Raw genomic sequence first — 109,608 nt, forward strand, 5'->3', positions numbered from 1 at the left:
TTGGCCGGCCACGCGCGCTTTCCCGGTGGCAACGGCCGTGCTTTCACCCTCCCCCCCCCTGTAAAACACCCGGCCCCCCCCCCGCGGGGGGGCCCCCCCCCCCCCCCCCCCCCCCCCCGCTTCACTGCGCCGGCAGGCGCAGGCAATCATCCGGCCCCAGCAGGCGTCCATCCGCCGCACGCAGCTCCAGCGCCTGCACCGGCTGCCCGTTCTCGCGGTCGACCACCCGTGAATGCGCCTCCCCCGCCTCGAAGAAAAACGCCTCCCCCCACTGGCGCAAGCCGATGATCAGGGGGAACAGGCCCTTGCCCTTTTCCGTCAGCACGTACTCCTGGTAGGCACTGCCATCGGAAGCCGGCACCACCTGGAAAATCCCGTGGTTCACCAGGGTGCGCAGGCGAGCGGCGAGGATGTTTTTGGCCATGCCCAGGTTGCGCTGGAACTCGCCAAAGCGGCAGATGCCATCAAAGGCGTCCCGGACGATCAGCAACGACCACCAATCACCGATGGCATCCAGTGAGCGGGCGACCGGGCATTCGGCGCCTTCCAGACGTGTGCGTTTGACCATGGGTGGGGTTCACTCCGGGCTTTCAGAAAAGTGGTTGCAATATAAAACCAGTCTCACTAGGGTACAAGTGGTTTCATAACGCAACCACTTACAGCGAGCCCAGCATGCCACACCCAACTTTGCCCTCATCCGAACCTCCCCTGTCCGCCCCCGGCATCCGCGCCTCGGTGGTGCTGCTGTTCGCCGTCGCCTGTGGCCTGGCAGTGGGCAATGTGTATTACGCCCAGCCGTTGCTGGACGCCATGGGCCAGGCCTTTGGCATGCCGGCGGCCAGCGTCGGCGGCGTGGTCAGCCTGACTCAGGTGGGGTATGGGCTGGGCCTGTTGCTGTTGGTGCCCCTGGGAGACCTGCTCAACCGCCGGCGCCTGATCGTCGGCCAGACGTTGCTCTCGGTCGTGGCGCTGCTGGTGGTGGCGCTGGCCCCGAGCAGTACCTGGCTGCTGCTGGGCATGGCCGGCTGCGGCCTGCTGGCGGTGGTGACCCAAGTGCTGGTGGCCTACGCCGCCAACCTCGCCGCGCCCCATGAGCGGGGCCGGGTGGTGGGCATGGTCACCAGCGGTATCGTGATCGGCATCCTGCTGGCCCGCACCGTGTCCGGCAGCATGGCCGACCTCGCGGGCTGGCGCTCGGTGTACCTGCTGTCGGCCGGGCTGACCCTGCTGATGGCTGTGCTGCTGTGGCGAGTGCTGCCGAAAACCGAACAAAAGCCGGCCGCCAGCCACTATGGCCAGTTGATTCGCTCGATGTTCAGCCTGTTCCGCGAAGAAAAGGTCCTGCGCGACCGGGCGCTGCTGGCGATGTTGATCTTCGCCGCCGGCACCGTGCTCTGGACCCCGCTGGTGCTGCCCCTGAGTGCCCCGCCGCTGTCGCTGTCCCACACCGAGATCGGCCTGTTCGGCCTGGCCGGCGCCGCCGGAGCCCTGGGCGCTGCACGGGCCGGGGCCTGGGCGGATCGCGGTTGGGCGCAGTGGACCAGCGGCCTGGCCCTGGCCCTGATGCTGGCCTCCTGGCTGCCCATCGCATTTACCCAGTCCTCGCTGTGGGCGCTGCTGGTGGGTGTGATCACCTTCGACCTGGGCTTGCAGGCGGTGCATGTCACCAGCCAGAGCCTGATCTACAGCGTGCGCCCTGAAGCCCAGAGCCGCCTGGCTGCCGGTTACATGGTGTTTTACTCGATCGGCAGTGCCGGCGGCTCGATCGCCTCGACCACCGTGTATGCCTGGGCCGGCTGGACCGGGGTCTGCCTGCTGGGCGCGGCGATCAATGGCCTGGCGCTGCTGTATTGGCTGTGGAGCCTGGCGCCGCAAAAGCAGGCACTTTGTGCTTCCTGAAACGACGCCCGCGCGCCCTCAGCCCTTGCCACGCAACATGCTTTGCAGCACCCCGTCACGCCGGACCCAGCCGTGAAACAGGGCCGCCGCCAAATGCAGCAGCACCGTCAGAAACAACAAGTAGGCGAGCAGACCATGGGCCTTGCGCAACACTGCGAAGACCTGGGCATTGGCCGGCAGGATCGCCGGCAGTTGCCACGCACTGCCGAGCATCACCGGGTCTCCCGCCGCCGAGATCATCGCCCAGCCCAGCAACGGCAGAATCAGCATCAGTGCATACAGCAGCAGATGCGAGGCCTTGGCTGCCAGCACCTGCCAGCCCGGCAGGTCGGCAGGCAGCGGCGGCTGCCGGGTGGAAAAGCGTACAAACAGACGCACAATCACCAGCAGCAAAATCGCAATGCCCAGGGGCTTGTGCAGGTGGATCAGCCATTCATGGCGCTCAGACACCGAGGCCACCATGCCGGCGCCGATAAACAGCATGGCGATGACCATCAGCGCCATCAGCCAGTGCAGCAGCCGCGCCAAGGGCGCGAAGTGGTTCGGGTGGGCGCTCATGGGCGGGCCTCCTGGGACGGCAATTGGCTGACTTCACTGGTGCGGCGCAGGTAGGAACTGGCGTACGCCGCCGAACGCGCGGCCAGCAGCGGGTCGTCGGAGCCTTCAATCCCGGCGGGCAGAACCAGCGGGTCGTAGTTGATGTCGCGGCATTCGCCATTGTTTTGCGCCTGGGTGCTTTGCAGCACCAGGGTCCCGGCATTCAGCACCTTGCGGTCGGCGGGCCAGGCCTTGCTCGCATCGACCGTGGGGTCGCCGGGGTTGGCCAGGGTGATCATCAACTGCCATTTCAACGGCCCGGCCGCGAGGCGCTTGACCAGGTCCTGCTGCAGAAAGTCAGCCCCCTGGGGAGCATTGACGTCGGCAGCGTCCCGGGCCTCCGGCACCACGCCCCAACGTACCGCCTGGCGCTGACCGCTGGCGTTCACCAGGTAAAACGCATTGATGCCGTTGTAGGTCTCGGTGGCGTAGCTGGCCGAGGGTTTGGCGCCCTTGACCCATTGCAGGAACGGCGCCGTCTCCGGATGGCCGGCAAAGAATGCCGGCATGCTGGCCGGGTTGGGCTTGCCAGTGGCCGGGTCGGGCGAACTGGCCTGCTGCATTTGATAGAAGGCGTCGGGCGTTCCCACCGGGAACAGCGGCATGCTGTTCATCCCCGTACGCCACTGCTGGCCGTTGGCCTGGGTGAAACGCAAGGCCAGGCTGCGGATCGGCACGCTGCTGTCGGGCGCATAGGGGTTGCCGCTGGGCAAGGCGAACCGCCCGACCACCGGGGTCCTGGCTGCGCTGAAGACCTGGGCGCTGGAATAGACGCGGGCCTCGGGGCTGCTCTCGAAGTAGCCGATCACGCACACGCCCTTGGCATGGTTGCGACGAAATCCGGGATGCACCCCGTTGTTTTTCTCCAGCACGTCCACCAGGGCCTTGGGCGTCAGCCGCTGTGGGTCCAGGGTGCCGCGCACGTAGGCGAAGGCGCCGGCCACGGCGACCACCACCAGGGCTATCCCGGCCAGGCGCAGGACCAGGCTGCCGGTGCCCAGGGGCGGCGGAGTAGGCGGCGAAGGCGGTGTCGGGTGATCAACCATGAAAAACTCCAGGGCCGTGGGCCGCAGGTGGCAAGGATCAGACAGACGCAGGGCAACGGGCTTTATTCCATGGCGCGGTGTTTATTTTTCCGGCCGGGGAATAACCTCAGGCGTCGGGCGTCTTCCTAGGCTCAAGCGTAGTGACTGGCCAAAAACCTGCAGGAACCCATGAACGAACTCGATCAACAGTTGCGCCTGCTGATTCCCCGGCTGCGGCGCTTTGCCGTGTCACTGACGCGCAATCCCAGCAGCGCCGACGACCTGGTGCAGGCGTGCCTGGAGCGGGCGCTGACGAGTTGGACCGACAAACGGCCCGACGGTGACTTGCGTGCCTGGCTGTTCGCGATCCTCTACCGACAGTTTCTCGATGCCCATCGCCGTTCCCGGCGTTACGCGCGAATGCTGGCGTTCTTTACCGGCCGCGACGACAGCCAACCCTCAACGGAGCGCACGGTCCTGGCCCAATCGGCCCTGGCCGCCTTCGACCGCCTGAGCACCGAGCAGCGCGCCCTGCTGCTGTGGGTTTCGGTCGAGGGGTTGAGCTACAAGGAGGTCGCCGAGATTCTCGACGTCCCCACCGGCACCGTGATGTCGCGCCTGTCCCGCGCTCGCCAGGCCCTGCGCCAGCTCACCGACGGCGAAATCCACAGCCCTTCTTTGCGGATACTCAAATGATCAGCCTGCCCCCCAGCGAACACGACCTGCACGCCTACGTCGACCATCGGCTCAGTGACAGCGACCGGCGCCTACTGGAGACCTACCTCGGTTCCCACCCGGAATTGGCCGCGCAGGTGCAGGCCTGGCAGCAGGACGCCCAGCACCTGCGCGCGGCCCTGGGCGGCGCCTTGCAGCAAGCGCCAAACCCGCAGTTGGACCCGGGGCAGATTCGCCAGCGTCTCAAGCACCAGCTGCGGCGCCAGTTGGCCAGCGCGGCGTTGCTGCTGATTGCCGTCGGCCTCGGCGGTTTCAGCGGCTGGCAGGCGCGGGAGATGACCCTGGCCAACGGCACGCCACCGATGACCGACGCCCTGCAGGCCTACCGCCTGTTCGCCCAGGAGCAGATCCTGCCGGCTGATTTCAAGGTGGATGACAGCCGCGCGATGCAAACCTGGCTCGACCGCTACTTCACCCAGGCCACTCGCCTGCCGGACCTGCAAAGCGCCGGGTTCAAGGCGGTCAGCGCACGCCTGCTGAGCACCGAGCAAGGACCGGCGGCGATGGTGCTGTACCAGGATCCCGACGGGCGCAAGCTGAGTTTCTACATCCGCCCGCCAGGCCCGCAGAACAAACTGCTGCCCCGGGGCAGTCGCCGCGATGGCGAGTTGCAGGCGGTGTACTGGTCCGACAGTGGCTACAACTACGCCATGGTCAGCCCGACGGATTCGCCAGCGGCGCAAATGCTGCAACAGACCCAACGCTTTTAAGCCCTGGCCGGCGCGTCAAAAGCCCACATCCAGCACCACGTTGTCGAGGTAGGTGCCAGCCGGTGGCGTGGCCTGGTCGGTGTAGATTTTGGCGTTGTAGTTGAAGATCTGGCTGCCCGTGCCCAGGCCGTTGCCGGGGAAGACCTCGGCATCGGTACTGGCGCGCCGGGCCGCGCCGACACTGCCCCAGCGGGTGCTGCCGGCGCTTTTGAAGATGTCGTAGGCCAGGTAGTTGCTACCGGAAATCATCCGCCGCCGACCGCCCGCGCTGAGCGGTTGCTGGCCATCGCTCAAGCCCACCGTGTAGGCGCTGCCCTTGGTGCACATGAGGTTGATGGTCTGCCCGGTGACGGTGGCGAAAGCGCTGATCACCGGGGCGCTGCCGAAACTGATATTGGGCGCGGTAATCACGCAATCGTTGGACACGGTCATGGTGACGGTCAGGGACTTGGTCCCGCTGCCGATGTCCCGCCCCAGGCATCCGCCCAACACGGCAATCCCGGAGCAGTAGTTCCAGTTCCAGAAGATGCTCAGGTTTTCGGTATAGACCCCCGCCGCCACGTTGCTCCCGGTGATGCTGCCCAGGTAGATCGGCACCTGCTTGGCCACGGTCGGGCTGCCCAGCAGCCCCAGCAGATCGATAATCGAATTGCGTCCGAAATCGAATGGCGTGCCCCGGGTAATCGGGTAGCTGGTGCTGTTGTTGCCATACAGGGTGTAGCCGATGACGTCGCCCGTCGGCCCCACCAGGCCGCTCTGGGTCGAGGTGATGGTGGCGTAGAAATGGTCATTGCTGGCCAGCACGGACAACAGCGAGCCGGTGCAGCTCAAGCCGGCGTTGAGGCTGGAACTGGGCTGGCTGGTGGTGCGCACGGCAATCGAGCTGATGGTGCCAAACGCCGCCGGGCTGGTGGTGACCGTGGTGCACAAGGCCAGTGCCGGATACGGCAGCAGCAGTGCCAGGCCGCCCAGCACCCCTGTCCAGCGGTGGGTTTGCCCTTGCATGTCGAACCTCCTTTTTGCGTGTCCGGCCTCATTGGCACAGCAAGGGCCCGATGAGCGGCACCTGTTGCTGTTGCATATCCACGGGAAATTGCGCGCTGCAGGTCTGGCCGTCGGCCAGGGTCACGTGCAGGGTGTTCTGCGGCGCCAGGTTCTCCAGGTACACCAGGCCGTCCCAGCCAACCACCGCCCAGGTCCCGCTCTGCTCATGCTGGACGCTGCTGCCCAGAGGCAACTCCTGCTGCCGGGCATCCACCAGCACCACGCTGGCGGCGATGATCCGGCTCAATGGAAACTCCAGCAGGTAGCCGCTGCCGCGCCGCACGGCGATCCGTTGCTCGACATTCGGGCTCTGCACGTTGGCCGGCAGGTTCAACGGGTCGATTTCGTACTTGCCGCGGTAGTAGGCGCTGCTCCAGGGCACTAGCAGGTGGCCGTTCTTGTCGGTCTGGCCCACCAGCTGGTTCTCGTAGCGCACCGGGATATCCCGGTAACCGTCGGTACTGACCACCACAAAGGCATCGTCGATGCGGTTGGCGGCGAACACCTGGCGGTCCATCCACACCAGCGAACCGCTGGCATCGGCCCAACGGCTCTGGGCTTCGCTGCTGCCATAGACCCCGGCCTGCAACTGCACCGATTGCAGGCGCCAGGTCAGGTCGGCCTGACGGTAGGCCGGGCCGTCGCCATGGGCATAACCGAGGTTGAAACCGACCCCGCCCTCGCTGGGCACCGAGCGGCTGTAGTTGACCCGCTGGCGATTCTCCCCGGCCTTGCTGCGCTCGTTGCCGATGCTCAGGCTGCCGCGCAGGTCGAAGGGGATCACCAGTTGCGCCTGCATCGCCCAGTCGCTGTCACCGATCTCGCGGTTGGCCGACAGGTAGAAACTGCTGTTGCCCCACAGTGACTTGCTCCAGGTCAGGTTGAGCAGCCGGGTGCGCGAATCATCGGCGGCGCGCACATCGAAATAGCCCGCACCGAGGCTGCCGTAACGCTCGAGGTTGAGGCTCAGGGTGACTTGCTCGCTGCGCTGGCTGAGGCTGGCATAGGGGCTGTCGACCACGGTCAGGTCGGCATAGCGGTCATGGCGTTGCATGCGTTGGTACGCCAGGCTGTAGCGCTGGCTGCTGTATTGATAGCCGAAGCTGAGTTGCTGGCCGCCATCGCCGTCGAACCGGCTTTGGCTGAGGGCGGTGTTGAGCACACCGAAGTTGCCCAGGCGCAGGTTGCCCCCCACCCCACCGAGGGTCAGGGAGTCCGAGGCTTCGGCGTGGCTTTCCAGGGTCAGGCTGTCGCTCAGGCCGTAACGCAGGCTGCCCGAGGTCACGCCGGGGCCATAACCGAAATCGCGCACGGTGTAGTCTCGGCGCAGGGTCCCGGCAGCCACCGAGAAATCCGTCAGGCCTTTTTGCAACAGGGTGCTGGTGACGTAGAACGGCACCGTGGTCGACACCTGCCGCCCCAGGGCATCAGTGGTCACCACCACCGCCTCTCCCGCACCGTTGATAAACGGAATGTTGGTCAGGGTATAGGGTCCGGGTTGCAGGTCGGCGCTGCTGGACTTGTAGCCATTGATAAACAGATCGACCGAGGACGGCACTGCCGCTTCCCCGGCGAACTGCGGCAAGGGGTAGGTCACCAGGTCCGGGCGCACGCCAAAGTCCCGGGACAGTTGCACCCCGCCCAGGCGCACCGAGTTGCTCCAGGGCAATGCGCCGCTGACCAGGTCCCCGGCCTCGTACGTCAGCATCCGCACATCGTCGGAGTAACGCCACGTGGTGTCATAGCGCCGGTAGCCGTTATTCAGGGTACCGTTGCCAGCGCCGGACAGCGTGCGCCGGTACTGCCCGGTATTGGACAGCGTGCCCCAGCTGTCGAACAGCCGCACTTCGTTCCAGGCCGCGAGGTAGGTGCCGGCATCATCGGTGTCATTGAGGTACAGATCGTAATTGAGCAAACCACCGAAGCTAGTGCGGGCCTCGGTCTGCGGATAGGCCTGGCGACTGCCGACCCACTGCTCGGGCAACCAGTTCGCCGGCACATTCAACAGCAGGCGCTGGCCCTGGCTGTCGTACTCGCTGTGCAGCCCGGGCAGGCTGTCCAGATCGATCTCGTCAGGCAAGGTCTCGGGCAGTTTCATGCCGCTGGCCCGCAGCACGCTGACCGGCACCAGGAAATGCCCTGCCCGCTGCTGCACCGGCACCACCTGCCCGGTATTGAGCTGATTGACCAACAGTTCCAGATACAGCTGCGCATCGGTTACGGCCTCCAGGCTCGAGGGCGGCGGCGGCAGGTCGCCCGCCTGGCTCTCAGGCGCCAGCAGCAACCCGCACAGGCCGCTGGCCAACCAGGTTGAACGCCAGAAACAGCGAGCCGACCCCAGGCTCATGTTGAGTGTGCGTCCATCTATGGACATCTCCATCCCGAGACAAGCGGCCCGCCTTGTCCCTGTCCACTGGCGAGCACTCCGGCTCCGGCCAGCTATGTGACTTGGTCCTTATCCGGGGCGCACGCACCCACAGCCGCACAACCACCGACAGCGCACGAGCCGGCTTCAGGACCACCTGGTGAATCAGCTCAGCGGGTTAGCGGGTCGGCGCCAGACTCTGCACCTGTGGCGCGCCGTTGACCCGCCATTGCAGGGTCGAGTCGCCGGCCAGTGCCTCGGGGGCCGGCCAACGCATCACCGCCCCCGGCAGCACATACCCGAGCAGGCCCTCGACCAAGGGCTTGGCCTGCCCAGCCTGCTTGAACGCCACGTCGGTCAGTCGCGCATGCACCGCGCCCTGGTTGCGCACCTCGACATAGGAGCGCCCGTCCGCCGCCACTTTGCGCCAGCTCAGGTCCGGCACTCCGGCCCCCTTGGGGTCGCGTTTGCGGGTGGTGTCTTCCTTGCTCCAGAGCCCGGGGCCGTAGGCGAACAGCGGCACCGAATAGCGCATCTGGAAACGAATCGCGGCGGCGGTCTTGTTGTCACCAGTGGCCTCGACCGGCGCGGCCGAAGGGATCTCATCGATGATGATGCGGTAGGCCAGCTCCTGGCCCGGCGGCACTTCGCGGGTTCGGGTCAGGCGCACCAGCTGCTTTTGCCCGGGCTCGATCTTGGCCACCGGCGGGCTGCCGATGACGTCGCGCTGGTTCTGGTACTGGTCGGCGAAACCGCTCTGGTTCCAGGCAAAGACCCGGATCTGCAGGTTCGCGGTCTCGGTGCCGCGGTTTTCCAGCCACAGGGCGCTGGCTTGCTGGTCCGCTTCGAGGACCGGGTCAATCGGCCAGATCAGCACCGAACTGGCGGCCTGCACCTGGCTCGCCCCCAGCAGCACCAGCCCCAACAGCGCGCAGCGCGCGCGCCGCACCTGCGCAAGTAAAGGTGAAGACATACTGCAACTCCTTATGCCCTAAGGCCTTGATCGCTCAGCTCCATCACCACGACAGCTGCACCTGCAGCACATCGCTGTATGTCCCCCCAGGCTGATTGCCCGGCAATTGCACCTGCCCATAGATCGGCAGGCTGATGTTATTGGCATCGCTGTAGGCCACCGCCACGCTCTGGCCGATACCCAGGCTCTGGCTGTAGGCCGCATCGCGAAACAACTGATACGCCACCCGCGCACTGCCGCTATTGAGCTGCATGTGCCGCCCGCTGCTGTTGTACTGCCCGCCGTCGACAGTCATGTTCAGGGTCACCCCCGGCGTGCATTGCAGCTGTACCCCGCCGCTCAGCGCGACCCTCACGGTGCTGGTGGACAGCGCCGACAGGCTGCCGAACCCCAGGTTGCCGTAGTTCGAGACCCCGCCCACCACCAGGCAGCCGGCGGTCACGGTGGCGCTGACCTGGAAGCTCTGGCTGGTCACCGCCGCCAGTGGCGGCGGGACACTGCAGGCACAGAGCACTGCCAGGGCCGCACAACGGTGGCGGACCATGGCATCAGAACGTCAGTTCGACGGCGATGGTGTCGCTGTAGTTGCCCGCCGGCAGCCCGGCCTTGCCCACTGCCTTGCCGTACAGGTTTACGGTCTGCGCCACCCCGGTGCTGCCGGCGAGGGTGATCACTCCGTCGATGGCCAGCAATTGCGAGTGCCCGGTATCGGTGTACAGGTCGTAGGGCACAAAGTTGCCATTGCCATCGGCCAGGGCCCGCGAGCCGCCGCTGGACTGGCCGTCATGAGACCCGGCACGGACCTTGATCGCCGGGGTGGTGCCGGACGAGCAGAGAATCGACAGCGCCCCACCGCCACCGCCGAGCACCTGGCCATCGGCCTCGGTGAACAGACTGTTGGCGGTGCCGAAGCTCAAGGTACCGAAGTTCAACGACGAACTGCCGCCGACGCCATTGACCTGGCAACTGCTGATCAAGGTCAGGGTCGAGTTGATCTGGCCAGTGACGGTGGTGGCGGCCTGGGCCGTTGAAACCATGGCCAGGCCCAGCAATGACCAGCCGATTCGAGATACAAGCGCGTGCATGATGTCCTTCCTCATTTGAGTTACCAATCCAGGGTGATCGTCAGGATGTCGGTGTAGATCCCCGCCGGAACCGCACGGGTGTTTGCGACCACCGAGCCGAACACCGGTATGGGCACCTGGGTTCCGTTGGTCACCGCAAAATTGCGTTGCTGGCCGATGCTGTAACTGTCGGTTCCGGAAGCATCGACGAACAAACGATAGGGAATGGTCTGCCGGCCGTTGCTCAAGCGCCGGGTGGTGCCGTCGCCGTTGAGGCCGCCATTGATGGTCACGGTGAAACCGGTGACCGAGGAATTGCACGCGACGTGCAACTGGTCGTCGGCGCTGTCACTGAGGCTGGCGTTGATCGGGCGAGTCCAGGTCGGGCCCTGCTGGCCGAAATCCAGCATCCCCGGATCACTGACCGGGCTCCCCGGGACATCGCCGGTGCCACTGCTGACCTGGCAACTGGCGGTGATCACCAGGCGCGCGTCGATCTGCCCGGTGATCGCCGCGTATGCGTCGTCAGCCAGCAGCAACAGCGCGCCCAGCGCCACCGTGGTCCAGGTTCTGCGTGTCATCGCTCCCATCCTAATTCCATCAGGACTCCTGCATTGCCGCTCACCGCGAGCGACTTCCCTGCCTGTCCGGATCCACCGGAACAGCGCTATCCACCTGGGATTACCAGGTGACCGTGACCTTCACCACATCGGAATAGAGACTGGCCCGGGGGACGCCGGCCAGCGGTTCAATACGCCCATACAAAGGCAGGTCCACACTCCCCGAGTCGGGCACCCGGCCACTGACCGACACATTCACCGGCAGAGCAATACGGCGAGCGGCGTCCTGATACAGGCGGTAGGGGATGGGTGGGGTCGAGGGCTCATTGCTCGCCAGGTAACGCACGTCGCCCACGCCGCCATGCAGGCCACCGTCGACACGCAGTTGATAAGGGGTGTCCGGGTTGCATTCCAGGCGAGGCAAACGGCCGTTGATCAGGGCCGCGCCCAAGGGTCCGGCGGGGTCGTCCAGGCGCGCAGCGCTGCCAAAGTCGAGGACGCCGAGCTGCTCGATGCCGGCCTCGCGCGGCTGACCGATCAACTGGCAGCCGCGCTGCACATCGACCCGGACCTGCACCTGCAGGTCTGCGGCCGATGCGTTGCTGGCGAGCAGCGCGCTCATGGCTGCCAAAACCGAAAATCCATTCAAACCCCAGTCCTTTTGAGGAACCCGTTCTGGGCTGAAGGTTAGCCAGCGAACGATAAACGTCCAGTCGCCCCGGACGATTGGATCCATTGAAAATGGACTTACCTGAGGTTGAAAAGGGTTTTAGCCCAGGTTTTACGGGACATAAAACCTATACAGGCGGTAACTTTCTGTCTCATTTATTTTCGGGTTTTGCATGAGACTGGATGCACAGTTTTGTATTGGTTAAATTAGCGCGCCAGTTCCAGGGGGAGCGGCTCTGCAACACATCGGGGTGAATTCATTGGCCGCCTTACCGCCAAACCGCTCGCAACGCACATCCAAATGGCCACGCCTGCGCTCGCTGCTGGGCAAGGCGTTCGCCCGGCCGGCGGCTAACAGCGCCAGCACCCGATTGATCCACGACTACTTCCGGCACAAGGCCCAGGACCAGGGCTATACCCTGAGCCACAGCCAGCAGCGGGTGATCGATTGCATGGCGCAACTGGCCAACGCCCTGCTCCGGGGCCATGGCCAGCAGGTGCGCAGCCTGTACCTGCACGGTGCGGTGGGCCGGGGCAAGAGCTGGTTGCTGGATGGGTTCTTCCGCGCCATCCCCCTGGAGCAGAAACAGCGCCTGCACTTCCACGACTTCTTCGCCCAGCTGCATCAGGGCATGTTCCGCCATCGGCAGCAGCCAGATGCCCTGGAAACCACCCTCGACGAGTTGCTGGAGCACTGCCAGGTGCTGTGCTTCGACGAGTTCCATGTGCATGACATCGGCGATGCAATGCTCATCACCCGCCTGTTCAAGGCCCTGTTCAAGCGCGGCATCGTGCTGCTGGTGACCTCCAACTACCCGCCCGAGGGGCTGCTGCCCAACCCGCTGTACCACGCACGCTTCAAGCCGGTGATCGACCTGATCAACGCGCGCATGCAGGTGATGGAAGTCGGCGGCCCCCACGACTATCGCAGCCAGGCCCGCACCCACACCCAACAAGTGTTCACCCAGGGCCACTACATCTGGCCCGGCACGGCACAGCAGCGCCAGGCCTTGCAGTTGCCGGACCGCAACACCGCCGCCTTTGCCCTGACGGTGGGCGCGCGGGTGTTGCAGGCGCGGCTGTGCGACCAGCGCAGTGTCCGTTTCGAATTCAGCGACCTGTGCGACCAGCCGACCGCGGTCATGGATTACCTGGAACTGAGCCGGCGCTTTGATACCTGGATCATCGATGAGCTGCCGGACCTGGGCGAATGTTCGATTGCCGCCCAGCAGCGCTTTATCAACCTGATCGACGTGCTCTACGACCAGGACAAGCGCCTGTTGCTGATCGGCGAACTGCCCCTGCGCGAAAGCCTGGGCGGCAACGCCATTGATCTGGCGCGAACCCGCAGCCGCCTGGGGCAACTGCTGGAAATCGGCCCCGAGACCCCGCTCGGCTGAGGGAGTGATCGCCGCCCCCAGCGCCAGCCGCTATCATGGCGCCCTTTTGCGCGGCTCCAGGGTCGCCTTCCTGCCGAGTGTCGGAGCTGTTCATGAATACCCTTGCTCAACTGCAAGCCGGCCAATTGGCGGGCATCAAGCGCCTGGACCTGAGCGCCGGGCTGACCGAGTTCCCCCGGGAAATCTTCGACCTGGCAGACTCCCTGGAGATCCTCAACCTCAGTGGCAACGCCCTGAGCAGCCTGCCCGACGACCTGCACCGACTGCCGCACCTGCGGGTGCTGTTCTGTTCCGACAACCTGTTCAGCGAACTGCCGACCTGCCTCGGCCAGTGCGCCCATCTGAGCATGATCGGCTTCAAGGCCAACCGTATCGAACAGGTACCGGCCGCTGCCCTGCCACCGCAGCTGCGCTGGCTGATCCTGACCGACAACCGCATCAGCGAGCTGCCTGACGAACTGGGCCAGCGCCCGCTGCTGCAAAAGCTGATGCTGGCGGGCAACCGTCTGACCCAGCTGCCGCCGAGCCTGAGCCAGTGCCACAACCTGGAGCTGCTACGGATCGCCGCCAACCAGTTACGGGAATTGCCGCCGTTCCTCCTCGCCCTGCCGCGCCTGACCTGGCTGGCCTACGCCGGCAACCCGCTGGAGTCCGAGGCCGATGCCGCGGCGCTGGAGGCCACGCCGAACATTCCCTGGAGCGAACTGCAGTTGCAGCAGCGCCTGGGCGAAGGCGCCTCGGGGGTGATTTATCAAGCCCAATGGCAACCTGCCGGGCACGCTGCGCGGGCAGTGGCGGTCAAGCTGTACAAGGGCGAGATGACCAGCGACGGCTCGCCACTGCATGAAATGAATGCCTGCATCACCGCCGGCCGGCACCCGAACCTGATCCGCGTCGAAGGCCGCGTGGTCGGGCACCCCGAGGCGCAAAATGGCCTGGTGATGCAACTGATCGACCCCAGCTACCGCAACCTGGCGGGACTGCCGAGCCTGGCCTCCTGCTCGCGGGATATCTACGCCGACACCGAGCGTTTCGATGGCCCGGTAACCTTGCGCATCGCCAGCGGTATCGCTGCGGTCGGCGCCCACCTGCACGCCCAGGGCATCACCCACGGCGACCTGTACGGACACAACACCTTGTTGAATCAGCAGGGCGATTGCCTGCTCGGGGATTTTGGCGCGGCCTCGTTCCACGTCACCCAGGACACGGCTCAAACCCGAGCCTTGCAACGGATCGAAGTGCGGGCCTTCGGCATTCTGCTGGAGGAGTTGCTGCAACGCACCGACAGCGGCCTGTGCGACCAACAACGAGAGGCTCTGGAGCAACTGGTCAGCCGCTGTTGTCAGCCAGAGGTGCTGGCGCGGCCGGGCTTTGAAGAGGTTCTGGAGGTATTGCGCGAGGTTTGATTCGGGCGACGCTGGCGGCCGCTGAACTGAACGGCCGCCAGGGTCTGCGCCTTAGCCGGCCAGACCGACGAACATGTCTTGCACGTCGTCATGGTTGTCCAGGCCTTCGAGGAAGGCTTCGACCTCGGCCATCTGCTCGTCGGTGAGGCCGCTGACCGGGTTTTTCGGCTGGTAGCCGAGCTTGGCCGAGAGCACGGTGAACCCTTGCTCGGGCAGGGCTTTCTGCACGGCATCCAGGTCCGCAGGCTCGGTCAGGAACAGGGTCGCGCCGTCTTCACCTGGCTCGAAATCCTGGGCCCCGGCTTCGATGGCGGCCAGCTCAGGGTCGGCGTCCGGGCTGTCAGGCGATGCTTCGATCATGCCGACGTGGTTGAAGTCCCAGGCCACCGAGCCGGAAGCGCCCAGTTGGCCCTTGCGGAAGGCCACGCGGATTTCAGCGACGGTACGGTTGATGTTGTCGGTGACGCATTCAACGATCAGCGGCACCTGGTGCGGGGCGAAGCCTTCGTAAGTCACGCGATGGTATTGCACGGTTTCGCCCAGTTGGCCGGAACCTTTCTTGATGGCACGCTCCAGGGTCTCACGGGGCATCGAGGCCTTTTTCGCCTGCTCGACCACCAGCCGCAGGTGCGCGTTGGTCGAGGTGTCTGCGCCGTTGCGTGCGGCGATGGTGATCTCTTTCACCAGCTTGCCGAAGATCTTGCCCTTGGCGTTGGCTGCTGCTTCTTTGTGTTTAACCTTCCACTGTGCGCCCATTACTCACTCTCTTGATCGATGGCGTCGAGTTGGATTTGGCCGACGCGATGGGCAAGTTTACCCGTCCTCAAGGCGCCAATCGACCAAAAAGTCAGATCGGCGATGGCGCCAGGGCGGGCCCTTACTCCGCTGCCAGTTCGAAGAACGCCTGGATCAGGCGCAACTCCCGGCGTCGCTCCATGCACCCCAGCCAATGCCGGTTGAGCAGGCCCTCGCCAATGATCGGCAGCGCCCGCACCCGTGGGTCGGGGCTGACCTCCACCGACGACACCACGCCCACCCCCAATTGGGCCGCGACCGCCTCGGTCACGGCCTCGCGGCTGTCCAGCTCCAGCAACACCCGAGGGTTGACCTGGGCCAGGGCGCAGGCCTGGTCAAACGTGCGGCGAGTGGTCGAGCTCGGCTCACGCAAGACCATGATCACCTGGTCCAACTGTTCCAGAAGCACCCCTTCGGGCCGGGCCAGCCATGGATGATCGGCCGGCACCAGGGCGCAGATCCGCGACTCGCCCAAGCCGTGCAAATGCAGGCCCTTGCGCGGCTCGACTTCGGTCAGTACCGCGACATCGGCATGTTCGGACAGCAGCGCCGCCAGGGTTTCCTGGGCATTGCCCAGGCGCAGGTTGACGGTGATGCCCGGATACCGCGCGCGCAGGCGGGCCAGCAGCGGCATCACCAGGTGCGGCCCGTCCGCCGCCACCTCCAGGCGTCCGCTCAGCAACTGGCGGTTGGCTTCCAGCAGCGCCTGGGCCTCTTCCGACAAACTGAACATGGCCCGGGTGATGGCCGCCAGCTTGATCCCCTCCTCCGTCAGTTCGACCCGGCGTGCGGTCCGCCGCAACAGAGTGATCTGGTAGTGCTCCTCCAGCGCCTTGATGTGCCCGGTGACCGCCGGCTGGCTGATAAACAGCCGCGCCGCGGCCCGGGTAAAGCTGCCTTCACGGGCCACGGCATCGAATGCGCGGAGTTGGAATAAATTCATATCTATCAGCCTCACTTATCGCTGGCATCACAACAAACAATTTGATTGATGACAAGCCAAACTGCAATTTAGGCCCCGTAGATTTCACCCCACAGCGCACCTGCGAGGACCCCGCATGACCACCGCCGCCCCCCTCCTGCTCACCCCCGGCCCCCTGACCACCTCGGCGCGTACCCGTCAGGCGATGTTGGTGGACTGGGGCTCATGGGACGAAGGCTTCAACCAGCTGACTGCCAGCCTCTGCGAGCAATTGCTGGCCATCGTCAACGGCACCGACAGCCACCATTGCGTGCCCCTGCAAGGCAGCGGCACCTTTGCCGTGGAAGCCGCCATCGGCACCCTGGTACCGCGCGATGGCAAGGTCCTGGTGCTGATCAACGGCGCTTATGGCAAACGCCTGGCGAAGATCTGCGAGGTGCTCGGCCGCAACTATGTGACCTTTGAAACCGCCGAAGACCAACCGACCACCGCCGCCGACGTCGAGCGCCTGTTGCAGGCCGACCCCGGCATCACCCATGTGGCGCTGATCCACTGTGAAACCAGCACCGGCATCCTCAACCCGCTGGCGGACATTGCCCAGGTCACGGCCCGCCATGGCAAACGCCTGATCATCGACGCCATGAGCTCGTTTGGCGCGCTGCCGATCGATGCCCGGCAGGTGCCATTCGACGCCCTGATCGCCGCCTCCGGCAAATGCCTGGAAGGCGTGCCGGGCATGGGCCTGGTCTTCGCCCGCAAGGACGCCCTGGCCCAGGCCGCCGGCAACAGCCACTCCCTGGCCATGGACCTGTTCGACCAGCACAGCTACATGGCCAAGACCGGCCAATGGCGCTTCACCCCGCCGACCCACGTGGTCGCGGCGCTGCACGAAGCGCTGTTGCAGTACGCCGAAGAAGGCGGCTTGCCGGCACGCCATCAGCGTTATGCCGATAACTGCCAGGCCCTGATCGAAGCCATGGTCGCCCTGGGCTTTCGCCGTTTTCTACCGGCACAGATCCAGGCGCCGATCATCGTCACCTTCCATGCTCCCAAAGACCCGCGCTACCAGTTCAAGGCGTTCTACGAGCGGGTCAAGGCCAAGGGTTTCATCCTCTATCCCGGCAAGCTGACCGAGGTCGAGACCTTTCGCGTGGGCTGTATAGGCCACGTCAACCCGGCCCAGATGCAGGCTGCGGTGGCGGCCATCGCCCAGGCGCTTGAAGAAATGCAGGTGCTGGAGATCTGACACTCCAGCCCGCAGCAAAAAACCGATTGCCCTTTAAACGCCGACCTCCGGCCCACGCGGATCACCCGCCCCCAACAGGACTTCGCCATGAGCTACAACACCCCCAGCCAACTGCAAGCCGCCATCCTCGACTGGGCCGGCACCGTGGTCGACTTCGGCTCCTTTGCGCCGACCCAGATCTTCGTCGAAGCCTTTGCCGAGTTCGATGTGCAGGTGTCCATCGAAGAAGCCCGCGGCCCGATGGGCATGGGCAAGTGGGATCACATCCGCACCCTGTGCAACTTGCCGCCGGTGGCCGAGCGCTATCGCAAAGCTTTCGGCCGTACCCCGAGCGATGACGATGTCACGGCCATCTACCAGCGCTTTATGCCGCTGCAGATCGAAAAGATCGCCGAACACTCGGCCCTGATCCCCGGCGCCCTGGACACCATCGCCCAGTTGCGCGAGCAGGGGCTGAAGATCGGTTCGTGCTCCGGTTATCCGAAGCAGGTGATGGACAAGGTGGTGCAGCTGGCGGCAAAAAATGGCTACGTCGCCGACCATGTGGTGGCCACCGATGAAGTGCCCAACGGCCGCCCCTGGCCGGCTCAGGCCCTGGCCAACGTGATTGCCCTGGGCATCGAGGATGTGGCGGCCTGTGTCAAGGTCGACGACACCGTGCCCGGTATCCTCGAAGGCCGTCGCGCCGGCATGTGGACCGTGGCCCTGACCTGTTCCGGCAACGCCCTGGGCTTGAGCTACGAAACCTATCGCGCCCTCGACAGCGAGACCCTGGCCAACGAGCGCAAACGTATACACGCCCTGTTCGCAAGCTCGCGCCCGCACTACCTGATCGACACCCTCGCCGACCTGCCCCAGGTGGTCGCCGATATCAACCAGCGCCTGGCCCGGGGCGAGACACCCCAGGGCTGCTGATCGGCACCCTACCCGCCGGAACGGCAGCCTGTTGCGGGGCTGTCGCTTTTTAGGGTTTTTTCGTGCGGCGCGGCCTAAACCTCGCACCAGGTCAAGGCGCACCGGCTCAAACAGGATTACAGTTAAAGCACTCCGTCGTTCAAGAACGGAGGTTTCAGCCCTGATGAGTGAGGAAAGTCGTATGCCCTGGAAGAACTCCGATGCTCGATACAGCACGGTCTCTATCACCTTGCACTGGCTGATGCTGGTGTTGCTGGCGGTGGTTTACGCCTGCATTGAGTTGCGCGGCATCTTTCCCAAAGGCAGTGGCGGGCGGACGCTGATCAAGGAAGCCCACTTCATGCTCGGCCTGACGGTGTTTCTGCTGGTCTGGCTGCGCCTGTTTGCACGCAGCCTGGGGGTGGCGCCGAAAATCGTGCCGACACCGCCCAACTGGCAGCAGTGGCTGGCCAAGCTGATGCACTGGGCGCTGTACCTGTTCATGATTGCCATGCCGATCCTGGGTTGGCTGATCACCAGCGCCGAAGGGCATCAGGTGATGTTCTACGGCATCGACCTGCCGCTGCTGATCGCCGAGAACAAGCCGCTGGCCAAGCAGATCGAAGGCTGGCACGTACTGGGCGGCACCATCGGCTACTGGCTGATCGGCCTGCATGCGCTGGCCGGTCTGTATCACCACTACTTCATGCGCGACAACACCCTGCTGCGGATGCTGCCTAAACGCAGCTAAGCAGCGCCGGTCATGCCCCGGCGGCCCTGCAGGCCGCCGGTGTGGACAAACACCAGGCGGGTTCCCCGGGCAAAACGCCGCGCCTCGATCGCCTCCCGCAACGCCAGCAAGGCCTTGCCGGTGTACAACGGCTCCAGCGCGATACCACTCTGGCCTTCACTGGCCTCGATAAACGCCAGCAACGGCGGGTCGACCTTGGCAAAACCACCGCGACTGGCATCAAGCAACTCGTAGCCCGATGCCGTGTGCCCAGCCTCGCACAGGATCCGTTCGACGTTCTGCGCCACCCCATGATCGTCCGGCACCGCCAGCGCGCCATACACCGGGTGCGCGCCATGTTCGGCCAGCACCAGGCCGGCCAGGGTGGTGCCGGTGCCGCAGGCCAGCCACCAGCCGTGATAATCCGCCCAGCCGAGCCCACTCAACTGCTGGCGAACCTGCGCCACCAGCCCCCTGCAACCCCGCGCCCCGGGCAAGCCGCCACCGCCCTCGGGCACCGGGTACAGCTGTGGGTACCGGGTTTGCCAGGGTGCCCAGAACCCGGGCTCATGCCGCGCCCGATAGCCGCCATAGCCGAGCCAGTGCAGGTGCATGCCCATGCGTTTGAGGTCGAGCACGGTGGGGGGGTCTTGCGGATGACCGCGCAGCAGGCCGGCGGTGGCGAAACCAAAGCGTTGCCCCGCCGCGGCGAGGGCATGCAGGTGATTGGAGTGGGCCCCGCCAAGGCTGATGATTCCACTGGCCCCGGCCTGGCGCGCCGCCGCAACGTATTCAAGCAACTTGAACCACTTGTTGCCGCTGATCAGTGGATCGATCTGCTCCAGACGCAACACCGCCACCTCGACCCCGGCCTGGGCCAGCCAGTCCAGGGTCATGGGTTGCAGCGGTGCCTGGGGTAGCCAGTCGAAGGAATCGGGGAAGGACATCGGCGCGGGGTTCGGCTAACAAAGGGAGCGCAGTCTAGCAGGGGTGTGGCCCACAGGGCTCAGGGCTGCAGCGGCTACACGGTACATGCCTGTAGCCGCTGCCGAGCCCGCGAGGCTGCGCTGGCCCTCATGACCAACGCCTCGCCCACGCCCTCTTACAATGCCGCAGCCAACCGCGATCCCTGATTGATCGCGCGCTTGGCATCCAGCTCCGCCGCCACATCAGCACCACCGATCAGGTGCACGTTCTGCCCGGCAGCAAGCAGGCCGTCCTGCAGCTCGCGCAGCGGATCCTGGCCGGCGCAGATCACGATGTTGTCCACCGCCAGCACTTGCGGCTCGCCGCTGTCGCCGATGCGGATATGCAAGCCGGCGTCGTCGATCTTCAGGTATTCAACGCTGTTGAGCATCTGCACCTGCTTGTTTTTCAGCCCGGTGCGGTGGATCCAGCCGGTGGTCTTGCCCAGGCCGTCACCCACCTTGGACGCCTTGCGCTGCAACAAGAAGACCTGGCGCGCCGGGGCATGGGGCTGGGCCTTGATCCCGGCCACGCCGCCACGGGCCTGCAACTGGGTATCGATGCCCCACTCTTTCCAGAACGCTTCACGGTCCTGGCTGGTGGCGACGCCCTGATGCACCAGGAATTCCGACACATCGAACCCGATGCCACCGGCACCAATCACCGCCACGCTCTTGCCCACTGGCTTGCGTTCCAGCAGCACGTCCAGGTAACTCAGGACCTTGGCATGTTCCACCCCCGGGATCGCCGGCAGGCGCGGGGCGATGCCGGTGGCGAGGATGATTTCGTCATAACCGCCAGCCACCAGTTGCGCCACATCCACCCGAGTGTTCAGGCACACCTCGACATGGGTGGTCTGCAGTTTGCGCTTGAAATAGCGCAGGGTTTCGAAAAACTCTTCCTTGCCCGGCACGCGCTTGGCGACGTTGAACTGGCCGCCGATTTCACTCGCCGAATCGAACAGGGTCACCTGGTGCCCGCGCTCGGCCGCCACCGTGGCAGCGGACAACCCGGCAGGACCGGCACCGACCACGGCGATTTTCTTGATCTGCTGCACCGGCAGGTAATTGAGCTCGGTTTCATGGCAGGCCCGCGGGTTGACCAAGCAACTGGTGAGCTTGCCGCCAAAGGTATGGTCCAGGCAGGCCTGGTTGCAGCCGATGCAGGTATTGATTTCATCCGCGCGGCCTTCGGCGGCCTTGTTGACGAAGTCCGGATCGGCCAGGAACGGCCGCGCCATGGACACCATGTCGGCATCGCCCTCGGCGAGGATCTGCTCGGCGACTTCCGGGGTGTTGATGCGGTTGGTGGTGATCAGCGGAATCGCCACCTCACCCCGCAGCTTGGCGGTGACCTTGCTGAATGCGGCACGCGGGACCTTGGTGGCGATGGTCGGGATCCGCGCTTCGTGCCAGCCGATCCCGGTGTTGATCAGGGTGGCGCCGGCCTGCTCGATGGCCTTGGCCAGTTGCACGATTTCTTCCCAGGAGCTGCCGCCTTCCACCAGGTCGAGCATCGACAGACGGAAAATGATGATGAAGTTCGGACCTACGGCTTCGCGCACCCGACGCACGATTTCCACCGGCAGGCGCATACGGTTTTCGTAGCTGCCGCCCCAGCGATCGGTGCGATGGTTGGTGTGGGCCGCCAGGAACTGGTTAATGAAATAACCTTCCGAGCCCATGATTTCGACGCCGTCGTACTCGGCCTTCTGTGCCAGGGCCGAGCAGGTGACGAAATCGCGGATCTGCTTCTCGATGCCCTCCTCGTCCAGCTCCTTGGGCTTGAACGGGTTGATCGGCGCCTGGATCGCGCTTGGCGCCACCTGTTTCGGGCTGTAGGCGTAGCGTCCGGCGTGGAGGATCTGCATGCAGATCTTGCCGCCCGCCTCATGCACCGCGCGGGTCACGATCTGGTGCTTGAGCGCCTCTTCCTCGGTGGTCAGCTTGGCCGCACCGGAGTACACGCCGCCTTCGTCGTTGGGGCCGATACCGCCGGTCACCATCAAGCCAACACCGCCCCGGGCGCGCTCGGCGAAGTAGGCCGCCATGCGCTCGAAGCCGCCGGGTTTTTCTTCAAGCCCGGTGTGCATCGAGCCCATCAGGGTGCGGTTGCGCAGGGTGGTAAACCCCAGGTCCAGCGGGGCCAACAGGTGCGGGTAGTGAGCGGCGGCCATCGGTAACTCCACATCGAGCGTTCACGGAAAAATGCGGAAGCTCTGCGGCTTCCATCAGTCATGCTCGACAGACTAAGAGCAGCGCACCGGCCGCTCAATGACCGTAACTGACAACTTATTGATCCAAATGCGCAGCGCCCCTTGGCAAGCGTCGGCATGGGCCCTACCCTAGTCGACGAATCCTGCACACGGCCGCTGACTGTTTTCCCATGCGCAAACTTCTCTATTTCACCGCCTCCATGGCCCTGATCGCCGCCCTCACCAGCTATGCCATCTGGACCCGAGAGCGTCCGGTCGGGCACTACCTGTCGGACCTGCGCATCAACCTCGCCGTGGACCAGGGCCAGCCCGCCGACCACGGCAACCTGCTGGGCATCCAGCCCGAGCTGTTCCCCACCGATTATCAAAGCCCCGAACGCCTGCACCGCAAGCTCGCGGCCTACCTGCAGCAGGCCCGCGACAAGGGCCTGCTGAATGAAAAAACTATCGTCGTACTGCCCGAACACGTGGGCACCTGGCTGATGGTCAGCGGCGAGAAAAACGAGCTGTACCAGGCCGCCACCCTGAAAGAAGCCATGAACTGGCTGGCGGTCAGCAACCCACTGCCCTTCCTGCGGGCACTGATCGTTGCCAAGGGTGACAGTCGCCTGCAAGACGCTCACCTGCGGATGAAAGCCAAGGCCATGGCCCGGGATTATCAACAGCTGTTTGGCGGCCTGGCCAAAGAGTTTCAGGTGACCCTGGTGGCCGGCTCCATCGTGCTGCCGGAACCAAGCGTCAACCAGGGCACCCTGCAGATCGGCAGCGGCGCGCTGTACAACAGCAGCCTGGTATTTGGCCGCGATGGCCTGCCCATAGGCCAGCCACAGCGCCAGCTGTACCCGGACTTCACCGAGCGCGGCTTTATCAGCCCCGCCAAGGACCAGGCCGTCAACGTCATCGACACCCCCGCCGGGCGCCTCGGGGTATTGATCGGCAGCGACAGCTGGTACCCGGACAACTACCGCAAGCTCGACGAACAAGGCGCGCAACTGGTAGCCGTGCCGGCGGTGGTCATCGGTCGTGGCACCTGGGACAAACCGTGGCGTGGCTACAAGAACGAAATGACCCCCAGCGAGATCAGCCTCAAACCCGGCGAACTCAGTGAAGGCGAAGCCTGGCATCGCCTGACCCTGACCGCCCGCGCCCCCAGCAGCCAAGCCACAGCCGGGGTCAGCGTGTTCCTGCGGGGGCAGTTCTGGGACCAGCGCAGCACCGGCCAGAGCTTTATCAGCAGCCCCGAACAGACCTATGCCGACGACGCAGCCCGCGGCGCCCGCCTGTTGAATATCTGGTTGTAGGTGATGAAGCCGCAACCCATGCGCCTGGGCGATCTGTCGGTGGGCTTCGTCCACAGCCTGGCCGATGCCATGGGCAGCCATGGCCTGGACCCGGCGCCATTGCTGGCGCAATACGGGCTGGACGCGGCGCGATTGGGCGAAGCCGGCGCCCGACTGTCGATTCCGCGTTACATGCGCCTGGGCCATGCGGCGATTCAGCTCACCGGCGACCCGGCCCTGGGCCTGCGCATGGGCCAACTCGGCCGTCTCAGCCAGCTCGGGCTGGCCGGGGTCACTGCCGCCCAAGCACCGACCGTGCGCGAAGCCGCGCGTTGCCTGACGCGCTTTGAAGCCTTGTACGGCTCCAACTACCGGGGCCAGTCGAGCTTTCACGAAGACGCCGACGGCGCCTGGCTGCGCTTCTATTCCATCAGCCCATACAACGCCTACAACCGTTTCGTGGTCGACTCGATCATCGCCGGCTGGCTGCAACAGCTGTCCAGCCTGAGCCCGCAGCCGATCACGGCCGAACAGATCGACATCGAATTCGCCGCCCCGGATTACCACGCCGACTACGCACGACTGGGCAACTGTCCGATCCAGTTCGGCGCCGAACACAACCAACTGCGCCTGAGCCAGGCCAGCCTCGCCCAGCGCAACCCCGAACACTGCCCCAGTACCTGGCGCCTGCTGCTGCAATTGTGTGAAAGGGAGCTGGAGCAATTGACCCGCACCCGCAGCCTGCGCGAGCGCATCACTCAGTTGCTGGGGCCGTTGCTCAATGGCGGTCGCGAACCCGACCTGGAAGAAGTGGCGGCACGCCTCAAGCTGCCGACCTGGACCCTGCGGCGCAAGCTGGCCGAGGAAGGGACTCAGTTTCGCGCCATTCTCAACGACACCCGTCGTGATCTGGCCATGACTTACATTCGTGACACCGAACTGGCATTCGGTGAAATCGCCTACCTGCTGGGCTTCGCCTCAGCCGAGGCTTTTCAACGCGCATTCAAACGCTGGAGCGGCCAGACGCCCGGCGAGTTTCGCCGCAGCCACCGGCATTTTGCCTAAAAAAAAGCCACCGGCCTTACAGCTCGGTGGCGTCTTCTGTTGGGTCCAGCGGGTCCAATTCAAATGCCTGGTACTCCAGCAGTTCTTCCTGGTAATCGTCCATTGCGTCGTCCTTTGCCGTTGTATGAATAACCTGTTGCCTAATGACCTTCGCCCTCAGCATAAAGTGCCGGGATGACAGAAAAAATACTGCACGCTCCCTGCTGATAAAACGTAGCAGGCGGCAACGGATTTAGCCCGGCCAAGTTAGATGCAACTGCAATCATTGCAATTGCAATGATATTGGCATTTCCGCTAGGGTAGCCGTCTGATCCCTCCAGACGGCGCGCACCATGACCTCATCCCGCTTCGGCTCCCCTTCCCCATCCCACGCCGGCCAGGCCGCCCGTGCTTGCATCGACCGCCTGACCGTGGGCAACCCGGCAACACCAGCGCGCTCGCCGCTGTTCACGGTAATGGAGATCGCCAACACCCTGGAGCTGGAGCGCAGCGTGGCCAATCAGGCCTGGGTGGTGCGCAATAACGCCCGGCAAGGCGCATCGACCCGCATCAGCGCCTGGCCGTTGCGGTTCTCCCGGGATACCCGGGAAAAACCGCTGCTCTACCTGCACAGCGCCCATTCTTCGGCACAGCTGTGCGCGGTTTCCGCCGAGTCGGCGCGGCGCGGCATTTTCTGCAACGACAATGAAACCCTGACCACCTCCTGGCCCAAAGGCGCCGATCCGTCCCTGCCGCTGTGGCTGGCCAACAACCCGGATTGCCTGCCCTTCGACCCGGCCTCGGGCGACGAAACCCGGGCAATTGTCCTGGACGCGCTGCACCGTTTGTATGTCGAGGGCCAGCCCGGGTTCTACTACCTGGCCCTGCATGACCACGAACAGGGTCCGAGGCTCGGTGCCCAGGACCGGGGGGACGCCTTGCAAGGCATGTACAAGGTCGCCGAGTCCGGCCCGCTCGATGCCAGCCTGCGGGTGCGCCTGCTGGGGGCCGGCCAGGCCTTCGAAGAGGTACGCCAGGCGGCGGCGCTGCTGGAGCAGGACTGGGGGGTCGCCAGCCAGCTCTGGAGCTGCCCCAGTTACACCCGCCTGGCCCGCGAAGCGGCAGCCGCCGAGCGCTGGAACCGCCTGCATCCAGAAGCCGCCAAGCGCAGTGCCCACCTGATGCGCTGCCTGGGGCACAGCCGCGACCCGGTCCTGGCGGTGACCGGTTACGGCCAGGCGGTGACCGACCAACTGCGCGGCTTCGTGAAGGCACGCTTCGTCGCCCTGGGCGCCGGCTCGGCGACCGCACGCAGCCCGAGCCGGCAGTGGATCGCGACCCTGGCGCTCAAGGCCCTGGCCGATGAACAGCGCCTGCCGACAGCCAAGGTCAAGCAGGCTTTGCAGCGCTATGGCTTGCGCTAGGCGGGGCGTGACCGCCGGGTGCCTGGGCGCACGTCCGCGCCACTGGTGGAGGCCCGGGCCAGGGCGGCAGTGCGTTCCAGGGCATCGGCAAAGCTGTGTTTCTGCTGCTCGTCGAGCTGGGACAGAAACAGCTCGGCCACTGCGCTTTCGTAGATTTTCCACATCTTTTTGCGCAGTTTCCGCCCCTCTTCGGTGATGGTCACGAACGCGGCACGCCCATCGCCGTCGCAGCGCGAACGTTGCACCAGGCCTTCGTTTTCCAGGCGGTCGACCAATCGCGTCAGGTTGTAGCGCTCGATGGCCAGCACATCCGCCAGTTCGTGCATGCGCCGGGTGCCTTCGGGGCCGCTTTCCAGGCCCCACAAGGCGTCGTACCAGGCATAGGCCGGCAGCCCGGCATCTGCCAGGCGGCGCTCGATTTCACGAATGACCGTGCGATGAGCCCTGACAAAACGGAACCAGACATCGGGCTCATTTGAAGACATGCAACACCATCCGCGGGACTGAAGAGGGTTGCAATAGTAGCGCATGCCGGGATAGATTCGGCCATGTAGTTGCAATTGCAATTACATTTATCGGCACGCAAGCCCTCTCGATCCCACAAGGATCCGCGCGCTGGAACCCCGCTCAACCTGGAGCCAGGCATGACCCAGAACAACATCGCAACGCTCGACCACGATCCCCAGGAAACCCGCGAATGGCTCGACTCCATCGAGTCCGTACTGAGCGCCGAAGGCCGGCCGCGGGCCCATTACCTGATCGATCAATTGCTGGATTTCGACGTTGCACGACATGGCGATTTCTACGGTCGGGTGACCACCCCCTACATCAACACCATCGCTCCCGAACGCCAGTTGCCCTACCCCGGCAACCTCGACATCGAGCGCCGGATCAATGCCTTTATCCGCTGGAACGCCATGGCCATGGTGCTGCGCGCCGGCAAGCACTCGGGGGTCGGTGGCCATATCGCCACCTACGCCTCCGCCGCGGTGTTGTATGACGTGGGTTTCGATCACTTCTTCCGGGGCCGTACCGACAGCTTCGACGGCGACATGGTGTATATCCAGGGCCACTCCTCGCCGGGCATCTACGGCCGCGCCTACCTCGAAGGCCGCATCGACGAAGCCCAGCTCGACAACTTTCGCCGCGAATCCGCTGGCAACGGGATCTCGTCTTACCCACATCCGCGGTTGATGCCGGGCTTCTGGCAATTTCCTACTGTGTCCATGGGCCTGGGCCCGATCACCGCCGCCTACCAGGCGCGCTTTATGCGCTACCTGGAGTTCCGCGGTCTCAAGCAGCACCAGGGGCGCAAGGTCTGGGCCTTCCTCGGCGATGGCGAGATGGACCAGCCAGAGTCCCTGGCGGCGATCTCCCTGGCGGGACGGGAGAAGCTCGACAACCTGATCTTCGTGGTCAACTGCAACCTGCAACGTCTCGACGGCCCGGTACGAGGCAACGCCAAGGTGATCCAGGAATTCGAAAGCCTGTATCGCGCTGCCGGCTGGAACGTGATCAAGGTGATCTGGGGCAGTGGCTGGGACGCCCTGCTGGACAAGGACCGCAGCGGCCTGCTGCGCCAGCGCATGATGGAGTGCGTGGACGGTGACTATCAGAACTACAAGTCGCAGAACGGCGCCTATGTGCGCGAGCACTTCTTCGGTAAATACCCGGAACTGCTGGAGCTGGTAGCAGACCTCTCGGACGACGAGATCTGGAAGCTGTCACGCGGTGGCCATGACCCGGACAAGGTCTACAACGCCTACGCTGCCGCCATGCGTCACCCTGGCCAACCGACGGTGATCCTGGCGAAAACCGTCAAGGGCTTCGGCATGGGCGAGGCTGGCGAAGGTCAGAACATCAACCACCAGCTGAAGAAAATGGGCGCTGACGCCATCAGGGCCTTCCGCGACCGCTTCGAACTGCCGGTCAGCGACGAACAACTGGCCGACCTGCCCTACCTCAAGCCCGCTGCCGACAGCCCGGAAGGCCGCTATTTCGCGGCACGACGCGAGAGCCTGGGCGGCCATATCCCGTCCCGCAGCAGCCAGGCGCCGGCCCTGGTCATCCCGCCACTGACGGCCTTTGCCACGCAACTTCAGGACACCGGCGAGCGCGCGATTTCCACCACCATGGCCTTTGTGCGCATTCTCGGCACGCTGCTCAAGGACCCACAGATCGGCAAACTGGTGGTGCCGATCGTGCCCGACGAATCGCGAACCTTCGGCATGGAAAGCCTGTTCCGCCAGATCGGTATCCACTCGGCGGTCGGCCAGCTGTACACCCCGCAGGACGCCGGGCAACTGAGCTACTACAAGGAAAGCAAGGACGGCCAGATCATGCAGGAGGGGCTCAATGAATCAGGGGCCATCTCATCGTGGATTGCCGCCAGCACCTCCTACAGCAACCACGGCCTGATGACCCTGCCGTTCTACATCTTCTATTCGATGTTCGGCTTCCAGCGGGTCGGCGACCTGACCTGGGCTGCCGGCGATGCCCGGGCCCGTGGCTTCCTGCTGGGCGCCACCGCCGGGCGCACCACCCTGATGGGCGAAGGCCTGCAGCACGACGACGGCCACAGCCATGTGCTGGCCTCGGTGGTGCCGTGCTGCGTCGCCTATGACCCGACCTTCGCCTACGAACTGGCGGTGATCATTCAGGAAGGCATGCGCCGCATGTATGTCGAACAGGAAGACGTCTACTACTACATCACCCTGCTCAACGAAAACTATCCTCACCCGGCCATGCCCGACGGGGTTCAAGACGGGATCATCAAGGGCCTGTACCGCTTGAGTACCGGCGCCTCCAAACCCCGGCAGCCGCGCGTGCAACTGATGGGCAGCGGTTCGATCCTGCGCGAGGTGATGGCCGCCAGCGAGTTGCTGCTCAAGGATTTTGCCGTGGCCAGCGACGTCTGGAGCGCCACCAGCCTCACCGAACTGCGGCGCCAGGGTCATGAAGTGGAGCGCTGGAACCTGCTGCACCCGGAGCAGCCGCCCCGTACCAGCCATGTGCAGGACTGCCTGGCCGGCCAGGTCGGTCCGCTGGTGGTGGCCACCGACTACATGAAGATCTTTGCCGACCAGATCCGGCCCTTTGTCGAGCAGCGACGCTTCGTCGCCCTGGGCACCGACGGCTTTGGCCAGTCAGACACCCGAGAAGCCTTGCGCACGTTGTTCGAGGTGGATCGGCACTTTATCGTGTTGGCGGCGCTGAAAGCCCTGGCTGACGACGGCGAAATCCCCTACAGCCGGGTCTCGGAAGCCATCAGCCGCTATGGGATCGATATCAACAAGAGCGACCCCATGGCGGTCTGACGCGGTTCTATCGAGGCATGGCCGGAATCGGCTCGCTCGGCGGTGGCAGGTTGCTCGGTGGGGGCGGTGTCACCACTTCGGGGGCCGGCACCGGCTCGCTGGTTGCACCGGTTTCGGCCGGTGCGACGGGTGCAATGGGGGCCGCTTCCGGCGGTGGCGCCATGGGTTCGGAAACATTCGGCTCAGCGGCCGCCGGTGCTAGCGCTGCCGGCTCGGCTGCCGGGGTGGGCGCAGGCGCTGTCGGCGCGGGTTCGGCAGCAGCCGGCTTGGGCTCGGGTACGCCAAGATCGGTCTTGGGCTTCTCGACAATGTGCGCGGCTTTCTTCGCCTCAGGCGGCAGGAACAGCTCAACCAACGCAAAGTAGCGGTCGTAGAACTTGGCCGAGGACACGGTTTCGCTGGCCACCTTGACCATCGAATCATCGGTCGAGCCGATCGGCATCGACACCGACCCCAGCACCCCGACCCCGAGGCTCGCGGAGTTGTTGACCTTCTTCAGCGCATAGCGGTCCTGCAAGGCGTTGGCGAACATGGTCGAGTGATGGTCGACGCTGCCATCCTGGGCGCAGACCACGCTGAAGCTGATCTCCAGGTGGGTTTCGCCGGTCTGCTGAAAGCTCTTGTGGCCGCTGACCAGCTTCGGATCGCTGCTGGTGATGATGTAGCCCTGACTGAGCAAGGCCCGGCGCGCCGCTTCGCAGGAGGCGGTATCGCTCACCGGGTAATTGCGGGAAAAGGTGCCGGAATCGTCGAAATTCTCATGCTCGTAAATGGCGGTCTTTTGCGTCGAGCAACCCGCGATGGCCGCCAATAGCAGCACCAGTCCGGCAGCCGGCATGTGAAATGATCTGAACATCGAAAATCCTGAGGAAAACAGTCCGGCGCGTATTGTGCAACAGAACCACGCTACAGAGCGCACGGATTGATGTCTTAAAATTTATACAGAATGACTGACCGCGTATTCCGGGAAAAGTCGCACAGATAAATGATCGATCAGCGCGCGCACCTTGGCTGCCGCGTGACGACTCGACGGCCAAAGGATCCAGAACGTGCCGCTGTAGTCCAGGTGCTCATCGAGCACCTGCTGCAGTGCCCCTTGCTCCAGCGCCTCGCGCACCATGAAATCCGGCAGGCAGGCAATCCCCAGGCCACGGCGCACGGCATGGTCCACCGCCTCGATCGACGTGCTGACAAAACGGGTCGGCAAGAGCACTTCCGCGGCCCCCGGCAGGCGGCGCAGGGGCCAGGGCTCCAGCTTGCCGGTGTGATGGAAGGTGTGCCGCAAACAGGCATGGGACGCCAGGTCCGCCGGGTAGTGCGGCACTCCGTGACTCTCGAAGTAATCCGGGGTACCCACCAGCATCTGACGAAACTCGCCCAGCTTGCGCGCCATCAACCGCGAATCCCTGGGATTGCCGGTGCGCACCACCGCGTCAAAACCCTCCTCGACCACATCCACCATGCGGTCCGTCAGGTCGATATCCAACTCGATCTCCGGATACAACTGCATGAAATCCGCCAGCACCGGCATCAGCAGACCGTGCACCTGGGGCAGACTGATACGCAGCTTGCCTCGGGGCGCACTGGAGGATTTGCACAGTTCGAACTCGGCGGCTTCAACCTCCGCGGTGATCCGCCGACAACGCTGAAGAAACCCCGCGCCCTCGGCGGTCAGGGTGATGCTGCGGGTGCTGCGATGAAACAAACGGGTCGCCAGCCGCTCTTCGAGCCGGGCAATGCTTTTGCCGACGGCCGAGGAAGAGACCCCCAGCAGGCGCCCTGCTTCAGTAAAACTGCGGGTTTCCGCCACCTGCACAAACACCGAAATACTGCCGAGCCAATCCATCGCCCACTCCGCACATTAAGGACATGGATGTCCGATAAGTTCGGAACCTTAGCCTATTTTTCTAATAGGCACAGCGCCCTACTCTCAAGCCCGCACTTCTGCATACTCAACCGGGCCTGAAACCATGACCGAACCCCTTGCCACCGCCGACCTGCTGGACACCGACTCCAGACGTTGCGAACGGCTCCCCATCAGCGGATTGCTGGCGCTGGCCACCGCCGGCTTCATCACCATCCTGACCGAGGCCCTACCGGCCGGATTACTGCCGCAGATGAGCCTGGACCTCAAGGTGTCCCAGGCGCTGGTCGGCCAGTTGGTGACCTTTTACGCCCTCGGCTCGCTGCTGGCGGCAATCCCCCTGGTGCTGCTGACCCAAGGCTGGCGTCGTCGCCCGCTGCTGCTGACGGCGATCGGCGGTTTTGCCGTGGTCAACAGCGTCACTGCCCTGTCGGATAATTACACCCTGACCCTGATCGCCCGGCTGTTTGCGGGGGTCTTCGCCGGGTTGCTCTGGGCCTTGCTGGCCGGCTACGCCAGCCGCATGGTGGCACCGCGTCTGCAAGGTCGGGCGATTGCCGTGGCCATGCTCGGCGCACCGCTGGCGTTGTCCCTGGGTATTCCGGCAGGCACCCTGCTCGGCAATGTCCTGGGTTGGCGCTTGAGCTTTGCCGTCATGACCCTGCTGACCCTGGTGCTGATCGGCTGGGTGCGCTTTCAGGTGCCGGACTTTCCCGGGCAACGCGCAGAAAAACGCCTTTCGCTGGCCCGGGTATTTACCTTGCCCGGGGTAAGACCGGTGCTGTTCGTGACTTTTGCCTTTGTGCTCGGCCACAACATTCTCTACACCTACATCGCGCCGTTTCTGGAGGCGGCCGGTATCGCCGGGCAGATCGAACGGGTACTGCTGGTGTTTGGATTGGCAGCTGTGGCCGGCATCTGGGGCGTGGGCCTGCTGATCGACCGCTGGGCGCGGCAACTGGTGCTGATCAGTTGCAGCCTGTTTATCCTGTGCGCGCTGATCCTGGCCTTCTATAGCCAACTGCCCCTGGCTATTTACACCGCTGTCGCGATCTGGGGTGTGTCATTTGGCGGGCTGCCGACCTTGCTGCAAACAGCCCTGGCGAAAACCGCCGGGGATTCGGCAGACGCCGCCCAGTCGATGCTGGTGACCGTGTGGAACCTGGCCATCGCCGGCGGCGGGCTGGCAGGCGCGGTGCTGCTCGAAGGCCCAGGGGTCGCGACGTTCTCCTGGGTGATCATCGGTCTGCTGCTGATGTCCCTATGGGTCACGGCGAACGCCAGGCGCCACGGCTTCCCTGCCCTTAGCTAAAAAAAGACCCCGTCCTTGCGGACGGGGTCTTTTAGTGTTGCTTCAGTGCCGCAGGACAGTCATCAGTAACGCTTGATATCTGCCTGACTCTCCAGCTGCTTGCGGTAGGCGGCAAAGTCTTGCTGCCCCACACGCGATGCCAGGAAGCGACGGTACTGAGCCTTCTCTTCTTCAGTCGGCGCAGCCGCCTCGTTCACCCCGTTCAACTGCAGGATCACCAGGCTGCCATCAGGCAGGGTCACGCTGCTGAAGGTCGGTTTGTCCTTGGCTTCAGGCTTGCTCATGCGGAACAACGCTTGCAGCACAGTAGGTTCAACCCCTTCCTGGCCACGAGTAACCGCTTCGCTGACTTTCCAGCTCTGACCATCCACCGGCTTGTTCAACGGCGTCTTGCCGTCGCGCAGGCTGGCGATCAAGGCTTCAGCCTTGGTCTTGGCGGCAGCACTGGCGTGCTCCTTGGCCAATTGGGTACGGATGCTGCCGGCAACGCTTTCCAGCGGCAGTTGCTCAGGCTTGCGATGTTCCTTGGCGCGCAGGACCACTACGGTTTCCGGGTCGAGTTCAATGGCGGTGCTGTTGGCACCTTCATCAAGCACTTCCGGGCTGAAAGCAGCCTGGATCACATTGCGGTTGGCCGCGATACCGTCACCGCCTTCACGGCTGAATGGCGCGGAGGTGTGCACGGTCAGCTTCAGTTCCTGAGCCGGTTGGGCAAGGTCCGAGGCTTCGAACGACGAGTCTTCCAATTGCTTGGTGGCCTCGACAAAACGCTGCTCGACCTGCTGGGTCTTCAGCTCGCGGGTCAGCTTATCCTTCAGGCTGGCGAAGCTTGGAACTTCCGGAGCTTCAACACCCAGCAACTTGATCAAGTGGAAACCGAACGAGGTGCGCACCGGTGCCGAAACCTGATCCTTGGCCAGCGCGTACAACGCCTGCTCGAAGACCGGGTCATAGACGCCAGGGCCGGCGTAACCCAGGTCACCGCCATTGCTGGCCGAGCCCGGATCCTGGGACAACTCTTTGGCCAGAGCCTCGAAGCTTTCACCCTTGGCCAGACGTGCCTGGATCTCTTCGATCTTGGCTTTGGCCTGGGCCTCGTTCACCTTGTCGTTGACTTCGATCAGGATGTGCGCGCCGCGACGCTGCTCAGCCAGGTTCGAGGTTTCTTTCTGATACTGCGCCTGCAGATCTTCATCCTTGACCGTGACCTGATCGAAGAAAGCGGATTTCTTCAGTTCCAGGTAATCGATCACGACTTGATCCGGAGTCATGAACTCCTTGGCGTGTTCGTCGTAGTAAGCCTTGACTTCGTCGTCAGTCACTTTGACCGCGGAAGGGTCAGCCTTGACGGTCAGGGAAGCGAAATCACGGGTCTGTTTTTCCAGACGCGCGAATGCCAGCACCTGGGCATCGGTGACAAAACCGCTGCCCGCGAGACCTGCACGGACCTGGCCGATCAGCATTTCCTGAGCCAGCATCTGACGGAATTGCAGGCGGCTGTAGCCCAACTGACGAATCACCTGGTCGAAACGCTCAGGGCTGAACTTGCCATCCACCTGGAATTCAGGTGTCTGCAGGATCACTTGATCCAGTGCGGCTTCAGAGAAAGCGAACTTGGAATTTTCGGCGCCTTGCAGCAGCAGCTTGCGGTCGATCAGCCCTTTCAAGGCAGCCTCGCGCAGCATTTTTTCGTCAAGCAAGGAAGCATCGAAATCTTTGCCCAGCTGTTGCATCAGCTGGCGACGTTGCATGTCGACCGCTTGGCTCAGCTCGTTCTGAGTGATTTCCTCACCGTTGACCTTGGCCGCGTCCTGGCTGGTGGTAGTGGCTTTGAAAATGGCATCGAAACCGGTAAGGGCCATCAATGCGACGATGACCCCGATAATGGTCTTGGCAATCCAGCCTTGTGAATTGTCCCTGATATTCTGCAGCATGCGTCCCCCAGAAACGGTCGTACTTCAAATTAAGCAACCGTGGAGCGTGGGTAGAGTCCGGATAGAAGAAAGGCGCATCCGAGGATGCGCCTTCTCGTAACTGGCGGAGCGGTCGGAGGCTCGAACCTGCGACCCCCGGCGTGAGCCGATATTCTAACCGGCTGGCTAACCGCTCCGCGGCCAGATCGGGAATGACCCCGACCCGGGTGGGTAAAGGCTTGAACGAAGCTTAGTTAACGGCTTCTTTCAGAGCTTTACCGGCTTTGAAACCTGGCTTTTTAGCTGCAGCGATTTCCAGCGTCTTACCGGTCTGAGGGTTACGACCAATGCGAGCAGGACGATCGGTAACAGAGAAAGTACCGAAACCAACCAGTACCACAGAGTCGCCGGCCTTGAGAGCGCCAGTGACGGATTCGATCACAGCGTCCAGCGCACGGCCAGCAGCAGCTTTCGGGATATCAGCAGATGCAGCGATAGCATCAATCAGTTCCGACTTGTTCACTCTAAGTCCCCTTATATATCTATTTGAGTATGATTCTAAGTTTTTTGGTGAAAGCAAAAACGAGTGCTGAATGGCCTACAGACACTTAAGAGCCGCTTTATAACAAGGGCTCTAAAAAGCTGTCAAGGAAGCCCATCAGGCTAATGCGTACTTAATGCGTACTAATTCTTTCCTTAGAGTCAGAGTCGCGTTTTTCATCCTTTGCAACTATCTCGGGAGCTACATCCGGCAAGGGCTCCGGCGCGTATTGCAGCGCAATTTGCAGGACCTCGTCAATCCATTTAACCGGTTTAATCTGTAGATCCTGCTTGATATTGTCAGGAATTTCTTTCAAATCGCGAACATTCTCTTCAGGAATGATCACGGTTTTGATTCCACCACGGTGGGCCGCAAGCAATTTCTCTTTCAGGCCACCGATGGCCAATACCTGACCACGGAGGGTGATTTCACCGGTCATGGCTACATCCGCACGTACCGGAATCCCGGTCAGCGCCGAAACCAGCGCCGTGCACATGCCTACGCCTGCGCTAGGACCGTCTTTTGGCGTCGCCCCTTCAGGCATATGGATGTGGGTGTCGCGCTTCTCGTGGAAGTCCAGGGGAATCCCCAGGCTCTTGGCCCGGCTGCGCACTACCGTCAGTGCTGCAGTGATCGATTCGACCATCACATCGCCCAGGGAGCCGGTCTTGATCAACTGACCTTTGCCCGGGACCACGGCCGCTTCGATGGTGAGCAACTCACCGCCAACTTGCGTCCAGGCCAGACCTGTTACCTGACCAATCTGATCCTGCTGCTCGGCCAGGCCGTAGCGGAATTTGCGTACGCCCAGGAAGTGCTCCAGCAGCTCGGAAGTGACCTTCACCGAGAAGCGTTTTTCCATGGCGTGCTCTTTCACCGCCTTGCGGCAAACCTTGGCAATCTGACGCTCAAGGCCCCGTACACCGGCTTCGCGGGTGTAGTAACGGATGATGTCGCGGATCGATTCATTGTCGAATTCCAGCTCGCCTTTTTTCAGGCCGTTGGCCTGGATCTGCTTGGGCGAGAGGTACTTGACCGCGATGTTGATCTTCTCGTCCTCGGTGTAGCCGGGCAGACGAATCACCTCCATCCGGTCCAGCAACGCTGGCGGAATATTCATCGAGTTGGAGGTGCACAGGAACATCACATCGGACAGGTCGTAATCGACTTCCAGATAATGGTCGTTGAAATTGTGGTTCTGCTCCGGATCGAGCACTTCCAGCAATGCCGATGCTGGATCGCCGCGCATATCACTGCCCATCTTGTCGATTTCATCGAGCAGGAACAGTGGGTTGCGCACCCCAACTTTTGTCATCTTTTGAATCAATCTTCCCGGCATCGAACCGATGTAAGTCCGTCGATGACCGCGAATTTCTGCCTCGTCACGCACGCCACCCAGGGCCATGCGCACAAATTTGCGGTTGGTGGCATGGGCGATCGACTCCGCCAGGGATGTTTTACCCACCCCAGGAGGACCTACCAGGCACAGTACCGGACCGCGAATCTTCTTCACGCGCTTTTGCACGGCGAGGTATTCAAGAATGCGTTCTTTGACTTCTTCAAGGCCGTAGTGATCGGCGTCAAGAATGTCTTCTGCGCGCGCCAGATCAAGGCGTACCTTGCTCTGGGCTTTCCAAGGCACCTGGACCAGCCAGTCGATGTAGGAACGCACCACAGTCGCTTCAGCCGACATGGGCGACATTTGCTTGAGCTTGTTCAGCTCCGCCTGGGCCTTGGTCAGGGCATCCTTTGGCAAGCCGGCGGCATCGATGCGTTTTTTCAGCTCTTCGATTTCGTTGTGACCTTCGTCACCGTCGCCCAGCTCTTTCTGAATGGCCTTCATCTGCTCATTCAGGTAGTACTCGCGCTGGCTGCGTTCCATTTGCTTTTTGACGCGGCCACGAATGCGTTTTTCAACTTGCAGCAGGTCGATCTCGGCATCCAGCAAAGCCAGCACGTGCTCGACACGGGCCGACAAATCGATGATCTCGAGGATTTCCTGCTTCTGCTCGATCTTCAACGCCATGTGCGCAGCCATGGTGTCTACCAGGCGGCTTGGCTCATCGATACTGTTAAGGGACGACAGCACCTCTGCAGGGACTTTCTTGCCCAGCTGCACGTACTGCTCGAACTGAGCCAGCAGGCTGCGGACAAAGACCTCCGATTCGCGCTCGGGAGCGTCGACTTCGTCGATCAGGGAAACTTCGGCACGGCAGTGGCCGTCCACTTCGCTGAAGCGCTCGACAGCGCCACGTTGCTCGCCTTCGACCAGTACTTTGACAGTGCCATCAGGCAGCTTGAGCAACTGCAGGACAGTGGCGATGGTACCTACGCGATAGAGTGCATCTTCACCGGGATCGTCATCAGCAGGGTTTTTCTGAGCTAACAGAAGAATCTGCTTGTCGCCCGTCATCGCGGCCTCGAGGGCTTCGATAGACTTCTCGCGCCCCACGAACAGCGGGATAACCATGTGCGGATAAACCACAACATCACGCAATGGCAAGAGAGGCAATTCGATGGTTGTCTTCATGATTTCGCCTCTACGGCGGCCATAAGGCCGTAAACAGATGGAAGTAAGCTTGAAACCAAGATGGGGGCTGCCTTGAAAAAAAACAAGCTCAAAGACAGCACTTTGACAGTAAAAACAAAGGGGCCCGAAGGCCCCCTCTTTTTAAGCAGCAGTGCGACGCTTACGCGTCTGGCGCCACCTTGGCTGCCGGCTCACTGTTCTCATAGATGTACAGTGGCTTGGACTTACCTTCAATAACGCTCTCGTCGATCACTACTTTACTCACCTCGGACTGCGAGGGGATTTCATACATAGTGTCGAGCAGTACACCTTCCAGAATCGAACGCAAACCACGAGCACCGGTCTTGCGCTCAAGGGCGCGTTTAGCGACCGACTTGAGTGCATCGGTACGGAACTCCAGGTCTACACCCTCCATCTCGAACAGCTTGGCGTACTGTTTGGTCAGGGCGTTTTTCGGCTCGGTGAGGATCTGAATCAAAGCAGCCTCATCCAGCTCGTCCAACGTCGCCAGAACCGGCAGACGACCGACGAACTCCGGGATCAGACCGAACTTGACCAAATCGTCAGGCTCGACTTCACGCAGGGACTCGCCCACCTTCTTGCCTTCCTCTTTGCTGCGAACTTCGGCGTTGAAGCCAATGCCGCCGCGAGTGGAACGGCTCTGAATAACCTTTTCCAGACCGGAGAACGCACCACCGCAGATAAACAGGATGTTGCGCGTATCGACCTGAAGGAACTCTTGCTGCGGATGCTTGCGGCCGCCCTGTGGCGGAACGGAAGCAACAGTACCTTCAATCAGCTTCAGCAACGCTTGCTGCACGCCTTCACCGGAAACATCCCGGGTGATCGAAGGGTTGTCAGATTTGCGCGAAATCTTGTCGATCTCATCGATGTAGACGATACCCATCTGGGCTTTCTCTACGTCGTAATCGCATTTCTGCAGCAACTTCTGAATGATGTTCTCGACATCCTCACCTACGTAACCCGCCTCGGTGAGGGTGGTCGCGTCGGCAATGGTGAAGGGTACGTTCAACAGGCGCGCCAGGGTCTCTGCCAGCAGAGTCTTACCCGAACCTGTAGGGCCGATCAGCAAGATGTTGCTCTTGCCAAGTTCGACGTCGTCATTCTTTTTGTCACGCTGATTCAAGCGCTTGTAGTGGTTATACACCGCTACTGCGAGAACCTTTTTCGCACGCTCCTGACCGATTACATACTGATCAAGGATGCCGCTGATTTCTTTAGGCGAAGGCAATTTATGCGCGCTGCTTTCAGCCTGTGCTTCCTGCACCTCCTCACGGATGATGTCATTGCACAGGTCGACGCACTCGTCGCAGATAAAGACCGAGGGGCCGGCAATCAATTTGCGCACTTCATGCTGGCTTTTGCCACAGAAGGAGCAATAGAGCAGTTTGCCGTTGTCCTCGCCGTTGCGGGTGTCAGTCATTCGATCGATCCAAATCCGATAGGCTTGCAACACAAGATGAAGGCAATTGCGGGCTTTTTCAAGCCCGCAGGTGGCCAGTTACCCCAACCACCGACATTTGAGTTGCTTAGGCAGGCATTTGACGCTTGTTGATCACGGAGTCGATCAGGCCGTATTCCGCCGCACGCTCTGCGCTCATGAAGTTGTCGCGTTCGGTATCGCGCTCGATGGTTTCCAGGCTCTGGCCAGTGTGATGAGCCAGCAGCGAGTTCAGACGCGAACGGATGTGGAGGATTTCCTTGGCATGGATGTCGATATCCGACGCCTGACCCTGGAAACCGCCCAACGGCTGGTGAATCATCATCCGCGAGTTAGGCAGGCAATGGCGTTTGCCCGCAGCGCCGCCGGCGAGCAGGAAAGCACCCATGCTGCAGGCCTGGCCAATGCAGATGGTGGAAACGTCGGGCTTGATGAACTGCATGGTGTCGTAGATCGACATGCCTGCAGTCACCGAACCACCTGGTGAGTTGATATAAAGATGGATGTCCTTGTCCGGGTTTTCCGCTTCAAGGAAGAGCAATTGCGCCGCCACCAGGTTGGCCATGTAATCCTCTACCGGGCCAATCAGGAAGATCACTCGCTCCTTGAGAAGGCGCGAATAGATGTCATAGGCGCGTTCGCCACGGGCGGACTGCTCGATAACCATCGGGACCAGGCCGCCTGCGGCCTGGATGTCAGAGCTCTGCTGATAATAAGAATTGCGGGACATGTCCTGCAGTCACTCCCAAATAGTCATGTCTTGAATACGCATAAGCCAGCGCGAAGGCTGGCTTATGGTGTGTATTTTCGAACGAGTAAAAAATCAGTCGGCTTGTGGTGCTTCTACCGGCTTGACCGCTTCTTCGTAAGAGACCGATTTGTCGGTCACGCTAGCTTTCTGCAGAACAGTATCCACAACTTGCTCTTCCAGCACAACCGAACGGACTTCGTTCAGTTGCTGGTCGTTCTTGTAGTACCAAGACACAACCTGCTCAGGCTCCTGGTAGGCCGAGGCCATTTCCTGGATCAGCTCGCGAACACGATCTTCGTCTGGCTTGAGGTCGAACTGCTTGACCACTTCAGCCACGATCAGGCCCAGCACAACGCGGCGCTTGGCTTGCTCTTCGAACAGCTCGGCCGGCAGCTGGTCAGGCTTGATGTTGCCACCGAACTGCTGAACAGCTTGTACGCGCAGGCGGTTGACTTCGTTGTCCAGCAGCGCCTTAGGCACTTCGATCGGGTTCGCTTCCAGCAGACCGTCCATGACCTGGTTCTTGATCTTGGATTTGATCGCCTGACGCAGTTCACGCTCCATGTTCTTGCGAACTTCGGCGCGGAAACCTTCCAGACCGCTTTCCTTGATACCGAACTGAGCGAAGAACTCTTCGGTCAGCTCTGGCAGCTTAGGCTCGGACACAGTGTTGACGGTAACGGTGAACTCGGCAGCTTTGCCGGCCAGGTCCAGGTTCTGGTAGTCCTCAGGGAAGGTGAGGTTCAGAACGCGCTCTTCACCGGCTTTGGCGCCAACCAGGCCGTCTTCGAAGCCAGGAATCATGCGGCCGGAGCCCAGAACCAGCTGAGTGCCCTTGGCGGAACCACCAGCGAATACTTCGCCGTCAACCTTGCCAACGAAATCGATGTTCAGTTGATCTTCGTTCTGTGCGGCACGATCGACCGACTCAAAACGAATGTTCTGCTTGCGCAGGATTTCCAGCATGTTGTCCAGATCGGCATCAGCCACGTCAGCGCTCAGGCGCTCAACGGCGATGGACTCGAAACCGGCAACAGTGAACTCAGGGAATACTTCGAACGTTGCGACGTATTCCAGATCCTTGCCCTTCTCCAGCACTTTAGGCTCGACCGAAGGTGCGCCAGCCGGGTTCAGCTTCTGCTCAACCACTGCTTCGTAGAAGGAAGCCTGGATCACATCACCCACAGCTTCTTGACGCGCATCAGCTTCATAACGCTGACGGATAACGCTCATTGGAACTTTGCCAGGACGGAAGCCTGCAATTTTGGCCTTTTGGGCAGTCTGCTGCAGACGCTTGTTGACCTGGCTCTCAATACGCTCGGCCGGCACGGTGATGCTCATGCGGCGCTCAAGAGCAGAAGTATTTTCAACAGAAACTTGCATGGATATTCCTCGTTGCACAGACGTTAGCCGGCCGTTTCCGACCCCAGAATCAAGGGCATGCATTCTAGTGGGTCAAACTCAAGAAGTCACCCTACTGAAAACGGGTAAAAAACAGCTGGCAATTTAAAGGCGGGGACAAACGGTTGAGCCTCACCCACAGAGCAAATACAGCGAATCAAACCAGCGCCTCTAAACCGTCCCTCTATATATAGAAGAGACCAGTCGTCAGCCGCCTGGCCGCCAGACCTCGATGGCCCGGCAGATCAACCCGAACATCCAGTGACAAAAAAAGACGAACACTTCGCCAACTCATTTAGCCCACTACCGGCAGCCGCACTGAAAACCCGAACTTCTGAAACGAAAACGGCGCAGCCCTTTTCAGGTGCTGCGCCGTTATCTGCTATTAAATAGCTACTTAATTGGTGCGGACGAAGAGACTCGAACTCTTACACCTTGCGGCGCTGGAACCTAAATCCAGTGTGTCTACCAATTCCACCACGTCCGCGTATCAAGCCTTTTAAAGCAAAGGCGCCAGACTATTAATCTGGCGCCTTTTCGAAATATGGGGTGGACGATGGGGATCGAACCCACGACAACAGGAGTCACAATCCTGTGCTCTACCAACTGAGCTACGCCCACCATATTGCGTTGTTGCGTTACTTGTGCCAAAGCTGCCTAATGGCGCACCCGGCAGGACTCGAACCTGCGACCATCCGCTTAGAAGGCGGATGCTCTATCCAGCTGAGCTACGGGCGCCTTATTAATCTGTATTCTTTAACGATTACAAACTAAGTGCTTTCAGTCGTTGTGAGTTAACCATCAACTCTGCCCGACCTTCTTAACCAGTGCTAGGCTGTGCCCGACAAGTGCGACGAATGTTATAGGTGGTCGCTAAGGTCGTCAACTCTTTTTTGAAAAAAATTCATTTAATTAAAGGGGTTAGGGGAATTTGCTGACCAAGCGCCTTTGCCCTCACGTCCCGACATGCGAGAATACGTTCTCTTTTTCTCTCCCTCTCGATGGTTAATCACGCGTCATGACTGCACAACTAATCGACGGCAAAGCGATCGCCGCTAGCCTGCGCCAGCAGATCGCCAAACGTGTCGCCGAGCGTCGCCAGCAAGGCCTGCGTACCCCCGGCCTCGCGGTGATCCTGGTCGGCAGCGACCCAGCGTCTCAGGTTTATGTCTCGCACAAGCGTAAAGACTGTGAAGAGGTCGGCTTTCTTTCCCAAGCCTATGACCTGCCCTCCGACACCACTCAAGACGATCTGGCCAGCCTGATCGATCGCCTTAATGATGACCCGAACATTGATGGTGTTCTGCTGCAATTGCCTTTGCCCGAACATCTCGATGCCTCCAAATTGCTGGAACGCATTCGCCCGGATAAAGATGTGGATGGCTTCCATCCTTATAACGTCGGTCGCCTGGCACAACGCATTCCACTGCTGCGCCCCTGCACCCCCAAAGGCATCATGACCCTGCTGGAAAGCACCGGGGTCGATCTTTACGGCCTGGATGCAGTGGTGGTCGGCGCCTCTAATATTGTCGGGCGCCCGATGGCAATGGAGCTGTTGCTCGCTGGCTGCACCGTGACCGTCACCCATCGCTTCACCAAGGACCTGGCAGGCCACGTTGGCCGCGCCGACCTGGTGGTGGTTGCCGCCGGCAAGCCGGGGCTGGTCAAAGGTGAGTGGATCAAGCCGGGCGCCATCGTTATCGACGTGGGTATCAACCGCCAGGGCGACGGCAAGCTGGTGGGCGATGTGGTCTACGAGACGGCCCTGCCCCGCGCCGGCTGGATCACTCCCGTACCGGGTGGCGTTGGGCCGATGACCCGCGCCTGCCTGCTGGAGAACACGCTGTACGCGGCGGAAACCCTGCATAGCTAAACCAGGAAGTGCATCTGTTCCGCTAACAAAGAACCCCGCCATTGGCGGGGTTCTTTGTTTATGGCGTATGCCGGACTAGCTGCGCTCCGCCAGCGCCGCGCTGACCTGGGCGCGATACGCCACCTTCTGCAGGCGCTTTTCCAGGTCGAGCATCACCACCCGATCACTTCGCCCGCTTTCCAGCTCATCGACCAGGGTTTGGGCGAGGAGGCGCAGGTCATGGATGATGACAATCCGCTCATCGTTAACATCGCGTTTGTGAGACTCGAACACGCGGTGCAGAAAATCCTCGATATTGCGCTGACAACGATGACGATCAGTGGCCCGCAAATGCGCCAGATTGGCTCCAATACGCCCCAACAACTCCAGCAACTCCAACGTGAAGTAGTGCAGGCGTCGGCCATACCCCACATTGCGCTCACGCAGTTGAGCGCGTTGCGCAGCAAACTCCTGCCGCCGTTGAATAGCGGGAACGGCAATAGCCACCATCAAACCCACTATCAGCCCGACTGCCTGGATCCAGCCATACCAATCAGCCGACTTGGGGAAAAACGCGAACGCCAGCAACAGCACTGCCACCATTCCCGCCCACACCACCATGGGCAGATACTCTTTGCTGATAAAGCTTTTCGGCATTGCCCGACTCCCGTTTATTCCAGGGTGATATGCAGCAAAAAAGGCGATGCTAATCCCCGCCCGGGTGGCGCACCATGTTTATTAAGTACCGACCCGGATACCAAAGCGCCATCACTCGGAAAATACCTGTTTTTTCTTAGTTCTTAGGGGGTTTCATCGACCATTGGAAGAACAATCGACAGTTCTTCAGCCATACTCATAGAATGTAACGTTTTTTCGAAAACAACCTATTGCCAAACGGCATATCCATACTTTTTTCGAGTCCGCCCGCGTGAAAATTCGTCTTTCTATCCTGAGCCTATTTTTTGCTGTTACAGGCACCTTCATCACGCAGACCGTCGTTGCCGGCGAAACCACCGCCGCGCCCCGAGACACTTCACAGTTGCATATCGCTTCGGGCAGCGCCTTGCTGCTCGACCTGCAGACCAACAAAGTCATCTATTCCAGCAACCCGGACGTGGTGGTACCCATTGCCTCGGTGACCAAGCTGATGACCGGCCTCATCGTGCTGGAAGGCAAACAGTCGATGGATGAATACATCTCGGTGTCGATCAGCGACACCCCGGAAATGAAAGGCGTGTTCTCCCGGGTCAAGCTCAACAGTGAACTGAGCCGCCGCGACATGCTGCTGATCGCTCTGATGTCATCGGAAAACCGCGCCGCCGCGAGCCTGGCCCATCATTACCCGGGCGGTTACGCGGCCTTTATTGCGGCGATGAACGCCAAGGCCAAGGCATTGGGCATGACCAGTACCCACTATGTGGAACCCACCGGGCTGTCGATTCACAACGTGTCCACGGCTCGCGACCTGAGCAAGCTGCTGCTGGCCGCACGCAAGTACCCGATGCTCAGCGAGTTGAGCACCACCAAGGAAAAAACCGTGGCCTTCCGCAAACCCAACTACACCCTGGGTTTTCATAACACCGACCACCTGGTGAACAGGGCCAACTGGGATATCAAGCTGACCAAGACCGGCTTTACCAATCAGGCCGGTCATTGCCTGGTGCTGGTCACCAGCATGGGCAATCGCCCAGTCGCGCTGGTGATTCTCGATGCCTTTGGCAAATACACCCACTTCGCCGATGCCAGCCGCATCCGCAACTGGGTCGAGACCGGCAAAAGCGGCTCGGTGCCGGATGCAGCCTTGCGCTACAAGGCCGACAAGAACCTCAAGGACCGCCAGAGTGGCGTCGCCCAGCGCAGCCAATGAGTCCTCTTTAAATGAAAACGGCGCCTCAGGGCGCCGTTTTCACATCTGCTCAGATCAGTTGCCAATGGCCTTGACCGCCTTGGCTGCTGCCTGTTCCTGACCGGCCTGGGCCAGTTCATCCGCTGCCCGCAACCAGCGTTGGCGATCGACCTTGGCTGGCACTTGGTTCGGCGCTTGGATCAACACCGCCCAACTCCCGGCATTCTTCCAGGCTGACTCAAACGAACTGAAGCTCATCAACATTCGCCGATTCTGCCCCGCACGCAGCAGCACCGTCTGCTTGTCGCGGTTGTAGCCGGCCAACACCGCGTAACGCGGCTGCGACCAGAACGACGAACCTTCGGTAAAGCGCAGCATCACCGGAAAACCGGCGGCCACCTGGGTCAGCAAGGCTGGAAGGTTGTCGTCCAGGGGGTAGACCAGCATCCCGTACTCACGGGCGAGTTTCTGCATGTTCTGCTGCAACTGCGCCTCGGCGCCCGGCAGATGCAAGGGCTTGTCGAGCAGCCCGGGCGTGATCACCACACCTTGCTGGGACAGCATGCTGGCCAGGGCGCCGGGGCCACTCTGATAGATCTCGCCTCGAAAGAACGGCACGCTGCTGAGCTCGACCCGCTCGGGCAGGCGCTGGATCTCCGGCTGCACACCCGTGGCGCAACCCGCCAGGCTCAGGACACAGGCGCTGGCCAGCAACGCCGTTCGAATTCGAGGAAATACCCGCACCATCTTCGCTCTCTTGATCAGACGCCGGCCTGACAGTCTTCCGGCTGGGGGCCTGATCATAGGGCCCTCTGGCTCGGTGGTATAGCGTTAGGTCGCAGTTAATTGCCGGCGATAGAGCGAAGCAGTCGATCACTCTCGACTATTGGTCAATTGTTTGAAACACGGCAGCGACTAGACTGTCCATTGCAAAGAGTGTGTGCCCTGGACAGGGCAAAGAGGAGGCACGTATGAGCCTGACAACGACGATTTTCCTACTGATCTGTGGCTGGCTGGCCGTTGCTGGCGCCATGCTCTGGGGGGTGTTGCGGATCACCCGCCGGCATCACCACCCTCTCCCACCGCCAACCCCGGCAAAAGTCAGCAAACCGGCGCCACGTCCCGCGACCGCGCACTGAGTCATCCACCCGGCAAAAAAAAGCCGCCTGCATTCTTTCGAAGGCAGGCGGCCAAATGTCACGCAATCAATCAGGCATCGAGTTCACGCTTCTGCCGCGCCCGTCGCGCCAGCATGTTCAGGCTCTCGATAGCCGCCGAGAACGCCATCGCCGCATACACATAACCTTTTGGCACGTGGGCACCGAAGCCTTCGGCGATCAGGGTCATGCCGATCATGATCAGGAAGCCCAGGGCCAGCATCACCACGGTCGGGTTGTCGTTGATGAACTTGGCCAGCGGCTCGGCGGCCAGCAACATCACCAGGACCGAGACCACCACCGCGATGATCATGATCGGCAAATGCTCGGTCATGCCAACGGCGGTAATGATGCTGTCGATGGAAAACACCATGTCCAGCAGCAGGATCTGGCCGATCGCAGCGGCAAAGCCGATGGACACACCCGCAGTGGCCTTATCGTCGTGCTGGGCCTGCGGGTCCATGCTGTGATGGATCTCGGTCGTGGCCTTCCACAACAGGAACAAGCCACCCGCGATCAGGATCATGTCCTTCCAGGAGAACACCTGGCCAAACACGTCGATCACCGGCTCGGTCAACTGCACGATAAAGGCGATGGTGCTGAGCAACGCCAGACGCAGGATCAGGGCCATGCCGATCCCGATGCGTCGCGCCTTGGCTCGATGCTGCTCGGGCAATTTGTTGGTCAGGATCGAGATAAAGATCAGGTTATCGATACCAAGCACGATTTCCATCACCACCAGGGTGGCCAGGGCGACCCAGGCGGTGGGGCTGGCGGCGAGTTGTAAAAGGTATTCCATGGGCAATCCTGGCTCTGTGGTACGAAAGGGTTAGATTTCCTGCGACGACGGCTCTTTATTCTTGCCGTCGTCAGCGGGTTTTTCCTGTTTGCTGATCAAGCCACCGGTGGCGTCGCTGATGGCTTGCTCGGCCGCCTTGTGGGTGTCGTCAATCGCTTGCTTGGCCGATTCGGCAGCCTTGCCCATCAATTGCTGGGCGCTTTTTTCTGCTTGATCGCAGCCAGCCAGGCCCACTAATGCCAGCGCCAGCAAGGCTGCGGCGCCGATGTTTTGAATTTTCATGGTGTTTCCCTCGATAGAACAGACGGGCCCAACCGGCAGGCCGTCGATAGCGGGGGATTCTAAAGAGCTGGATACTTCAGGAAAATTCGTATTTTTTGCAGTTATAATTCGGTTTTTACGAAGTGAGATCGCCATGCTCAATTATCGTCAACTGCATTACTTCTGGGTCGTGGCCAAAACCGGCAGCATCGTGCGCGCCTGCGAGCAGCTCAACCTCACCCCGCAAACCATCAGCGGTCAGATTAGCCTGCTGGAGCAAACCTATGGCATCGAGTTGTTTCGCCGGGTCGGACGTCAGCTGGAACTCACCGAAGCCGGGCGCCAGACCCTGCCTTATGCCGAACAGATGTTTCAGTTGGGGGGCGAACTGGAAGCCATGCTCCGCGCCCAGCCCAATGAGCAGCAGATCCAGTTTCGGGTGGGGGTGGCCGATGTGGTGCCCAAATCCATCGTCTACCGGCTGATCGCGCCCACCATGGAGTTGAGTGAGCCGATCCGCATCACCTGCCGCGAAGACAAACTCGAACGGCTGCTGGCCGACCTGGCCATCCAGCGTCTGGACCTGGTGATTTCCGACAGTCCGATGCCGTCGCACCTCGACATCAAGGGCTACAGCCAGAAGTTGGGCGAGTGCGGCATCAGTTTTTTCGCCACGGCCAACCTGGCCCAGGCCTACGGCCAGGATTTCCCCCACAGCCTGCACGGCGCACCGATGTTGATACCAGGGCAGGAAACCGTGGTCCGCAGCCGCTTGCTGCGCTGGTTCGCCGAACAACAGATTCAGCCGCGGATCATTGGCGAGTTCGACGACAGCGCGCTGATGCAGGCCTTCGGTCAATCCGGCAGCGGGATTTTCATCGCCCCCAGCGTGATTGCCGATGAAGTGAAGCGCCAATACGGCGTGGAGCTGATCGGCCAGACCGATGCAGTGACCGAGTCCTTCTATGCCATTTCAGTGGAGCGCAAGGTCAAGCACCCCGGCATCGTCGCGATTACCGAGGGTGCGCGCCGCGAGCTGTTCACCGCCCTGCCCGCCTGAGGTTTCAGGCGCAGGCGCTGCGCGGCTTGGCGCCCATCAGCAGCAAGGCCAGGACAATCGACACCAGGATGAATCCGGCAGCGGCGAATCCCAGGCTGCCCAGGCCCAGGGTGTCGATCACCCGGCCACCGACCATGGCTCCCAGGCCGATCCCGAGGTTGGCCCCGGCGATGTTCAGGGACGCGGCAAAGGCCGGCGCTTCAGGTGCGGCCTTCATCAGCCGCACATGGCTGACCAGAAACAACGCCGCCTGGGTCACGCCCCAGATACCCATGGCCGCCGCCAGCCCCAATGTCGAATGGATAGCCGGCACCAGGGCCACCATGCCGCCGATCATAAAGGCGCAGAACACCATCGACGCCATCAGCGGATGCCGGTCCACTGCCCGTCCGCCCAGGGAATTGCCGATCAATCCGACCGCACCAAAGCCCATCAGGCACCAGCCCACCACGGTGCCGTTGAACCCGGCCAGGCGCTCAAGGATGTCGGCGAGGTAGGTGTAAGCGGTGAACATACCGCTGAACACCAGGATCGACAGCAGCACATGCCCCTGCATCAGCGGGCTGCGCAGGATCTTGAATTGCGAACCCAGGCTGACCTGCTGCTTATGCAGCTCGGTCTTCGGCAGGTAGATAAACAGCAGCAAGGCCTTGGCGAACGCCACCACCGCCAGGATCGCAAAGGCGCTGCGCCAGCCGAAGGCATCGGAAATCAGGGTCCCCACCGGAATCCCGAAAACCGTGGCACACACAATGCCGAAGCCGATTTTAGCGATGGCGCGCCCGGCGTAGTCCGGGCCGACAATGCCGACCGCAGTTTCACTGGCCAGGGCCCAGAACACCGGCAACCCCAACGCCGGGATCAACCGGGCCACAGCCATGACCCCGATATTCGGCGCCAGCGCCGCCAGGGTATTGGCCAGGCCGAACATCACCAGCACCGTCACAAACAGGCGCTTGCGTTCGAAACGGGCGAAATAGGCGGTGAGAAACGGCCCGAATGCGGCCACGGTGAAGGCGAACAGCGTCACCAGCAGGCCGGCCTGGGGCACGCTGACCTCAAGATCCCGGGCGATCGACGGCAGCAGACCGACGATGATGAATTCCGTGGTCAGCACGGTAAAACCCGCAGCCGACAACAGCAGGATGGGCAACAGCATGAATAACTCCAGAAACGACAACGCCAGCGCCAGCCCGAGGGCCCACTGAGGGGATATGAAAAAAGGATGGCGAATGTTAACAGAATGTTTGCGCCGCCGCTGAAGCGCGGGCTGTGCGGCAGATCGTCATACACCTCCGGGGAACCACCGGCGCTGTGATAAAGTCCGCCCCCCTAAAAAACCCGGCACGGTCATCGTCTACCCTCGGTGATTCAGCGCAAAGCGTTGCTGCCGCGTACGGTGGGCAATCCTTGAGACAGTCTGCCGCGTCTATTACTGTCGCCCCATCCAATACCTCAAAAAAAACAGAGATACCGTTATGACTGCTTCGCCCCCTTCGCTTCTGCAAAAACTCAAGGGCATCAGCCTGGTCACGCAGATCATTATCGGCTTGCTCGCCGGGATCGCCCTGGCGCTGTTGCTGCCCGAAGTGGCCAAGTCCACCGCTTTTATCGGCAAGGTGTTTGTCGCTGCGCTCAAGGCCGTGGCGCCGATCCTGGTGTTCGTATTGGTGATGGCCTCCATCGCCAACCACAAACATGGGCAGCAGACCCATATCCGGCCGATCCTGGTGCTGTACCTGCTGGGCACCTTCGCCGCGGCCGTGGTCGCGGTGATCGCCAGCAGCCTGTTCCCGTCGGCGCTGGTGCTGTCCACCCACGACGTCGCCATCAGCGCCCCCGGCGGCATCGCCGAAGTCCTGCAAAGCCTGTTGCTGAGCGTGGTCGAGAACCCGGTCAGCGCGCTGATGAATGCCAACTTCATCGGCATCCTGGCCTGGGCCATCGGCATGGGCGTCGCCATTCGCCATGCCGGCGAGACCACCCGCACCGTGCTCGGCGACCTGTCCAACGGCGTGACCCTGATCGTGCAGGTGGTGATCCGCTTCGCCCCGCTGGGGATTTTCGGCCTGGTGGCCTCGACCCTGGCCACCTCCGGTTTCGGTGCGCTGCTGGGCTATCTGCACCTGCTGGCGGTGCTGATCGGCTGCATGCTGTTTGTGGCTCTGGTCATGAATCCGGCCATCGTCTACTGGAAAATCCGCCGCAACCCCTTCCCGCTGGTGCTGATGTGCCTGCGCGAAAGCGGGATTACCGCGTTTTTCACCCGCAGTTCGGCGGCCAACATTCCGGTCAACCTGGAACTGAGCAAGCGCCTGGGCCTGCATGAAGACACCTATTCGGTATCGATCCCCCTGGGCGCCACCATCAACATGGCCGGCGCGGCGATCACCATCACCGTGCTGACCCTGGCGGCGGTGCACACCCTGGGCATCAGCGTCGACCTGCCGACTGCGGTGCTGCTCAGTGTGGTCGCGGCGATCTGTGCCTGCGGCGCCTCGGGCGTGGCCGGTGGCTCGCTGTTGCTGATTCCCCTGGCGTGCAGCCTGTTCGGCATCCCCAGCGAGATCGCGATGCAGGTGGTGGCGGTCGGCTTCATCATCGGCGTGCTTCAGGACTCGGCGGAAACCGCCCTCAACTCCTCCACCGACGTGCTGTTCACCGCAGCCGCCTGCATGGCCCAGGACGATCCGGTCCAACCGACAGCCTGAGCGGCACAGCCTTCGACGCGGCCCTGAACGCCGCGCACAAAAAAGCCCGGCAAGGCTCACACCTTGCCGGGCTTTTTGCAGCGTGGGGCTTAGAAAGCGCCCATGTAATCGCGCTTGCCGACTTCAACACCGTTGTGACGCAGCAAGGCGTAGGCGGTGGTGACGTGGAAGAAGAACTGCGGCAGGCCGTAGGTCAGCAGGTAGGACTGGCCGCTGAAGCGCTTCTCTTTTGGCGTGCCAGGGCGGGTGACGATTTCGATGCCTTCCTTGCCATCGATCTGCGCGGGCTGGATCCCGTCGATAAAGGCCAGGACCTTGGCGATCAGGGCTTGCAGGTCGGCGAAGGTGACTTCGCTGTCGTCGTACTTGGGCAGCTCGACCTCGGCCAGGCGGGCGCTGACGCCTTTGGCGAAGTCCACGGCGATCTGCACCTGGCGTACCAGGGGGAACATGTCCGGGTACAGACGGGCCTGCAGGAAGGCATTGGGGTCGATGTTCTTCGCCGTGGCATGGGCTTCGGCCTTGTTCAGCACATCGCTCAGGGCAGTGAGCATTTGCTTGAAGACAGGAACGGAGGCGGCGTACAGGGAAATAGTCATGACAGTCTCGACATGGGTGGCAGAAATACAGCGTGGCGCGATTATAGACATCCTTGCGCTCGGCGGGCGGCTTGTCTTTTCTTGCGCAAGGATTAGGCTAGTCGCCTTCCATAGCATAGGGAAAGCGCGATGAGCACTGAGCAAGAGACCTCCGTTGATGAACTGCGGCTCAACAGTACGGAAATCCGTATTCTTGGCTCCTTGATCGAAAAACAGGCCACCAGCCCGGAAACCTATCCCCTGACCCTCAATGCCCTGGTGCTTGCCTGCAACCAGAAAACCAGCCGTGAACCGGTGATGAACCTGAGCCAGGGCCAGGTCGGGCAAAGCCTGCGCGCGCTTGAAGGCCGAGGCTTTACCCGACTGGTGATGGGCAGCCGCGCCGATCGCTGGGAGCATCGCGTGGACAAGGCCCTGGAGCTGGTGCCGGCCCAGGTGGTGCTGAGCGGCCTGTTGTTTCTGCGTGGCCCGCAAACCGTCAACGAGCTGCTGACCCGCAGCGGGCGCATGCATGATTTCGAAGACGCCGAGCAGGTGGTGCATCAACTGGAACGCTTGATCGCCCGTGGCCTGGCACTGCTGATTCCGCGCCAGGCGGGACAACGCGAAGACCGCTATATGCACGCCCTGGGGGATCCGGCGGATATCGAGGCGATTCTGGCCGCACGCCAGAATCCGGTTGAGCGCAGCAGCGGCAGCGGTGTATCCGCCGAACGCATCGAAGAACTCGAAGCCCGCATCGCCGCCCTCGAAGAGCGCCTGGCAAAACTCGAAGGCTGACACCTCCTCCCCGGCCGCGGCTACACACTGTAGCCGCGGCCGCAGTCTGCGCTGGCCCTATCGGCTCTCCCCTTTACCTGACCTTCTACCCCCGCGCAAATGCCACCGCTTGCTGGAATTGCGCTTCGCTCGGGCGGACGCCGGTGTACAGCACAAATTGCTCCAGGGCCTGGATCGCAATCACTTCCAGACCGGTGATCACTTGCTTGCCTTCGGCCCGACCGCGCAGGATCAACGGGGTTTCCGCCGGGATCGCCACCACATCGAACACTGTCTGTGCCTCGGTGATCGCTTCGGCCGGGAACGCCAGCTGGTCGGCTTCGGCACCGCCAGTCATGCCGATCGGCGTGACGTTGATCAGCATCTGCGCCCGCACATCACCGAGCTCGGCCTGCCACTGATAACCCAGGGAGTCCGCCAGCGCGCGCCCGGCGCTCTGGTTGCGCGCAACGATAATGCCGTTGCTGTAGCCACCATCGCGCAAGGCGCTGGCCACGGCCTTGGCCATGCCGCCGCTGCCACGCAGGACAAAACTCGAGGCCTGGGGCACCTGGTGCGCGGCCAGCAATTGGGCAATGGCGATGTAGTCGGTGTTGTAGGCCTTGAGGTGGCCATTGGTGTTGACGATGGTGTTGATCGAGGCGATGGCCTGAGCCGACGCGTCCAGCTCATCCACCAGCTCGATACTGGCCTCCTTGAACGGCATCGACACGCCGCAACCGCGAATTCCCAGGGCCCGGATCCCGCCAATGGCGCCGGGCAGATCATGGCTGCTGAAGGCCTTGTAGTAAAAATTCAGGCCCAACTGTTCATACAGATGGTTATGAAAGCGCAGGCCGAAGTTCCCCGGACGCCCTGACAATGACATGCACAACTGAGTGTCTTTGTTGGGGTTCATTTGCATGTGAATCTCCTCGCAAGGCACTTTCGGATAGACGGATTAACCCGCCGCACGACTTGTGCCTGATCATATCGACGCCAAGTTTGAAGGTGGCATTACCGCCCAGGGATGACGGTAAAGAAGCCGGTACAGACCTTACACAATATTTACTCAGCGGCTGTGCAGTTTTTGCCAAAACCGCTGTCTTAGAAGTATCCCCGCGACAGTCCTTGAGTCTATTGCAGACCACAAGCCCGGGGTTGAACCGAGGAACTACCATGATTTCCAGAATCCCCAAGATAGCCTTGCTCATTGGTGCACTCGCTGTCGCTGGCCAAGCCTCCGCCCATGGCGGCAATTGGGCCGGGCCGGCCGTGTTGGGTGCTGTCGTAGGTGCTGCGGTAATGGGCTCCGTCATGTCCAACCAGGAACGTCCGGTGTACGTGCAACAGCAACCGGTGTACGTACAACCACAGCCGGTGTATGCCGCACCGCCTCCGGTCTACTACCAGCCGCAACCGGTGTATGTCGAAGCAGCGCCGGTCTACTACCGCCCGGCACCGGTGTACTACGGCCCGCCCCGTGGCTACTACGGCCCGCCTCGCCACTACTACGGCCCTGGCCGCTGGTAAGCAGCCCGCTCCACCCTGACAGGCCCCGCCCTCAAAGCGGGGCTTGTTGCATTTTGCCATCATCCAAATGTCTGAATATCCCAATCCCAGGTCGCTGACGGAACAGTAATTGCCTGTAAATCCGGCAATAGTAAGGCCGTCACCGCGCACCCATCGTGCATACGACGGTCATATATCTGTCATGCCAGGTCCGCAAGATCGGATCTGTCCATGCCAACAGGCTCATAAAAACAAGGACGAACCCTATGCCCACGCAAAACCCGCACCGCATCGCCGGCCTCTGTACCTCAAGCAAGGTCTACAGTGCGCTGACTGAACTCAAACACCTGGAGGGCCATCGCAGCGCCAAGTTTCTTTCGCTGCTGGCAGAAAACCTGGTGCGCAAAGGCCTGCTCAACGATCAGGAAGTGCTGAACATGCTCGACCAGGTGGTGGACTGAAACCACGCGAAGGACCACAACCGCCGTCGTTGCCATCAATGTCGACTATCGAGCGTGGTGATTTTTCGTAACACCCTGAGCTTTGTAAGGTAGCCCCACTGATTGATGGAGGCACTTATGCACAAGGTTCAGATCATGTCCGTTATCGGCAGCGCCGTTCCCGCACCGCTCAGAGAGCTAGGATTGCTCGCCTGTTGGTACCTGGTACGGGACGGCGAACCGATCAGCGGCCCGCTTACCTCGCTTCCCGCCGCGCAGGCACTGTCGCTGAAGTTCGAACAGCCGATGCTGGTCGCTTAAGGCAACTGCACCCGCGGCCGGGTTTCGACGAACAACGCCCAACTGGACATGAACAACGCCGCGATCAGCGGACCGATGACAAAACCGTTGAGCCCGAAGATCGCCAGGCCACCCAGGGTCGAGATCAGGATCAGGTAATCCGGCATCTTGGTGTCCTTGCCCACCAGGATCGGGCGCAGCACGTTGTCCACCAGGCCGATCACGAAGACCCCGAACAACCCGAGCACCACCCCTTGCCAGATCGCCCCGCTGAGCAGGAAGTACGCGGCCACCGGGGCCCAGACGATCCCCGCGCCCACCGCCGGCAACAACGACAGAAAAGCCATCAGTACCGCCCAGAGCAAGGCGCTGGGGATGTCGAGAAACCAGAAAATCACCCCGCCCAGCGCCCCCTGGGTCACCGCCACCAGCACGTTGCCTTTGACGGTGGCGCGCACCACTCGGTTGAATTTGAGTTGCAGGCGGCGCTTCTGATGTTCCGCCAGGGGCACCGCCGTGCGGATCTTGCGCACCAGTTCGGCGCCATCGCGCAGAAAGAAGAACAGCAGGTAGAGCATGATGAAGAAGCTCACCACAAACTCGAACGTGCCCTGGCCGAAGCTGAACGCCTGGCTGGCCAGGTACTGGCTGCCCTGCATCGAACTCTTGACGATTTTCTCGCGCAGGCCGTCGAGCTCGCCCATGCCGAAGCGGTCCAGCAGGTGCTGGAAATACGGCGGCAACGCGTGCTTGAACTGCGCCAGGTAGCCGGCGATGTCCAGGTGCCCGCTCTCGATGTTCTTGTAGACGTTGGTGCCTTCCTGCACCAGCAGCACGCTGGTGATGATCACCGGCAGAATCGCGATCACCAGGCAGATGCCCAGGGTGCACAGTGAAGTCAGGTTGCGTGGCCAGCCGAACTTCAATTGCAGCCGGCGTTGCAGCGGGGCGAAGACGATGCCGAGGATCACCGCCCAGAACACCGCGCCGTAGAACGGCAGGAGGATCCAGATGAAAGCGACCGTCACCAGTACCAGGAGTACCAGCAGGCTTTTGTTTTGCAGGTTGGTTTGATTCATATCCGATCCAGTTCGATAAGCCGCAGGACGCTGACGGGCGTCCAGAGGCTTAGTCAACCGCTGTGCGTCCAAGTGCCATCTTTTGTGCATTGAGCATAGATCCAGATCAATAAACCCCGGAGCGCACTGCTTTACCCTCGCGACCTTTTGCGACCGACAGCCCCATGACGCTCCTCGCCCGACCCGAACTGCTCGCCCCCGCCGGCACCCTGAAAAACATGCGCTATGCCTTTGCCTACGGCGCCGACGCGGTCTATGCCGGGCAGCCGCGCTACAGCCTGCGGGTGCGCAACAACGAATTCGACCACGCCAACCTGGCCCTCGGCATCCAGGAGGCCCAGGCCCAGGACAAGCGTTTCTACGTGGTGGTCAACATCGCCCCGCACAACGCCAAGCTCAAGACCTTCCTCAAGGACCTGGAGCCGGTGATCGCCGTGGGCCCGGATGCGCTGATCATGTCCGACCCGGGCCTGATCATGCTGGTGCAGCGGCACTTCCCGCAGATGCCGATCCACCTCTCGGTACAGGCCAACACGGTGAACTGGGCCAGCGTCGAGTTCTGGCAGGAACAGGGCCTGAGCCGAATCATCCTGTCCCGCGAGTTGTCCCTGGAAGAGATCGCCGAGATCCGCCAGCAGGTGCCGGGCATGGAGCTGGAGGTGTTTGTCCACGGCGCGCTGTGCATGGCCTATTCCGGGCGCTGCCTGCTATCGGGCTACATGAACAAGCGCGATGCCAACCAGGGCAGTTGCACCAACGCCTGCCGCTGGAAATACAAGGCCCAGGAGGCCACCGAGAATGCCGCCGGCGATATTGTCCAGCTGTTCGAACCGAACGCCGAGCCGACCCTGGGCCTGGGGGCGTCCACCGACCAGGTGTTCCTGCTGCAGGAGGCCAACCGCCCGGACGAACTGATGCCGGCATTCGAAGACGAACACGGCACCTACATCATGAACGCCAAGGACCTGCGCGCGGTGCAGCACGTCGGGCGCCTGACCCAGATGGGCGTGCATTCGCTGAAGATCGAGGGGCGCACCAAGTCGCACTTCTATTGCGCACGCACCACCCAGGTCTATCGCCGGGCCATCGATGACGCGGCGGCCGGACGCGAGTTCGACCGCAGCCTGATGAACGACCTCGAATCCCTGGCCCAGCGCGGCTACACCGAAGGTTTCCTGCGGCGCCATGTGCACGATGAGTACCAGAACTACCAGAACGGCAGCTCAGTTTCGGAGCGCCAGCAGTTCGTCGGCGAACTGACCGGCGAACGCCGCGACCGGCTGGCCGAGGTCAAGGTGAAAAACCGCTTTGCCCTGGGCGACCACATGGAGCTGATGACCCCCAAGGGCAACTTCCACTTCGACCTGCATCAACTGCAAAACGCCAAGGGCGAAGCCATCGAGGTCGCCCCGGGTGACGGCCACACCGTGTACCTGCCGATTCCCGACCAGGTCGACCTGCGCTACAGCCTGCTGATGCGCGATATCACTGTCTAAACCGAACCGTAGCCGCCAGTAGCCGCTGACGAGCCCGCGAGGCTGCGCGCAGCGGCTACAGGACAGTTGAGGGTTAGCCTCAGATTCGGAACTGCCCTACCAACTTGCCCAAACGCTGGCCCAGATCCGCCAGGCTGCGGGAGGTCTGGGCGCCGAGTTGGGTTTCGTCGGCGACGCTGTCCACCGCCACGGCAATCTGATGCACGCTGCGGTTGATCTCTTCGGCGACCGCAGTCTGTTCTTCGGCGGCACTGGCAATCTGGGCGTTCATCGAATTGATGGTGCCGATCAACTGCGCCATGGTGTCCAGCGACGCACCCGCCTCGTTGGCCTGGGCCGAGGTGCCATCGCCGGCATCGCTGGAACGGCGCATGGCTTCCACTGCCGTCCGCGTGCCCTGCTGCAGGCGGTCGATCATGCCCTGGATCTCCTGGGTGCTCTGCTGGGTACGACTGGCCAGCGCCCGCACCTCGTCCGCCACCACCGCAAAACCACGCCCGGCCTCCCCGGCACGTGCCGCTTCAATGGCCGCGTTCAACGCCAGGAGGTTGGTCTGCTCGGCAATCGAGCGGATCACGTCCAGCACGCTGACAATCGATGCCACGTCCTTCTGCAAACTGTCGAGGGAAGTACCGCTGCTACGGATATCGCTGACCAGCGCATGGATCTGGGCGATGCTGCCATCCACCACGCGCTTGGCGGCCTGGCCTTCAGCGTCGGTCTGTTGCGCGGCCACCGCCGCCCCCTGGGCACTGCGCGCCACTTCATGGGCGGCCGAGGACATCTCATTGATCGCGGTCGCCACCTGATCGGTCTCGTGGCGCTGACGCTCCATCGCCTGTTCCGAACGCTGGGCCTGATCGGAAACCTGGGTCACCAGGCCGGTCAACTGACTGGTCATCTCGGTGATCTGCCGCACCAGGCCATGGATCTTGTCGACAAAGCGGTTGAACGACCCGGCCAGGTCACCCAGCTCGTCCTGGCTGGTAATCGCCAGGCGCTTGGTCAGGTCGCCATCGCCGGCGGCAATATCGTCGAGGCTGACCTTCATCAGTTGCAGCGGACGCAGCATGGTGTTGGCCACCAGCAGGCCCAGCGCCGCGATCACCAGCAGCACCACCACGGCAATCCCGACAATGCTCAGGACCATGCCTTCCATGCGCTGGTTGATGCTGGCCTCGACCGCCGCCACCTGGGCATCGATACCGTCGAGATTGACCGAGGTGCCGAGCACCATGTCCCACTTGGGCAGGTATTCGGTGTAGCCGAGCTTGGGCACCAGCACATCGCTGCCCGGCTGGGTCGAGCTGTACTGCACGTAGTGGCTGCCGTCCTTGCCGACCCGCACCAGCTCGCGGTTGACGTACACGCCATTGGGGTCGCGGTTGTCCTTGAAGCTCTTGCCGACGCCGTCCGGGCTGTTGCCCTTGAACAGGCGCACGGTCTCGGAGTCGTAGCCGAAGAAGTAGCCATCCTTGCCGTACGTGATGTTCGACAGCAGCTTGACCACCTCGGCCCGCGCCGCCTGGTCGCCGTTGGCTGCAGCGTCATACAACGGTTTGACGGTGTTGAGCGCCACCTCCACGTAACTCTGCAAGGTGGCCTTGGCCTCGCCCAGCAGGCGCTGGCGGGTCTCTTCGACCTCTTTGCTGGCCTGCTGCTTGAGCATGAATACCGTGGTCAGGCTGATCACCAGCGCAAACAGCAACACCGGGAGTACCGCGAGGGACAGGACTTTGGCCTTCAAGCTTAGGCGCATAGGTATTCACTCTTGATTTTATTGGCGTGGTTAAGCCGTTAACGGCACGCCGGATCAAAAGTTGAGCCCCCGCGGGCCTGTGCGCGGGGGCTAAAGCAGGCCACGGGCAGCCCGGCAACGCCGGGCCATCGGCTCAGTGGTTCAGAGCACCATTGCCGCCACCCAACCGAACGCCAGCAACGGCAGGTTGTAGTGGAGGAAGGTCGGAACCACGGTGTCCCAGATATGGTGATGCTGGCCGTCGATGTTGAGGCCGGAGGTCGGCCCCAGCGTCGAGTCCGAGGCCGGCGAACCGGCGTCGCCCAGGGCCCCGGCCGTGCCGACGATGCAGACGATGGCCAGGGGACTGAAGCCCAGTTGCACACAGAGCGGGACAAAGATCGCGGCCAGGATCGGCACCGTGGAAAACGACGAGCCGATGCCCATGGTCACCAGCAGCCCCACCAGCAGCATCAACAGCGCACCCACGCCCTTGCTGTGGCCGATCCAGCTGGCCGAGGTTTCCACCAGGGTCTTGACCTCGCCGGTGGCCTTCATCACCTCGGCAAAACCCGAGGCGGCAATCATGATGAAGCCGATCATGGCCATCATCTTCATGCCTTCGGTAAACAGGTCGTCGGTTTCGCGCCAGCGCACGATGCCCGACACCGAGAAGATCAGAAAACCGGCCAAAGCCCCGATAATCATCGAGTCCAGCAGCAACTGCACCACAAACGCCACCACGATGGCCAAGCCTGCCACCAGCAAGGTGCGCGGGTTGTATTGCACCGTCACCTGCTCGACTTTCTCGATCTTTTCCAGGTCATACACGCGCTTTTTGCGGTAGCTGACAAAGGCCATCAACAAGCCGAAAACCATGCCCAGGGCTGGGATGCCCATGGCGTGGGTGACGTTGATCTGGCTGATGTCGACCCCGCTGCGGGCGACGTTGGCCAAGAGGATTTCATTGAGGAAGATGTTGCCGAAACCCACCGGCAAAAACATATAGGGGGTGATCAGGCCGAAGGTGATGACGCAGGCGATCAGCCGGCGGTCCAGTTGCAGCTTGGTCAGCACATATAACAGTGGCGGTACCAGCAGCGGGATAAAGGCAATGTGGATCGGCAGGATGTTCTGCGAAGCGATCGCCACCACCCACAGCAGGCCGATCAGCAGCCATTTGACCTGGCCGCCGCCGTGGGCGTCCTGGCGATCCACCAGCAGCAGGATCTTGTCTGCCAGGGCGTGGGCCAGGCCGGACTTGGCAATCGCCACCGCAAAGGCGCCGAGCAAGGCATAGGACAACGCCACGGTCGCACCACCACCCAAGCCGCTGTTGAACGCCTTGAGCGTGGCCTCGATTCCAAGGCCGCCAGTGAGTCCACCCACCAACGCGCCAATGATCAGGGCGATCACCACATGCACGCGGGACAGGCTGAGCACCAGCATGACGCCGACCGCGGCAATTACTGCATTAATCATCGTTACCTCATTACTGCGCCGCTGAAAATGGCGCAAAAGCATGTGACCGACCAGAAGGCAGGGGGCTGCCGACATCGAATGGAAAGAGGGTCTTATTAGAGGGCGCGCACTGTGCAGCAGCGGGCGCGGCTTGTCAAAACCCGGGGCGGAGAAAGCGCTTCCTCGCCAGTGGTGGAGCAGCAGGTTCGGGCTGCGTTTGGATGCTGGCCCTGTTTCAACTGAAATAAGTGGGTGTCGGTACGGGCCAGAGTCCGAACGCGGCCCGAGCCTTCGGCAGTGGCTACAGGTGGAGGTGGGGGTTATTTCGAACAAGCGTTTAAAGAATCGGTTTCGGCGGCCGTTACAGTGCAAAGTCTCAGATATTTATCGAATAAGGACGCCCCATGTCGCTTAGACAACTTTCCATCCAATGGAAAATCACCCTGCTGGCCGGACTCTGCCTGCTGGGTATCGTCACCTTGCTGGTGGGCCTCTCGCTCTATCGCATGGAGCACAACTCCGAGCTGGTGAAAGCCTCCAGCATGGACATGCTCAATGAAGCCGCCCAAGCGCGGATCGAGGCTCAGGGCGAGGTGCAGGCGCTGGGGATTCGCCAACAATTCATGGACGCCTATCAATACGGCCATGGTTTTTCACGCCAGGTGCTGTTCCTGCGGGAGCAGGCCGAGAAGCGCTTTCTCGACGCCTTCGACCTGCGTGAAGACCTGACCCGCCAGGTCAAGTCGGCACTGCAGGCCAACCCGCAGTTGCTCGGCCTGTCCCTGGTGTTCGAAGCCAACGCGCTGGACGGCAAGGACTCACTCTTCACTGGCCAGGAAGAATTGGGCAGCAACGACAAGGGCCGTTTTGCCTTGTACTGGTCCCAGCCCACGCCCGGCAAGCTGACCTCGATGTCGCTGCCCGAAAGCGACATGAGCGACACCCGCAGCGGCCCCAGCGGCGAGCCGGCCAACGCCTGGTTCACCTGCCCGCGCAGCACCCTCAAGCCCTGCGTGATCGAACCCTACTTCTACGCAATCGACGGCCAGCAGGTGCTGATGACCAGCATCGTCTTCCCACTGATGGTCGAGGGCAAAGTCATCGCCTCGCTATCGGTGGACATCAACCTCAACAGCCTGCAGGCCACCAGCCAACAGGCGAGCAAGAAACTCTACGACGGCCAGACCAACGTCAGCATCATCAGCCCGGTCGGGCTGCTGGCGGCCTACAGCCCGGACGCCAGCAAGCTGAGCCAGCGCCTGGACCAGGTCGACAAGGCCAGCGGCAGTCAGTTGATCAGCCTGCTGGCGAGCGGCACCCAGACCCGCAGCCTGCACAGCGACAGCGTGCTCAAAGTGCTCGCGCCCTTCTCGCCGATTCCCGACGGCAAACCCTGGGGCGTGCTGCTGGATGTACCGGAACACGTGCTGGTGGGCCCGGCCACTGCGCTGCAAGGCGAGCTCGACGAGCGCAACAGCGCCGGCACCCTGATCGAACTCAGCCTCGGCCTGCTGGCTGCGATAATCGGGCTGTTGCTGGTGTGGCTAATGGCGCGCAGCGTGACCCGGCCGATCCTCGGCGTGGCACACATGCTGGAAGACATCGCCAGTGGCGAAGGCGACCTGACCCGGCGCCTGGCCTACGACAAGCAGGATGAACTGGGCCAGTTGGCCGGCTGGTTCAACCGTTTCCTCGACAAGTTGCAGCCGATCATCGCCGAGGTGAAACGCTCGGTGCAGGACGCTCGCGGCACCGCCGACCAGTCTGCAGCCATCGCCACCCAGACCAGCGCCGGCATGGAGCAGCAATACCGCCAGGTCGACCAGGTGGCCACCGCCTCCCATGAAATGAGCGCCACGGCCCAGGACGTGGCCCGCAGCGCCGCCCAGGCCGCCCACGCCGCGCGCGATGCCGACCAGGCTACCCGCGAAGGCCTGACGGTGATCGACCGCACCACCACCAGCATTGGCCACCTGGCGGCCGACATGAGCATCGCCATGACCCAGGTCGAAGGCCTGGCCGCCAACAGCGAAAAAATCGGTTCGGTGCTGGAAGTGATCCGTGCCATTGCCGACCAGACCAACCTGCTGGCGCTCAACGCCGCCATTGAAGCGGCCCGTGCCGGGGAAGCCGGGCGCGGTTTTGCGGTGGTCGCCGACGAAGTGCGCAACCTCGCCCGCCGCACCCAGGAGTCGGTGGAAGAAACCCGCCTGGTGATCGAGCAACTGCAAACCGGCACCCAGGAGGTGGTCGGCTCGATGAACAACAGCCACCGCCAGGCCCAGGGCAGCGTCGAGCAGGTTGGCCAGGCCGTCACCGCCCTGCGCCAGATCGGCGACGCAGTGACCGTCATCAGCGACATGAACCTGCAAATCGCCAGCGCCGCCGAAGAACAGAGCGCGGTGGCCGAAGAGATCAACAGCAACGTGGAAACCATCCGTGACGTCACCGAATCCCTGGCCGAACAGGCCAATGAATCGGCGCGGGTCAGCCAGTCCCTGAACAGCCTGGCCAACCAGCAGCAAAGCCTGATGGACCAATTCCGCGTCTGAGCCCTGTATCCCCGTAATCCCTGTAGCCGCAGCCTTGCGGCGCTCGGCAGCAGCTACAGGTTGGCTTCGTGCGGACGGGGTGCGAGGCAACTAGCGCCCAGGCAGGTGGATTTCAACGCGCAGGCCGCCCAGGGCGCTTTCCTCCAGGCTCAGGGTGCCACCCCAGGCATCGATGATGTCGCGCACGATGCCCAGGCCCAGGCCGTGGCCATCGGTCTGTTCATCCAGGCGCGTGCCGCGGCTGAACACCTGTTCGCGCTGCGTCTCGGGGATGCCCGGGCCGTCGTCGTCCACCGCCAGGCAAAAACCCCGTGGGCTTTCCCCGACACTCAAGCGGACTTCCGCATCCGCCCATTTGCAGGCGTTATCCAGCAGATTACCCAGCAACTCCAGCAGGTCCTCACGGTCCCAGGGCAGTTGCAGCCCCGGCGGCGCCTGGTAACTCAGGGCCAGGTGTTCGCCGTGGATCATGTTCAAGGTCGCCAGCAACCCCGGCAGTTCGCCATCGCAATCGAACAGGGCACCGGGCAAGGCATCGCCGGCCAGGCGCGCCCGGTTGAGCTCGCGGTTCAACCGCTGCTGCACCTGCTGCAACTGTTCCTGCAACACCTTGCGCACTTCGGGGTGGGCATCCAGCTTGGGATTCGACGCCAGACTGAGCAGCACCGCCAGCGGTGTCTTCAGCGCATGCCCCAGGTTGCCCAGGGCATTGCGCGAGCGCTTGAGGCTGTCTTCGGTGTGGGCCAACAGGTGGTTGATCTGCGCCACCAGCGGTTCCAGCTCCACGGGCACCTGGTCGTCCAGCTGCGAACGCTGGCCCAGCTGCAACTGGGCGATCTGCTCCCGGGCCTTTTCCAGGGGCCGCAGGGCGCGGCGTACGGTCAAGCGTTGCAGCGTCAGGATCAGCAGCAGCCCCGCCAGCCCCAGGCCCAGACCGATCTGGCGCATGCGTTGAAAGCTCTCGCGCACCGGAGTGTAGTCCTGGGCCACGCTGATGGAGATCGACTGCCCCAGGCGCCGATAGTCCGAACGCAACACCAGCAGTTGCTGACCCTCCGGCCCCAGTTGCAGGTTGCCTTGCAGGCCGGCGCTTGCCAGTTGCGGCAGGTCCTGGTCCCACAACGAACGCGAGCGCCAATGGGTGTCGGCAAAGTCGATGCGAAAGTAGTGCCCGGAAAACGGTCGCTGATACGCCGGCGACAAGCGCCTCTCATCCAGCTGCAAGCCCTGGGGCCCACGTACCAGCGCCACCAGCAGGTTTTCACTGTCGTTGCGCAGGCCGGCTTCGAGGTAGCGCTGCAAGCCCACTTCGAACAGCCAGAGACTGGTCTGGGCCAGCACCAGGCCGACGATCAGCATCACGCTGATCAAGCCCAGGCTCAGGCGTCGCTGGATCGACCTCACGAAGCCTGGGCGCCAAACAGATAGCCCTGGCCGCGCCGGGTTTCGATCACCGTACGCCCCAGCTTGCGCCGCAGGTGATTGACGTGCACTTCCAGCACATTGGAATCGCGCTCGGTCTCGCCGTCATAGAGGTGCTCGGCGAGGTGGCTTTTGGAGAGGATCTGCTGCGGGTGCAGCATGAAATAACGCAACAGGCGAAACTCGGCGGCGGTCAGCTGGATATCCAGGCCATCGCGCACCACGCATTGGCGGCTCTCATCCAGGTGCAGGCCGGCGGCCTGGAGGGTTGGCTGATTGGCCTGGCCGTGGGAGCGACGCAACAGCGCCTGGACCCGCAAGTGCAGCTCTTCGGGGTGAAACGGCTTGGTCAGGTAATCGTCGGCCCCGGCCTTGAGCCCTTCAATGCGCTCGGCCCAGGAGCCGCGGGCCGTGAGGATCAGCACCGGGGTCGAAAGCCCGCCGGCGCGCCATTGGCTGAGCACCTCCAGCCCCGGCAAGCCCGGCAGGCCGAGGTCGAGGATGATCAGGTCATAGGGTTCGCTGCTGCCCTGATACACCGCATCGCGGCCATCGGCCAGCCAATCCACGGCGTAGCCCTGGCGATTGAGGCCTTCAAGCAGTTCATCGGCCAGGGACACATGGTCTTCCACCAGAAGCAGGCGCATCAGTCATCTTCCTTGTCTTTCAACAGGCGGCCGGTGGCGGCCTCCAGGTCCAGCTCGCGGACCACGCCATCGGCGGTCAGCAACTCGACTTCATAAATGTAGACGTCATGTTTTTCTTCCAGCTCGGCCTCCAGCAGCTTGGCCCCGGGGTAACGGTCCAGGGCCTGCTGCAGCAGTTGTTCGAGCGGCAGGATCACCCCTTGCTGACGCAGGCGCAGGGCTTCGTCCTGGTCCAGGTCACGGGCCAGTGCCAGCGAGCAGAACGCTGCCAGCACCAGGGCCCATCGACTGCAACGGCGCAGATTGCACTTCATTACGTATCCTGATGATCCTTGAGTACCTGGCCACTGACGGCGTCCAATTCCAGGTCCCACTCGAGGCCCTGGGCATCGCGCAGTTCGACCTGGTAGATGTACTTGCCGTACTCCTCTTCCAGCTCGGTTTCATGGATGGTGGAGCCCGGGTGCCTGGCCAATGCGGTGGCATTGAGTTTTTCAAAGGAGACAATGGTACCAGCGTCGCGCAACCTCAGGGCTTCGTCGGGGCCCAGGTCACGGGCGTGGGCCAGGCTGGCGGTGATGCCGATCAGGCTGGCGGTCAACAGGGCAGTCAGGGTTTTCATGGAATATCTCCGTATTCGTCAGGTGTTGCCTAAGGCGCCGAAGATACCCAACTGAACTTAATTGAAACTGAATGGCCAGTATCGCCAGGGCCCAACTTTCATTCGGCCACCGCGCCACCACTCCTTATACTCACCTGCTCGCCTGCGACTGAGACCGGTATGACTGCTATCCACATCAAGTTCCCCGCCCTGACCCTCAAGGCCGGCCCGCGAGCGTTCGCACGCATCCGCGAGAGCGGCCTGCGCGCCGCCGAAGTCGGTACCCTGCCCGGCGCGGCAGGTGGGCCCAAGGCCCTGGGGATTCAAGGCCTGGACCTGGCGCTGTTCGGTGACTGGCTGCCGGCGGCGCCACGGGAGCGTTCGTTGATTGGCGCCTCGGTGGGCTCCTGGCGCTTTGCCAGTGCCTGCCTGACGGACGCCGCCGAGGGCATCCGCCGCCTGGGGCTGCTGTACAACGCCATGAGTTTTGCCAAGGGGGTGAACATGGCGCAGATCAGCCACAGCTCCCAACGCATGCTCGACGATTTGCTGGACGGCCAGGACGCAAGCATCCTCGACAACCCGCTGTATCGGCTGAACATCATGGTGGTCAAAAGCCACGGCCTGCTCGCCGACGATCATCGCGGGCGCCTGGGGCTGGGGCTGTCGTCGGTGATCGCCGACAACCTGCGCGGCCGCTCGCGCCTGGCCCGGCATTTCGAACGGCTGGTGCTGCACGATCCGCGCCTGGCGCCGCCGCTGCTGGCACTCAACGACTTCCCTTCGCGCTTCGTCGCCCTGGACCTGGGCAACCTGCGCCAGGCGCTGCTGGCCTCGGGTTCGATCCCGATGGTGATGCAGGGCGTGCGCGACCTGCCCGGCGCCGGCGCAGGTACGTTCCGCGACGGCGGCCTGCTGGATTACCACCTCGACCTGCCCTACAGCGGCGACGATATCGTGCTCTACCCACACTTCACCGACCGGGTGATCCCCGGCTGGTTCGACAAAACCCTGCCCTGGCGCCGGGCCAGCACCGAGCGCCTGCAAGATGTGCTGCTGCTGGCGCCGTCGCGGCAGTACCTGGAGCGCCTGCCCTACGGCAAACTGCCGGACCGCAGCGACTTCAAGCGCTTCATGGGCGATGACGCCGGGCGCCAGAAGTACTGGCGCAGCGCGATGGACGAAAGCCGGCGCCTGGGGGACGAGTTTCTCGACCTGGCCGCCAGCGGCCGCCTCGGGGAAAACCTGCTGACCCTTTAGTCAGGGTTTTCCCGCAGCGCCAAAGCCAAGCTGTTAAACTCGCCGCCTGCCCCAACCGCCCCCCCGGCGATAGCCACCTGCCAGAGCTGACCGATACTGTGGAAATTTTCAAAGAGTTCACCTTCGAATCCGCCCACCGCCTGCCCCACGTACCCGAGGGCCACAAATGCGGGCGCCTGCACGGGCACTCGTTCAAGGTGGCGATCCACCTCAGCGGCGACCTCGATCCGCACACCGGCTGGATTCGTGATTTCTCGGAAATCAAGGCCATCTTCAAGCCGCTCTACGAGCGTCTGGACCACAACTACCTGAACGACATCCCCGGTCTGGAAAACCCCACCAGCGAAGTCCTGGCCAAGTGGATCTGGAACGAACTCAAACCCCTGCTGCCGGAACTCAGTGCGATCCGCATCCACGAGACCTGCACCAGCGGCTGCATCTACCGCGGCGAGTAAGCCCGCGCAGCCGGTTCAATCGCCCTTGGCGAACAGCGGAGCAGCGCCCATGCCCCCACGCATCTACCTCGCCGGTTTCGATGTGTTTCGCCAAGACGCCATCGAACACGGCCGACACTTGAAAGACCTCTGCGCCGCCCAGGGCCTGGAGGGCCTCTACCCCTTCGACAACCAGGTGCCCGACGGCCTGGCTCCCGAGGCCACGGCGCGGCTGATCTGCCAGCACAATCGGCAAATGATCCACGACTGCGACGCCGTGCTGGCCAACCTGAATGCCTTTCGCGGGCTGGAACCGGACTCCGGCACCTGCTTCGAAATCGGCATGGCCGTGGCCCTGGGCAAACCGGTGTGGGCCTATTTCGACGATGCCCCGACCTTGCGCCTGCAAGTGCCCCATGACGCCGGCGGGCATGATGCCCAGGGCTTTGTGGTGGAAGACTTCAACCTGCCGCGCAACCTGATGCTGGCCTGCACCTGGGCCGGTCACAGCCGCGATGCCGCCAGCGCCGTGATCGCCCTCGCGCACTGGTTGCGCCAGCCCGAGCACGTCCCTCTCGCGCCTTGATCGGCCCCCCCTTCAACCAGGAGATCACCATGGAAAACACCTGGCTGGCCCATGCCAAACGCCTGCAGGCCATCGCTTCCACCGGCCTGCATTTCTGCAAGGATGAATTTGATCGCGAGCGCTATCAGCAAGTCGCCGATATCGCCCACGGCATGCTCGCGCAACTGGGGGACGTGCCCCTGGAGCGCATCACCGGCCTGGTCAGCGACTTCGCCCAGCGCTACTCGACTCCCATGGTCGACGTGCGCGGTGCGCTGATCGAGAACGAGCGCATTCTGCTGGTCCGCGAGCGCAACGACGGCTGCTGGGCGCTGCCGGGCGGCTATGCCGATATCGGCCTGTCGGCGGCGGAAAACATCGCCAAGGAAATCCACGAGGAAGCCGGCCTGCACGTCTCGGTCAGCGCCCTTTACAGCCTGCGCCACAAGGCCAAGGGGCCGTTCAAGCCCGACACCCGGGACTTCTACAAGCTGTACTTCATGTGCGAGCGCGACGACCGACAAGCGCCGTTGGCCGGGGCCGAAGTCAGCGACGCGGCGTTTTTTGCCCTCGACGCCCTGCCCGAGCTGTCCCGGGGCCGCACCATAGAAAGCGACATCACGGCGGCCTTTGCCTTTCACCGTGGCGAAACCCGCGCGACCCTGTTCGATTGAACCCCGGGCCGGTGATCCACTTTGTATCACTGGCGCACTGCTTTTGTGCCTGATTGGGCAAGACGACCAATCAAACCGGCAAAATCCGTCGATTTGGCTATAAATCCTGTGCAGGTTGCACAGTGGCACCTGTGCGTCTGTCACCGTTCGGCCGTTGGCACGCTGGCTGCAACGGGTCTGCATCCACAGACCAGACACACCAGGGGAAGGCTCATGACGCAGAACGATCCAGGCAACGACTACCCACTCAGTGAAGTGCCGATGCACGCCCGCAAAGGGCTGGCCTCCACGGCCATGGTGCTGCTGGGGTTCACCTTTTTCACCGCCACCATGTTCGCCGGGGGCAAGCTGGGGGTGGCTTTCAGCTTTGGCGAAATGCTCGGGGTGATTGTGCTGGGCAACCTGCTGCTGGGGATCTACGCCGCGGGTCTGGGTTACATCGCCTTCAAGAGCGGTCTGAATTCGGTGCTGATGGGGCGTTTCTGTTTTGGCGAAGTGGGCAGCAAACTCAGCGACCTGATCCTGGGCTTTACCCAGATCGGCTGGTACGCCTGGGGCACCGCGACCGCCGCCGTGGTGCTCGGCAAATACTTCGAGTTGAGCCAGGGCAGCGTGCTCGGCCTGATGGTGCTGTTCGGCATGGTGTTCTGCGCCACCGCCTATGTCGGCTATCGCGGGCTGGAAATCCTCTCTTACATTGCGGTGCCGGCCATGGGCCTGTTGCTGCTGCTGTCGATGTGGGTGGCAACGGTCAAGGTTGGCGGCCTGCAGGGCCTGATGGCCGTGGTGCCGAGCACCAGCCTCGACCTGTCCACCGCCATCACCCTGGTGTTCGGCACCTTTGTCAGCGGCGCGACCCAGGCCACCAACTGGACGCGCTTTTCGCGCTCGGCCAGGGTCGCGGTACTGGCGAGCCTGATCGGCTTCTTTGTCGGCAATGGCCTGATGGTGCTGATCGGGGCCTACGGTGCCATCGTCTACCAGCAACCGGACGTGGTCGAAGTGCTTCTGCTGCAAGGCTTCGCCATGGCGGCCATGGCCATGCTGCTGTTGAATATCTGGAGCACCCAGGACAACACCATCTACAACTTCGCCGTGGCCGGCTGCAATCTGCTGCGCACCGGCCGGCGCAAGACCGTGACCCTGGTGGGCGCAGTGATCGGCACCCTGCTCGCGCTGCTGGGCATGTACGACATGCTGGTGCCGTACCTGATCCTGCTGGGCACGGTGATCCCGCCGATTGGCGGGGTGATCATGGCGGACTTCTTCTACCGCTACCGGGGCCAGTACCCGCGCCTGGCCGAGACCCGGCTACCGGCGTTCAACTGGGCCGGCCTGGGCGCCTACGCCATCGGCACGGTGACCGCGTTCAGTTCGCCCTGGGTCGCGCCCCTGGTGGGGATTGCCGCTGCCGCCCTGAGCTACATCCTGCTCAGCAGCCTGCTCGGCGCCCGCAGTAGCGCCGTGGCAGACGTCCAGGCATGAGCCTGACGGTCGACGATGTACTGGCCCTGCCCGGGCTGGAGTCCATGCGCCTGCGCGCCGGCGCGGTCGGCCTCGGCAATCCGGTGCGCTGGCCCTATGTCGCGGAGAACAGCGGGATTGCCGAGTGGGTGCTCGGGGGTGAACTGGTGTTCGTCACCGGCATCAACCACCCACGGGATCAGACCAACCTGTTGCAGTTGCTGGACGAAGCCGTCGAGCGCCAGGTCGCCGGCCTGGTGATACTGACTGGCGCGGCCTATATCCAGGCGATCCCCGAGCGCTTGCTGGCCGCCGCCGACGCCGCCGGCATGCCGCTGATCGAGCAGCCCTACTCGTTGAAAATGGTGCTGGTGACCCAGGCCATCGGCTCGGCGTTGGTCCAGGCAGAGCAGGTCGGACGCTCGCGGCATGACGTGCTGGAGCGCCTGTTGAGCGGCGAGTACCAATCCCTGGAGCTGCTGCTGCATCGCGCGCGACAGCTGAGCATGCCCATGGACGGCCAGTGGCAGGTGGCCCAGTTGCAACTGGAAGGCGGCGAGCCGCTGTTTGCCCTGGGCCATGCGGAACAGGTCGAGGCCCAACTGGCGCAGCACCGCGACCGTATCGCCCTGGGCCTGCGCCACTTCGCCCGGGAGCATCCACCGGCCCTGCCGGTGCTGGGCCGTGCCGGACAATGGAGCCTGCTGCTGCCTGCCGTCGACGCAGCGGCAGCTCAGCTCAACCGGCAACGGCTGGCGACCTGGCTGAAAAACTTCAGCCCCAGCCTGCTGCCGCTGAAACTGTTTATCGGCCTCAGCGCTGCCGCCCACCCGCCGGCGCGCCTGGCCCGGGCCCAGGATGAGGCGCTTCAGGCCCTGGGCGCCGCGCGGCGTTTCAGCGAACGGGCCGGGCTCTGCGTTTATGACGAGCTGGGTGTGCTCAAACTGCTCAGCGGCGTGCGCGACCAGGCGTTGCTCGACCAGTTTCTGCATGAACGGCTCGGCCCCTTGCTGCACCACGACCAGCACCACGGTGCGTGCCTGATGCCGACCCTGGAGGCGTGGTTCCATGAAAATGCCAACCTGGTGGCCGCGGCCCAGCGCCTGGCGGTACACCGCAATACCCTGACCCATCGTGTCCAGCGCATCGAGGCCCTGTCCGGCCTGGCGCTGGACAACCCCAATGACCGTCTGGACATCGGCGTCGCGCTGATGATCTGGCGGCTGTCAGCCTGACTGCCTGATGAACCTGAACAAGGAAACTGCCCCCATGCTTATTACCAATGCCCGTCTGCGCCACCGTGAAGGCCTGCACGCACTGCACCTGGAAAACGGCCGCATCGCCCGCATCACCCCCCAAGCCGAAGCCCAGGGCCAGCCGGCCGGGCCGGATGACCTGGACGCCGGCGGCAACCTGGTGGTGCCGCCCTTTGTCGAACCGCACATTCACCTGGACGCCACCCTGACCGCCGGCGAGCCGCGCTGGAACATGAGCGGCACGCTGTTCGAAGGCATCGAATGCTGGGGCGAACGCAAGGCCACCATCACCCAGGAAGACACCAAGACCCGGGCCAAGAAAACCATCCGCACCCTGGCCGCCCACGGCATCCAGCATGTGCGGACCCACGTCGATGTCACCGACCCGGACCTCACTGCCCTCAAGGCACTGCTGGAAGTGCGTGCCGAAACCGCGCACCTGATCGACCTGCAGATCGTCGCCTTCCCCCAGGAAGGCATCGAAAGCTACCGCAACGGCCGCGAACTGATGACCGAGGCCATCGCCCTGGGCGCCGATGTGGTGGGCGGGATTCCGCATTTCGAGTACACCCGCGACCAGGGGGTGAGTTCGGTGAAGTTCCTGATGGACCTGGCCGAACGCACCGGCTGCCTGGTGGATGTGCACTGCGACGAAACCGACGACCCGCATTCGCGCTTTCTCGAAGTGCTGGCCGAAGAAGCCCGCAGCCGTGACATGGGCTCGCGGGTCACCGCCAGCCACACCACGGCCATGGGCTCTTATGACAATGCCTATTGCGCCAAGCTGTTCCGCCTGCTCGGGCATTCCGGGATCAGCTTTGTCTCCTGCCCCACCGAGAGCATCCACCTGCAAGGGCGCTTTGACAGCTTCCCGAAACGCCGCGGCGTGACCCGGGTCAACGAGTTGCTGGAGGCCGGGATGAACGTGTGCTTTGGCCAGGACTCGATCGTCGATCCCTGGTACCCCCTGGGCAACGGCAACATCCTGCGCGTACTCGAAGCCGGCCTGCATATCTGCCACATGCTCGGTTACCGCAACCTGCAAAACGCCCTCGACCTGGTCACCGACAACAGCGCCAAGGCCCTGGCCCTCGGCGAGCGCTACGGACTCGAACCCGGGCGCCCGGCCAACCTGCTGATCCTCTCCGCCGACAGCGACTACGAAATGATCCGCAGCCAGGGCCTGCCGCTGTACTCGATCCGCCACGGCCAGGTGCTGATGCAACGGCAAATGGCCCAGGTGCAGTTGGTGGGTGAATAACCCTAGCCGCTGCCGAGGCATGAGGCTGCGCTGGGCCTAAGCCGCGCCGTGCAAACACCTGACACTCCACAGCGCCTGTCCCGGCCAGCGCAGCCTCGTGCCTCGGCAGCGGTTACAACGGGGCTTGCACTACTGCGGTGCCGAACAGGCTGACGCGGGTCAGTTCGCCGGCAGTTTCTTCCAGCAGCAGGGGCGCGGTGCCGCCGGGCATGCTGACTTCGACGCGCCCGGCCTGGACCCAGCCGACCCGCCAGGCCGCGCTGGCCACGGCGCTGGCGCTGGTACCGGAAGACGCGGTGGGGCCTTCGCCGCGCTCGAAGACCCGGGCCGCAATGCGCCCTTCGCCGTCGCGCGTGGCCCATTGCAGGTTGACCCCGGCCGGGCACGGCTCGCCGCTGCCGACGGGTTGGGCAAACGCGGTGCGGGTCAGGCCCTCGAACAGCGGCGACTCAAGCATCTGCGAGTTGCTCGGCAAGGCGCTGGCGTCCTCCACCAGGGTCACGCAATGGGGGTTGCCGATCCGCACAAACTGGCTATGCCCCCACAACGGGTTCAACCCGACCAGCGCCGGCACCCGGCTCAGTGGCCGCCCATTGATCTGCGTGCCTTCCACCCCCTGGGCCGCCACTACCTGGGGCCCGAACTCCGGTTGCCCCAGGTCCAGCCAAAAGCCCTGGACCCCATCGACCACCGCCGGCAGCACCGCCGTCGCCACTGGCGACACCCCGCCCTGATCGTGATGCACCCGCAGCACCGTCTCGCCCGCGCCAGGCAACAGACCTTGCTGGCTCAAGGCCTGGGAAAAAATCGTCAGGCCATTGCCGCTGCGCTCGGCCAGGGTGCCGTCGGTATTGACGATCAGCACATCAAACGGCGGCGCCGCCTGAAACGGCCCCACCAGCAAACCGTCGCTGCGATGCTCCTTGGCCCCCGTCGGACGCTGGCCCGGCGCCCAACTGCACAAGGCCTCGATGGCCGCGCCCGCCCACTCCTGGCGTGCCAGGGCGGCATCGGCCGCAGTGGCGGGCAAGGCAATGCCCCATTCAGCCAGGGCGGCGGGAGCCACCACACCGTAGATATTGCCGCGCGCATCGAAGAAACAGGCCATCACAGGGATTCCAGAAAAAACCGGGGCGCTGACATTACTGTGAATGCAGCGCCCCGGCCAAGCGCTGTCGGCAGTCGCTCACGTGCTGCCGGGCAACGCCCAGTGCTCACTGATGCACGCAGCCCTTCAGTCCGCGAGGACCGCCGTCGCCTCGATCTCGAACAACATGCCGTCCAGGGCCAGGCGCGGCACCGGGATCAAGGTGCAGGCCGGCTTCGGCGCATCGCCCCACAGCCGATGCAAGGCCGCGCCGAAGATCTCCAGGCGCTCATGGCTGTGATCGACGATCAATACCGTGAGCTTGGCCACCTGGCTGACTTCGGCACCGCCCGCACGCAGGGCGATCTGCAGATTCTCCAGGGCCTGGTTCACCTGCTCGGCGAAGTCGCTCGAGAGCTGGCTGTCGGCGTTTTCGCCACCCTGCCCGGCGATGAACAGCAAGCGCGCGCCGGCAGCGACCCGGGCCACGTGGGAATAGCCATTGGCGGTGGGGTCGTACAGGCCGGCGGGGTTGGACAGTTCGAGCAAGGGTTGTTTCGCGGACATGGGGCGCTCCAGACAAGCCATCAAGGGGCGAGCAGTTGAGCACACAACAGCAAAGAGTTGCAGCGCCACGATGGACATGCCCATGGCATTGAGTGGTTTTTCAGGGATAATCGCGCCCTTGATTGCTCGATATTCAACCAGGGAGAAACAATATGGATGTGTTGGCAGCCATGCGTACCTTTCGCCGGGTGGTGCAGCGAGGCAGCTTCAACCTCGCCGCAGTCGACCTGCAACAGTCCACCGCCGCCGTGAGCAAGCAGGTGCGACAACTGGAAGAGCGCCTGGGCAACCTGCTGATCATCCGCACCACCCGCAGCATGAGCCTGTCGGAAGCCGGCCAGGCGTACTTTGTTGAATGCTGTCACCTACTCGATGAATTCGACGCCCTGGAACGCGCCACCCAGGTCGGGGCCAACGCCCCCAGCGGCCGCCTGCGGATCAATGCGCCGCTGTCGTTCGGGCTCAAGGTGCTGTCGCCGATCCTTGCCGGTTTTATGCAGCACTACCCGCAGTTGCAGGTTGAGCTGAGCCTGGGCGACCGGGTGCAGGAGGGGGTGGGCGAAGGCTTCGATGTGTCGCTGCGCATCCGCAGCCAGTGGGCCGACTCGGCGTTGATCGCCCGGCGCCTGGGGGAAGTCGAGCAGGTGATCTGCGCCGCCCCGGCCTACCTCCAGGCCCACGGCACCCCGCAAACCGTCGACGACCTGCGCCAACACGCCTGCCTGGCCTATCGCCAGGCCGAACACCCCGGCATCTGGCCACTTGAGGGCCAGGACGGCGCCACCCGCCTGGAGCTGCCGGTACGCCTGGCGGTGGACAACAGCCTGCTGCTCGCCGACATGCTGCTGGCCGGCCTGGGCATCGGCGCCCTGCCCTCGTTTGTGGCCAAGCCCCTGCTGCACAGCGGGCAATTGCTGCAAGTGCTGCCGGAACACGCACTGGCTCGTACCCAGATCTACGCCCTGTTTGCCAGCAACCGCCATGTGCCGCAGAAAATCCGAGTCTTTGTCGACTACCTGGCCCAGGCGCTGGGCGGGGAAATGCAGGGGGAACTTCAAGTCGCAAGCGGCCAGCTTCAAGCTCAAGACTTGCTTGCCGGTGGCGAGGGAGTCTCCTCCCACTCGGGAACGAAGCGGCCTTAAACCTCAATCCGCATTGCAACAGCCTGCCCCTGCGCCGGCTTCTGCGCTTGCAACCTTCGGCGGCCTGTCGGGTCACAACTGCCATGCCCCTTCCTGGTGCTCGCCTGCCGGATGCGGTGTCGCCGCCCTCGCGGCAGCGCGTTCGATGTGCAAGGATGTGGCGGCTTTTCGGCGTGGGCCTGTTGCGCGCACGCTTTTTTCTGTTAACCCGCATCACAGGTGTATCGGCAATGGGTCGTGAATTCGGCGCATCGGCTAACCCGGCAGCAACGGCATCAGGTGCTGCCCCGGGTCACCGCCAAGGACTTTTATGACAGCCAGCAACCCCCATACCCAGGCCGCTCCCGGCCGCCTCGAACAGATGTCGACGCGCATCGCCTTTTTTATCGCCGGTTTCGGCATCGCCGCCTGGGCGCCGCTGGTGCCTTACGCCAAGGCCCGCGCCGGGCTGGATGAGGGCACGCTGGGCCTGTTGCTGCTGTGCCTGGGGGTGGGCTCGATCATTTCGATGCCAATCGCCGGCGCCCTGGCCTCGCGCTTCGGCTGCCGCCGAGTCATGGCCGGCGGCACGCTGTTGATCTGCCTGGCCCTGCCGCTGCTGGCCACGGTGACCTCGATCCCGCTGCTGGTGGGGGCGTTGTTTATGTTTGGCGCCGGCCTGGGCTGCGTCGATTCCACGGTCAACCTGCAAGCAGTGATCGTCGAGCGGGCCAGCGGCAAGACCATGATGTCGGGCTTCCACGGCCTGTTCAGCCTCGGCGGGATTGTCGGCGCCGCCGGGGTCAGCGCCTTGCTCGGCCTGGGCCTGGCGCCGCTGGGCGCCACCCTGGTGGTGGTGCTGTTGATGCTGGTCGCACTGTTCAAGGCCGCGCCGCACATGCTGCCCTACGGCAGCCAGAGCAGCGGCCCGGCCTTTGCAATCCCCCATGGCGTGGTGCTGTTTATCGGTTGCCTGTGCTTTATCGTGTTTCTCGCCGAGGGCGCGGTGCTGGACTGGAGCGCGGTGTTCCTCACCGCCGAGCGCAACCTCGACGCTGCCTATGCCGGCCTCGGTTATGCCGCCTTCGCCCTGACCATGACGGTCGGCCGCCTGACCGGCGACGCTATCGTGCACAAGCTGGGGGCCAGGCGGGTGATTGTGTTCGGCGGCCTGACCGCCGCGGCCGGCCTGCTACTGGCCACCCTGGCCCCGGCCTGGGAAGCGGCGCTGGTGGGCTATGCCCTGGTCGGCGCCGGTTGCTCGAACATCGTGCCGGTGCTGTACACCGCCGTGGGCAAACAAACCGTCATGCCCGAAAGCATCGCGGTCCCGGCCATCACCACCCTGGGTTATGCCGGGATTCTCGCCGGCCCGGCCGTGATCGGTTTTATCGCCCACGGCAGCAGCCTCAGCATTGCCTTCGCCCTGATCGCGGTGATGCTGCTGGGGGTGGCGGCCAGCGGCAAAGTGCTGAAAGTGTGAACACCCCAACCGCTTGCCCTGCGGCGTGGCGCTGGCCATGAAGCTCAACTTCGAGCTAGACACCCTGAAGATGCGCATCGCCGACCCTGCGTTGCACACCCTGGAGTTGCGCGTGCGGGTACAGCGCGCCTTGCGCCAGCTGATCCTGGACGGGGTGCTGCCTCCCGGCTGCCGCCTGCCCGCCACCCGCAGCCTGTCCAGCTCGCTGAACCTGTCCCGCGATACCGTGGAAATGGCCTACGTCCAATTGCAACTGGACGGCTACATCTGCCGGCGTCCGGGGTCGGGCAGCTACGTTTCGAGCAAGATCGGCCCCGACCTGCACGGCCAGCCACAGAAAAAACGCCACGCCGGCGCGCCTCGATCGACCCCGGCGGTGGTGGCCCCGGCACTCAGCCAGCGCGGCGCACAGATCCTCGCCAGCGGCGGCGTGACCGACCAGCAGAGGGTCCAGGCCTTTGTCACCGGGCTGCCGGAAACCCGTAGCTTCCCGATGGCGCTCTGGGAGCGCCTGCAACGCCAGGCCCAGAAGGATTGCCGACACAGCGGCATGCTGCATGGCGACCCCCAGGGCGCCGAGCCCCTGCGCCAGGCCATCGCCGGCTACCTGAACCTGGAACGCGGGGCGCGGGTCGATGCCGACCAGGTGCTGGTGCTGAGCAGCACCCGCCAGGCCCTGTATCTCTGCGCCCAGGTGCTGGTGGATGCCGGGCAACCGATCCTGATGGAAGACCCGGGCTATTTCGGCGCGCGCAAGGCCTTCGAGATGGCCCAGCTCAAGGTGGTGCCGATTGCAGTGGATCGCCACGGCCTGAACACCGGGCAGTTGCAGGCTGATCGCAGCGGCGCCAACACCCTGTATGTGACGCCTTCGCACCAATACCCCACGGGCGTCACCCTGGCCCTGGAACGGCGCCTGGAACTCACCGCCTGGGCCGCCGAGCGCCAGGGCTGGATCATCGAAGACGACTACGACAGCCAGTTCCACTACGAAGGCCTGCCCACGGCCTGCGTTCAGGGCCTGGACCGCCACCAGCGCACCCTGTACGTGGGCACCTTCAGCAAGTCGCTGTACCCCGGCCTGCGCATGGGGTTCGTGGTATTGCCCCGGGAGCTGGTGGCGCCCATGACCTACGCCCGCAGCATCCTCGATGGCCACACGCCGCAGATCGCCCAGTTGACCCTGGCCCGGTTTATCGACGGCGGCCATTTCGGCGCCCATGTGCGGGCCATGCGCAAGATCTACGCCGTGCGCCGCGAGGCCATGGCTGCAGCCGTCGGCCGGCATCTGGCGGGTATCGTCCAGGCCCAGCTGCCCCCCGGCGGCCTGCAGATGCCTTGCCTGCTGGCCGAAGGCTGGAACGAGGCCGAGACCCTCACCCTGGCCGCCCGCGCCGGCCTCCAACTGCCCGGGCTGAGCCGCCTGTATGCCCGTCCGCCGGCCAATGGCGGCTGGCTGCTGGGGTTTTCCGCACTGACGCCCCACGAGATCGACAGCGCCATGCAGCGCCTGGCCAAGGCCCTGCAACGCTAGGGCCTAGCCCCGGTAAAGTGGTCTGCTGCACTTGGCGAAACCGGACTGATTGAAACCACCATTGCCCACCTAAGCTAGCGCTCTTCAACGCCAGGGCCGCAGCCGCCTGCTCACGCAAGCCCGCGGCCCCCTCAGCCAGGAACGAGCCCATGCCCCACACCGCCCTACGCCCCAGCGACTTGCTGGCCCCCATCCTTGCCGCGCTGATTTCCGTCATCGTCAATTACGGCGGCACCTTTGTCCTGGTGTTCCAGGCCGCGCAATTGGGCCACCTGAGCCCGGCCCAGACCGCGTCCTGGGTCTGGTCGGTGAGCATCGGCGTCGGCCTTACCGGCGCCTGGCTGAGCTACCGCTACCGCGAGCCGATCATCACCGCCTGGTCGACGCCGGGGGTGGCCTTCCTGGCGACGATCATGCCCTTTACCCCCTACGGCGAAGTCATCGGCGCCTACGTGATCAGCGCCATCGGCTTTATTCTGCTGGGCCTGTCGGGGGCCTTCGAGCGCCTGGTACGGCTGATCCCCGGGGGCATCGCCGCCGGGCTGCTGGCGGGGATTCTGCTGCAATTCGGGATCAATGCCTTTGGCGGCGCGAGCGCCGACCCGTTGCTGGTGATTGTGCTGGTCGTGGCCTACGCGCTGTTGCGGCGCTTCACCTCACGTTTTGCGGTGGTCGGGATCCTGGCGATCGGCATGGCCCTGTTGCTGCTTCAGGAGCGCGTCGACCTGCACAGCGTCCACCTGAGCCTGGCAGCGCCGGTGTTTGAACGGCCGCAGTTCTCCATGGGCGCATTCCTCGGGGTGGCCCTGCCGCTGTTCGTCATCACCCTGACCGGCCAGTACATGCCCGGCATGCTGGTGCTGCGCAACGATGGCTTCAAAACCAGCGCCAACCCGATCCTCGGCATCACCGGCCTGGGGTCGCTGCTGATGGCGCCTTTCGGGGCCCATGCCTTCAACGTCGCCGCCATCACCGCTGCCATCTGCACCGGCCCGGACGCCCACCCGCAACCCGCCAAGCGTTACATCGCCGGCCTGGCCTGCGGCCTGTTCTATGTGCTGGTGGGGGTGTTCGGGGTGACCTTGGCGAGCCTGTTCATGATCCTGCCACGCACTTTTGTCACGACCCTGGCCGGCCTGGCATTGCTCGGCGCCATCGGTGGCAGCCTGGCCAACGCCATGGCCGAGGTGCGGACCCGGGAAACCGCGTTGATCACTTTCCTGGCCACCGCGGCCAATGTGACCTTGCTCGGTGTCGGCGGCGCCTTCTGGGGGTTGGTGGCCGGCCTGGTGGCGCACCTGCTGATGCACGGTGGGCGCCAGGCAGCGACGCCCGGCACTGCCACCCGCTGACAGAACAGCCCGGCACCCACCCGGGTGCCGGGCACGGGCATCAGAAGCCGACGCTGGCCTGGACGAAGAAGGTCCGTGGGGCGCCGACATAGAGCCCGGAGTTGTTGTCGCTGGAGCGGGTGTAGTACTGGCGGTCGAAGATGTTTTTCACCCCGGCGCCAAGCTTGAGGTTCGACAGCTGCGAACCGAAGTCATAGCCGCCCCGCAGGTTCCAGGTCACGTAGCCGGGGATATCACCGTACCGCCCGTCCGCCGTGCCTTCGGTGATGTAGTTGCTGTTGAAGCTGCCATTGGTGTTGACCATGCTCCCCGGCGAACGCTGCCTGACATAGTAGCCAGCCCTCGGAACATCATCGATTTCGACGGACGCTGGATCACCGGGCACACCGCAGCAGATGAGGTGTTCGGCCTGCCAGGGAGTGCCGACCATGCACGTCCGTCGCAAAGTCGTCTAAATCGCGGGACGAGGCCTAATCTAGAGCGTGATGCATCTCGTTTCCGGGATGAGTCATTCCACTCGGCAGCAGGGACACTCGACCGCCGAGCTACGACCCCTTCAAGTACACAAGGAACAGGGAGTAAGGAATAACCCGGCAAGGCCGCAGGCTTTGCTATCGGAGCGCGTCACCATGAACAGCACCCGAGACAGCATGGTTCTCACCCTCAAGATCATTGCGATCTTTGTCATCCTGATCAGCAGCGCCCACCTGGTTCTGATCCCGCTGTTGGCCCCAGGCATGAGGAGCGGCTGCATCCTTATCGCCGGCGCCGCAGCCGCAGCCCTGTTCGGGGCCTCCATCGGCTATAGGGCGGTCGATGACATGCTGCTGGTCAAGCTCGGCTTGAGTGCCTGCTACGCCGCCATCACCACCCTGCTGGTGCTTTTACTGTCGGTATTTATAATGCGCCACGGCGTAACGGTCTGAGGGTTGCCAGGCGCGTTCAGCCAACTCGGGACTTGCCCCCATCACCGACTGTTCAAGCTCGATTTTCTACAAGGAACGTACCTGCATGCAGCGCATCCCTGGTCTGTGCGCCCTGCTCGGCCTGCTGCTGGCCAGCGCCAGCGTCGTGGCCGACAACGCCGCCGACGAACACCTGTATTACTCCATGGTTCCCGGCCATTACGCGCTGATCGGCCAGGCGCCCGAAGGCGGCGCCGCCTACTCCGGCAGCGCTGAAATCACCTTCAGCAACGGCGCCCTGACCCTGGTCAAAACCATCAATGGCCAGACCACCACCGCCATTGGCAAGGTGGCGCGAGCGACCATGGCCGAGGCCGATGTGCTGGCCTTCAGTTGGCCGGGGCACGGTGCCACGTGCCTGGTGCGCGGCGACCTGGATAACTACAGCCGCCTGAGCTGCTACTGGACCCGCAACGGCGTGGACCACCAGCAACCGGGCCTGGAGGCCTACTTCCCGACCGCGACCTGGCCCGCCAATCGCAACCGCTAGCCACTCGCGCTTTTTTGACCCACAACCCGAGCCCGCCCCATGAAAATCGAACTGCTGGACCAGCACATGATCGGCCACTGGGACGTCAGCCCGAGCATCACCCAGTGCGAGTTCCAGTTCGCCACCACCCTGATCTACGTCGAGCACGCCAAGGGCCAGTCGCCCGCCGCACGCATCGCCCTGGCCCAGCAAACGGTCCAGGCCACCTGGGATGACCTGCCCGCCGCCCTGACATTTGCCGAGCAGGTCAGCCGGCCGCAGATGAGCGAGTTCTGGGCGCTGTATGCCCACAACCAACTCCAGGGCTCACCGCTGATGGTGTATTCGATCCACTACACCCTCGCCAGCCCATCCCCCGAGTACAGCCTGTCGTACAACCCGGACTTCCCCTGGGAGCTTGAAGTATTCGCCCCGGACGACCTGTTGCACGAGCGGCCGATCCCCCTGGAGCGCTACGCCCCGGCGGATGATGTGTGGTTTTCGGTATGGCGCCTGGGAGCGGGGCATTTTCGCAGCCAGGCCTGAACCCGACGGCCCTTGCCCGCGACCGGCGAGCGCCGGTGGATAATCGGCGCTGGAAAAAAACCGCCACAAGGCCCATCCTCCGCGACTTTTTCAAACACGGCGTCGCCCTGGCGCCCCGACTTGCCAAGGATCATTGCCATGCCAGACCAACCCTTGAACGCCGCTGACTTCGACGTGATCGAGAACACCCTGCTGCAATACGGTGACGATCACTCGGTGCTCAACCCTTCGGAACTCGACGGCTATTTCACCGCCCTGGTTTCCAGCCCTGCTCGGGTCGACATCGCCGAGTGGTTCCCGGCCATCTGGGGCGGGCAGAACCCGGACTGGGACAGCCCGGAACAAGGCAAGCAGTTCATCGAACTCTGCGTGCGCCACATGAACACCCTGGCCAGCCAGCTGGCACTGGACGCCTCGGCCTTCAAGGCACGTTTTGAAACCACCGAACACCAGGGCCAGCCCCTGACCCTGGCCGAAGAATGGTGCTTCGGTTACCTGCGCGGCGTCGCCGTGGGCAACTGGCCGCAAATGCCGGCGCCCCAGGCCGCCCTGCTGCAATCGATCATCGAGTGCGCCGAACAGGACAACTTCGAACTGCCCGCCGACCTCAACGTGGCCTTGCACAATCAGCGCGTGGCAGCCATCGAACCGGCGGCGCGCAGCCTGCACAACTACTGGCTGGATCGGCGCTAAAAGCCAGTCCACGATCTAGCGAGCGACGCTCAGGCAAGGCAAAAGTGGCTGAGAAAGCGGAGTTTAGGGCCCTAAATGAGCATTTCGAAGCCACTTTTGACGCGGCATGAGCTAAGCGCAGCAGACCGTGAACAGGCGCTAAGGCGCATCCAGTGATGAGTGCCGGGTAAAATCAGCTCACCTGTGCGGTGATTTGCCCTGCACTTTCCCTATAGAATTCGACGTCCTCTTACAGCGAGTCATGAAATGGATGTTCACTCGGTTTTGACCTACACCCTGGTCGCGGCAATCTCCATCGCCAGCCCTGGCCCGGCCACCCTGGTGGCCTTGCACAACAGCGTGGCCTACGGTGCCAAATCGACCCTGTGGTCGTCGCTGGGCAATGTCAGCGGCCTGTTTTGCATGTCCGCGGCGGCGATGCTGGGCCTTGGGGCATTGATCGCCAGCTCCGAAATCATCTTCAACGCGGTGAAAATCGCCGGCGCCGGCTACCTGTTTTACCTGGGCGCCAAGCACCTGTTGAAGAAGGAACCGGTGCTTTCGGCCAGCAGCGACGGGAGCCCCGAGGGCCAGATGCCGCCGCGCTCGAAGCTGTTCAAGTCGGCGTTCCTGACCGCCGCCACCAACCCCAAGGCGACGATTTTCTTCACCGCGCTGTTCCCGCAATTCATCGATCAAAACGCGGCGCTGGTGCCGCAGTTTTTCATCCTGACCCTGATCTTCATGGCCTTGTCGCTGATCTCCCTCAGCATCTACGCGCTGCTGGCCTCACGGGCCAAGGGCGTACTGACCCGGCCGGCGTTTTCCAAGTGGGTCAACCGCGTGGTGGGCTCCACGTTCATCTTCTTCGGCAGCGCCATCCTGACCATGCGCCGGCAAACGGCGTAATCCGTTCAAGGGCGGCCTGCCGTGCGCTCGTGGCGAGGGACCAAGCTCCTTCGCCACAGCTGAGCGAACATTGCCCCCTCCCAGACCGACCGTGTGTAGACCCCGCCCATGACTTTCTCACTCGTCGCCAACGGCCACCTCACCCCCCCCACGCAACCCGACGCCGTCATTCCCTGGTGGAGTTTTACCAAGACCGTGCTCGCGGCGACCGCCCTGTCCCTGGTGCGTGACGGGTTGCTGACCCTCGACGAACCGCTGGCCGAAGGACCGTTCAGCCTGCGCCAATTGCTCCGCCACGAAGCCGGGTTGGCCGATTACAGCGAGCTGGCGGATTACCACGCCGCCGTGGCCCGGCATGACACGCCGTGGTCGGCCGAGGAGATGCTGCAACGCCTGGATGCCGGGCGCCTGCGCTATCCACCGGGCAGTGGCTGGCGGTACTCCAACGTCGGTTATCTGTGGCTCACCCGGGTGATCGAGCGGGTCAGCGGCCTGGCGTTGCACCAGGCCCTGAGCCAGCGGGTACTGGCGCCCCTGAAGGTGTCGGATGTGCGCCTGGCCCGTACTCGCGCCGACCTGGTAACAGTAGCGATGGGCGACTGCCCGGACTACGACCCGGGCTGGGTGTATCACGGGCTGCTGGTCGGTCCCTTGGCGCAGGCGGCGCTGCTGCTGGAACGCCTGCTGAACGGGGATCTGCTGCCCCCGGCGCTGTTGCAGGCGATGCAGACGCCACGCCTGCTCGGCGGGCCGATTGCCGGGCGCCCCTGGACCGCGCCGGGCTACGGCCTGGGTCTGATGTGCGGCGCGGTGGCCGGCGGCTTGAGCTTGAGCGGCCACACCGGCTCCGGTCCCGGCAGCGTGCTGGCGGTGTATCACGCGGTGCATGGCAGCCACAGCGCCAGTTGCGCGGTATGGCAGGCCGGGGGCGATCAGGGCGCAGTCGAGGCCGAAGTGGTCGCCCGTTTGCAGGCTGAGCTGGGGCTGATTCCAGGTTGATTCGGCAAACGCGCCAACACTCATCCGCTTGACAACAGAAATTCCAAACGTCTATTGTCTGACAACCTGACTACCAAGGTTGTCTTATGCTTGAGCTCCAGCGCCCCGACTCTCTCGTGATGCGTGTTGTCAGCGTTATCCGCGCCGAGATCGAATCCGGGAACCTCGCTCCCGAGTCGCGCCTGCCCACCGAACAGCAATTGGCCGAACAGCTGAGCGTCAGCCGTTCGGTGATTCGCGAGGCCATTGCCCAGCTCAAGGCAGACGGGGTATTGATCGCCCGTCGCGGCCTCGGTTCGTTCATTTCCCAGACCCCGGCCGGGACGGTGTTTCGCTTCCCGACCCAGAACACTCGCCGGCCACAGCTGACGCAGATGTTCGAGATGCGCCTGTGGATCGAAACCCAGGCCGCCTCGATTGCCGCCCAGCGCCGTGACGAGCAGGACCTGCAACGCATGCAGCAGGCCTTGCAGGAAATGCACGACAAACGCAGCGATTTCGAAGCCGCCGCCCTGGCCGACGTGGCCTTCCACCGCGCCATTGCCGAAGCCAGTAAAAACGAATACTTCGTGGCCTTTCATGACTTCCTCAGAAGCCAGTTGGCCACCGCACGCAAAACCGCCTGGGAAAACTCGGCGTCGCGCTTTGTCGGCGGTTCGGCCGATGCGACCCAGGAACACCAGGCCATGTACCAGGCCATCGCCGCTGGCGACCGACAAGCCGCAGCCGCCTGCGCCGATGCGCACTTGCGCGCCTCCGCCAAGCGCCTGCAACTTGAGTTGCCAGCCACCGACTGAGCCCATGAACCCCTGAATATTGAGCGCGTGCTGCGGCACGCCGACTTTTGCCAGATGCATTAGTCTGACAACCTGATAACTAGACCTGCTGATCCAAGGTAACCCCCACAATGATTTATGATTTTTGCATCATCGGCGGCGGCATCGTCGGCCTGGCCACCGCGATGGAACTGCTCAAGCGCCAGCCCGGCGCCTCCCTGGTGATCCTGGAAAAAGAAGGCACCCTGGCCAAACACCAGACCGGGCACAACAGCGGCGTGATCCATGCTGGCATCTACTACGCACCGGGCAGCCTCAAGGCCGACCTGTGCAAGCGCGGCGCCGAGGCCACCAAGCAGTTCTGCACCGAGCACGGGATCAAGTTCGAGGTCTGCGGCAAGCTGCTGGTGGCCTCCACGCCACTGGAGGTGGAGCGCATGCAGGCGCTGTACGCCCGCTCCCAACTCAATGGCATGAAGGTCGAACGCCTCGATGCCGATGAACTGCGCCAGCGCGAGCCGAATATCGTCGGCCTGGGCGGGTTGTTTCTCGACGCCACCGGCATCGTCGACTACCGCGAAGTCTGCCAGACCATGGCCCGGGTGATCCGTGCCGGCGGCGGGGAAATCTGTCTCGACCGCACCGTGACCGCCATCCAGGAAAGCCCCGACCACGTCAGTGTCAGCACCCATGACGGCACCTGGCAGGCGAAGAAACTGGTGGTCTGCGCCGGTCTGCAATCCGACCGCCTGGCGACAATGTCCGGGATCAGGATCGAGCACCAGATCATCCCGTTTCGCGGCGAATACTTCCGCCTGCCGGCGTCGAAAAACAACATCGTCAACCACCTGATCTACCCCATCCCCGACCCGGAGCTGCCGTTCCTCGGGGTGCACCTGACAAGGATGATCGACGGCAGCGTCACGGTCGGGCCCAACGCGGTACTGGGCCTGGGCCGCGAGAACTACAAGAAGTTCTCGATCAACTGGCGCGATGTGGCGCAGTACGCGAGCTTCCCCGGGTTCTGGAAAACCATCTGGCAAAACCTCGGTTCCGGCAGCGTCGAGATGAAGAACTCGCTGTTCAAGTCCGGCTACCTGGAGCAATGCCGCAAGTATTGCCCGTCGCTGAACATCGACGACCTGCTGCCCTACGAAGCCGGTATCCGGGCCCAGGCGGTGATGCGTGACGGCAGCCTGGTGCATGATTTCCTGTTCGCCCAGACCTCGCGCATGCTCCATGTGTGCAATGCGCCCTCACCGGCCGCGACTTCGGCCATTCCCATCGGCGAGATGATTGCCGACCGCATGTTCCAGCACCCCTGATCCGCCCACGGCACTGCCCGAGTCACCACCCGGGCGGCCGCGTCGTGTTCGCACCACGGCTTCGGCCAGGTGTACGTACCCAGCCTGCGGGCCCGAACAGGGCCTGCGGAGCGCAATAAGTGTCCATTTGAAAATAAATATAATGATTCATGAGGAAGTCCGGAATGACCGCAGTTACCCCCCCAAGCCCTGCAGCGGAAACCCCGCAACAAACCAAAAAGCGCCTGCGCAAAGTCGCCGCTGCCACCATCTTCGGTTCGATGCTGGAGTGGTACGACTTTTACCTGTACGCGACCATGGCCGCGATCGTGTTTTCGAAAATCTTCTTCGATAACAGCGACCCGAAAACCGCGACCCTGATGGCTTTCTCGACCTTTGCCATCGGTTTTATCGCGCGCCCGTTCGGCGGCATCCTGTTCGGTTACCTGGGCGACAAGTTCGGCCGCAAGCAAGTGCTGGTGGTGACCTTCTGCATGATGGGCGTGTGCACCACGCTGATCGGCCTGATCCCCAGCTACGCCTCGATCGGCATCTGGGCCCCCATCGTGCTGGTAGCGGTACGGATCATCCAGGGCCTGGGTGCCGGTGCCGAATTGTCCGGCGCGGCCGTGACTTCCTACGAACACGCCAGCGAAGGCAAGCGCGGCAGCCAGGGAGCCTGGCCGGCGCTGGGCTTGAACCTGGGCCTGCTGCTGTCGTCGCTGACCGTGTACTTGCTGACCATCAACGGCAATGAGTTCCTGCTGCAAGGCGGCTGGCGCATCCCGTTTATCTGCAGCATCGCCCTGGTCGGCGTCGGCCTGTGGGTGCGCAACAGCATCCCGGAAACCCCGGAATTCAACCAACTGAGCCAGGAGCCGGCAAAAGCCAAGGCGTCGCCGCTCAAGGCCCTGTTCAAAAACGACCTCAAAGGCCTGGCGGTGGTGTTCTTCGTCGCGGTTGGCTACAACGCCCTGAGCTACATCTTCAAGACCTTTTCCCTGGCCTACCTCACTCAGTTCAAGGGCGTGGACGTACACGTCACCTCGTTGTCGGTGACCATCGCCAGCCTGGTGGCCATCGTCGCCGTGCCGTTCTTCGGCTGGCTGTGCGACCGCTGGAGCAGCAAAACCGTGCTGATGCTCGGCGGGGTGTTCTCGCTGCTGTTCGCCTACCCGTTCCTGGCCCTGCTCAACACCGGTGAAAGCCTGATGATCTACATCGCTATCGGCGTCGGCACCGGGATCCTCGCGCCGATGATGTTCGCCCCCCAGGGTTCGTTCCTCAGCCGCCAGTTCCCGACCCAGACCCGCTCCTCGGGCTTCGGCACCGGCCGTGAAATCGGCACCGCCATCGCCGGCGGCCTGGCCCCACTGGGCGCCCTGTCCCTGGTCTCGGCCTCGGCCACCCACTCCACCGACGGCGTGGTGATCATCCTCGGCATCGCCTCGCTGCTGGTGGTGGTGTTCGCCCTGCTCGACCAGGGGCGCAAGCACTCGACGTTCAAGAACTGAGGCCATCACGGGTTCAGCCCCCCTCACCTGCAACGAGGGGGGACCTGTAGCCGCAGCCTCGTGCCTCGGCAGTGGCTAGGGGTTTTGGCACCGTTGGGGGTAACACCTCAAACCCGGGCTGTTAAGATCCCCCGCTTACTCAAAAGCCACAGGCCCACCCCCATGCCCTCTCGCCAACCGGACGGCGTCGATGCGGACGGTTTTATTCCGGCCGCTCCCAGCCAGCCTTTGCCTGCGCCTTTCCAGCCGTTGCTGGATGATCTGTGCCGCACCCTGACGGCCGAGGCCGGCGCCTTGCTCGATGGCATTTACCTGTATGGCAGCGTGGCCCGGGGCAGCGCCAAACCTGGCGTTTCGGACCTGGACGTGACCCTGGTCCTGCGCCAGCCGCAGGATGCAGCAGCCCTCGCCACCCTTGAAGCCCTGCGCCTGGCTCTGGCCGCGCGGCACCCGGAGGTGGTGAAGATCGACTTCGATATCGGCAGCCGCCAGCAGGTGCTGGATCCGCAGCACCTGTACAGCTGGGGCTACTGGCTCAAGCACCACTGCCGCTGCCTATGGGGCACTGACCTGGCAGCACACTTCGACCCGTTCAGGCCATCGCGCGCGATCGCACTGGCGCTCAATGGGGATTTCTACCCGGTGCTCAACCGCTATGCCGATCAGATCGATCAGCCAGCGCAGCCGAGCGAGGTCAAACGCCTGCAACGCGAGGCCTCGCGCAAGCTGATCCGCGCGACCAACATCCTGCGCTCGGATCAGGCCCCTGGCTGGCCCCATACCCTGGAGGAGCACGTGGCGCAGTTCGTCCAGCGCTATCCGGCGCAACAGGCGCAGATCGAATTCTTCCTGCGTCATAGCCAGCAGCCCACGGCCTCGGCCGAGGAATTCACGGCACGGCTACGGGATTTTTGCGAGTGGTGTCGGCAGGCATCCGGGCAGTAATCCAGGGACGTTGAGGCGGATCTTGCACCAGCGAAGGAGGTCGCCATCACGACGCGTGCCGGCCACATATTCATCCATTCGAATAAGTGAATGTGTCGCCTTTGCTCATCTCCCCCGAGGCACCCTGACTGATTCAAGCCTGTTCCAACCCCTGCCCCTTGGCGGCCTGGCGCTTAAAAACCGGAGCGCCCTGCCGTCCCTGACTCGCTCGCGCAGCTCGCGATCGGGCAATATCCCCAACGAGCTGATGGCCACCTATTACGGCAGCGGGCCGGTGCCGGGTTGCTGGCGGACCTGGATTGTGGAGTGCTGAGGGCCTGCATGCCCCTGGAACAACGCCATGACCCCGGTCGCCTGAATTTGAAATACCCGGCATTGCCCGCCACAATCGCGCCCCGATCCGGCCAACGCTGCCGGACGCTCGTGCTGAAAAGGGGTTGCCGTTGAACCAACAGACATTGTCCAAGCGCCTTGAGCGCGTGGCGGCGCATGTGCCCGCCGGAGCGCGCCTGGCCGATATCGGCTCGGATCACGGCTACCTGCCGGTGGCCTTGATGCGCCGTGGCGCGATCTCGGCGGCGGTGGCCGGCGAGGTGGCATTGACCCCCTTCCATGCTGCCGAACGTACAGTACGCGAGAACGATCTGACATCGCTCATCACTGTGCGCCTGGCCAACGGCCTGGCGGCGATCGAGGCGCGGGACGGGATCACTGCCATCAGCATCTGTGGCATGGGCGGCGAGACCATCCGCGACATCCTCGACTGCGGCAAGGCCCACCTCAACGGCCAGGAACGGCTGATCCTGCAACCCAACGGCGGCGAGCCGCCACTGCGCCAATGGCTGATGGACAATGGCTACCGCATCCTCGCTGAGGAAGTGCTGCAGGAAAACCGCTTCGACTACGAAATCATCGTCGCCGAGCGCGACAAGCCGGTGCGCTACAGCGCCCGGGAACTGTACTTCGGCCCGCTGCACATGCAGGCCCGCAGCCCGGCGTTCCTGCTCAAGTGGCAGCGCAGGTTGCGCCAGAAGCACAAGACCCTGGCCGACTTTGCCCGGGCGCAACAGGCGGTGCCCGAGGAAAAGGTCCAGGACGTCGCCCGCCAGGCGCAGTGGATCACCGAACTGCTGGCGTGAAATCTCTGGGGGTTGCGCGCAACCGCGTCAGCAAGGTGAAGCCCTGCTCCATCTACACAGACTCGCTGTCGGCGGCCAGGTTTGCATCCTGATCGGCTTCAGCCGCCAGCTTCAGGCGGTCAGCCTTGCTGATGTATTTCGACTTGCTGGCAGGCGCCAATTTGGCACTGGCCTTTTTCGCGTGAGCTTTTAACAGCTGCTGGATTTTTTTACGACGATTCATAGGCTTCTACTCGGTCTTACAATTTTTGAATGAAATGGCCGCCCCGCCTGGTCGCTCAAGCCGTGGGCACTGGCACCCAGTCAGCCGCTGGCGCCCGCCAGGGAAAATCCCCAGGCTCAAAGCGCTCACTCGTGTCCATCTGGATACTGCGCAGGCTCGCGGTCTGCTGATGTGAAGCGTAAAGCGACTGCGAAAAATAGCTGATCAACAGCGTACGGCGACGGGCACCGCTGATGTTCAGGCTGCCCGCATGCACCAGGTCGACGTCGAACAGCAGGACATCACCCGCGGAACCTGCAAGCTGCACCGAGCGAGACTCGTCATTAAAGTCAAAAGGCGGCGCTCCCGGCTCAGGCCGATGGCTGCCGGGGACAATCCGCGTTGCACCGTTGGCGGGCCCATAATCGTCGAAATACACCAGGGCATTGGCAATGTCCCCTGGTCGTTGCGCCGACAGGTCGCGGTGCAGCAGCTGATGCCCGCCCCCTTTCAACGGCTCTCGCCCCTCCACCTGGGACAGGAAAAACCGCTCTCCAATCAACTCCCCCGCCACCGCCAGCATCGACGGCAGACGACACAGCGCCTGCACGCAGGCATCGGTGTCCAGCTGCGAATGGCGCCAGTCCCTGCCCCTGGGCACCGGCCATTGTTCCGAGGGCTTTACGCCCGCGTCGAACACGGCACGCAGCTGATCCAGCCACTGCGCCGGGATCGCTCGGCGAAGCAGCACATAACCCTCTCGGTGCAATTGCTCGCGGTCAGTCATCGCGTGCTCGACTCCCTTGCCGTAACCCGTCCTGCACAACGGCCCGGAGCACGGCAGGCGCCGCGGGCAATAGGCGCAGGATGATAAAGCAAAGGTTTTACCCGTGCACATAAGCACCGCGATTGATGGGGGTAATAACAACCGCCGGGGCGGCACGCAGAAAAGAGCCGCCCCGCTCACGGCCCTGGCTGCTGGCAGTCGCTGATAAATGTTTGAATAGCGCCCCGACATTCAATGATCGACCAGAGGCCCTGCTATGGAGTGGCATGTATTTTCAGAAGCCCATGAACCCTTGGCCGATGAGTTGGTTGACGGCATCGAGAAAGTCCTGCGCTTCACCCTGCCCCGCGACTACGTTGAATGCGTCAAGCGCTTTCACGGCGGGCAACCCAAGGACCGAACCCTGTCGATCAACGTCAACGGCGAGCCCTGGGGCATCGGCTTCGGCATGCTGCTGACCCTGGATCCGCTACAGAGCTCGGAAAACATCATCAACGCGCTGGTGGCATTGCGAACCCATCATCAGCTTCCCGAGCACTAGCTGCCGATCGTGGTGGGCGGTGGCGGTGACTACCTGTGCCTTGATTATTCCGAGAACTCGCTGCTCCCCAAGGTGGTGTTCTATTTTCATGAACTGGGCCTGCCGGACGGCCTGTTTGAGGTGGCAGATTCATTCAGCAGCTTGCTGGGCATGCTGCAAGAGGAGCGCTGAAACTGCGGGTCACGCTGACGAAGAACTTGCCGCTTGAGGCAAGCTTGCTAGAGTCAAAAGCTCTGCCCCCAAGCCTTTGGCGTTTTCAAGGATCGATCATGCCCCCCACTCTTCAGTTATTTGCGCCTGATGTATTCCCCTCTGCCCCTGCCGAGGTTCGCGCCTACACTGTCGCCGCCTTTCGAATTGCCCAGCGAAGTGATCAGCTCTCACTGATTGCCATGTCAAAACCCCTCTTGGAGTTTTTGCTGAAAAAGCGTGCGCTGGGCTACTGGATCCAGAAAAGCAGGCTGATCGAGGTGGATCAAGGCTATCGCCTCACTGACCAGGGGCTTGTCATTTGCCAATCGGCTTTGGCAGACCAACTCGCCACCCACAACACGACTGCGGACCGGGTGGCCTACTGGGAGAACGAGTTCCGCCGCAACAGCCAACTCCCGCGCGCGGAAACCTTTCGGATCTGAGGTGGTTGTTCCCCCGAGCGGACGGACCGCCCCGGTGCGCTTCCGCTCATGGCCAAACCCGCCTTATTGCTGCTGAAAAGCCACTTTCACCCCGAGCCCGACAAACAGCGTGCCGATGATTTTGCCTTCCCAGCGACGCAGCCTTGAAAGGCCCTTGAGGCACTGGCTCAAGGGGCGAATGGCGATTGAAAGCAGGCTGGTATAAACCGCACTGAGCCCCGAAAAAATCAAGCCCAGCACCGCGAATTGACTCAGGGACGAACCCGATTCCGGGTGAATGAACTGCGGCAGGAATGCGAGGAAGAAAATCGCGGTTTTCGGGTTCAGGACCTCCGCGCCCACCGCCTGGAAAAAGGCCTGGCGCGAGGCCACATCCGCCAATGGCATGCTCCCAGTAGTTCTCGATCGAGCAAAAAAAGCACGCGCCCCCAGGTAGATCAGGTAACAGGCACCCGCCGTTTTCACCACATTGAACGCGAGCGCAGACGTCATCAGAATCGCCGACAGCCCCAGCGCAGCGCTCAGCGTATGGATCAGATCCCCCGTCGCGACGCCCAGCCCGGTGGCAATACCAACCTTGCGTCCGCCCTGCAAGGTGCGTGTGATCACCAACAGCACGGCGGGGCCGGGGATCAGGAAAAGACCGATAACGACGGCTACGTACGTCACGATAGAGGCCAGGTCAAACATCACGAGTCACCTAAAGGCAGGGCGGGACCACAGTTATCCTGAAGTGCAGTTCGAAAGCAAACGCTGTGTCCAGGTCAGAGGTGGGTCGGATGCGGTCATTGGTCAAAGGCCGTTAGCGGACAAAAGCGGTCATGCAGGTTTAAGACTGTTGCGCGCCATCGTTCCAAAACGGAAGTTGCGGGGCGTGATTTTCCACCCGTCAAAAGGCAACCTCGCACCGTGCTTCAGCGGCTTGTACTCGTAGGGTCAGACCAGACTCGAAGCGCAGGACAAGATGATGATCTGGATGAATGGTATCGGTGAGGTAGCAGGTTTTTGTCTCGGCATCGGACTCCACCACGCCAATCGACTGTATAACTCGACTGTCGTCGCCCACCTGGTTTTCATCTGCTCCACTCGCTGAAAAGTAGTCAACCTCATGGAAGCTGATGGTGATTTTCCGCGCTTCTTCCGTCGGCACCCAGGCTTCAGTTCGTCGAGTAAAGCCAAGTACAGCCAAACGATTCACGATGTCGTAATGGATGGCAGTGGCTTGGTAGAAGTTATGTAAATCGTACGCACGGCCGTGAATCTCGACCTCGATATGCCCGAACACGAAACCATGGAATTGCATGGATTAACCCTGATGATCTGCCGGTAGGCATGCATCGTACGGTATCGCCGCAATGGTCGCCTCTGGCGGACAACAGCCGCTGCCGCCCGCCCCTGCTACCCCTCTGCGCTAAAACCCCTACTCCACCCCATCTCCTTTAATCCCCTGCGCGAACTTGCTCATCAGCCGCACCAGATTCTCCACGTCCTGCTCCTCCCAGGTGGAGAAGATCGCCAGGCCGATCCGCTCCCGCGCCTCATCCACGCGGTCGGTCATGGCTTTGCCTTTGGCGGTGATGACGGACTCGCGCACGCGGCGGTCGGCGGCGCTGGCCTGGCGGTCGATCAGGCCCAGGCTTTCGAGCTTGGCGACCTGGCGGCTGACGGTGGTGTAGTCGCGGCCCACGCGGTCGGCCAGTTCGACCACGCCAATCGGCCCCAGGCGCTCCACCAGCACCAGCAGCGGGAACAGCGCTCGGTCCAGGGAGATCCCGGCTTCGCGGACCATGGCCTCGTCGCGCTGGGGGCGGTTCATGACGCCGACGATTTCTACCAGCGCGCCGTGAAGCTCGCGGAGCTGAGCACTAATATGTGTATTTTGCACTTTATTTGTTGACACGCTTTTGCCCTCGCTCAAATATGTGCATCTTGCACGCTTTGGAGCGGATTATGAAACAACCACTCGCTGTTCAGGTGTTGATTTGCGGCGCGGGCGCTGCCGGTTTGACGTTGGCGATTGATCTGGCGCGAAGGGGCATTTCCCTGCGCCTGATCGAAAAAGCCCCGCAGCCGTTTCATGGGTCACGCGGCAAGGGGTTGCAGCCCAGGACCCTGGAGGTCTTCGAGGATATCGGCATCCTCGAGCGGATTTGCGCCATCGCGGACGCTTATCCGCCTGAGCGCCGCTATCACGACGATGGCCGCCATACCGACGCCGAGGTCATCCAGCACCAGGCCCCTACCCCTGCCGAACCCTATCAACAGCCGCTGATGTTGCCGCAATTCCTGACCGAACAGCTGCTGCGCGAGCGCCTGCTTGAACTGGGGCAGCAGCCGCAGTGGGGCTGCGAGTTACTGGGTTTCGAGCAGGATGCCGACGGGGTCAGCGTGCGCCTGGCCGGCAAAAACGGTGAGGAGACCCTGCGCGTGGGTTGGCTGGTGGGCGCCGATGGCGGGCGCAGCCTGGTGCGCCATGAGCTGGGGATCGGCTTTCCGGGCAAGACCCTTGGCGTGCGCGCCGTGGTGGCCGATGTGCAGGTGTCGGGGCTGTCTCGCGACTACTGGCACCGTTTCGGCGATGGCGACATGACGCGGCAGATCTCGCTCTGCCCGCTGGCCGGGACCGATCAGTTGCAGATCCAGGGCCCGATCCCCCTGGAAGGCGAGATCGACCTCAGCGCCGACGGCCTGACGGCACTGGTGGCGCAGCGCAGCGGGCGCGACGATATTCACGTGCACGCGGTGTCCTGGGCCTCGGCCTACACCATGCATGCGCGGCTGGCCGATCAGTACCGTGTGGGCCGGGTGTTTCTGGTGGGAGATGCGGCGCATATTCATCCGCCCACCGGTGGCCAGGGCCTGAATACCAGCGTGCAGGACGCCTACAACCTGGGCTGGAAACTGGCCGCGGTGATCCATGGCGCGCCGCAGTCGCTGCTGGATACTTATGAGGAAGAACGGCGCCCCATCGCCGCCTCGATGCTCGGCCTGGCGACCCACCTGCTGGAGGCCCAGAAGCGTGGCGATATACGGCGCGGCCGCGACGTGCAGCAGCTGGATATCGGTTACCCGCAGTCCACCCTCGCGCTGCAGCAGCCCAGTCGCACCCTGGGCGTGGCAGCCGGCGACCGCGCCCCCGATGCACCGATACGCAGCGCCTCCGGGCACCGCTCGCGGCTGTTTAACCTATTCCAGGGCCCGCACTGGACCTTGCTTGGCCATGGCCTGGAGCGCAGCGCCGTGCGACCTCGGCCCGGGTTGCGTATCCACAGCGTCGGTCCGCGCGGCGACGTGCTGGACGATCAGGGGCACTGGCAACAGGCCTACGCCCCGGCCCTCGGCGATTGGCTACTGATACGTCCGGACGGCTACATCGGTGCAATCATCAACCACAGCGCGGTCGAGGCCCTGGAAAACTACCTGCAGCAGGTCGGCCTCGGAGCGGCCACGGCCGGCAATGGCGAGGAGACCCAGGCCACAGGCTGAGGACCGCGCAAGGCGATCCTGTGCTGCTCAAGGTCGAGCGGGCAGGAACGCATGCCCCTGAATCGCTCCTAGCGCCTGATTTATTACATATGTATATTCGCATATACGTAAAAACGCATATTAGGTGACACACCCATGAACCTGCTGCCTCCCGCTGTCTTCAAGTGCCTCGGCGATGAAACCCGCTGCCGGATCATGCTGATGCTCTGCGCCCAGGGTGAGCTTTGTGTCTGTGAACTCATCTGGGCACTGGATGACAGCCAGCCGAAAGTCTCCCGCCATCTCGCGCAACTGCGTACATGCGGGCTGCTGGAAGACCGCCGTCAGGGCCAGTGGATTTACTACCGCCTGCACCCGCAATTGCCGCAGTGGGTCAACGACGTGCTCAGCCTCACCCTCGAGGCCCATCGAGCCTGGGCCGACGGCGACAGCGAGCGCCTGGCGTCCATGCCCGGCCGCCCTGTGCGCGCAGCCACCTGCTGCTGACTCTTCGACCCGGGACTGTCCGATGTTGATCGCGGCTTCAATTTTCGCTCTCACGCTGCTACTCGGGCTGTTTGCCCTTGAGCCCCTGGGCATCTCCATCAGCGCGGTCGCGGCGGCTTGTGCACTGATCCTGTTGGTGATCGCGGGCCTGACCCATACGTTCGCGGCGCTTCTGGACAGCTTCGCCGCCCACGGCCTGTGGGCCGCCACCCTGGGCGCCGGGGTCACCGCGGCGCCGCTCTCCTGCATCATGAACAATATGCCCAGCGTGCTGATCGGCGCGCTGTCCATCCAGGGCAGCGAGGCCGGCGGCCTGATCCGGCAGGCCATGATCTACGCCAACATTATCGGCGCTGACCTGGGGCCTAAGATCACGCCCATCGGCAGCATCCTCACCCTTCCCATCCTGCTCGTGAACCTGGCCGCACGGGCCTTGCGCCTGAGCCTCCACGCCTAGGAAACGCTGATGAAAGTCCTGTTCATCTGTACCGCCAATAGCTGCCGCAGCGTGCTGTGCGAAGGCCTGTTCAACCTTATGGCCCCCCAAGGCCTGAGCGCCGTAAGCGCCGGCAGCATGCCGAGCGGGCGCCTCAACCCGCGCGCAGTGAGCACCTTGCAGGCCCTGGGCGCAGATACCTCGGCCCTCTTCAGCAAGGGTTCCGACAGCTTCGCCGAACACCCGCCCGAGGTGGTGATCACCGTGTGCGACCAGGCTGCCGGCGAACCCTGCCCGGTGTACTTCGGGCCCGCCCTGAAAAGCCATTGGGGCTTGGCCGACCCGTCCGAGGTTACGGGTAGCCCCGAGCAAATCCAGGCCGCTTTTGACGCCACCGTCATCCACATTCGCCAGCGCCTGACGGCGTTTTTTGCCCTCGATCTCAACGCCCTCGGCCCAGCGGAGCTGAAACTGGCGTTGAACCGCATCGGAGACCTGTAATGAAAGCGTTCACCCACGACACCCCAGACGACTGCCCCAGCCTGGACCTCGCGCTGCTCGACGTGCCCGGCCCTGAAAAGTTGGTGCCGCCCGAGCAGCCCCAGCACAAGCCGCGCATTCTTCTGCTGTACGGGTCGACTCGCGAGCGCTCCTTCAGTCGGCTGCTGACCCAGGAAGCGGCGCGCATTCTGCAATGGATGGGCGCAGAGACCGTGATCTTCGACCCCTCCGGCCTGCCACTGCCCGATGACGCCCCCGAGGATCACCCCAAGGTCCGGGAATTGCGCGACCTGGTGCTGTGGTCCGAAGGCCAGGTGTGGTGCTCTCCGGAACGCCACGGCTCGATATCGGCGGTGTTCAAGGCGCAAATCGACTGGATTCCCCTGACGCAGGGAGCCGTTCGCCCCTCACAGGGCAAGACCCTGGCCGTGATGCAGGTGTGCGGTGGCTCGCAGTCCTTCAACACGGTCAACCAGCTGCGGGTGCTCGGGCGCTGGATGCGCATGGTCACCATCCCCAACCAATCGTCGGTGCCCAAAGCCTTTCTGGAATTCGACGAGAGCGGGCGGATGAAGCCATCGCCCTACTACGACCGGGTGGTGGACGTGATGGAGGAGTTGATGAAGTTCACCTGGCTGGTGCGTGGCAAAGCCGCGTACCTGGTGGATCGTTACTCCGAACGCAAGGAAAGCGCCGAAGCGCTCTCCACGCGGGTCAACCAACGCGTCCTCTAAACCTGCCGGGCCGATTCAAGCCCTGCACTCAGCGCCCGCGCACCGCGTAAGATAGCCAGCGCCCTAATGCCGATCAGTTAAGCGATAGAGCGAGCACAAAATAACCTGTGGCGAGGGAGCTTGCTCCCTCGCCACGAGTACAGCGATCGTCCTTAACTGACTGGCATTAGCCAGCCCCCCCCCTCTTTCAGGAGCCCTGAATGCATTGCCCTACCTGCGGTGAATACGGAGACCTGGTGCTGCTCAAGGTCAAACGCACCGGCGCCCAAGTCATCGCCTGCACCGAGTGCGATTCGCTGTGGAAAACCGTGGATGTGACCACCCTCGGCGAGCCGCTGCTGGATGTGGCCGACTATCTGCGCGAGCACCACCTGCCCCCGAAATGGAGCGAGCTGGAGCTGTTGCGCAGGGTCTGAGCCGTCCCCGGCTCCCTGCGCAACAGCCCACCCGGGCTAAGGCATAAAGCGCCAATACACGCCATTGGCATCACTCACCTGCGCCAGCTTGCGCCGCTGCCCTGGGCGCTTGCCGGTGTTGATGATGTTGTAGATGTCGTAAATCAGCGTGGTCGAATCACCGTAGTACGAGTGGCTGAGAAAGTCGGTCGTGATCAGGCTGGCGTCGACCGTATCGATGCCCGGCACCACCAGCAGGTTGTCCGAGACAAAACCCGCACGCGGGTATTTGTGAAAGGTCTTGGAGGCCAGCAAGGCCAGGTCCTTGTCCGAGACGTACATGGTTACCGGCCATTTGGCAGGGCTGATGCCGGGGACGATTTCATCGGCAAACACATCGGAATCGATATCCGGCGCCGCCAGGATCACTTCCTTGATCTTGCTCCGCAGCTTGGGGTGCTTCAGGTTCAGCGTCACCAGGCTGCTGGCCACGGCGCGATTGCCCATGCTGTGGGCGATCAGGTAGACCTTTTTCACATGGGGCTGTTTCAGGTAGTCGACCAGGAAGCTGTAGAACTTGGTCTTGGCCGCCTCCACCGCGGCTTCGTCGGGCACGTACTCTTCGGTCCTGCCGGCCGAGGGCCAGCTGTAGAAGGCCGGCACACCTTTGAAGTCCAGGTCGTAGGCCATCTGCGCGGTGCGTTTCGCGGCGTCTTCAAATGCCACGTTGTAGCCGTGCACGTAGATGAAGCTGGAGCCGTTTTCCTTGAGGCGATGGCTGATCAGTTGCTCAAACTCGGCCTTGGGCACAATGCCGCCGCCGAGGATCGAGACATGCTTATCCGGATTTTCCGACCACTCGAGCTTGAACCAGGACGGGGTCTCGACCACTCCGGTCTTGTGGTCGAACGGGATCTTCACATGACAGTAGCCGTAGACCAGGGCCTTGCCGCGCTTGGTGCCCAAGGCATCGACGCAACCGGTGGCGGACAGCACATTGCGGTTGCTGGCAAAAAACACGGTGACGATGCCGGTCATCTTATCGACGAACTGATTGCGCGCCGGGTCCGCGTCCTTGGGCAAGGTGCCAATGGCCGCCCCATCGACAGGGGGCTGCCGGTACGGGTCATAAGTGCCCTCGCCGTCCTGCAGGCCTCTGCCCCCGCTGCCGCAGGCACTCAAAACAGCCAGCGCGGCCAGCAACAACATGCGCACGATCGCATCCATTCGTATCGGTTCCCGGGGTGTGGGCTGAGGAAAAACAGCCCGCGGATTTAATAGAAATACGCCACGGGTGTCCAATCAAGATGGTGTGGCAGCCGGACCCGTGGGCAATAAAAAACGCCGCTGGCCCGGACCCGGCCAGCGGCGTTGCAGTTGCATCAATGCTGCGTGTGCGTCGCCTACAACAGGCGGCGTTGCACGGCTTCTTCCAGGGTGCTGCGGGCCAGTTCCTGGACCACCTCACGGGTGTCCTGCTGGAACGGAATGGTCACGATCAGCAGCAAGTGCATCCAGGTGCGCACCGATTCGCTTTTGCGGATACGCCCCACTTCCTTGCCGTCCTTGTCCTTGAACACGGTTTCCAGGGTGAAGGTGTTTTTCGCCGTGCTCGGAATGATAAAGAAGGTCGCGCCGGTGATGATGGCCGAGGCCATGTTGAACTGCTCGTTGTTGTACAGGGTGGCTTCGGCGTACAGGTCCGAATCGACCTTGTCGGTGCTGACCCGGCTAAAGCGCCCGGACTGGCGGAACGCATCGGCCACTGCTGCTTCCCAAGCCACGGCCGGGGTACCGCCAGCGGCATTGGCCGGTCCGCCGTTGACCTGATTCATGGCAGTGGTGCGGACAAAGGCGCTGGGCTTTTGCGCCGGCGCTTCAGCGGTCGGTGGCCAGGCCTTGACCGGGGTCAGTTCGTGTTGCGAATAGGACACGCAGCCGCTCAGTAAAACGGCGGCCAGCACCAGGACGTGCTTGATGGAACCCAACATAGGTTGCTCCTTGAACTTACTGTTTCGGCAAACGGGCGGTGGCGGTGTCGAGCAACTGCGAGACCAGTTCGGTCAGTTGCTTGGCGCCCATGGTCGGGGCCCAGTATTCACGCCCGTACAGGCCGACATTGCGCTCCAGCTTGAGCTGCTGCTTGCTGCTGGCCAACTCCTTGCCGTCGCGGTCGACCACGACCAGGTCGCCGGCCAGGTCGAAGCTGTCGACGTAGATCGGCCCGTTGACCCAAATCCAGATGGTCAGAGTCAGCAGCGCCCCGGGGAAGTAACCCGGATGCGGCCCGCGATGGCCCTTGAGGGAAGTCATGTTGAATTTCAGCACCACGTCGTTTTCACCAAGGCGCGTCGGGTATTCGCTGACCTGATTGAAATAGGCGCCGGCCTTCACGTACTGGTTGAGCTGGCTGGTGAGCGAGCGGCTGATGGCGGTGCGGGTGGCTTCATCGATACCGGGGGCGGACACCACCACATCGGCCAGTTGCGCGGTGCGCGGGCTGGTGACCGGGGCCTGGTGCGGCTGTGCGCCAACCGGCCCGGTGACGTTGTAGGAAACACAGCCGGTCATCGACAACGTGGCGATAAGGGCCGCGGCCTTGAGCAAGGTTTTCAACACAAAACTTCCTTATTAATGGGCAAACAACATCAACGTCTCGACCCGGGGGCCGCGAACTTTAGGAAAAAACTCGGGAGAACGTGGCGCGGCCGGGCTGCGGCCGCATCGTTAATGGGTTGGGGCCTTGAACGGCGGCGCACCCAGGCGCGCCGCGTCGATGCCGCAGGCCATATTGCGCAATTCGCCCAGCAGCGATTGACGGGGGAAGCCGGCCCATTGCGGGACCTCCTCCTTGCGCATGACCTCGACGCCCTGGGCAAAGGGCTCGGAAAAATACACCCGGCCAAACTGCGCCGTTTCGTCGCGCTCACAGTTGATCACCCGGATCGCGCGGGAACTGTTGATCGGCGGTTTACCACTGAGTTGCGCCGGCTTGGTGTAGTTGTTGACCAGATAGAACTGCCGCAACTGCGGGTTGTTCTGATACAGGCCCAAGGAATTGGCCGCAAAGTAAGTGGCCAGCTCCGGGCTCTCCACCACCTTGAACATGCCCAAAGGCGCAGCCGGCGGCGCTTGCGGTACCGGCGCCTGCTGCACACCACTATGGCTGCAACCGCCCAACAGCAGCACCGCGCTCAAGCACCAAAGCCGGTTCATTGGCCAGCCCCCTTCGCCATATCCGGTCGCTCCTGCTGCAGCAATCGTGCATCCACATTGCCCTGCAACGAGCAGAGCAACCGGGTCTTGCCCTCTTCAACGCTGAGCATCAGGATCTTCTCCGCCGAACCCGGTGCCGGGGCAATGCCCGAAGCCGCTGCCGGGTTGTCCTGCCATGGCACATCGGCACTGAGCTTGATCTGCGGCCGAGAAATAAAGTACTCCCCCGCCTCCTGCCAACCCGCTTGGGGCAACGCGGCCATGATCGCCTCACGGCTGGCATCGACCTCAAAACCCCAGAAGTAGTAGGTGCCCATCACCCCCAGATCAAACACCCGATCGTAATAGCCGGTCAGGCGCAGGCCCTGATCGTCGAGGGGCTTGGAGAACGGCTGAAGCGCAGTTTGCGTCTCACGCCGGTCAGCCACCGGCACCCAGGCCAGGCCGCGCTTGTCGTCCTGGGCCAGTTTCACTACCCGTGCAAGTTCGCCGCGCTGGCTGTACAGCGTTTTGAAGAATGCAGGCTGGCACTGGGTCAGGCTTTCAGTAAGGTTGGCGGCCATTGAGCTGTTGGCACAGAAGCCGAGCAGCAGCGCCAGCAATGGCTTGGCGGTGGCACGGGGAAAAAGGCGCGGCAGATCCATTGGGTGGAGGCTTCCTGATGGGGCGGAAAAATAGGCGACTTTAAACCGGTGATGGCGTTGGGACAAATTTGTGTGGGGGTGGGGGTTGTTTGCTGTACTACGAGGCTGATAACGGCAAGCGATGGATGTTCGAGCGAGGGGCAGCTTGACCAGCTCGGCCCTGCGGTTTTCGCGTTACCCGCTTCGGTGGCGTGTCGCCCATCGGGTCTGCATCACCAAAGCCGGCAGCAGATCACCTGGCCACACTGCTGTATTTCCCATGAGCAGCAGCAATACCTGCTCGATCTTTGGCTGTGAATCAGTAAGTTCGCGGGCCAGGTCAGTAGCAACGTGTCCATGCAATTCAACTTGACCGGGTTTAATTATCGGAGCTTTCAGTTCACGGGCCAAAAACAGGCTCGTCGTAATTTGAAGCGATTTGACTTCGGCAATAAGCAGTCCGCAGACAGAGTATCCGCACAAATTAATCCAGACTTCGCGCTCAGCGCGATGTACTAACACCTGCGCCGCGTAGTTCCTCAAGATAACGCATTAGTACATCTGCCCTATTGCCTGGCGCTTTACATTGGGATCACATCTGCTCAGCTGTCACTCCGTCCTCGACGCCCAGCTTCTACGTTATTTAAACCCCTTGATGGAACTTGAAAAGGATCTGTTTTTTGAAAAGTTCAACCACTAGAAAAATGGTTTTAAGCTCGTTGATTGTTGCGGGCTCTACATGGACCGCCGCAGCGGTTGGCGCGACAGGCTCCTCGGCACCGTGCACCAACGAAGCGGATTTCCAAACAGGCACCGTAGTGGAATATGAAAGTCGCGATAACGTGTCGCCGGTGCCCAGTCGCAACAAGTCTGAAACCTTGGGTCGAAAAGACTTTGCAGGAACCAATCCGGTGGCGGTATCACACACCACGTTCATGAACAGTGCACCGGTGTTTCTCACCACTACTTTTTCGCAAATCAAGGACGGCAAGTTGATTCGTTATGGTGATCGGCACGGCGTCGGCGATTCATTGACCACGACACGTTACAACCCTCCCGCCGCCACCCCGGTAGATTTTCAACCTGGGCAGACAGTCACTATCAATTACAAGAGCCAGGTCGTCAGCAGCGCCGCAACGATTGATTTCGACGTGACAGAAAAGCTGACATACAACGGGCGTGAAACGATCAAGACGCCGCTCGGGACCTTCGAGACCTGTCGCTTCACTAATGAAGTTTCCACAGGACCAATGTCCGGCGATCAACCGATACAGAAGGTCATCGTCCAAAACTGGTTTGCTGCCGAGGGGCCGTATCGCGGGCAGTCAATCAAGTCAGCCAGTCGCTCTGGCAGCGATGGGCAAGAGCGGGTCGTTGAAATGATCAAGATGAGCTATGAGACTCGCGCCAACTAAACATCTCTCGTCCTGAAGCACGGAGAACAGTTCTTCTGGTTAACGGACGCACTGACGCTGTGTTTGCCACCGTTACAGTGCCTGGTTGTTTCGGCAAAGTCGGCAAGGGGACGCATCACTGGATGCCGTCCCCCTTGATATCGACAAGCGAACCGCTTGGCGTGTTCAGGCGTCAACCTACGCCGCGGTCTTATCTGAAGTGGGATGCATCAATAAAGTTTGTAGTTATCCACCACGTCATTCACGAAGTAAATAATCAACCGAGATCCCTTGGCCTGGCCATGACCGTTTTGAGCGCTGGCCACACTGCCGACATCATTGGCGACACCCTGGGCTTTAGACACTTGCGCCGAAGCGTCATACAACTTCGCTCTTGCATCGTTCGAGACATATTTGTTGGCCAAGGCCATATATTTATCCAGACCTTCTTCGCTTTTATTGTAGGTCCAATTGGAGCCGTTGCTGCGACTCGCCGAATCAAGTTGCTCTTCTGCCGGAGCCCCGAACAATTGCTGCACCTGAGTCTTGGTAGTTTTACCCGAAACAATGGTTTTCTTCAGGTAAACGGCGTCGTATTTTTGTGCCCCCGGGTTCAAGGAACTCATCAAGTCGCCGGTATTTGCACAGCCTCCCAATACCCCAGTCAGCAAACAGAGTGCGAATACGACTCTGAGTTTATTCATATATTTTAAGCGCATAGACTCACCTTGAGGTGTGTTCAGAATTGTTCAAGTCCGACCGAGTTCACGGAAGCTCACCAGCAGAGTGCAATCAATCGACTTATTGGTTTTCACTGCAGACAGACACGCAGGCGCACATCAAATCTGACATTGGAGTAGATTCCGCGTGCGTACTGGCTACTGTGTTGGGCTTATACAGCTTATGTGGGCGGGATGAATCGATGCTATAGCACAGATGTGCTATAGGCGGCCAATACCGAACTACCTAGTATGGCGCGGCATATAATGGAGACTTGTATAACTCAAAAACTTACTTGCGCCACTGTTTACAGTGGCATTATCGAATCAGCATAAACAAAATCAAAAACATGAAGTATGAGTCACTGTTTTATCTGTTGCGATACGGCATTGAGGCCCTGAACCCCCTAGTGAAGCATCGCCTTCATCAGCCCTTGCGCCGGAAGGAGAACACGGTACCGCTGCAGCCGTTGTCGTCCCGCAGGTAGACATCGAAGGTCTTGCCGACGACGGCGTAGCTGACCGTCACGACGCCCACTTCATTGGACAGATAATTGCCCGCCATTGCCGGCGCGAAATCGATCGCGTCGCGGGCGAGCAGGTAGAGATGCTCGTTATAGACGCTGGTGGCGGGCGACAGCGTCTTCAGGTGATCCTCCATTACGCTGTTGGGAGGCTGGCTGATCTGGTAGTTCATGCCAGCGTCGCGGGGCTGGCTGATCTCGTACTGCATGCCAGCGTCGCGGTACGGGATCGACAGCAGCACCTTGCCATCGACGCTCAGGCGCGTGGCGAGCGAGGTGTCCAAGTTGACCGTCATGCTGTTAAGCCGGTGCAGATCCTCGCGTGTCAGACTCACGTCCGAGACCTCGACGTGCCCATCCTCGACGACCGAGAAATTCGACTTCCATCGGCCCTTGTCTCGCCACGACTCCCACACACCGCTGGGGCAGCCCACGCCGCTGACCCTATCGAGCGCGTAAGTGCCGATCGCCTGCGTGAGCATCTCGCGCTTCGAGCCCATGATGATTTCCGAGGTCTGATGCGCGTAAACGGGCAAGCGCCGGTTGCCATCGGCCGAGGCCCAGTTGCCGTCGAGCGTGTCACTGACCAGCATGCCGGTGAAGGTGCCGGTGCGTTGGCCCGCGCTCCCGAACTCGCTCATCGTAAAGGTCCCTGATGGGTCGATCTCGCCGCTCAGGTAGAGATCATTGCGCTTGCCGGCAGGGCGATAGCTTCCCGTCAGCCTGCCGTCGACATTCTTGAGATTCATCGTAAACCCATGGCGATCGCCGATGCGGCCGGCGAAGGTCTTGTGGAAGTACTGAGGGTCGGCCAGCGCCGCGGTGGCGGTCACCCAGGACACAAGCACGGCGACGATCTGCAGGGCTGGACGAAACATGGAGAGCGCTCGAGATTGAAGGGGGCGCAATTGTGACACTCCGTGCCAACCGGTGACACGCGACCACGCGCGGAAATCGCTTGGCTGGAAGAAATTATCAGCCTAGTGATCGTCAGCATGTTCGGACCAGGCTGCCACGGACCGCTCCTGGCCGGAGCTGCCGTAGGGTGAACGTCAGCCAGTGGCCGAATGAAGCCAGTCAAATGCGCTTATGAAACAAGGGCACTTCAGTGTTCAGCAGCACTAAACAGAACCTGATTTAACCGCCACACCAAAGCTGACCATTACCAATAGCAGCCCAATCACGCTCCAGTGCAACACTGCCAGCTTGCGTTTAAGGGACGCTGGAAAGTGGGCTAAATCTTCGGAACTTAGCTCGCCCCTTTTCAAATAAAACGCAGGGAAGGTAACTATTCCCGCAATGCCACCTACGAGCAGAAGCTTTCCCCAAGGCCCAGCATGTCGAAGCGGAGCACGCGTCATGATGGCTGAGCAATTTTTCAGGTGTTCCAACATCAAATCCATCTTCGTATAAGCCAGGTACAAACAGCCCCCAATCCAAAGAAAAATCCCTGCCAGATCAATGAGGGCAACGGACAGGAGTAGCTTGTCGACAACGTTCAAACTCATTTTCCCGCCTCATGGATCTTCTCACCGGCCCATTCGCCTGTAGCCCTCAGGCTCTCCAGCGTAGGAGCCTGCACAGCGGGAACTGCGTGTTCCCGTATCTCTTCAGTGTCTCCGGCCCGAGCGCCAAGTGTTCAGCGATGGCGCCAGGGTAGTGTCGAGCCCCAAACCCAACAACCGACCAACCGTCGCAGCTTGTTTCCTTATCCCCCTTCAGCGCCCACTGCCTGAGCGATGGGGCTGGGTACGCAACCCGGCTTACCAGCGCAACGATGGGCTTGCGTCCTTGCGTGTCTCGGCCAGGAACAGTGCTGGCAGAAACGCCGCAAGGTAGCTGAACTCCGAGTAGCAATGTTGAAGCAGCCCCAGGCCCAGTTCATCCGGTACTTCGGCTCGCGGATCGCGGCAGGAGCGGCCAAGGATGAAGCGGCTGCGCAGCACACATCCGGTATCGGTCGGGTCGCCGTTCGGGTCAAGCTCCACATCCGCGCCAAAACCGATTCTGGCGCAGATGATGGCGGACACATGCTCGCGCCGGAAGGCCTCGCGCAGCGCCGGGTCGGCAAAGACATCACGGGGGTCATGGAACTTGAGGGTGGCCTCCACGGGCGGGATATCCCCCAGGGACTCCACGGCGCGAATGGTCGCCCCGATGTAATTGACCCCTCGGACCCACTGCTCGTCCCAGCCCTTGTGCTCGATATGGTCGTAGGGGTGCCACCATTTGATGTGCTCGGTGGTTTCAAAAAAAGTGAACCACCAATCGAGCATTTTGCCTTTGCAGCCGCGCAACTCATTGTGCACGCAGACCATCAGGCAGCCGTCGGGCAGCCGGGTAATGCCCATTTCAAGGTGCAGGGGCGTCGGCGACAGCATGGCCGAATGGTCGCTCCAGGGTGTCGCCAAGGTGGAAGATTTCATGCCGTGCTCCTTTTAGGTCAGGTCGCATTATTATAGAAACGCTTAGCGTTTCTCAATTACCCGATGATAAAGTCCGCCCGCCACTTCAGGAGCCTTTATGAGCAATGACATCCAGCCGGCAAAACGCGGGCGGCCGGCCCGCTCACAGGAACAGACAGTCGAGCTAATCGTGAGCGGGGCAACGCGCCTGCTGCTGAGCCAGGGTTACAGCGCGACCACCATGGAAGCCGTCGCGGCGCACTGCGGCCTGGCGAAAAAAACCCTGTACCGCTTCGCGTCCAACCGAAGTGAGCTGGTGGGCTTGGTGATTGGTTCCTGGACCCAGGGGTTTGCCGATCTGTTCGACGAAGACCCGCTCGCGGCGGACGATTTGCTTGCCGTGTTGGGCCGACTGCTGGGCGCGGTGGCGGACAGGGCGCTCAGCGACGATGCGGTCGGGCTGTTCAAGCTGCTGACCCAGGACTTTGCGGAGCGTAGCTTGGCCCTCGAGGCCTACCAGGCCAATGGCATCGAGCATGCGACCCTGCTCCTCGCCAACTGGCTGAGCAGGCAGGCGGCCAGGGGCCTGGTGACCATCGCCCAACCCCAGGTGCTGGCGCGCATGATTTTATCGCTGGTGATCGCCGAACCCTTGCGCAGAAGGGCCTTGGGCCTGGAGCTGGCGGATGACAGGGCTACCGTGGCCAGCCAGATCGAGGGCTGCATGCAGTTGCTGTCGGGGCAGGCGTTCAGCCTGAAAGCGGCGTGCCGCTAGCGCTGTTCAGCCACGGCCGATGCAGGTTCCAGCAATCAGGTAACGATCGATACCGTCACTGGCCGACTGCAATTGCGAATACGGCCGGCCAAAACGCTGGCTGAATCACAGATGGACCCGAGCCTGATTCCTGACCTCGAGAGTGGCATCCAGATCTTTGCGGAGCTGTTGAGCCGAGTGGGTGACTTCGTTTTCGGCCTCCCATGACAGGTCATCATCGAAATAGAAGGTGATAGGCGCCGAGCGTTCCTGGCGAGTGAGGCCATACCGAGCAGATGCCTGCCTAGCCCCGGGGCTGGGCTTTACTTGGCTGTCGATGGCTTTTGGAAGCCACCTGTTGGTACTCGTTGTTGTCGGCGGGTTTCTCTGGGCGCAAGGTCGACGGCGTGTTGCGAAAGCGGTTATGCACTGAGGTTTTTTTGGGCTTGGGCCGAATGCTTTCGGGATGAGCGGCCTTTCCCGAGGCGGCCGACAGGAAAGCCCCGGGTTCCATCGAAAACCGCTCTGCCAGCGCGTACGCCATCTTGTGACTGATGGGCCGCGCGCCAGCGAGCACCTTGGACACCGCTGTTTTATCGCCAATTTCAGGGAGGTCCGAGCCGGTGAGCCCGAGGCTTTCCATCAGGTCCTTGATCAACTGCACCGGGGTGCAAGTCGCCGCAAACGCGGCGTTCGATTCGCGAAACTGCTCGGCGTCGCGCTGGTAGGCCAGGATTTCGTCCTCGAGCTCGACCAGGATTTTTTCCTCGACCTTGCTCAGTTCACGCCCGTCGGTGAGTTCATCGAGCAGGTGAGTCGCCCGCTCATAGTCAGCGGGGGTCTTGATGCCGTGCACAAACTCACTGCGCAGGCGTTCCAGCACCGCGTGCAGCTCGCCCAGGGTTGCGATCACGGTTTGAAGGTCATTGCGGGCTGCGCTCATCGTTTTACCCCTTTGTTTCTGGCATACCAGGCGCTGGCAACGTCGTAGTCGGCATGCGTGTAGATGTGTTTGACGTAGAACTTCTGCCGGGTGTAGTTGACCCCGCCCAGCACCCTGAGGTTATTGCCGCCTACGTCGATCACGACCCAATTCATGGCCGCTCTTGGCTTGAACAGGTCGACCCCTTGCGGACCGAAAAGCGCTTGCAGGTCCGCGAATTCTTTCGGGCGTGCCATTCGTAAAAGGCGAAGGCAACGATCAAGCCCGGCTTTGTCGTTCGGATACAAAATCGCTGCATCGTCGAAACGTGATGGTATGAGAACGTCCATAGGCTTCCCTGTCTATAAACCCAGGCTACTCTGGTTGTGTTTTTTAACAACTACTGTTCGTCGACTGCCTGAAGCGTAAAGGACTTGCCCTGCGCGAGGATCACCTGGGCTGTTGCCCAGCGTTGGCAAGCGTCAACATCTACAGTGGCGGCAGCGTAAGTGCCGTGGCTGGAGCGGACAACCGGCAAACCGTCGCAGCTTATTTCCTTATCGCCCCCTCCCCCTGCGGCACATCCCCACAGGCAATTGCACAGCCCCGGCCCTTTCATGCATCATCCACAAATGTTAAGCATTCTCATTTAAGCATCTACCCACCATGACTCCTCATCTGCTGCTGGTCGAAGACGACGCCCGCCTGCGCAACGACCTGCACCTGCACTTTTGCCAGCGCGGTTTTTCCGTGACCGCCTGCGACAGCGGCACCCAGGGCCTGGCGGCGGCGCGTGCCGGGCATTTTGACCTGGTGTTGCTGGATATCATGCTGCCCGGCATGGACGGCCTGGCCTTGCTTGAAACCCTGCGCAGCGACCAGGACTTGCCGGTGATGCTGATGTCGGCCCTGGGGGCCGAGCAGGATCGGATCAGCGGGTTTACCCGGGGCGCCGACGATTACCTGCCCAAGCCCTTCAGCCTGGCCGAGCTGGATGCGCGGGCCGATGCCTTGTTGCGCCGCGCCGCGCGGTCCCAGCCCCAGGCGGCGCGGGCGCTGCCCCAGGCGCTGGGCAGCCTGGATTTTGACGAACTGGCGCGCGATGTGAGCCAGCAGGGCCAATACGCCGGGCTGACCGACTCCGAATACCGCTTGCTGGTGACCCTGCACGAGCACCCCGGCGAGGCGCTGAGCAAGGCCTTTCTG

At 62.6% G+C, this 109,608-nt stretch carries 113 protein-coding genes, 3 tRNA genes and 4 pseudogenes (1 of these 120 running past the window's edge); 59 read left to right on the forward strand and 61 right to left on the reverse strand.

Annotated elements, in window-relative coordinates; all coding sequences use genetic code 11:
- Positions 1 to 121: 121 nt before the first annotated feature.
- The gene (locus tag ACOZJV_RS30565) at positions 122 to 568 is read right to left on the reverse strand and encodes a winged helix-turn-helix transcriptional regulator (protein WP_421549217.1); all 447 of its coding nucleotides are present in this window, start codon (positions 566 to 568) and stop codon (positions 122 to 124) included.
- A 104-nt stretch (positions 569 to 672) separates the two neighbouring features.
- On the opposite strand from ACOZJV_RS30565, the gene ACOZJV_RS30570 reads away from it, so the two are divergent.
- Positions 673 to 1,899, forward strand: coding sequence for an MFS transporter (locus tag ACOZJV_RS30570; RefSeq protein ID WP_421549218.1), 1,227 nt, complete (start codon positions 673 to 675; stop codon positions 1,897 to 1,899).
- Between the two features lie 18 nt (positions 1,900 to 1,917).
- Here the strand turns inward: ACOZJV_RS30570 and ACOZJV_RS30575 are convergent, their stop codons facing one another.
- Complete coding sequence (locus ACOZJV_RS30575; RefSeq protein WP_078473617.1) at positions 1,918 to 2,457, reverse strand: cytochrome b; 540 nt, start codon at positions 2,455 to 2,457, stop codon at positions 1,918 to 1,920.
- Positions 2,454 to 3,542 carry a catalase family peroxidase gene (locus tag ACOZJV_RS30580; RefSeq protein ID WP_421549219.1) on the reverse strand — a complete coding sequence of 363 codons (1,089 nt, stop codon included), beginning with the start codon at positions 3,540 to 3,542 and terminating at the stop codon, positions 2,454 to 2,456. The genes ACOZJV_RS30575 and ACOZJV_RS30580 overlap by 4 nt, the downstream gene beginning before the upstream one ends.
- A gap of 168 nt (positions 3,543 to 3,710) precedes the next feature.
- Here ACOZJV_RS30580 and ACOZJV_RS30585 point away from each other — a divergent pair, with 168 nt between their 5' ends.
- Both ACOZJV_RS30585 and ACOZJV_RS30590 read left to right on the forward strand, forming a co-directional pair.
- Positions 3,711 to 4,217, forward strand: coding sequence for an RNA polymerase sigma factor (locus tag ACOZJV_RS30585; RefSeq protein ID WP_078473619.1), 507 nt, complete (start codon positions 3,711 to 3,713; stop codon positions 4,215 to 4,217).
- A complete protein-coding gene (locus tag ACOZJV_RS30590; RefSeq protein ID WP_421549220.1) occupies positions 4,214 to 4,966 on the forward strand; it encodes an anti-sigma factor family protein in 753 nt (250 codons plus the stop codon). The genes ACOZJV_RS30585 and ACOZJV_RS30590 overlap by 4 nt, the downstream gene beginning before the upstream one ends.
- A gap of 15 nt (positions 4,967 to 4,981) precedes the next feature.
- On the opposite strand, the gene ACOZJV_RS30595 is transcribed toward ACOZJV_RS30590, so the two are convergent.
- From ACOZJV_RS30595 to ACOZJV_RS30625, 7 genes are all read right to left on the reverse strand, one after another.
- Positions 4,982 to 5,971: a Csu type fimbrial protein gene (locus ACOZJV_RS30595; RefSeq protein ID WP_078473621.1), complete on the reverse strand. Its 990-nt coding sequence runs from the start codon at positions 5,969 to 5,971 to the stop codon at positions 4,982 to 4,984.
- A 28-nt stretch (positions 5,972 to 5,999) separates the two neighbouring features.
- Positions 6,000 to 8,357: a fimbria/pilus outer membrane usher protein gene (locus tag ACOZJV_RS30600; RefSeq protein ID WP_421549296.1), complete on the reverse strand. Its 2,358-nt coding sequence runs from the start codon at positions 8,355 to 8,357 to the stop codon at positions 6,000 to 6,002.
- A gap of 196 nt (positions 8,358 to 8,553) precedes the next feature.
- On the reverse strand, positions 8,554 to 9,348 hold the full coding sequence (locus ACOZJV_RS30605; protein ID WP_201131665.1) for a fimbrial biogenesis chaperone: 795 nt from the start codon (positions 9,346 to 9,348) through the stop codon (positions 8,554 to 8,556).
- A gap of 43 nt (positions 9,349 to 9,391) precedes the next feature.
- Positions 9,392 to 9,892: a spore coat U domain-containing protein gene (locus ACOZJV_RS30610; RefSeq protein WP_421549221.1), complete on the reverse strand. Its 501-nt coding sequence runs from the start codon at positions 9,890 to 9,892 to the stop codon at positions 9,392 to 9,394.
- 4 nt (positions 9,893 to 9,896) lie between these two features.
- Entirely contained in the window at positions 9,897 to 10,433 is a 537-nt protein-coding gene (locus ACOZJV_RS30615) for a Csu type fimbrial protein (RefSeq protein WP_078473624.1), read from the reverse strand.
- A gap of 20 nt (positions 10,434 to 10,453) precedes the next feature.
- Positions 10,454 to 10,993 carry a spore coat protein U domain-containing protein gene (locus ACOZJV_RS30620; protein WP_078473625.1) on the reverse strand — a complete coding sequence of 180 codons (540 nt, stop codon included), beginning with the start codon at positions 10,991 to 10,993 and terminating at the stop codon, positions 10,454 to 10,456.
- A 100-nt stretch (positions 10,994 to 11,093) separates the two neighbouring features.
- Entirely contained in the window at positions 11,094 to 11,594 is a 501-nt protein-coding gene (locus ACOZJV_RS30625) for a spore coat U domain-containing protein (protein WP_421549222.1), read from the reverse strand.
- 307 nt (positions 11,595 to 11,901) lie between these two features.
- On the opposite strand from ACOZJV_RS30625, the gene zapE reads away from it, so the two are divergent.
- Together zapE and ACOZJV_RS30635 are read left to right on the forward strand one after the other, a co-directional pair.
- Positions 11,902 to 13,041 (forward strand): cell division protein ZapE, encoded by a 1,140-nt coding sequence (gene zapE, locus ACOZJV_RS30630; protein WP_421549223.1) that lies wholly within the window; start codon positions 11,902 to 11,904, stop codon positions 13,039 to 13,041.
- Between the two features lie 92 nt (positions 13,042 to 13,133).
- Positions 13,134 to 14,447: a leucine-rich repeat-containing protein kinase family protein gene (locus ACOZJV_RS30635; RefSeq protein ID WP_421549224.1), complete on the forward strand. Its 1,314-nt coding sequence runs from the start codon at positions 13,134 to 13,136 to the stop codon at positions 14,445 to 14,447.
- Positions 14,448 to 14,498: 51 nt separating this feature from the next.
- Here the strand turns inward: ACOZJV_RS30635 and ACOZJV_RS30640 are convergent, their stop codons facing one another.
- The gene (locus tag ACOZJV_RS30640) at positions 14,499 to 15,203 is read right to left on the reverse strand and encodes a YebC/PmpR family DNA-binding transcriptional regulator (protein ID WP_020296803.1); all 705 of its coding nucleotides are present in this window, start codon (positions 15,201 to 15,203) and stop codon (positions 14,499 to 14,501) included.
- 121 nt (positions 15,204 to 15,324) lie between these two features.
- Positions 15,325 to 16,185, reverse strand: coding sequence for a LysR substrate-binding domain-containing protein (locus ACOZJV_RS30645; RefSeq protein ID WP_421549225.1), 861 nt, complete (start codon positions 16,183 to 16,185; stop codon positions 15,325 to 15,327).
- A gap of 115 nt (positions 16,186 to 16,300) precedes the next feature.
- Here ACOZJV_RS30645 and ACOZJV_RS30650 point away from each other — a divergent pair, with 115 nt between their 5' ends.
- The 3 genes from ACOZJV_RS30650 (at position 16,301) to ACOZJV_RS30660 (ending at position 19,055) form a co-directional block, all read left to right on the forward strand.
- Complete coding sequence (locus ACOZJV_RS30650; RefSeq protein ID WP_421549226.1) at positions 16,301 to 17,410, forward strand: 2-aminoethylphosphonate--pyruvate transaminase; 1,110 nt, start codon at positions 16,301 to 16,303, stop codon at positions 17,408 to 17,410.
- Positions 17,411 to 17,497: 87 nt separating this feature from the next.
- Positions 17,498 to 18,325: a phosphonoacetaldehyde hydrolase gene (phnX, locus tag ACOZJV_RS30655; protein ID WP_421549227.1), complete on the forward strand. Its 828-nt coding sequence runs from the start codon at positions 17,498 to 17,500 to the stop codon at positions 18,323 to 18,325.
- A gap of 181 nt (positions 18,326 to 18,506) precedes the next feature.
- Positions 18,507 to 19,055 (forward strand): cytochrome b, encoded by a 549-nt coding sequence (locus tag ACOZJV_RS30660; RefSeq protein ID WP_020296807.1) that lies wholly within the window; start codon positions 18,507 to 18,509, stop codon positions 19,053 to 19,055.
- Here ACOZJV_RS30660 and ACOZJV_RS30665 read toward each other — a convergent pair.
- Positions 19,052 to 19,981 (reverse strand): 1-aminocyclopropane-1-carboxylate deaminase/D-cysteine desulfhydrase, encoded by a 930-nt coding sequence (locus tag ACOZJV_RS30665; protein WP_421549228.1) that lies wholly within the window; start codon positions 19,979 to 19,981, stop codon positions 19,052 to 19,054. The two genes, ACOZJV_RS30660 and ACOZJV_RS30665, sit on opposite strands and share 4 nt — an antisense overlap.
- Before the next feature lie 155 nt (positions 19,982 to 20,136).
- Positions 20,137 to 22,176 carry an NADPH-dependent 2,4-dienoyl-CoA reductase gene (locus tag ACOZJV_RS30670; protein ID WP_201131672.1) on the reverse strand — a complete coding sequence of 680 codons (2,040 nt, stop codon included), beginning with the start codon at positions 22,174 to 22,176 and terminating at the stop codon, positions 20,137 to 20,139.
- A gap of 209 nt (positions 22,177 to 22,385) precedes the next feature.
- Between ACOZJV_RS30670 and ACOZJV_RS30675 the strand changes: the two genes are divergently transcribed.
- The 3 genes from ACOZJV_RS30675 (at position 22,386) to ACOZJV_RS30685 (ending at position 25,963) form a co-directional block, all read left to right on the forward strand.
- Positions 22,386 to 23,516 carry a carbon-nitrogen hydrolase family protein gene (locus tag ACOZJV_RS30675; protein ID WP_078473259.1) on the forward strand — a complete coding sequence of 377 codons (1,131 nt, stop codon included), beginning with the start codon at positions 22,386 to 22,388 and terminating at the stop codon, positions 23,514 to 23,516.
- Between the two features lie 3 nt (positions 23,517 to 23,519).
- Positions 23,520 to 24,560 carry an AraC family transcriptional regulator gene (locus tag ACOZJV_RS30680; protein WP_421549229.1) on the forward strand — a complete coding sequence of 347 codons (1,041 nt, stop codon included), beginning with the start codon at positions 23,520 to 23,522 and terminating at the stop codon, positions 24,558 to 24,560.
- Positions 24,561 to 24,892: 332 nt separating this feature from the next.
- Positions 24,893 to 25,963 (forward strand): transketolase-like TK C-terminal-containing protein, encoded by a 1,071-nt coding sequence (locus tag ACOZJV_RS30685; RefSeq protein ID WP_421549230.1) that lies wholly within the window; start codon positions 24,893 to 24,895, stop codon positions 25,961 to 25,963.
- Here the strand turns inward: ACOZJV_RS30685 and ACOZJV_RS30690 are convergent.
- Positions 25,960 to 26,448: a MarR family winged helix-turn-helix transcriptional regulator gene (locus tag ACOZJV_RS30690; protein ID WP_020296813.1), complete on the reverse strand. Its 489-nt coding sequence runs from the start codon at positions 26,446 to 26,448 to the stop codon at positions 25,960 to 25,962. The two genes, ACOZJV_RS30685 and ACOZJV_RS30690, sit on opposite strands and share 4 nt — an antisense overlap.
- Positions 26,449 to 26,607: 159 nt before the next feature.
- Here ACOZJV_RS30690 and aceE point away from each other — a divergent pair, with 159 nt between their 5' ends.
- Positions 26,608 to 29,280: a pyruvate dehydrogenase (acetyl-transferring), homodimeric type gene (gene aceE / locus ACOZJV_RS30695; protein WP_421549231.1), complete on the forward strand. Its 2,673-nt coding sequence runs from the start codon at positions 26,608 to 26,610 to the stop codon at positions 29,278 to 29,280.
- A 7-nt stretch (positions 29,281 to 29,287) separates the two neighbouring features.
- On the opposite strand, the gene ACOZJV_RS30700 is transcribed toward aceE, so the two are convergent.
- Positions 29,288 to 30,136 carry a DUF2242 domain-containing protein gene (locus tag ACOZJV_RS30700; RefSeq protein WP_421549232.1) on the reverse strand — a complete coding sequence of 283 codons (849 nt, stop codon included), beginning with the start codon at positions 30,134 to 30,136 and terminating at the stop codon, positions 29,288 to 29,290.
- 81 nt (positions 30,137 to 30,217) lie between these two features.
- On the reverse strand, positions 30,218 to 31,126 hold the full coding sequence (locus tag ACOZJV_RS30705; RefSeq protein WP_078473264.1) for a LysR family transcriptional regulator: 909 nt from the start codon (positions 31,124 to 31,126) through the stop codon (positions 30,218 to 30,220).
- Between the two features lie 124 nt (positions 31,127 to 31,250).
- Here ACOZJV_RS30705 and ACOZJV_RS30710 point away from each other — a divergent pair, with 124 nt between their 5' ends.
- On the forward strand, positions 31,251 to 32,456 hold the full coding sequence (locus tag ACOZJV_RS30710; protein WP_421549233.1) for an MFS transporter: 1,206 nt from the start codon (positions 31,251 to 31,253) through the stop codon (positions 32,454 to 32,456).
- A 62-nt stretch (positions 32,457 to 32,518) separates the two neighbouring features.
- On the opposite strand, the gene ACOZJV_RS30715 is transcribed toward ACOZJV_RS30710, so the two are convergent.
- The 9 genes from ACOZJV_RS30715 to ACOZJV_RS30755 all read right to left on the reverse strand — a co-directional run bounded on the left by ACOZJV_RS30715 (position 32,519) and on the right by ACOZJV_RS30755 (position 41,792).
- Entirely contained in the window at positions 32,519 to 34,390 is a 1,872-nt protein-coding gene (locus tag ACOZJV_RS30715) for a SurA N-terminal domain-containing protein (RefSeq protein ID WP_421549234.1), read from the reverse strand.
- Between the two features lie 229 nt (positions 34,391 to 34,619).
- Entirely contained in the window at positions 34,620 to 34,949 is a 330-nt protein-coding gene (locus ACOZJV_RS30720; protein ID WP_020296819.1) for an HU family DNA-binding protein, read from the reverse strand.
- A 94-nt stretch (positions 34,950 to 35,043) separates the two neighbouring features.
- A complete protein-coding gene (lon, locus tag ACOZJV_RS30725) occupies positions 35,044 to 37,440 on the reverse strand; it encodes an endopeptidase La (protein WP_020296820.1) in 2,397 nt (798 codons plus the stop codon).
- A gap of 160 nt (positions 37,441 to 37,600) precedes the next feature.
- Positions 37,601 to 38,884, reverse strand: a complete 1,284-nt coding sequence (clpX, locus tag ACOZJV_RS30730) for an ATP-dependent Clp protease ATP-binding subunit ClpX (protein WP_020296821.1) — start codon at positions 38,882 to 38,884, stop codon at positions 37,601 to 37,603.
- 106 nt (positions 38,885 to 38,990) lie between these two features.
- A complete protein-coding gene (gene clpP, locus ACOZJV_RS30735) occupies positions 38,991 to 39,632 on the reverse strand; it encodes an ATP-dependent Clp endopeptidase proteolytic subunit ClpP (protein WP_016965272.1) in 642 nt (213 codons plus the stop codon).
- 93 nt (positions 39,633 to 39,725) lie between these two features.
- Positions 39,726 to 41,036 (reverse strand): trigger factor, encoded by a 1,311-nt coding sequence (gene tig, locus ACOZJV_RS30740; protein WP_020296822.1) that lies wholly within the window; start codon positions 41,034 to 41,036, stop codon positions 39,726 to 39,728.
- Between the two features lie 420 nt (positions 41,037 to 41,456).
- Positions 41,457 to 41,541, reverse strand: a tRNA-Leu gene (locus ACOZJV_RS30745).
- Between the two features lie 58 nt (positions 41,542 to 41,599).
- Positions 41,600 to 41,675: transfer RNA gene (locus ACOZJV_RS30750), tRNA-His, on the reverse strand.
- 40 nt (positions 41,676 to 41,715) lie between these two features.
- Positions 41,716 to 41,792: transfer RNA gene (locus ACOZJV_RS30755), tRNA-Arg, on the reverse strand.
- A gap of 280 nt (positions 41,793 to 42,072) precedes the next feature.
- Between ACOZJV_RS30755 and folD the strand changes: the two genes are divergently transcribed.
- Positions 42,073 to 42,927 carry a bifunctional methylenetetrahydrofolate dehydrogenase/methenyltetrahydrofolate cyclohydrolase FolD gene (gene folD, locus ACOZJV_RS30760; RefSeq protein WP_020296823.1) on the forward strand — a complete coding sequence of 285 codons (855 nt, stop codon included), beginning with the start codon at positions 42,073 to 42,075 and terminating at the stop codon, positions 42,925 to 42,927.
- 75 nt (positions 42,928 to 43,002) lie between these two features.
- Here folD and ACOZJV_RS30765 read toward each other — a convergent pair whose 3' ends face one another.
- Positions 43,003 to 43,563, reverse strand: a complete 561-nt coding sequence (locus ACOZJV_RS30765) for a hypothetical protein (RefSeq protein WP_078473267.1) — start codon at positions 43,561 to 43,563, stop codon at positions 43,003 to 43,005.
- Between the two features lie 271 nt (positions 43,564 to 43,834).
- Here ACOZJV_RS30765 and pbpG point away from each other — a divergent pair, with 271 nt between their 5' ends.
- The gene (gene pbpG / locus ACOZJV_RS30770) at positions 43,835 to 44,773 is read left to right on the forward strand and encodes a D-alanyl-D-alanine endopeptidase (RefSeq protein ID WP_078473268.1); all 939 of its coding nucleotides are present in this window, start codon (positions 43,835 to 43,837) and stop codon (positions 44,771 to 44,773) included.
- A 54-nt stretch (positions 44,774 to 44,827) separates the two neighbouring features.
- On the opposite strand, the gene ACOZJV_RS30775 is transcribed toward pbpG, so the two are convergent.
- Positions 44,828 to 45,556 carry a PA2778 family cysteine peptidase gene (locus ACOZJV_RS30775; protein WP_201131682.1) on the reverse strand — a complete coding sequence of 243 codons (729 nt, stop codon included), beginning with the start codon at positions 45,554 to 45,556 and terminating at the stop codon, positions 44,828 to 44,830.
- Positions 45,557 to 45,723: 167 nt separating this feature from the next.
- Between ACOZJV_RS30775 and ACOZJV_RS30780 the strand changes: the two genes are divergently transcribed.
- On the forward strand, positions 45,724 to 45,891 hold the full coding sequence (locus tag ACOZJV_RS30780; protein WP_178102995.1) for a hypothetical protein: 168 nt from the start codon (positions 45,724 to 45,726) through the stop codon (positions 45,889 to 45,891).
- Between the two features lie 70 nt (positions 45,892 to 45,961).
- Here the strand turns inward: ACOZJV_RS30780 and ACOZJV_RS30785 are convergent, their stop codons facing one another.
- Together ACOZJV_RS30785 and ACOZJV_RS30790 are read right to left on the reverse strand one after the other, a co-directional pair.
- Positions 45,962 to 46,708 carry a TerC family protein gene (locus ACOZJV_RS30785; protein WP_078473270.1) on the reverse strand — a complete coding sequence of 249 codons (747 nt, stop codon included), beginning with the start codon at positions 46,706 to 46,708 and terminating at the stop codon, positions 45,962 to 45,964.
- 30 nt (positions 46,709 to 46,738) lie between these two features.
- The gene (locus tag ACOZJV_RS30790; RefSeq protein WP_421549297.1) at positions 46,739 to 46,990 is read right to left on the reverse strand and encodes a hypothetical protein; all 252 of its coding nucleotides are present in this window, start codon (positions 46,988 to 46,990) and stop codon (positions 46,739 to 46,741) included.
- A gap of 133 nt (positions 46,991 to 47,123) precedes the next feature.
- Between ACOZJV_RS30790 and nhaR the strand changes: the two genes are divergently transcribed.
- Positions 47,124 to 48,029 (forward strand): transcriptional activator NhaR, encoded by a 906-nt coding sequence (gene nhaR / locus ACOZJV_RS30795; RefSeq protein WP_020296829.1) that lies wholly within the window; start codon positions 47,124 to 47,126, stop codon positions 48,027 to 48,029.
- Positions 48,030 to 48,033: 4 nt separating this feature from the next.
- On the opposite strand, the gene ACOZJV_RS30800 is transcribed toward nhaR, so the two are convergent.
- Positions 48,034 to 49,188, reverse strand: coding sequence for an MFS transporter (locus ACOZJV_RS30800; RefSeq protein WP_421549235.1), 1,155 nt, complete (start codon positions 49,186 to 49,188; stop codon positions 48,034 to 48,036).
- Between the two features lie 319 nt (positions 49,189 to 49,507).
- On the opposite strand from ACOZJV_RS30800, the gene sstT reads away from it, so the two are divergent.
- Entirely contained in the window at positions 49,508 to 50,740 is a 1,233-nt protein-coding gene (sstT, locus tag ACOZJV_RS30805; RefSeq protein ID WP_201131686.1) for a serine/threonine transporter SstT, read from the forward strand.
- Positions 50,741 to 50,829: 89 nt separating this feature from the next.
- Here the strand turns inward: sstT and ACOZJV_RS30810 are convergent, their stop codons facing one another.
- Entirely contained in the window at positions 50,830 to 51,339 is a 510-nt protein-coding gene (locus ACOZJV_RS30810) for a DUF1993 domain-containing protein (RefSeq protein WP_078473274.1), read from the reverse strand.
- A gap of 129 nt (positions 51,340 to 51,468) precedes the next feature.
- Between ACOZJV_RS30810 and ACOZJV_RS30815 the strand changes: the two genes are divergently transcribed.
- Complete coding sequence (locus ACOZJV_RS30815; RefSeq protein WP_020296833.1) at positions 51,469 to 52,119, forward strand: YceH family protein; 651 nt, start codon at positions 51,469 to 51,471, stop codon at positions 52,117 to 52,119.
- A gap of 85 nt (positions 52,120 to 52,204) precedes the next feature.
- Here the strand turns inward: ACOZJV_RS30815 and ACOZJV_RS30820 are convergent, their stop codons facing one another.
- Complete coding sequence (locus ACOZJV_RS30820; RefSeq protein ID WP_421549236.1) at positions 52,205 to 53,023, reverse strand: shikimate 5-dehydrogenase; 819 nt, start codon at positions 53,021 to 53,023, stop codon at positions 52,205 to 52,207.
- Between the two features lie 254 nt (positions 53,024 to 53,277).
- Here ACOZJV_RS30820 and ACOZJV_RS30825 point away from each other — a divergent pair, with 254 nt between their 5' ends.
- From ACOZJV_RS30825 to ACOZJV_RS30835, 3 genes are all read left to right on the forward strand, one after another.
- Positions 53,278 to 53,631, forward strand: a complete 354-nt coding sequence (locus ACOZJV_RS30825) for a hypothetical protein (RefSeq protein ID WP_043229212.1) — start codon at positions 53,278 to 53,280, stop codon at positions 53,629 to 53,631.
- A 245-nt stretch (positions 53,632 to 53,876) separates the two neighbouring features.
- Positions 53,877 to 54,071, forward strand: a complete 195-nt coding sequence (locus tag ACOZJV_RS30830) for a hypothetical protein (protein WP_020296836.1) — start codon at positions 53,877 to 53,879, stop codon at positions 54,069 to 54,071.
- A 117-nt stretch (positions 54,072 to 54,188) separates the two neighbouring features.
- Entirely contained in the window at positions 54,189 to 54,371 is a 183-nt protein-coding gene (locus ACOZJV_RS30835; protein ID WP_020296837.1) for a hypothetical protein, read from the forward strand.
- Here ACOZJV_RS30835 and ACOZJV_RS30840 read toward each other — a convergent pair.
- On the reverse strand, positions 54,368 to 55,429 hold the full coding sequence (locus tag ACOZJV_RS30840) for an AI-2E family transporter (protein ID WP_078473277.1): 1,062 nt from the start codon (positions 55,427 to 55,429) through the stop codon (positions 54,368 to 54,370). The genes ACOZJV_RS30835 and ACOZJV_RS30840 overlap by 4 nt on opposite strands.
- Positions 55,430 to 55,593: 164 nt before the next feature.
- Between ACOZJV_RS30840 and yegQ the strand changes: the two genes are divergently transcribed.
- Positions 55,594 to 56,925, forward strand: coding sequence for a tRNA 5-hydroxyuridine modification protein YegQ (gene yegQ / locus ACOZJV_RS30845; RefSeq protein WP_421549237.1), 1,332 nt, complete (start codon positions 55,594 to 55,596; stop codon positions 56,923 to 56,925).
- Positions 56,926 to 57,004: 79 nt separating this feature from the next.
- Here the strand turns inward: yegQ and ACOZJV_RS30850 are convergent, their stop codons facing one another.
- Positions 57,005 to 58,684, reverse strand: coding sequence for a methyl-accepting chemotaxis protein (locus ACOZJV_RS30850; RefSeq protein ID WP_078473279.1), 1,680 nt, complete (start codon positions 58,682 to 58,684; stop codon positions 57,005 to 57,007).
- A 141-nt stretch (positions 58,685 to 58,825) separates the two neighbouring features.
- Entirely contained in the window at positions 58,826 to 60,142 is a 1,317-nt protein-coding gene (locus tag ACOZJV_RS30855; RefSeq protein WP_161955774.1) for a Na+/H+ antiporter family protein, read from the reverse strand.
- 1,529 nt (positions 60,143 to 61,671) lie between these two features.
- Between ACOZJV_RS30855 and ACOZJV_RS30860 the strand changes: the two are divergent.
- Together ACOZJV_RS30860 and ACOZJV_RS30865 are read left to right on the forward strand one after the other, a co-directional pair.
- Positions 61,672 to 61,818, forward strand: a pseudogene (locus ACOZJV_RS30860) (HAMP domain-containing protein); the annotation flags it as partial.
- A gap of 102 nt (positions 61,819 to 61,920) precedes the next feature.
- Positions 61,921 to 62,676, forward strand: coding sequence for a methyl-accepting chemotaxis protein (locus ACOZJV_RS30865; RefSeq protein ID WP_421549298.1), 756 nt, complete (start codon positions 61,921 to 61,923; stop codon positions 62,674 to 62,676).
- Between the two features lie 90 nt (positions 62,677 to 62,766).
- Here the strand turns inward: ACOZJV_RS30865 and ACOZJV_RS30870 are convergent, their stop codons facing one another.
- Genes ACOZJV_RS30870 through ACOZJV_RS30885 form a run of 4 tightly spaced genes read right to left on the reverse strand, consistent with a single transcriptional unit; the run spans position 62,767 to position 65,367 of the window.
- Positions 62,767 to 64,080, reverse strand: coding sequence for a sensor histidine kinase (locus tag ACOZJV_RS30870; RefSeq protein ID WP_421549238.1), 1,314 nt, complete (start codon positions 64,078 to 64,080; stop codon positions 62,767 to 62,769).
- Entirely contained in the window at positions 64,077 to 64,745 is a 669-nt protein-coding gene (locus ACOZJV_RS30875; protein WP_020296844.1) for a response regulator transcription factor, read from the reverse strand. The genes ACOZJV_RS30870 and ACOZJV_RS30875 overlap by 4 nt, the downstream gene beginning before the upstream one ends.
- A complete protein-coding gene (locus ACOZJV_RS30880) occupies positions 64,745 to 65,059 on the reverse strand; it encodes a PepSY domain-containing protein (protein WP_020296845.1) in 315 nt (104 codons plus the stop codon). The genes ACOZJV_RS30875 and ACOZJV_RS30880 overlap by 1 nt, the downstream gene beginning before the upstream one ends.
- On the reverse strand, positions 65,059 to 65,367 hold the full coding sequence (locus ACOZJV_RS30885) for a PepSY domain-containing protein (protein WP_421549239.1): 309 nt from the start codon (positions 65,365 to 65,367) through the stop codon (positions 65,059 to 65,061). Before ACOZJV_RS30885 ends, ACOZJV_RS30880 begins: the two co-directional genes overlap by 1 nt.
- A 159-nt stretch (positions 65,368 to 65,526) precedes the next feature.
- Between ACOZJV_RS30885 and ACOZJV_RS30890 the strand changes: the two genes are divergently transcribed.
- The 7 genes from ACOZJV_RS30890 (at position 65,527) to codA (ending at position 72,260) form a co-directional block, all read left to right on the forward strand.
- Positions 65,527 to 66,606, forward strand: coding sequence for a patatin-like phospholipase family protein (locus ACOZJV_RS30890; protein WP_421549240.1), 1,080 nt, complete (start codon positions 65,527 to 65,529; stop codon positions 66,604 to 66,606).
- A gap of 98 nt (positions 66,607 to 66,704) precedes the next feature.
- Entirely contained in the window at positions 66,705 to 67,061 is a 357-nt protein-coding gene (gene queD / locus ACOZJV_RS30895) for a 6-carboxytetrahydropterin synthase QueD (RefSeq protein WP_003190259.1), read from the forward strand.
- A gap of 49 nt (positions 67,062 to 67,110) precedes the next feature.
- Complete coding sequence (locus ACOZJV_RS30900) at positions 67,111 to 67,626, forward strand: nucleoside 2-deoxyribosyltransferase (RefSeq protein ID WP_078473285.1); 516 nt, start codon at positions 67,111 to 67,113, stop codon at positions 67,624 to 67,626.
- A 29-nt stretch (positions 67,627 to 67,655) separates the two neighbouring features.
- The gene (locus ACOZJV_RS30905; RefSeq protein ID WP_421549241.1) at positions 67,656 to 68,279 is read left to right on the forward strand and encodes an NUDIX hydrolase; all 624 of its coding nucleotides are present in this window, start codon (positions 67,656 to 67,658) and stop codon (positions 68,277 to 68,279) included.
- Positions 68,280 to 68,492: 213 nt separating this feature from the next.
- A complete protein-coding gene (gene codB / locus ACOZJV_RS30910; protein ID WP_421549242.1) occupies positions 68,493 to 69,764 on the forward strand; it encodes a cytosine permease in 1,272 nt (423 codons plus the stop codon).
- Complete coding sequence (locus ACOZJV_RS30915; RefSeq protein ID WP_421549243.1) at positions 69,761 to 70,978, forward strand: PucR family transcriptional regulator; 1,218 nt, start codon at positions 69,761 to 69,763, stop codon at positions 70,976 to 70,978. Before codB ends, ACOZJV_RS30915 begins: the two co-directional genes overlap by 4 nt.
- A gap of 34 nt (positions 70,979 to 71,012) precedes the next feature.
- Positions 71,013 to 72,260 carry a cytosine deaminase gene (gene codA, locus ACOZJV_RS30920; protein ID WP_201131696.1) on the forward strand — a complete coding sequence of 416 codons (1,248 nt, stop codon included), beginning with the start codon at positions 71,013 to 71,015 and terminating at the stop codon, positions 72,258 to 72,260.
- 112 nt (positions 72,261 to 72,372) lie between these two features.
- On the opposite strand, the gene ACOZJV_RS30925 is transcribed toward codA, so the two are convergent.
- Positions 72,373 to 73,368: a diaminopimelate epimerase gene (locus ACOZJV_RS30925; protein WP_421549244.1), complete on the reverse strand. Its 996-nt coding sequence runs from the start codon at positions 73,366 to 73,368 to the stop codon at positions 72,373 to 72,375.
- Positions 73,369 to 73,494: 126 nt separating this feature from the next.
- Positions 73,495 to 73,914, reverse strand: a complete 420-nt coding sequence (locus ACOZJV_RS30930; protein ID WP_421549245.1) for a RidA family protein — start codon at positions 73,912 to 73,914, stop codon at positions 73,495 to 73,497.
- 152 nt (positions 73,915 to 74,066) lie between these two features.
- Between ACOZJV_RS30930 and ACOZJV_RS30935 the strand changes: the two genes are divergently transcribed.
- From ACOZJV_RS30935 to ACOZJV_RS30950, 4 genes are all read left to right on the forward strand, one after another.
- Positions 74,067 to 75,056 (forward strand): LysR family transcriptional regulator, encoded by a 990-nt coding sequence (locus ACOZJV_RS30935; protein WP_421549246.1) that lies wholly within the window; start codon positions 74,067 to 74,069, stop codon positions 75,054 to 75,056.
- A gap of 310 nt (positions 75,057 to 75,366) precedes the next feature.
- Entirely contained in the window at positions 75,367 to 76,518 is a 1,152-nt protein-coding gene (locus tag ACOZJV_RS30940; protein ID WP_078473293.1) for an MFS transporter, read from the forward strand.
- A gap of 37 nt (positions 76,519 to 76,555) precedes the next feature.
- Entirely contained in the window at positions 76,556 to 78,052 is a 1,497-nt protein-coding gene (locus ACOZJV_RS30945; protein ID WP_421549247.1) for a PLP-dependent aminotransferase family protein, read from the forward strand.
- A 149-nt stretch (positions 78,053 to 78,201) separates the two neighbouring features.
- A complete protein-coding gene (locus ACOZJV_RS30950) occupies positions 78,202 to 79,404 on the forward strand; it encodes a benzoate/H(+) symporter BenE family transporter (RefSeq protein ID WP_201131700.1) in 1,203 nt (400 codons plus the stop codon).
- Between the two features lie 40 nt (positions 79,405 to 79,444).
- On the opposite strand, the pseudogene ACOZJV_RS30955 reads toward ACOZJV_RS30950, so the two are convergent.
- Positions 79,445 to 79,687, reverse strand: a pseudogene (locus tag ACOZJV_RS30955) (hypothetical protein); the annotation flags it as partial.
- Between the two features lie 346 nt (positions 79,688 to 80,033).
- Between ACOZJV_RS30955 and ACOZJV_RS30960 the strand changes: the two are divergent.
- The 11 genes from ACOZJV_RS30960 (at position 80,034) to ACOZJV_RS31010 (ending at position 89,642) form a co-directional block, all read left to right on the forward strand.
- Entirely contained in the window at positions 80,034 to 80,330 is a 297-nt protein-coding gene (locus ACOZJV_RS30960; RefSeq protein WP_078473303.1) for a hypothetical protein, read from the forward strand.
- 85 nt (positions 80,331 to 80,415) lie between these two features.
- Positions 80,416 to 80,859, forward strand: coding sequence for a hypothetical protein (locus ACOZJV_RS30965; RefSeq protein ID WP_421549248.1), 444 nt, complete (start codon positions 80,416 to 80,418; stop codon positions 80,857 to 80,859).
- A 39-nt stretch (positions 80,860 to 80,898) separates the two neighbouring features.
- Entirely contained in the window at positions 80,899 to 81,384 is a 486-nt protein-coding gene (locus ACOZJV_RS30970; RefSeq protein WP_421549249.1) for a hypothetical protein, read from the forward strand.
- Between the two features lie 138 nt (positions 81,385 to 81,522).
- Positions 81,523 to 82,077 (forward strand): UPF0149 family protein, encoded by a 555-nt coding sequence (locus ACOZJV_RS30975; RefSeq protein WP_078473306.1) that lies wholly within the window; start codon positions 81,523 to 81,525, stop codon positions 82,075 to 82,077.
- Positions 82,078 to 82,323: 246 nt separating this feature from the next.
- Positions 82,324 to 82,965, forward strand: coding sequence for a LysE family translocator (locus ACOZJV_RS30980; RefSeq protein ID WP_078473307.1), 642 nt, complete (start codon positions 82,324 to 82,326; stop codon positions 82,963 to 82,965).
- Positions 82,966 to 83,073: 108 nt separating this feature from the next.
- The gene (locus ACOZJV_RS30985; protein ID WP_421549250.1) at positions 83,074 to 83,964 is read left to right on the forward strand and encodes a serine hydrolase domain-containing protein; all 891 of its coding nucleotides are present in this window, start codon (positions 83,074 to 83,076) and stop codon (positions 83,962 to 83,964) included.
- A gap of 86 nt (positions 83,965 to 84,050) precedes the next feature.
- A complete protein-coding gene (locus ACOZJV_RS30990) occupies positions 84,051 to 84,761 on the forward strand; it encodes a FadR/GntR family transcriptional regulator (protein WP_020296139.1) in 711 nt (236 codons plus the stop codon).
- Positions 84,762 to 84,871: 110 nt separating this feature from the next.
- Positions 84,872 to 86,065, forward strand: coding sequence for an L-2-hydroxyglutarate oxidase (gene lhgO, locus ACOZJV_RS30995; RefSeq protein ID WP_421549251.1), 1,194 nt, complete (start codon positions 84,872 to 84,874; stop codon positions 86,063 to 86,065).
- A 164-nt stretch (positions 86,066 to 86,229) separates the two neighbouring features.
- Entirely contained in the window at positions 86,230 to 87,558 is a 1,329-nt protein-coding gene (locus ACOZJV_RS31000) for an MFS transporter (protein WP_020296141.1), read from the forward strand.
- A gap of 162 nt (positions 87,559 to 87,720) precedes the next feature.
- Complete coding sequence (locus ACOZJV_RS31005) at positions 87,721 to 88,503, forward strand: nucleotidyltransferase domain-containing protein (RefSeq protein ID WP_421549252.1); 783 nt, start codon at positions 87,721 to 87,723, stop codon at positions 88,501 to 88,503.
- A gap of 443 nt (positions 88,504 to 88,946) precedes the next feature.
- Positions 88,947 to 89,642: a tRNA (adenine(22)-N(1))-methyltransferase gene (locus ACOZJV_RS31010; protein ID WP_342032584.1), complete on the forward strand. Its 696-nt coding sequence runs from the start codon at positions 88,947 to 88,949 to the stop codon at positions 89,640 to 89,642.
- A gap of 52 nt (positions 89,643 to 89,694) precedes the next feature.
- On the opposite strand, the gene ACOZJV_RS31015 is transcribed toward ACOZJV_RS31010, so the two are convergent.
- Positions 89,695 to 89,865: a DUF2986 domain-containing protein gene (locus ACOZJV_RS31015; RefSeq protein ID WP_078473313.1), complete on the reverse strand. Its 171-nt coding sequence runs from the start codon at positions 89,863 to 89,865 to the stop codon at positions 89,695 to 89,697.
- A 55-nt stretch (positions 89,866 to 89,920) separates the two neighbouring features.
- Positions 89,921 to 90,631, reverse strand: a complete 711-nt coding sequence (locus ACOZJV_RS31020; RefSeq protein WP_421549253.1) for a phytanoyl-CoA dioxygenase family protein — start codon at positions 90,629 to 90,631, stop codon at positions 89,921 to 89,923.
- Positions 90,632 to 90,887: 256 nt separating this feature from the next.
- Between ACOZJV_RS31020 and ACOZJV_RS31025 the strand changes: the two genes are divergently transcribed.
- The 3 genes from ACOZJV_RS31025 to ACOZJV_RS31035 all read left to right on the forward strand — a co-directional run bounded on the left by ACOZJV_RS31025 (position 90,888) and on the right by ACOZJV_RS31035 (position 91,807).
- On the forward strand, positions 90,888 to 91,172 hold the full coding sequence (locus ACOZJV_RS31025; protein WP_421549254.1) for an SMI1/KNR4 family protein: 285 nt from the start codon (positions 90,888 to 90,890) through the stop codon (positions 91,170 to 91,172).
- A 9-nt stretch (positions 91,173 to 91,181) separates the two neighbouring features.
- Positions 91,182 to 91,343, forward strand: coding sequence for an SMI1/KNR4 family protein (locus ACOZJV_RS31030; RefSeq protein WP_421549255.1), 162 nt, complete (start codon positions 91,182 to 91,184; stop codon positions 91,341 to 91,343).
- 98 nt (positions 91,344 to 91,441) lie between these two features.
- Positions 91,442 to 91,807, forward strand: a complete 366-nt coding sequence (locus ACOZJV_RS31035; RefSeq protein ID WP_421549256.1) for a hypothetical protein — start codon at positions 91,442 to 91,444, stop codon at positions 91,805 to 91,807.
- Positions 91,808 to 91,870: 63 nt separating this feature from the next.
- Here ACOZJV_RS31035 and ACOZJV_RS31040 read toward each other — a convergent pair whose 3' ends face one another.
- The 3 genes from ACOZJV_RS31040 to ACOZJV_RS31050 form a co-directional block, all read right to left on the reverse strand.
- Positions 91,871 to 92,497: a LysE family translocator gene (locus tag ACOZJV_RS31040; protein ID WP_421549257.1), complete on the reverse strand. Its 627-nt coding sequence runs from the start codon at positions 92,495 to 92,497 to the stop codon at positions 91,871 to 91,873.
- A gap of 199 nt (positions 92,498 to 92,696) precedes the next feature.
- Positions 92,697 to 93,110, reverse strand: a complete 414-nt coding sequence (locus tag ACOZJV_RS31045; protein WP_421549258.1) for a hypothetical protein — start codon at positions 93,108 to 93,110, stop codon at positions 92,697 to 92,699.
- A gap of 117 nt (positions 93,111 to 93,227) precedes the next feature.
- Positions 93,228 to 93,623: a MarR family winged helix-turn-helix transcriptional regulator gene (locus ACOZJV_RS31050; RefSeq protein ID WP_201131712.1), complete on the reverse strand. Its 396-nt coding sequence runs from the start codon at positions 93,621 to 93,623 to the stop codon at positions 93,228 to 93,230.
- Positions 93,624 to 93,757: 134 nt separating this feature from the next.
- On the opposite strand from ACOZJV_RS31050, the gene ACOZJV_RS31055 reads away from it, so the two are divergent.
- The 6 genes and pseudogenes from ACOZJV_RS31055 (at position 93,758) to ACOZJV_RS31080 (ending at position 97,866) form a co-directional block, all read left to right on the forward strand.
- Complete coding sequence (locus tag ACOZJV_RS31055; RefSeq protein WP_421549259.1) at positions 93,758 to 95,293, forward strand: FAD-dependent oxidoreductase; 1,536 nt, start codon at positions 93,758 to 93,760, stop codon at positions 95,291 to 95,293.
- 135 nt (positions 95,294 to 95,428) lie between these two features.
- On the forward strand, positions 95,429 to 95,779 hold the full coding sequence (locus ACOZJV_RS31060) for a metalloregulator ArsR/SmtB family transcription factor (protein ID WP_078473320.1): 351 nt from the start codon (positions 95,429 to 95,431) through the stop codon (positions 95,777 to 95,779).
- A gap of 10 nt (positions 95,780 to 95,789) precedes the next feature.
- Positions 95,790 to 96,236 (forward strand): annotated as a pseudogene (locus ACOZJV_RS31065) (ArsB/NhaD family transporter); the annotation flags it as partial.
- 9 nt (positions 96,237 to 96,245) lie between these two features.
- The gene (locus tag ACOZJV_RS31070) at positions 96,246 to 96,716 is read left to right on the forward strand and encodes an arsenate reductase ArsC (protein WP_421549260.1); all 471 of its coding nucleotides are present in this window, start codon (positions 96,246 to 96,248) and stop codon (positions 96,714 to 96,716) included.
- Positions 96,716 to 97,450: an arsenical resistance protein ArsH gene (gene arsH / locus ACOZJV_RS31075; RefSeq protein WP_078473322.1), complete on the forward strand. Its 735-nt coding sequence runs from the start codon at positions 96,716 to 96,718 to the stop codon at positions 97,448 to 97,450. The genes ACOZJV_RS31070 and arsH overlap by 1 nt, the downstream gene beginning before the upstream one ends.
- A 200-nt stretch (positions 97,451 to 97,650) precedes the next feature.
- On the forward strand, positions 97,651 to 97,866 hold the full coding sequence (locus ACOZJV_RS31080; protein ID WP_078473323.1) for a hypothetical protein: 216 nt from the start codon (positions 97,651 to 97,653) through the stop codon (positions 97,864 to 97,866).
- Positions 97,867 to 97,902: 36 nt separating this feature from the next.
- Here ACOZJV_RS31080 and ACOZJV_RS31085 read toward each other — a convergent pair whose 3' ends face one another.
- The 6 genes from ACOZJV_RS31085 to ACOZJV_RS31110 form a co-directional block, all read right to left on the reverse strand.
- Positions 97,903 to 99,072, reverse strand: coding sequence for an alpha/beta hydrolase (locus ACOZJV_RS31085; protein ID WP_421549261.1), 1,170 nt, complete (start codon positions 99,070 to 99,072; stop codon positions 97,903 to 97,905).
- Between the two features lie 176 nt (positions 99,073 to 99,248).
- Positions 99,249 to 99,836, reverse strand: coding sequence for a hypothetical protein (locus ACOZJV_RS31090; protein ID WP_201131715.1), 588 nt, complete (start codon positions 99,834 to 99,836; stop codon positions 99,249 to 99,251).
- A 16-nt stretch (positions 99,837 to 99,852) separates the two neighbouring features.
- On the reverse strand, positions 99,853 to 100,464 hold the full coding sequence (locus tag ACOZJV_RS31095; protein ID WP_421549262.1) for a hypothetical protein: 612 nt from the start codon (positions 100,462 to 100,464) through the stop codon (positions 99,853 to 99,855).
- A 108-nt stretch (positions 100,465 to 100,572) separates the two neighbouring features.
- Positions 100,573 to 101,061 carry a surface-adhesin E family protein gene (locus ACOZJV_RS31100; protein WP_421549263.1) on the reverse strand — a complete coding sequence of 163 codons (489 nt, stop codon included), beginning with the start codon at positions 101,059 to 101,061 and terminating at the stop codon, positions 100,573 to 100,575.
- Positions 101,058 to 101,705, reverse strand: a complete 648-nt coding sequence (locus tag ACOZJV_RS31105) for a hypothetical protein (RefSeq protein ID WP_421549264.1) — start codon at positions 101,703 to 101,705, stop codon at positions 101,058 to 101,060. Before ACOZJV_RS31105 ends, ACOZJV_RS31100 begins: the two co-directional genes overlap by 4 nt.
- Before the next feature lie 174 nt (positions 101,706 to 101,879).
- Positions 101,880 to 102,227 (reverse strand): hypothetical protein, encoded by a 348-nt coding sequence (locus tag ACOZJV_RS31110; RefSeq protein ID WP_421549265.1) that lies wholly within the window; start codon positions 102,225 to 102,227, stop codon positions 101,880 to 101,882.
- Positions 102,228 to 102,388: 161 nt separating this feature from the next.
- Between ACOZJV_RS31110 and ACOZJV_RS31115 the strand changes: the two genes are divergently transcribed.
- Complete coding sequence (locus ACOZJV_RS31115; protein WP_421549299.1) at positions 102,389 to 103,099, forward strand: hypothetical protein; 711 nt, start codon at positions 102,389 to 102,391, stop codon at positions 103,097 to 103,099.
- Positions 103,100 to 103,308: 209 nt separating this feature from the next.
- Here ACOZJV_RS31115 and ACOZJV_RS31120 read toward each other — a convergent pair whose 3' ends face one another.
- The 4 genes from ACOZJV_RS31120 to ACOZJV_RS31135 form a co-directional block, all read right to left on the reverse strand.
- Positions 103,309 to 103,797 carry a hypothetical protein gene (locus ACOZJV_RS31120; protein ID WP_421549266.1) on the reverse strand — a complete coding sequence of 163 codons (489 nt, stop codon included), beginning with the start codon at positions 103,795 to 103,797 and terminating at the stop codon, positions 103,309 to 103,311.
- 427 nt (positions 103,798 to 104,224) lie between these two features.
- Positions 104,225 to 105,199: a hypothetical protein gene (locus tag ACOZJV_RS31125; protein ID WP_421549267.1), complete on the reverse strand. Its 975-nt coding sequence runs from the start codon at positions 105,197 to 105,199 to the stop codon at positions 104,225 to 104,227.
- Positions 105,200 to 105,442: 243 nt separating this feature from the next.
- Positions 105,443 to 105,829 (reverse strand): hypothetical protein, encoded by a 387-nt coding sequence (locus ACOZJV_RS31130; RefSeq protein WP_078473332.1) that lies wholly within the window; start codon positions 105,827 to 105,829, stop codon positions 105,443 to 105,445.
- 255 nt (positions 105,830 to 106,084) lie between these two features.
- Positions 106,085 to 106,747 carry a DAPG hydrolase family protein gene (locus ACOZJV_RS31135; RefSeq protein WP_421549268.1) on the reverse strand — a complete coding sequence of 221 codons (663 nt, stop codon included), beginning with the start codon at positions 106,745 to 106,747 and terminating at the stop codon, positions 106,085 to 106,087.
- A 97-nt stretch (positions 106,748 to 106,844) separates the two neighbouring features.
- Here ACOZJV_RS31135 and ACOZJV_RS31140 point away from each other — a divergent pair, with 97 nt between their 5' ends.
- Complete coding sequence (locus tag ACOZJV_RS31140) at positions 106,845 to 107,501, forward strand: TetR/AcrR family transcriptional regulator (protein WP_421549269.1); 657 nt, start codon at positions 106,845 to 106,847, stop codon at positions 107,499 to 107,501.
- Positions 107,502 to 107,516: 15 nt separating this feature from the next.
- Here ACOZJV_RS31140 and ACOZJV_RS31145 read toward each other — a convergent pair.
- The 3 genes and pseudogenes from ACOZJV_RS31145 to ACOZJV_RS31155 form a co-directional block, all read right to left on the reverse strand.
- Positions 107,517 to 107,729: pseudogene (locus ACOZJV_RS31145) on the reverse strand (nucleotidyltransferase family protein); the annotation flags it as partial.
- A gap of 55 nt (positions 107,730 to 107,784) precedes the next feature.
- Entirely contained in the window at positions 107,785 to 108,423 is a 639-nt protein-coding gene (locus ACOZJV_RS31150; protein WP_421549270.1) for a helix-turn-helix domain-containing protein, read from the reverse strand.
- On the reverse strand, positions 108,420 to 108,752 hold the full coding sequence (locus ACOZJV_RS31155; protein WP_421549271.1) for a type II toxin-antitoxin system HigB family toxin: 333 nt from the start codon (positions 108,750 to 108,752) through the stop codon (positions 108,420 to 108,422). The genes ACOZJV_RS31150 and ACOZJV_RS31155 overlap by 4 nt, the downstream gene beginning before the upstream one ends.
- 316 nt (positions 108,753 to 109,068) lie before the next feature.
- Between ACOZJV_RS31155 and ACOZJV_RS31160 the strand changes: the two genes are divergently transcribed.
- Positions 109,069 to 109,608, forward strand: partial view of a response regulator transcription factor gene (locus ACOZJV_RS31160; RefSeq protein WP_078473336.1) — the 5' portion only. The gene runs 162 nt beyond the window's last position; only the first 540 of its 702 coding nucleotides appear in the window; its start codon is at positions 109,069 to 109,071; the stop codon falls past the right edge of the window.

Origin of the sequence: Pseudomonas sp. QD4 (genome assembly GCF_049199125.1) — a bacterium.
Lineage (GTDB): Bacteria > Pseudomonadota > Gammaproteobacteria > Pseudomonadales > Pseudomonadaceae > Aquipseudomonas.

Bases quoted from the DNA above. Each gene is read 5' to 3' on its own strand.
- ACOZJV_RS30925 (WP_421549244.1), bottom strand. From the start codon at position 73,368: ATGGCCTGTTTCTTCGATGCGCGCGGCAATATCTACGGTGTGGTGGCT.
- ACOZJV_RS30935 (WP_421549246.1), top strand. From the start codon at position 74,067: ATGGATGTGTTGGCAGCCATGCGTACCTTTCGCCGGGTGGTGCAGCGA.
- ACOZJV_RS30715 (WP_421549234.1), bottom strand. From the start codon at position 34,390: ATGCTGCAGAATATCAGGGACAATTCACAAGGCTGGATTGCCAAGACC.
- ACOZJV_RS31015 (WP_078473313.1), bottom strand. From the start codon at position 89,865: ATGAATCGTCGTAAAAAAATCCAGCAGCTGTTAAAAGCTCACGCGAAA.
- ACOZJV_RS30820 (WP_421549236.1), bottom strand. From the start codon at position 53,023: ATGCAAATGAACCCCAACAAAGACACTCAGTTGTGCATGTCATTGTCA.
- ACOZJV_RS31085 (WP_421549261.1), bottom strand. From the start codon at position 99,072: ATGGATGCGATCGTGCGCATGTTGTTGCTGGCCGCGCTGGCTGTTTTG.
- ACOZJV_RS31090 (WP_201131715.1), bottom strand. From the start codon at position 99,836: ATGTTGGGTTCCATCAAGCACGTCCTGGTGCTGGCCGCCGTTTTACTG.
- ACOZJV_RS31115 (WP_421549299.1), top strand. From the start codon at position 102,389: ATGGTTTTAAGCTCGTTGATTGTTGCGGGCTCTACATGGACCGCCGCA.
- ACOZJV_RS30670 (WP_201131672.1), bottom strand. From the start codon at position 22,176: ATGGCCGCCGCTCACTACCCGCACCTGTTGGCCCCGCTGGACCTGGGG.
- folD (WP_020296823.1), top strand. From the start codon at position 42,073: ATGACTGCACAACTAATCGACGGCAAAGCGATCGCCGCTAGCCTGCGC.
- ACOZJV_RS30605 (WP_201131665.1), bottom strand. From the start codon at position 9,348: ATGTCTTCACCTTTACTTGCGCAGGTGCGGCGCGCGCGCTGCGCGCTG.
- ACOZJV_RS30945 (WP_421549247.1), top strand. From the start codon at position 76,556: ATGAAGCTCAACTTCGAGCTAGACACCCTGAAGATGCGCATCGCCGAC.
- ACOZJV_RS30765 (WP_078473267.1), bottom strand. From the start codon at position 43,563: ATGCCGAAAAGCTTTATCAGCAAAGAGTATCTGCCCATGGTGGTGTGG.
- ACOZJV_RS30675 (WP_078473259.1), top strand. From the start codon at position 22,386: ATGCGCAAACTTCTCTATTTCACCGCCTCCATGGCCCTGATCGCCGCC.
- ACOZJV_RS31125 (WP_421549267.1), bottom strand. From the start codon at position 105,199: ATGTTTCGTCCAGCCCTGCAGATCGTCGCCGTGCTTGTGTCCTGGGTG.
- lhgO (WP_421549251.1), top strand. From the start codon at position 84,872: ATGATTTATGATTTTTGCATCATCGGCGGCGGCATCGTCGGCCTGGCC.
- ACOZJV_RS31025 (WP_421549254.1), top strand. From the start codon at position 90,888: ATGGAGTGGCATGTATTTTCAGAAGCCCATGAACCCTTGGCCGATGAG.
- ACOZJV_RS30570 (WP_421549218.1), top strand. From the start codon at position 673: ATGCCACACCCAACTTTGCCCTCATCCGAACCTCCCCTGTCCGCCCCC.
- ACOZJV_RS31000 (WP_020296141.1), top strand. From the start codon at position 86,230: ATGACCGCAGTTACCCCCCCAAGCCCTGCAGCGGAAACCCCGCAACAA.
- ACOZJV_RS31070 (WP_421549260.1), top strand. From the start codon at position 96,246: ATGAAAGTCCTGTTCATCTGTACCGCCAATAGCTGCCGCAGCGTGCTG.
- ACOZJV_RS31050 (WP_201131712.1), bottom strand. From the start codon at position 93,623: ATGAACCGCCCCCAGCGCGACGAGGCCATGGTCCGCGAAGCCGGGATC.
- ACOZJV_RS31120 (WP_421549266.1), bottom strand. From the start codon at position 103,797: ATGCGCTTAAAATATATGAATAAACTCAGAGTCGTATTCGCACTCTGT.
- ACOZJV_RS30850 (WP_078473279.1), bottom strand. From the start codon at position 58,684: ATGCGCCTAAGCTTGAAGGCCAAAGTCCTGTCCCTCGCGGTACTCCCG.
- ACOZJV_RS30595 (WP_078473621.1), bottom strand. From the start codon at position 5,971: ATGCAAGGGCAAACCCACCGCTGGACAGGGGTGCTGGGCGGCCTGGCA.
- ACOZJV_RS31080 (WP_078473323.1), top strand. From the start codon at position 97,651: ATGCATTGCCCTACCTGCGGTGAATACGGAGACCTGGTGCTGCTCAAG.
- ACOZJV_RS31045 (WP_421549258.1), bottom strand. From the start codon at position 93,110: ATGCAATTCCATGGTTTCGTGTTCGGGCATATCGAGGTCGAGATTCAC.
- ACOZJV_RS30965 (WP_421549248.1), top strand. From the start codon at position 80,416: ATGCAGCGCATCCCTGGTCTGTGCGCCCTGCTCGGCCTGCTGCTGGCC.
- ACOZJV_RS30585 (WP_078473619.1), top strand. From the start codon at position 3,711: ATGAACGAACTCGATCAACAGTTGCGCCTGCTGATTCCCCGGCTGCGG.
- ACOZJV_RS30780 (WP_178102995.1), top strand. From the start codon at position 45,724: ATGAGCCTGACAACGACGATTTTCCTACTGATCTGTGGCTGGCTGGCC.
- ACOZJV_RS30640 (WP_020296803.1), bottom strand. From the start codon at position 15,203: ATGGGCGCACAGTGGAAGGTTAAACACAAAGAAGCAGCAGCCAACGCC.
- ACOZJV_RS30810 (WP_078473274.1), bottom strand. From the start codon at position 51,339: ATGACTATTTCCCTGTACGCCGCCTCCGTTCCTGTCTTCAAGCAAATG.
- aceE (WP_421549231.1), top strand. From the start codon at position 26,608: ATGACCCAGAACAACATCGCAACGCTCGACCACGATCCCCAGGAAACC.
- ACOZJV_RS31140 (WP_421549269.1), top strand. From the start codon at position 106,845: ATGAGCAATGACATCCAGCCGGCAAAACGCGGGCGGCCGGCCCGCTCA.
- ACOZJV_RS30650 (WP_421549226.1), top strand. From the start codon at position 16,301: ATGACCACCGCCGCCCCCCTCCTGCTCACCCCCGGCCCCCTGACCACC.
- ACOZJV_RS30980 (WP_078473307.1), top strand. From the start codon at position 82,324: ATGGATGTTCACTCGGTTTTGACCTACACCCTGGTCGCGGCAATCTCC.
- ACOZJV_RS30660 (WP_020296807.1), top strand. From the start codon at position 18,507: ATGCCCTGGAAGAACTCCGATGCTCGATACAGCACGGTCTCTATCACC.
- ACOZJV_RS30635 (WP_421549224.1), top strand. From the start codon at position 13,134: ATGAATACCCTTGCTCAACTGCAAGCCGGCCAATTGGCGGGCATCAAG.
- ACOZJV_RS30865 (WP_421549298.1), top strand. From the start codon at position 61,921: ATGGAGCAGCAATACCGCCAGGTCGACCAGGTGGCCACCGCCTCCCAT.
- ACOZJV_RS30620 (WP_078473625.1), bottom strand. From the start codon at position 10,993: ATGACACGCAGAACCTGGACCACGGTGGCGCTGGGCGCGCTGTTGCTG.
- ACOZJV_RS30580 (WP_421549219.1), bottom strand. From the start codon at position 3,542: ATGGTTGATCACCCGACACCGCCTTCGCCGCCTACTCCGCCGCCCCTG.
- ACOZJV_RS31020 (WP_421549253.1), bottom strand. From the start codon at position 90,631: ATGACTGACCGCGAGCAATTGCACCGAGAGGGTTATGTGCTGCTTCGC.
- clpP (WP_016965272.1), bottom strand. From the start codon at position 39,632: ATGTCCCGCAATTCTTATTATCAGCAGAGCTCTGACATCCAGGCCGCA.
- ACOZJV_RS31155 (WP_421549271.1), bottom strand. From the start codon at position 108,752: ATGGACGTTCTCATACCATCACGTTTCGACGATGCAGCGATTTTGTAT.
- ACOZJV_RS31130 (WP_078473332.1), bottom strand. From the start codon at position 105,829: ATGAGTTTGAACGTTGTCGACAAGCTACTCCTGTCCGTTGCCCTCATT.
- lon (WP_020296820.1), bottom strand. From the start codon at position 37,440: ATGAAGACAACCATCGAATTGCCTCTCTTGCCATTGCGTGATGTTGTG.
- ACOZJV_RS31135 (WP_421549268.1), bottom strand. From the start codon at position 106,747: ATGAAATCTTCCACCTTGGCGACACCCTGGAGCGACCATTCGGCCATG.
- ACOZJV_RS30975 (WP_078473306.1), top strand. From the start codon at position 81,523: ATGCCAGACCAACCCTTGAACGCCGCTGACTTCGACGTGATCGAGAAC.
- ACOZJV_RS30690 (WP_020296813.1), bottom strand. From the start codon at position 26,448: ATGTCTTCAAATGAGCCCGATGTCTGGTTCCGTTTTGTCAGGGCTCAT.
- codA (WP_201131696.1), top strand. From the start codon at position 71,013: ATGCTTATTACCAATGCCCGTCTGCGCCACCGTGAAGGCCTGCACGCA.
- ACOZJV_RS30825 (WP_043229212.1), top strand. From the start codon at position 53,278: ATGATTTCCAGAATCCCCAAGATAGCCTTGCTCATTGGTGCACTCGCT.
- ACOZJV_RS30890 (WP_421549240.1), top strand. From the start codon at position 65,527: ATGACTGCTATCCACATCAAGTTCCCCGCCCTGACCCTCAAGGCCGGC.
- ACOZJV_RS31035 (WP_421549256.1), top strand. From the start codon at position 91,442: ATGCCCCCCACTCTTCAGTTATTTGCGCCTGATGTATTCCCCTCTGCC.
- ACOZJV_RS30700 (WP_421549232.1), bottom strand. From the start codon at position 30,136: ATGTTCAGATCATTTCACATGCCGGCTGCCGGACTGGTGCTGCTATTG.
- arsH (WP_078473322.1), top strand. From the start codon at position 96,716: ATGAAAGCGTTCACCCACGACACCCCAGACGACTGCCCCAGCCTGGAC.
- ACOZJV_RS30930 (WP_421549245.1), bottom strand. From the start codon at position 73,914: ATGTCCGCGAAACAACCCTTGCTCGAACTGTCCAACCCCGCCGGCCTG.
- ACOZJV_RS30590 (WP_421549220.1), top strand. From the start codon at position 4,214: ATGATCAGCCTGCCCCCCAGCGAACACGACCTGCACGCCTACGTCGAC.
- ACOZJV_RS30885 (WP_421549239.1), bottom strand. From the start codon at position 65,367: ATGAAAACCCTGACTGCCCTGTTGACCGCCAGCCTGATCGGCATCACC.
- ACOZJV_RS30800 (WP_421549235.1), bottom strand. From the start codon at position 49,188: ATGCTGTTGCCCATCCTGCTGTTGTCGGCTGCGGGTTTTACCGTGCTG.
- ACOZJV_RS30970 (WP_421549249.1), top strand. From the start codon at position 80,899: ATGAAAATCGAACTGCTGGACCAGCACATGATCGGCCACTGGGACGTC.
- ACOZJV_RS30940 (WP_078473293.1), top strand. From the start codon at position 75,367: ATGACAGCCAGCAACCCCCATACCCAGGCCGCTCCCGGCCGCCTCGAA.
- ACOZJV_RS30790 (WP_421549297.1), bottom strand. From the start codon at position 46,990: ATGAAAATTCAAAACATCGGCGCCGCAGCCTTGCTGGCGCTGGCATTA.
- ACOZJV_RS30705 (WP_078473264.1), bottom strand. From the start codon at position 31,126: ATGGATTGGCTCGGCAGTATTTCGGTGTTTGTGCAGGTGGCGGAAACC.
- ACOZJV_RS30815 (WP_020296833.1), top strand. From the start codon at position 51,469: ATGAGCACTGAGCAAGAGACCTCCGTTGATGAACTGCGGCTCAACAGT.
- phnX (WP_421549227.1), top strand. From the start codon at position 17,498: ATGAGCTACAACACCCCCAGCCAACTGCAAGCCGCCATCCTCGACTGG.
- ACOZJV_RS31150 (WP_421549270.1), bottom strand. From the start codon at position 108,423: ATGAGCGCAGCCCGCAATGACCTTCAAACCGTGATCGCAACCCTGGGC.
- ACOZJV_RS30905 (WP_421549241.1), top strand. From the start codon at position 67,656: ATGGAAAACACCTGGCTGGCCCATGCCAAACGCCTGCAGGCCATCGCT.
- ACOZJV_RS30665 (WP_421549228.1), bottom strand. From the start codon at position 19,981: ATGTCCTTCCCCGATTCCTTCGACTGGCTACCCCAGGCACCGCTGCAA.
- ACOZJV_RS30915 (WP_421549243.1), top strand. From the start codon at position 69,761: ATGAGCCTGACGGTCGACGATGTACTGGCCCTGCCCGGGCTGGAGTCC.
- tig (WP_020296822.1), bottom strand. From the start codon at position 41,036: ATGCAAGTTTCTGTTGAAAATACTTCTGCTCTTGAGCGCCGCATGAGC.
- ACOZJV_RS30600 (WP_421549296.1), bottom strand. From the start codon at position 8,357: ATGAGCCTGGGGTCGGCTCGCTGTTTCTGGCGTTCAACCTGGTTGGCC.
- ACOZJV_RS30985 (WP_421549250.1), top strand. From the start codon at position 83,074: ATGACTTTCTCACTCGTCGCCAACGGCCACCTCACCCCCCCCACGCAA.
- ACOZJV_RS30835 (WP_020296837.1), top strand. From the start codon at position 54,189: ATGCACAAGGTTCAGATCATGTCCGTTATCGGCAGCGCCGTTCCCGCA.
- ACOZJV_RS30830 (WP_020296836.1), top strand. From the start codon at position 53,877: ATGCCCACGCAAAACCCGCACCGCATCGCCGGCCTCTGTACCTCAAGC.
- ACOZJV_RS30680 (WP_421549229.1), top strand. From the start codon at position 23,520: ATGAAGCCGCAACCCATGCGCCTGGGCGATCTGTCGGTGGGCTTCGTC.
- ACOZJV_RS30645 (WP_421549225.1), bottom strand. From the start codon at position 16,185: ATGAATTTATTCCAACTCCGCGCATTCGATGCCGTGGCCCGTGAAGGC.
- ACOZJV_RS30775 (WP_201131682.1), bottom strand. From the start codon at position 45,556: ATGATCAGGCCCCCAGCCGGAAGACTGTCAGGCCGGCGTCTGATCAAG.
- yegQ (WP_421549237.1), top strand. From the start codon at position 55,594: ATGACGCTCCTCGCCCGACCCGAACTGCTCGCCCCCGCCGGCACCCTG.
- ACOZJV_RS30875 (WP_020296844.1), bottom strand. From the start codon at position 64,745: ATGCGCCTGCTTCTGGTGGAAGACCATGTGTCCCTGGCCGATGAACTG.
- ACOZJV_RS31105 (WP_421549264.1), bottom strand. From the start codon at position 101,705: ATGGATCTGCCGCGCCTTTTTCCCCGTGCCACCGCCAAGCCATTGCTG.
- ACOZJV_RS30615 (WP_078473624.1), bottom strand. From the start codon at position 10,433: ATGCACGCGCTTGTATCTCGAATCGGCTGGTCATTGCTGGGCCTGGCC.
- ACOZJV_RS30610 (WP_421549221.1), bottom strand. From the start codon at position 9,892: ATGGTCCGCCACCGTTGTGCGGCCCTGGCAGTGCTCTGTGCCTGCAGT.
- ACOZJV_RS31060 (WP_078473320.1), top strand. From the start codon at position 95,429: ATGAACCTGCTGCCTCCCGCTGTCTTCAAGTGCCTCGGCGATGAAACC.
- ACOZJV_RS30685 (WP_421549230.1), top strand. From the start codon at position 24,893: ATGACCTCATCCCGCTTCGGCTCCCCTTCCCCATCCCACGCCGGCCAG.
- ACOZJV_RS30840 (WP_078473277.1), bottom strand. From the start codon at position 55,429: ATGAATCAAACCAACCTGCAAAACAAAAGCCTGCTGGTACTCCTGGTA.
- codB (WP_421549242.1), top strand. From the start codon at position 68,493: ATGACGCAGAACGATCCAGGCAACGACTACCCACTCAGTGAAGTGCCG.
- ACOZJV_RS30625 (WP_421549222.1), bottom strand. From the start codon at position 11,594: ATGAGCGCGCTGCTCGCCAGCAACGCATCGGCCGCAGACCTGCAGGTG.
- ACOZJV_RS30880 (WP_020296845.1), bottom strand. From the start codon at position 65,059: ATGAAGTGCAATCTGCGCCGTTGCAGTCGATGGGCCCTGGTGCTGGCA.
- nhaR (WP_020296829.1), top strand. From the start codon at position 47,124: ATGCTCAATTATCGTCAACTGCATTACTTCTGGGTCGTGGCCAAAACC.
- ACOZJV_RS30950 (WP_201131700.1), top strand. From the start codon at position 78,202: ATGCCCCACACCGCCCTACGCCCCAGCGACTTGCTGGCCCCCATCCTT.
- ACOZJV_RS30575 (WP_078473617.1), bottom strand. From the start codon at position 2,457: ATGAGCGCCCACCCGAACCACTTCGCGCCCTTGGCGCGGCTGCTGCAC.
- clpX (WP_020296821.1), bottom strand. From the start codon at position 38,884: ATGACTGACACCCGCAACGGCGAGGACAACGGCAAACTGCTCTATTGC.
- ACOZJV_RS30785 (WP_078473270.1), bottom strand. From the start codon at position 46,708: ATGGAATACCTTTTACAACTCGCCGCCAGCCCCACCGCCTGGGTCGCC.
- ACOZJV_RS31100 (WP_421549263.1), bottom strand. From the start codon at position 101,061: ATGAACCGGCTTTGGTGCTTGAGCGCGGTGCTGCTGTTGGGCGGTTGC.
- ACOZJV_RS31040 (WP_421549257.1), bottom strand. From the start codon at position 92,497: ATGTTTGACCTGGCCTCTATCGTGACGTACGTAGCCGTCGTTATCGGT.
- ACOZJV_RS30990 (WP_020296139.1), top strand. From the start codon at position 84,051: ATGCTTGAGCTCCAGCGCCCCGACTCTCTCGTGATGCGTGTTGTCAGC.
- ACOZJV_RS30900 (WP_078473285.1), top strand. From the start codon at position 67,111: ATGCCCCCACGCATCTACCTCGCCGGTTTCGATGTGTTTCGCCAAGAC.
- ACOZJV_RS30710 (WP_421549233.1), top strand. From the start codon at position 31,251: ATGACCGAACCCCTTGCCACCGCCGACCTGCTGGACACCGACTCCAGA.
- sstT (WP_201131686.1), top strand. From the start codon at position 49,508: ATGACTGCTTCGCCCCCTTCGCTTCTGCAAAAACTCAAGGGCATCAGC.
- ACOZJV_RS31055 (WP_421549259.1), top strand. From the start codon at position 93,758: ATGAAACAACCACTCGCTGTTCAGGTGTTGATTTGCGGCGCGGGCGCT.
- ACOZJV_RS30565 (WP_421549217.1), bottom strand. From the start codon at position 568: ATGGTCAAACGCACACGTCTGGAAGGCGCCGAATGCCCGGTCGCCCGC.
- ACOZJV_RS31005 (WP_421549252.1), top strand. From the start codon at position 87,721: ATGCCCTCTCGCCAACCGGACGGCGTCGATGCGGACGGTTTTATTCCG.
- ACOZJV_RS30960 (WP_078473303.1), top strand. From the start codon at position 80,034: ATGAACAGCACCCGAGACAGCATGGTTCTCACCCTCAAGATCATTGCG.